General features: G+C 67.7%; 113 protein-coding genes (1 of these 113 only partly in view). 63 read left to right on the top strand and 50 right to left on the bottom strand.

Going from position 1 to position 110,085, the window contains the following annotated elements; all coding sequences use genetic code 11:
- Positions 1-94, top strand: the 3' portion of a protein-coding gene (locus QMX82_RS00565) for a conjugal transfer protein TraG N-terminal domain-containing protein (RefSeq protein WP_282280836.1). 1,424 nt of this gene lie to the left of the window's left edge; 94 of the gene's 1,518 nt are visible here — the last part of the coding sequence; its start codon lies off the left edge, out of view; its stop codon occupies positions 92-94.
- A gap of 80 nt (positions 95-174) precedes the next feature.
- Positions 175-906 (top strand): TraI domain-containing protein, encoded by a 732-nt coding sequence (locus tag QMX82_RS00560; protein ID WP_280307755.1) that lies wholly within the window; start codon positions 175-177, stop codon positions 904-906.
- A gap of 207 nt (positions 907-1,113) precedes the next feature.
- On the opposite strand, the gene QMX82_RS00555 is transcribed toward QMX82_RS00560, so the two are convergent.
- The 4 genes from QMX82_RS00555 to QMX82_RS00540 all read right to left on the bottom strand — a co-directional run bounded on the left by QMX82_RS00555 (position 1,114) and on the right by QMX82_RS00540 (position 3,581).
- The gene (locus QMX82_RS00555; protein ID WP_282280835.1) at positions 1,114-1,563 is read right to left on the bottom strand and encodes an Lrp/AsnC family transcriptional regulator; all 450 of its coding nucleotides are present in this window, start codon (positions 1,561-1,563) and stop codon (positions 1,114-1,116) included.
- A 61-nt stretch (positions 1,564-1,624) separates the two neighbouring features.
- Positions 1,625-2,956, bottom strand: coding sequence for a 2-oxoadipate dioxygenase/decarboxylase HglS (hglS, locus tag QMX82_RS00550; RefSeq protein WP_282280834.1), 1,332 nt, complete (start codon positions 2,954-2,956; stop codon positions 1,625-1,627).
- 108 nt (positions 2,957-3,064) lie between these two features.
- The gene (locus QMX82_RS00545; RefSeq protein ID WP_208693436.1) at positions 3,065-3,313 is read right to left on the bottom strand and encodes a hypothetical protein; all 249 of its coding nucleotides are present in this window, start codon (positions 3,311-3,313) and stop codon (positions 3,065-3,067) included.
- 70 nt (positions 3,314-3,383) lie between these two features.
- Positions 3,384-3,581, bottom strand: a complete 198-nt coding sequence (locus QMX82_RS00540) for a hypothetical protein (RefSeq protein ID WP_282280833.1) — start codon at positions 3,579-3,581, stop codon at positions 3,384-3,386.
- Positions 3,582-3,780: 199 nt separating this feature from the next.
- Here QMX82_RS00540 and QMX82_RS00535 point away from each other — a divergent pair, with 199 nt between their 5' ends.
- The 10 genes from QMX82_RS00535 (at position 3,781) to QMX82_RS00490 (ending at position 12,473) form a co-directional block, all read left to right on the top strand.
- Positions 3,781-5,595, top strand: a complete 1,815-nt coding sequence (locus tag QMX82_RS00535; protein WP_282280832.1) for a sensor histidine kinase — start codon at positions 3,781-3,783, stop codon at positions 5,593-5,595.
- 29 nt (positions 5,596-5,624) lie between these two features.
- Positions 5,625-7,061, top strand: a complete 1,437-nt coding sequence (locus QMX82_RS00530; RefSeq protein ID WP_282280831.1) for a sigma-54-dependent transcriptional regulator — start codon at positions 5,625-5,627, stop codon at positions 7,059-7,061.
- A gap of 86 nt (positions 7,062-7,147) precedes the next feature.
- Positions 7,148-8,158: an SIS domain-containing protein gene (locus QMX82_RS00525; RefSeq protein ID WP_282280877.1), complete on the top strand. Its 1,011-nt coding sequence runs from the start codon at positions 7,148-7,150 to the stop codon at positions 8,156-8,158.
- A gap of 227 nt (positions 8,159-8,385) precedes the next feature.
- Complete coding sequence (locus QMX82_RS00520; RefSeq protein ID WP_252977223.1) at positions 8,386-9,006, top strand: helix-turn-helix transcriptional regulator; 621 nt, start codon at positions 8,386-8,388, stop codon at positions 9,004-9,006.
- Positions 9,003-9,386, top strand: a complete 384-nt coding sequence (gene csgE, locus QMX82_RS00515) for a curli production assembly/transport protein CsgE (RefSeq protein ID WP_133860331.1) — start codon at positions 9,003-9,005, stop codon at positions 9,384-9,386. The genes QMX82_RS00520 and csgE overlap by 4 nt, the downstream gene beginning before the upstream one ends.
- Positions 9,383-9,790, top strand: a complete 408-nt coding sequence (locus QMX82_RS00510; RefSeq protein ID WP_208693433.1) for a curli assembly protein CsgF — start codon at positions 9,383-9,385, stop codon at positions 9,788-9,790. Before csgE ends, QMX82_RS00510 begins: the two co-directional genes overlap by 4 nt.
- A 15-nt stretch (positions 9,791-9,805) precedes the next feature.
- The gene (locus QMX82_RS00505; RefSeq protein ID WP_017641598.1) at positions 9,806-10,645 is read left to right on the top strand and encodes a CsgG/HfaB family protein; all 840 of its coding nucleotides are present in this window, start codon (positions 9,806-9,808) and stop codon (positions 10,643-10,645) included.
- Positions 10,646-10,753: 108 nt separating this feature from the next.
- Positions 10,754-11,200, top strand: coding sequence for a curli fiber surface-exposed nucleator CsgB (locus QMX82_RS00500; protein WP_252977224.1), 447 nt, complete (start codon positions 10,754-10,756; stop codon positions 11,198-11,200).
- A 23-nt stretch (positions 11,201-11,223) separates the two neighbouring features.
- Positions 11,224-12,144 (top strand): hypothetical protein, encoded by a 921-nt coding sequence (locus QMX82_RS00495; protein ID WP_282280830.1) that lies wholly within the window; start codon positions 11,224-11,226, stop codon positions 12,142-12,144.
- The gene (locus QMX82_RS00490) at positions 12,141-12,473 is read left to right on the top strand and encodes a hypothetical protein (protein WP_187980667.1); all 333 of its coding nucleotides are present in this window, start codon (positions 12,141-12,143) and stop codon (positions 12,471-12,473) included. The genes QMX82_RS00495 and QMX82_RS00490 overlap by 4 nt, the downstream gene beginning before the upstream one ends.
- Positions 12,474-12,504: 31 nt before the next feature.
- Here the strand turns inward: QMX82_RS00490 and QMX82_RS00485 are convergent, their stop codons facing one another.
- Both QMX82_RS00485 and QMX82_RS00480 read right to left on the bottom strand, forming a co-directional pair.
- Positions 12,505-13,458 carry a homoserine kinase gene (locus QMX82_RS00485; protein WP_282280829.1) on the bottom strand — a complete coding sequence of 318 codons (954 nt, stop codon included), beginning with the start codon at positions 13,456-13,458 and terminating at the stop codon, positions 12,505-12,507.
- Positions 13,459-13,520: 62 nt separating this feature from the next.
- Complete coding sequence (locus QMX82_RS00480; protein ID WP_027597317.1) at positions 13,521-13,811, bottom strand: DUF2782 domain-containing protein; 291 nt, start codon at positions 13,809-13,811, stop codon at positions 13,521-13,523.
- A 111-nt stretch (positions 13,812-13,922) separates the two neighbouring features.
- On the opposite strand from QMX82_RS00480, the gene polA reads away from it, so the two are divergent.
- A complete protein-coding gene (polA, locus tag QMX82_RS00475; protein ID WP_282280828.1) occupies positions 13,923-16,670 on the top strand; it encodes a DNA polymerase I in 2,748 nt (915 codons plus the stop codon).
- A gap of 186 nt (positions 16,671-16,856) precedes the next feature.
- On the opposite strand, the gene QMX82_RS00470 is transcribed toward polA, so the two are convergent.
- The 9 genes from QMX82_RS00470 to QMX82_RS00430 all read right to left on the bottom strand — a co-directional run bounded on the left by QMX82_RS00470 (position 16,857) and on the right by QMX82_RS00430 (position 27,062).
- Positions 16,857-17,276, bottom strand: coding sequence for a type II toxin-antitoxin system VapC family toxin (locus QMX82_RS00470; protein WP_280310310.1), 420 nt, complete (start codon positions 17,274-17,276; stop codon positions 16,857-16,859).
- On the bottom strand, positions 17,273-17,527 hold the full coding sequence (locus tag QMX82_RS00465; RefSeq protein ID WP_280310309.1) for a FitA-like ribbon-helix-helix domain-containing protein: 255 nt from the start codon (positions 17,525-17,527) through the stop codon (positions 17,273-17,275). Before QMX82_RS00465 ends, QMX82_RS00470 begins: the two co-directional genes overlap by 4 nt.
- A gap of 190 nt (positions 17,528-17,717) precedes the next feature.
- Entirely contained in the window at positions 17,718-18,518 is an 801-nt protein-coding gene (gene etfB, locus QMX82_RS00460; protein WP_442969362.1) for an electron transfer flavoprotein subunit beta, read from the bottom strand.
- Positions 18,508-19,743: an electron transfer flavoprotein subunit alpha gene (etfA, locus tag QMX82_RS00455; RefSeq protein ID WP_282280827.1), complete on the bottom strand. Its 1,236-nt coding sequence runs from the start codon at positions 19,741-19,743 to the stop codon at positions 18,508-18,510. Before etfA ends, etfB begins: the two co-directional genes overlap by 11 nt.
- 163 nt (positions 19,744-19,906) lie before the next feature.
- The gene (gene dgcB, locus QMX82_RS00450) at positions 19,907-21,898 is read right to left on the bottom strand and encodes a dimethylglycine demethylation protein DgcB (protein WP_282280826.1); all 1,992 of its coding nucleotides are present in this window, start codon (positions 21,896-21,898) and stop codon (positions 19,907-19,909) included.
- Positions 21,899-22,081: 183 nt separating this feature from the next.
- Complete coding sequence (gene dgcA / locus QMX82_RS00445) at positions 22,082-24,142, bottom strand: dimethylglycine demethylation protein DgcA (protein ID WP_280310302.1); 2,061 nt, start codon at positions 24,140-24,142, stop codon at positions 22,082-22,084.
- A gap of 105 nt (positions 24,143-24,247) precedes the next feature.
- Positions 24,248-24,778 (bottom strand): DUF5943 domain-containing protein, encoded by a 531-nt coding sequence (locus tag QMX82_RS00440; protein WP_007160248.1) that lies wholly within the window; start codon positions 24,776-24,778, stop codon positions 24,248-24,250.
- A gap of 188 nt (positions 24,779-24,966) precedes the next feature.
- A complete protein-coding gene (locus QMX82_RS00435; RefSeq protein ID WP_017641587.1) occupies positions 24,967-25,944 on the bottom strand; it encodes a dipeptidase in 978 nt (325 codons plus the stop codon).
- Positions 25,945-26,075: 131 nt separating this feature from the next.
- Complete coding sequence (locus tag QMX82_RS00430; protein ID WP_280310297.1) at positions 26,076-27,062, bottom strand: GlxA family transcriptional regulator; 987 nt, start codon at positions 27,060-27,062, stop codon at positions 26,076-26,078.
- A gap of 155 nt (positions 27,063-27,217) precedes the next feature.
- Here QMX82_RS00430 and choX point away from each other — a divergent pair, with 155 nt between their 5' ends.
- The 6 genes from choX (at position 27,218) to QMX82_RS00400 (ending at position 31,982) form a co-directional block, all read left to right on the top strand.
- Positions 27,218-28,150: a choline ABC transporter substrate-binding protein gene (gene choX / locus QMX82_RS00425; RefSeq protein WP_282280825.1), complete on the top strand. Its 933-nt coding sequence runs from the start codon at positions 27,218-27,220 to the stop codon at positions 28,148-28,150.
- Between the two features lie 19 nt (positions 28,151-28,169).
- On the top strand, positions 28,170-29,057 hold the full coding sequence (locus QMX82_RS00420; RefSeq protein ID WP_058791816.1) for a 3-keto-5-aminohexanoate cleavage protein: 888 nt from the start codon (positions 28,170-28,172) through the stop codon (positions 29,055-29,057).
- The gene (locus QMX82_RS00415; RefSeq protein ID WP_282280824.1) at positions 29,054-29,998 is read left to right on the top strand and encodes an L-carnitine dehydrogenase; all 945 of its coding nucleotides are present in this window, start codon (positions 29,054-29,056) and stop codon (positions 29,996-29,998) included. The genes QMX82_RS00420 and QMX82_RS00415 overlap by 4 nt, the downstream gene beginning before the upstream one ends.
- A gap of 8 nt (positions 29,999-30,006) precedes the next feature.
- Positions 30,007-30,477, top strand: coding sequence for a thioesterase family protein (locus tag QMX82_RS00410; RefSeq protein WP_282280823.1), 471 nt, complete (start codon positions 30,007-30,009; stop codon positions 30,475-30,477).
- A complete protein-coding gene (locus QMX82_RS00405) occupies positions 30,474-31,463 on the top strand; it encodes an alpha/beta hydrolase (RefSeq protein WP_282280822.1) in 990 nt (329 codons plus the stop codon). Before QMX82_RS00410 ends, QMX82_RS00405 begins: the two co-directional genes overlap by 4 nt.
- Before the next feature lie 267 nt (positions 31,464-31,730).
- A complete protein-coding gene (locus tag QMX82_RS00400; protein ID WP_064309107.1) occupies positions 31,731-31,982 on the top strand; it encodes a hypothetical protein in 252 nt (83 codons plus the stop codon).
- Between the two features lie 6 nt (positions 31,983-31,988).
- On the opposite strand, the gene QMX82_RS00395 is transcribed toward QMX82_RS00400, so the two are convergent.
- From QMX82_RS00395 to QMX82_RS00385, 3 genes are all read right to left on the bottom strand, one after another.
- On the bottom strand, positions 31,989-32,780 hold the full coding sequence (locus tag QMX82_RS00395; protein ID WP_282280821.1) for a phosphatase PAP2 family protein: 792 nt from the start codon (positions 32,778-32,780) through the stop codon (positions 31,989-31,991).
- A 104-nt stretch (positions 32,781-32,884) separates the two neighbouring features.
- Positions 32,885-33,763 (bottom strand): alpha/beta fold hydrolase, encoded by an 879-nt coding sequence (locus QMX82_RS00390; RefSeq protein WP_282280820.1) that lies wholly within the window; start codon positions 33,761-33,763, stop codon positions 32,885-32,887.
- 1 nt (position 33,764) lies between these two features.
- Positions 33,765-34,850, bottom strand: a complete 1,086-nt coding sequence (locus QMX82_RS00385; protein ID WP_282280819.1) for a tartrate dehydrogenase — start codon at positions 34,848-34,850, stop codon at positions 33,765-33,767.
- A 105-nt stretch (positions 34,851-34,955) separates the two neighbouring features.
- Here QMX82_RS00385 and QMX82_RS00380 point away from each other — a divergent pair, with 105 nt between their 5' ends.
- From QMX82_RS00380 to QMX82_RS00370, 3 genes are all read left to right on the top strand, one after another.
- Positions 34,956-35,852 carry a LysR family transcriptional regulator gene (locus tag QMX82_RS00380; RefSeq protein ID WP_280310277.1) on the top strand — a complete coding sequence of 299 codons (897 nt, stop codon included), beginning with the start codon at positions 34,956-34,958 and terminating at the stop codon, positions 35,850-35,852.
- A gap of 74 nt (positions 35,853-35,926) precedes the next feature.
- A complete protein-coding gene (locus QMX82_RS00375) occupies positions 35,927-36,766 on the top strand; it encodes an AraC family transcriptional regulator (protein WP_282280818.1) in 840 nt (279 codons plus the stop codon).
- Between the two features lie 47 nt (positions 36,767-36,813).
- The gene (locus QMX82_RS00370; RefSeq protein ID WP_280310273.1) at positions 36,814-37,398 is read left to right on the top strand and encodes a LysE family translocator; all 585 of its coding nucleotides are present in this window, start codon (positions 36,814-36,816) and stop codon (positions 37,396-37,398) included.
- On the opposite strand, the gene QMX82_RS00365 is transcribed toward QMX82_RS00370, so the two are convergent.
- Positions 37,395-38,303 carry a LysR family transcriptional regulator gene (locus QMX82_RS00365; RefSeq protein WP_282280817.1) on the bottom strand — a complete coding sequence of 303 codons (909 nt, stop codon included), beginning with the start codon at positions 38,301-38,303 and terminating at the stop codon, positions 37,395-37,397. The genes QMX82_RS00370 and QMX82_RS00365 overlap by 4 nt on opposite strands.
- A 110-nt stretch (positions 38,304-38,413) precedes the next feature.
- Between QMX82_RS00365 and QMX82_RS00360 the strand changes: the two genes are divergently transcribed.
- The gene (locus tag QMX82_RS00360) at positions 38,414-39,016 is read left to right on the top strand and encodes an FMN-dependent NADH-azoreductase (protein WP_280310269.1); all 603 of its coding nucleotides are present in this window, start codon (positions 38,414-38,416) and stop codon (positions 39,014-39,016) included.
- Between the two features lie 218 nt (positions 39,017-39,234).
- On the opposite strand, the gene QMX82_RS00355 is transcribed toward QMX82_RS00360, so the two are convergent.
- Complete coding sequence (locus QMX82_RS00355) at positions 39,235-40,215, bottom strand: aldo/keto reductase (protein ID WP_282280816.1); 981 nt, start codon at positions 40,213-40,215, stop codon at positions 39,235-39,237.
- Positions 40,216-40,334: 119 nt separating this feature from the next.
- Here QMX82_RS00355 and QMX82_RS00350 point away from each other — a divergent pair, with 119 nt between their 5' ends.
- Both QMX82_RS00350 and QMX82_RS00345 read left to right on the top strand, forming a co-directional pair.
- Entirely contained in the window at positions 40,335-40,763 is a 429-nt protein-coding gene (locus QMX82_RS00350; RefSeq protein WP_017641568.1) for an OsmC family protein, read from the top strand.
- A 116-nt stretch (positions 40,764-40,879) separates the two neighbouring features.
- Complete coding sequence (locus QMX82_RS00345; protein ID WP_260175707.1) at positions 40,880-41,008, top strand: hypothetical protein; 129 nt, start codon at positions 40,880-40,882, stop codon at positions 41,006-41,008.
- On the opposite strand, the gene QMX82_RS00340 is transcribed toward QMX82_RS00345, so the two are convergent.
- The 3 genes from QMX82_RS00340 to QMX82_RS00330 all read right to left on the bottom strand — a co-directional run bounded on the left by QMX82_RS00340 (position 41,005) and on the right by QMX82_RS00330 (position 42,152).
- A complete protein-coding gene (locus QMX82_RS00340) occupies positions 41,005-41,277 on the bottom strand; it encodes a cupin domain-containing protein (RefSeq protein WP_282280815.1) in 273 nt (90 codons plus the stop codon). The genes QMX82_RS00345 and QMX82_RS00340 overlap by 4 nt on opposite strands.
- Positions 41,278-41,436: 159 nt before the next feature.
- On the bottom strand, positions 41,437-41,670 hold the full coding sequence (locus QMX82_RS00335) for a hypothetical protein (protein WP_187980687.1): 234 nt from the start codon (positions 41,668-41,670) through the stop codon (positions 41,437-41,439).
- 65 nt (positions 41,671-41,735) lie between these two features.
- Complete coding sequence (locus tag QMX82_RS00330; protein WP_044341206.1) at positions 41,736-42,152, bottom strand: MarR family winged helix-turn-helix transcriptional regulator; 417 nt, start codon at positions 42,150-42,152, stop codon at positions 41,736-41,738.
- Positions 42,153-42,206: 54 nt separating this feature from the next.
- Here QMX82_RS00330 and QMX82_RS00325 point away from each other — a divergent pair, with 54 nt between their 5' ends.
- Together QMX82_RS00325 and QMX82_RS00320 are read left to right on the top strand one after the other, a co-directional pair.
- Positions 42,207-43,001 carry a siderophore-interacting protein gene (locus tag QMX82_RS00325; RefSeq protein WP_280310259.1) on the top strand — a complete coding sequence of 265 codons (795 nt, stop codon included), beginning with the start codon at positions 42,207-42,209 and terminating at the stop codon, positions 42,999-43,001.
- Complete coding sequence (locus tag QMX82_RS00320; protein WP_208693409.1) at positions 42,998-44,344, top strand: MFS transporter; 1,347 nt, start codon at positions 42,998-43,000, stop codon at positions 44,342-44,344. The genes QMX82_RS00325 and QMX82_RS00320 overlap by 4 nt, the downstream gene beginning before the upstream one ends.
- On the opposite strand, the gene QMX82_RS00315 is transcribed toward QMX82_RS00320, so the two are convergent.
- A complete protein-coding gene (locus tag QMX82_RS00315; RefSeq protein WP_282280814.1) occupies positions 44,341-45,462 on the bottom strand; it encodes an aminopeptidase in 1,122 nt (373 codons plus the stop codon). The two genes, QMX82_RS00320 and QMX82_RS00315, sit on opposite strands and share 4 nt — an antisense overlap.
- On the opposite strand from QMX82_RS00315, the gene QMX82_RS00310 reads away from it, so the two are divergent.
- Both QMX82_RS00310 and QMX82_RS00305 read left to right on the top strand, forming a co-directional pair.
- The gene (locus tag QMX82_RS00310; RefSeq protein ID WP_133860296.1) at positions 45,461-45,883 is read left to right on the top strand and encodes a PA0061/PA0062 family lipoprotein; all 423 of its coding nucleotides are present in this window, start codon (positions 45,461-45,463) and stop codon (positions 45,881-45,883) included. The genes QMX82_RS00315 and QMX82_RS00310 overlap by 2 nt on opposite strands.
- Before the next feature lie 34 nt (positions 45,884-45,917).
- On the top strand, positions 45,918-46,352 hold the full coding sequence (locus QMX82_RS00305) for a PA0061/PA0062 family lipoprotein (RefSeq protein WP_282280813.1): 435 nt from the start codon (positions 45,918-45,920) through the stop codon (positions 46,350-46,352).
- 43 nt (positions 46,353-46,395) lie between these two features.
- On the opposite strand, the gene QMX82_RS00300 is transcribed toward QMX82_RS00305, so the two are convergent.
- Complete coding sequence (locus QMX82_RS00300; protein WP_166655878.1) at positions 46,396-46,572, bottom strand: hypothetical protein; 177 nt, start codon at positions 46,570-46,572, stop codon at positions 46,396-46,398.
- Positions 46,573-46,675: 103 nt separating this feature from the next.
- Positions 46,676-46,906 (bottom strand): DUF1161 domain-containing protein, encoded by a 231-nt coding sequence (locus QMX82_RS00295; RefSeq protein WP_133860294.1) that lies wholly within the window; start codon positions 46,904-46,906, stop codon positions 46,676-46,678.
- A gap of 147 nt (positions 46,907-47,053) precedes the next feature.
- Here QMX82_RS00295 and QMX82_RS00290 point away from each other — a divergent pair, with 147 nt between their 5' ends.
- Positions 47,054-47,722 (top strand): hypothetical protein, encoded by a 669-nt coding sequence (locus tag QMX82_RS00290; protein ID WP_133860293.1) that lies wholly within the window; start codon positions 47,054-47,056, stop codon positions 47,720-47,722.
- Here QMX82_RS00290 and QMX82_RS00285 read toward each other — a convergent pair.
- The gene (locus QMX82_RS00285; protein WP_208693405.1) at positions 47,704-48,933 is read right to left on the bottom strand and encodes a nucleoside recognition domain-containing protein; all 1,230 of its coding nucleotides are present in this window, start codon (positions 48,931-48,933) and stop codon (positions 47,704-47,706) included. The two genes, QMX82_RS00290 and QMX82_RS00285, sit on opposite strands and share 19 nt — an antisense overlap.
- A gap of 127 nt (positions 48,934-49,060) precedes the next feature.
- On the opposite strand from QMX82_RS00285, the gene QMX82_RS00280 reads away from it, so the two are divergent.
- From QMX82_RS00280 to ubiA, 3 genes are all read left to right on the top strand, one after another.
- Positions 49,061-49,630: a DUF2780 domain-containing protein gene (locus tag QMX82_RS00280; RefSeq protein WP_133860291.1), complete on the top strand. Its 570-nt coding sequence runs from the start codon at positions 49,061-49,063 to the stop codon at positions 49,628-49,630.
- A complete protein-coding gene (locus QMX82_RS00275) occupies positions 49,614-50,171 on the top strand; it encodes a chorismate--pyruvate lyase family protein (RefSeq protein WP_282280812.1) in 558 nt (185 codons plus the stop codon). Before QMX82_RS00280 ends, QMX82_RS00275 begins: the two co-directional genes overlap by 17 nt.
- 75 nt (positions 50,172-50,246) lie before the next feature.
- Positions 50,247-51,194 (top strand): 4-hydroxybenzoate octaprenyltransferase, encoded by a 948-nt coding sequence (gene ubiA / locus QMX82_RS00270; RefSeq protein ID WP_273861034.1) that lies wholly within the window; start codon positions 50,247-50,249, stop codon positions 51,192-51,194.
- Here the strand turns inward: ubiA and QMX82_RS00265 are convergent.
- The gene (locus tag QMX82_RS00265; RefSeq protein ID WP_133860289.1) at positions 51,179-52,168 is read right to left on the bottom strand and encodes a DMT family transporter; all 990 of its coding nucleotides are present in this window, start codon (positions 52,166-52,168) and stop codon (positions 51,179-51,181) included. The two genes, ubiA and QMX82_RS00265, sit on opposite strands and share 16 nt — an antisense overlap.
- 243 nt (positions 52,169-52,411) lie before the next feature.
- Positions 52,412-53,365, bottom strand: coding sequence for a LysR family transcriptional regulator (locus QMX82_RS00260; RefSeq protein WP_133860288.1), 954 nt, complete (start codon positions 53,363-53,365; stop codon positions 52,412-52,414).
- Between the two features lie 256 nt (positions 53,366-53,621).
- On the opposite strand from QMX82_RS00260, the gene QMX82_RS00255 reads away from it, so the two are divergent.
- Genes QMX82_RS00255 through QMX82_RS00240 form a run of 4 tightly spaced genes read left to right on the top strand, consistent with a single transcriptional unit; the run spans position 53,622 to position 58,377 of the window.
- Positions 53,622-55,124: an efflux transporter outer membrane subunit gene (locus QMX82_RS00255; protein ID WP_263258540.1), complete on the top strand. Its 1,503-nt coding sequence runs from the start codon at positions 53,622-53,624 to the stop codon at positions 55,122-55,124.
- Positions 55,121-57,277, top strand: coding sequence for an FUSC family protein (locus tag QMX82_RS00250; RefSeq protein WP_282280811.1), 2,157 nt, complete (start codon positions 55,121-55,123; stop codon positions 57,275-57,277). The genes QMX82_RS00255 and QMX82_RS00250 overlap by 4 nt, the downstream gene beginning before the upstream one ends.
- The gene (locus QMX82_RS00245) at positions 57,267-57,467 is read left to right on the top strand and encodes a DUF1656 domain-containing protein (RefSeq protein ID WP_007160208.1); all 201 of its coding nucleotides are present in this window, start codon (positions 57,267-57,269) and stop codon (positions 57,465-57,467) included. Before QMX82_RS00250 ends, QMX82_RS00245 begins: the two co-directional genes overlap by 11 nt.
- A gap of 10 nt (positions 57,468-57,477) precedes the next feature.
- Positions 57,478-58,377 (top strand): efflux RND transporter periplasmic adaptor subunit, encoded by a 900-nt coding sequence (locus QMX82_RS00240; protein ID WP_280310239.1) that lies wholly within the window; start codon positions 57,478-57,480, stop codon positions 58,375-58,377.
- A gap of 316 nt (positions 58,378-58,693) precedes the next feature.
- On the opposite strand, the gene QMX82_RS00235 is transcribed toward QMX82_RS00240, so the two are convergent.
- The 3 genes from QMX82_RS00235 to QMX82_RS00225 are packed head-to-tail and all read right to left on the bottom strand — an operon-like array spanning position 58,694 to position 59,371.
- On the bottom strand, positions 58,694-58,855 hold the full coding sequence (locus QMX82_RS00235) for a DUF1328 domain-containing protein (RefSeq protein WP_007160206.1): 162 nt from the start codon (positions 58,853-58,855) through the stop codon (positions 58,694-58,696).
- A gap of 29 nt (positions 58,856-58,884) precedes the next feature.
- The gene (locus tag QMX82_RS00230) at positions 58,885-59,106 is read right to left on the bottom strand and encodes a hypothetical protein (protein ID WP_178083882.1); all 222 of its coding nucleotides are present in this window, start codon (positions 59,104-59,106) and stop codon (positions 58,885-58,887) included.
- A gap of 10 nt (positions 59,107-59,116) precedes the next feature.
- Positions 59,117-59,371: a hypothetical protein gene (locus QMX82_RS00225; protein WP_007160204.1), complete on the bottom strand. Its 255-nt coding sequence runs from the start codon at positions 59,369-59,371 to the stop codon at positions 59,117-59,119.
- A gap of 441 nt (positions 59,372-59,812) precedes the next feature.
- On the opposite strand from QMX82_RS00225, the gene algB reads away from it, so the two are divergent.
- Positions 59,813-61,162: a sigma-54-dependent response regulator transcription factor AlgB gene (gene algB, locus QMX82_RS00220; RefSeq protein ID WP_282280810.1), complete on the top strand. Its 1,350-nt coding sequence runs from the start codon at positions 59,813-59,815 to the stop codon at positions 61,160-61,162.
- Positions 61,159-62,949, top strand: coding sequence for an ATP-binding protein (locus QMX82_RS00215; protein WP_133860283.1), 1,791 nt, complete (start codon positions 61,159-61,161; stop codon positions 62,947-62,949). Before algB ends, QMX82_RS00215 begins: the two co-directional genes overlap by 4 nt.
- Positions 62,950-63,215: 266 nt before the next feature.
- On the opposite strand, the gene QMX82_RS00210 is transcribed toward QMX82_RS00215, so the two are convergent.
- The 3 genes from QMX82_RS00210 to QMX82_RS00200 are packed head-to-tail and all read right to left on the bottom strand — an operon-like array spanning position 63,216 to position 66,511.
- A complete protein-coding gene (locus QMX82_RS00210; protein ID WP_282280809.1) occupies positions 63,216-64,688 on the bottom strand; it encodes an FGGY family carbohydrate kinase in 1,473 nt (490 codons plus the stop codon).
- 40 nt (positions 64,689-64,728) lie between these two features.
- Positions 64,729-65,685 (bottom strand): transketolase family protein, encoded by a 957-nt coding sequence (locus QMX82_RS00205; RefSeq protein ID WP_187980700.1) that lies wholly within the window; start codon positions 65,683-65,685, stop codon positions 64,729-64,731.
- A complete protein-coding gene (locus QMX82_RS00200) occupies positions 65,675-66,511 on the bottom strand; it encodes a transketolase (RefSeq protein WP_133860280.1) in 837 nt (278 codons plus the stop codon). Before QMX82_RS00200 ends, QMX82_RS00205 begins: the two co-directional genes overlap by 11 nt.
- A gap of 337 nt (positions 66,512-66,848) precedes the next feature.
- Here QMX82_RS00200 and QMX82_RS00195 point away from each other — a divergent pair, with 337 nt between their 5' ends.
- From QMX82_RS00195 to QMX82_RS00165, 7 genes are all read left to right on the top strand, one after another.
- Positions 66,849-67,844 (top strand): ABC transporter permease, encoded by a 996-nt coding sequence (locus QMX82_RS00195; RefSeq protein ID WP_442969361.1) that lies wholly within the window; start codon positions 66,849-66,851, stop codon positions 67,842-67,844.
- A gap of 56 nt (positions 67,845-67,900) precedes the next feature.
- Complete coding sequence (locus tag QMX82_RS00190; protein WP_282280808.1) at positions 67,901-68,833, top strand: sugar ABC transporter substrate-binding protein; 933 nt, start codon at positions 67,901-67,903, stop codon at positions 68,831-68,833.
- 219 nt (positions 68,834-69,052) lie between these two features.
- Complete coding sequence (locus QMX82_RS00185; protein WP_273861028.1) at positions 69,053-70,558, top strand: sugar ABC transporter ATP-binding protein; 1,506 nt, start codon at positions 69,053-69,055, stop codon at positions 70,556-70,558.
- Between the two features lie 14 nt (positions 70,559-70,572).
- A complete protein-coding gene (locus QMX82_RS00180; protein WP_133860277.1) occupies positions 70,573-71,337 on the top strand; it encodes an SDR family oxidoreductase in 765 nt (254 codons plus the stop codon).
- 53 nt (positions 71,338-71,390) lie between these two features.
- Positions 71,391-72,191, top strand: a complete 801-nt coding sequence (locus tag QMX82_RS00175) for an SDR family oxidoreductase (RefSeq protein WP_280310225.1) — start codon at positions 71,391-71,393, stop codon at positions 72,189-72,191.
- Between the two features lie 309 nt (positions 72,192-72,500).
- Complete coding sequence (locus QMX82_RS00170) at positions 72,501-73,451, top strand: sugar-binding transcriptional regulator (RefSeq protein ID WP_027600541.1); 951 nt, start codon at positions 72,501-72,503, stop codon at positions 73,449-73,451.
- A gap of 139 nt (positions 73,452-73,590) precedes the next feature.
- Complete coding sequence (locus QMX82_RS00165) at positions 73,591-75,009, top strand: MFS transporter (RefSeq protein WP_280310223.1); 1,419 nt, start codon at positions 73,591-73,593, stop codon at positions 75,007-75,009.
- 12 nt (positions 75,010-75,021) lie between these two features.
- On the opposite strand, the gene QMX82_RS00160 is transcribed toward QMX82_RS00165, so the two are convergent.
- Both QMX82_RS00160 and QMX82_RS00155 read right to left on the bottom strand, forming a co-directional pair.
- Positions 75,022-76,653: a methyl-accepting chemotaxis protein gene (locus tag QMX82_RS00160; protein ID WP_178118423.1), complete on the bottom strand. Its 1,632-nt coding sequence runs from the start codon at positions 76,651-76,653 to the stop codon at positions 75,022-75,024.
- A 94-nt stretch (positions 76,654-76,747) separates the two neighbouring features.
- Positions 76,748-80,218 (bottom strand): acyl-[ACP]--phospholipid O-acyltransferase, encoded by a 3,471-nt coding sequence (locus QMX82_RS00155; RefSeq protein ID WP_282280807.1) that lies wholly within the window; start codon positions 80,216-80,218, stop codon positions 76,748-76,750.
- Positions 80,219-80,486: 268 nt separating this feature from the next.
- Between QMX82_RS00155 and QMX82_RS00150 the strand changes: the two genes are divergently transcribed.
- Complete coding sequence (locus tag QMX82_RS00150; RefSeq protein WP_007160189.1) at positions 80,487-80,696, top strand: cold-shock protein; 210 nt, start codon at positions 80,487-80,489, stop codon at positions 80,694-80,696.
- Positions 80,697-81,100: 404 nt separating this feature from the next.
- On the opposite strand, the gene pap is transcribed toward QMX82_RS00150, so the two are convergent.
- Positions 81,101-82,585 (bottom strand): polyphosphate:AMP phosphotransferase, encoded by a 1,485-nt coding sequence (gene pap, locus QMX82_RS00145; RefSeq protein ID WP_282280806.1) that lies wholly within the window; start codon positions 82,583-82,585, stop codon positions 81,101-81,103.
- Positions 82,586-82,781: 196 nt separating this feature from the next.
- Between pap and QMX82_RS00140 the strand changes: the two genes are divergently transcribed.
- The 8 genes from QMX82_RS00140 to QMX82_RS00105 all read left to right on the top strand — a co-directional run bounded on the left by QMX82_RS00140 (position 82,782) and on the right by QMX82_RS00105 (position 89,666).
- The gene (locus QMX82_RS00140; protein WP_282280805.1) at positions 82,782-83,747 is read left to right on the top strand and encodes a CHAD domain-containing protein; all 966 of its coding nucleotides are present in this window, start codon (positions 82,782-82,784) and stop codon (positions 83,745-83,747) included.
- Between the two features lie 75 nt (positions 83,748-83,822).
- Positions 83,823-84,086, top strand: coding sequence for a PepSY domain-containing protein (locus QMX82_RS00135; protein WP_059313049.1), 264 nt, complete (start codon positions 83,823-83,825; stop codon positions 84,084-84,086).
- A gap of 114 nt (positions 84,087-84,200) precedes the next feature.
- Positions 84,201-85,040, top strand: a complete 840-nt coding sequence (locus QMX82_RS00130; protein ID WP_208693389.1) for an STAS domain-containing protein — start codon at positions 84,201-84,203, stop codon at positions 85,038-85,040.
- A gap of 10 nt (positions 85,041-85,050) precedes the next feature.
- Entirely contained in the window at positions 85,051-85,476 is a 426-nt protein-coding gene (locus QMX82_RS00125) for an STAS domain-containing protein (RefSeq protein WP_208693388.1), read from the top strand.
- 4 nt (positions 85,477-85,480) lie between these two features.
- Positions 85,481-85,834, top strand: coding sequence for an ATP-binding protein (locus QMX82_RS00120; protein WP_208693387.1), 354 nt, complete (start codon positions 85,481-85,483; stop codon positions 85,832-85,834).
- Entirely contained in the window at positions 85,825-86,811 is a 987-nt protein-coding gene (locus QMX82_RS00115) for a SpoIIE family protein phosphatase (RefSeq protein ID WP_442969360.1), read from the top strand. Before QMX82_RS00120 ends, QMX82_RS00115 begins: the two co-directional genes overlap by 10 nt.
- Positions 86,804-88,561: an ATP-binding protein gene (locus QMX82_RS00110; protein ID WP_282280803.1), complete on the top strand. Its 1,758-nt coding sequence runs from the start codon at positions 86,804-86,806 to the stop codon at positions 88,559-88,561. The genes QMX82_RS00115 and QMX82_RS00110 overlap by 8 nt, the downstream gene beginning before the upstream one ends.
- Positions 88,554-89,666, top strand: a complete 1,113-nt coding sequence (locus QMX82_RS00105) for a hybrid sensor histidine kinase/response regulator (protein ID WP_208693385.1) — start codon at positions 88,554-88,556, stop codon at positions 89,664-89,666. The genes QMX82_RS00110 and QMX82_RS00105 overlap by 8 nt, the downstream gene beginning before the upstream one ends.
- A gap of 191 nt (positions 89,667-89,857) precedes the next feature.
- Here QMX82_RS00105 and QMX82_RS00100 read toward each other — a convergent pair whose 3' ends face one another.
- The 11 genes from QMX82_RS00100 to QMX82_RS00050 all read right to left on the bottom strand — a co-directional run bounded on the left by QMX82_RS00100 (position 89,858) and on the right by QMX82_RS00050 (position 99,032).
- Positions 89,858-90,406: a DUF3299 domain-containing protein gene (locus tag QMX82_RS00100; RefSeq protein WP_282280802.1), complete on the bottom strand. Its 549-nt coding sequence runs from the start codon at positions 90,404-90,406 to the stop codon at positions 89,858-89,860.
- 167 nt (positions 90,407-90,573) lie between these two features.
- Positions 90,574-90,822 (bottom strand): GlsB/YeaQ/YmgE family stress response membrane protein, encoded by a 249-nt coding sequence (locus QMX82_RS00095; RefSeq protein ID WP_059316743.1) that lies wholly within the window; start codon positions 90,820-90,822, stop codon positions 90,574-90,576.
- A 128-nt stretch (positions 90,823-90,950) separates the two neighbouring features.
- Positions 90,951-92,033 carry a 5-(carboxyamino)imidazole ribonucleotide synthase gene (locus QMX82_RS00090; protein WP_208693383.1) on the bottom strand — a complete coding sequence of 361 codons (1,083 nt, stop codon included), beginning with the start codon at positions 92,031-92,033 and terminating at the stop codon, positions 90,951-90,953.
- Positions 92,030-92,524 (bottom strand): 5-(carboxyamino)imidazole ribonucleotide mutase, encoded by a 495-nt coding sequence (purE, locus tag QMX82_RS00085; RefSeq protein ID WP_208693382.1) that lies wholly within the window; start codon positions 92,522-92,524, stop codon positions 92,030-92,032. Before purE ends, QMX82_RS00090 begins: the two co-directional genes overlap by 4 nt.
- Before the next feature lie 278 nt (positions 92,525-92,802).
- The gene (locus QMX82_RS00080) at positions 92,803-93,723 is read right to left on the bottom strand and encodes a dihydrodipicolinate synthase family protein (protein WP_208693381.1); all 921 of its coding nucleotides are present in this window, start codon (positions 93,721-93,723) and stop codon (positions 92,803-92,805) included.
- Positions 93,720-94,511: an AraC family transcriptional regulator gene (locus QMX82_RS00075; RefSeq protein WP_133860158.1), complete on the bottom strand. Its 792-nt coding sequence runs from the start codon at positions 94,509-94,511 to the stop codon at positions 93,720-93,722. The genes QMX82_RS00080 and QMX82_RS00075 overlap by 4 nt, the downstream gene beginning before the upstream one ends.
- Entirely contained in the window at positions 94,508-95,743 is a 1,236-nt protein-coding gene (locus QMX82_RS00070; RefSeq protein ID WP_282280801.1) for an NAD(P)/FAD-dependent oxidoreductase, read from the bottom strand. The genes QMX82_RS00075 and QMX82_RS00070 overlap by 4 nt, the downstream gene beginning before the upstream one ends.
- On the bottom strand, positions 95,740-95,976 hold the full coding sequence (locus QMX82_RS00065) for a (2Fe-2S)-binding protein (RefSeq protein WP_282280800.1): 237 nt from the start codon (positions 95,974-95,976) through the stop codon (positions 95,740-95,742). The genes QMX82_RS00070 and QMX82_RS00065 overlap by 4 nt, the downstream gene beginning before the upstream one ends.
- The gene (locus tag QMX82_RS00060) at positions 95,970-97,085 is read right to left on the bottom strand and encodes an NAD(P)/FAD-dependent oxidoreductase (protein WP_282280799.1); all 1,116 of its coding nucleotides are present in this window, start codon (positions 97,083-97,085) and stop codon (positions 95,970-95,972) included. The genes QMX82_RS00065 and QMX82_RS00060 overlap by 7 nt, the downstream gene beginning before the upstream one ends.
- On the bottom strand, positions 97,082-98,020 hold the full coding sequence (locus tag QMX82_RS00055) for a 4-hydroxyproline epimerase (RefSeq protein ID WP_208693378.1): 939 nt from the start codon (positions 98,018-98,020) through the stop codon (positions 97,082-97,084). Before QMX82_RS00055 ends, QMX82_RS00060 begins: the two co-directional genes overlap by 4 nt.
- Positions 98,021-98,126: 106 nt before the next feature.
- Positions 98,127-99,032 carry a LysR substrate-binding domain-containing protein gene (locus tag QMX82_RS00050; protein WP_282280798.1) on the bottom strand — a complete coding sequence of 302 codons (906 nt, stop codon included), beginning with the start codon at positions 99,030-99,032 and terminating at the stop codon, positions 98,127-98,129.
- A gap of 154 nt (positions 99,033-99,186) precedes the next feature.
- Between QMX82_RS00050 and aspA the strand changes: the two genes are divergently transcribed.
- The 6 genes from aspA (at position 99,187) to QMX82_RS00020 (ending at position 105,747) form a co-directional block, all read left to right on the top strand.
- Positions 99,187-100,620, top strand: coding sequence for an aspartate ammonia-lyase (aspA, locus tag QMX82_RS00045; protein WP_133860164.1), 1,434 nt, complete (start codon positions 99,187-99,189; stop codon positions 100,618-100,620).
- Positions 100,621-100,719: 99 nt separating this feature from the next.
- Positions 100,720-101,721 carry an AraC family transcriptional regulator gene (locus QMX82_RS00040; RefSeq protein ID WP_282280797.1) on the top strand — a complete coding sequence of 334 codons (1,002 nt, stop codon included), beginning with the start codon at positions 100,720-100,722 and terminating at the stop codon, positions 101,719-101,721.
- A 46-nt stretch (positions 101,722-101,767) separates the two neighbouring features.
- Complete coding sequence (locus QMX82_RS00035; protein WP_282280796.1) at positions 101,768-102,127, top strand: cupin domain-containing protein; 360 nt, start codon at positions 101,768-101,770, stop codon at positions 102,125-102,127.
- Positions 102,128-102,241: 114 nt separating this feature from the next.
- Positions 102,242-103,273: a histone deacetylase family protein gene (locus tag QMX82_RS00030; protein WP_282280795.1), complete on the top strand. Its 1,032-nt coding sequence runs from the start codon at positions 102,242-102,244 to the stop codon at positions 103,271-103,273.
- 23 nt (positions 103,274-103,296) lie between these two features.
- The gene (locus QMX82_RS00025) at positions 103,297-104,397 is read left to right on the top strand and encodes a polyamine ABC transporter substrate-binding protein (RefSeq protein WP_282280794.1); all 1,101 of its coding nucleotides are present in this window, start codon (positions 103,297-103,299) and stop codon (positions 104,395-104,397) included.
- A gap of 144 nt (positions 104,398-104,541) precedes the next feature.
- Positions 104,542-105,747 carry a GGDEF domain-containing protein gene (locus tag QMX82_RS00020; protein WP_282280793.1) on the top strand — a complete coding sequence of 402 codons (1,206 nt, stop codon included), beginning with the start codon at positions 104,542-104,544 and terminating at the stop codon, positions 105,745-105,747.
- On the opposite strand, the gene QMX82_RS00015 is transcribed toward QMX82_RS00020, so the two are convergent.
- On the bottom strand, positions 105,744-106,532 hold the full coding sequence (locus QMX82_RS00015; protein ID WP_282280792.1) for a helix-turn-helix domain-containing protein: 789 nt from the start codon (positions 106,530-106,532) through the stop codon (positions 105,744-105,746). The two genes, QMX82_RS00020 and QMX82_RS00015, sit on opposite strands and share 4 nt — an antisense overlap.
- 271 nt (positions 106,533-106,803) lie before the next feature.
- Here QMX82_RS00015 and QMX82_RS00010 point away from each other — a divergent pair, with 271 nt between their 5' ends.
- Positions 106,804-108,258, top strand: coding sequence for an alanine/glycine:cation symporter family protein (locus tag QMX82_RS00010; RefSeq protein WP_158890251.1), 1,455 nt, complete (start codon positions 106,804-106,806; stop codon positions 108,256-108,258).
- A 161-nt stretch (positions 108,259-108,419) separates the two neighbouring features.
- On the top strand, positions 108,420-109,403 hold the full coding sequence (locus QMX82_RS00005) for an asparaginase (RefSeq protein WP_282280791.1): 984 nt from the start codon (positions 108,420-108,422) through the stop codon (positions 109,401-109,403).
- Positions 109,404-110,085 lie beyond the last annotated feature (682 nt).

Here is a 110,085-nt window from a genome sequence, read left to right as displayed (position 1 = left end):
CGGTGCGGCCCTTCAGGCACTGGCGAGCGGTACCCAGGATGCGCGCCGCGCTGGCGCCAGAGGGACGGACGCCGTTCGGCAGGGGATGCGCTGATGGCCATTGGACCTGCCACTACGTCACACAGACTCCGCAAGTAAGCGGCTCAGATCTATTACACCCCAGGAGCGCTCACCATGTTTATGCGTTGGCGTCGCCACTTCCATGCGGCCGTATCGTCGGCCTCTAATACCTCAGCCTTAGCGAGTAATGGCTTGCATCACCCTCTACCCGGCGCGGAATTACTGGAGCGCCCCGAACGCCAGACGTTGATGGACCAGATCTGGCAGCGAACCGCCGTATCCCGTGAGCAATTTGATCGCTTGTACCGGACGCCACTGCAGCGCTACGCCGAGTTGGTCCAGGCCTTTCCGGTATCCCTGGACGGGCCGTACCGCTATGCAGGCGGCATGCTCGACCACGCCCTGCAACGGGTCTGCTATGCGCTGCGTCTGCGTCAGGCTTGCCTGCTACCAATCGGTGCGCCGCCCGAGGAGCAGGCAGCGCAAGCTGAAGCCTGGACGGCGGGCGTTGCCTATGCAGCGCTCCTGCAGGACCTTGGCAAGCTGGTGGTCGATCTGTGCGTGGAACAGGACGACGGTTCACTGTGGTACCCCTGGCAAGGTCCGCTGCGTCGGCCTTACTGCTACCACTACCTGCCTGAACAGCCTTATCGCCTTCACAGCGCTGCCACTGCCCTGATGTACAGCCACGTCCTGGATACAGACCTGCTCGCCTGGCTCCGTGGCTATGAGACGCTGTGGACGAACCTGCTTTTCATGATTAGCGGTCAGGAAGCGCAGGCCGGGATCCTGGGCGACCTGACCTTCCAGGCCTCCCAAGCGGTCATGGACCAAGCCACCTGTTGAATCGGGCGCTAATTGGCGCGCAAGCTTCACGATTCCGACAGGTGGCCTTGGGCACCATAATCTAGCGTTCACTGGGCGCTAGATGCCTACAGGAAAAACACCGCAGATACCAGCAGTGAACTGTCGTAGTACACCTAAATGAGCTGACACCAAACCAGACCGTCCGCGAACTACCGATATCATTCCCACCTGATTATGAAAAGGTCGTTAAGTGCCATTGCGCCGGTCGATCTTCCGATTCAGGATGATCGACGTCTGGGTCTGCTTGACCCCCTCCAGATTACCGATGCGGTCGAGCAGTTCGTCGAGCTTTTCGTGGGTGGTGCAGCGCAGGAAGGCCAGGTAGTCGAACTGGCCGCTGACCGAGGAGACTTCCTCGACCTCGACCATCTTTTCCAGGGCGCGGATGACGCCGGCGGTGCTGCGCGGCAGGACGCTGATGGCGCAGTAGGCGCGCACGGCGGCCTGTTCCAGTTCGGAGCCCAGGCGCAGGCCGTAGCCCTGGATGATGCCGTCGCGCTCCAGGCGCGCCAGGCGGGTGACCACCGTGGTGCGCGCCAGGCCCAGCTGGCGGGCCAAGGTGGCGTTGGAGGCGCGGGCGTTCTGCTGCAGCAGGTGAATGAGCTGCCAGTCGGTCGGATCGAGTTTGGTGAACATCGTGGCTGCCTGCCAGGGGCGGACGTCGGGGGCAGAGGCCACCGACGCGGAAGCCGTCATTCTAGGCGGGGCGGCCAAGGGCAGCCAGGGCGGCGTCCAGGGATTCGCGCTGCTGGCGCTCGTACAGCGCCATCTCGTCGAGCACCGGCGCGCCCAGGGCGGCCTCGAAGGCGGCGCGATTGCCGCCGCTCTGGTATTCCTGCTGGCTGCCGGCACCCAGGTTGGACTGGAAGATGCCCGCGGCGCTGACCGGCAGGAAGTCTTCGTAGGTGATGGGATCGGCGAGGAGCTGGCCGGCGGCGATCAGGGCGTCGGGATCGCGGCTATCGCTAGCCGCTTGGCTGCCGGATACGGCGCGATAGCGGAACCAGGCCAGGCCCTGGCGGCGCAGCTCGTCCCAGTTGTCGGGCAGCGCCTGGAACACCTCGGCCAAGACCGTTGCGTAGTCACTGCCGGCCGCCTTGCTGCGCTGGCGGACCTCCTGCAGCAGTTCGTCGTAGCGCTGGCGACCGGCCGGCGTGAGGGCGATACCGCGCTGTTCAATTTCGCCGAAGCGCGCCGTGTGCGACCCCTGCACCTCGCCCTGGAACAGGATGGGTTCTTCCAGCGCCTTGAAGCTGGTCTGGCGCAGCAGGATGGGGCACTGGCGGCGGGGCGGGCCTTCGATGGTTTCCTTGGGTGCGATGCCACGGGCGGGCATCCGCGCCTGGACGGCGTCGATGTCGAGGGTTCGCGGGGTCAGGTGGTTGATGTGCGGGCCCTTGAAACAGACCACGTCGGCGATCAGTCGATGGGCGTCGTGCAGGCGCTTATAGAGGCTGGCGTCGACATTGGCCTCGCGGTGCCAGCGAAAGGTCTCCAGGGCTTCCTGGACGAAGGCATCGGCTTCCGCACCCGTCAGCCCGCCCTGGGCCTCGGCGCGCTCGATCAGTTCCAGCGCGCCCGGGGTGAAGATGCGGCGCTCGTTCAGCACCCTTTCGGCCAACTGGCGCAGCTCGGCGTCTTCGATCAGCTCCAGGCGCAGCAGTGAGGTGAAGACGCGAAACGGATTGACCTGCAGGGCGGCCGGCGCGACCGGGCGGAAGGCGGTGGAATGCACCGGCACTCCGGCCACGCTGAGGTCGTAATAGCCGACCGGCCGCATGCCCATCACGGCGAACAGGCGGCGCAGGGTGGCCAGCTCGGCGGCGGTGCCGACGCGGATGGCACCGTGGCGCTCCAGATCCAGGCGCTCCGCGGAATCCCCGGCGAAGCCCGGCTGTCCGGCGTTCACCTCGGCGACCAGTTCCAGCAGGGTGCCGTACTGGGGCACCTCCTGGCGATACATCGCCGACATGGCCTGGGAAAAGCGGGTGCGGATCAGATCCGGGGAAAGCAGCGACGCGGCGGTCATGGGAGCAGCTCCTGGCTCAGGCTAGAAGCCGATTTCGACATGCCCGCGCGGGCTGCTCAAGCGATCTTTGCTCATTGGATCATTCCCCGGGGGAATGGGCGGACTGCCCTAGTGATCCTTGTGCTGGGTCTTGGGCTTCTTCACATGATCGGCGCCGGTATTGCTGCCCGAACCGCCGCTGGAGCCGTTGTCGGCCGCGCCGACGCCGGTGCTGGGCGCTTTCTCCATGCCATGGGTGCTGGTGGGATCGGGCCGCGCGGGGGTGGCCGGGGGATTGGTCGGGCTGGTCTGGGCCAGGGCGGCGCCGGACAGGCCGAGGCCCAGGATCAGGGCGGGAAGCAGGGGAAGCGTGCGCATGGGAGGACTCCTCTGGACGGATTCACTCCCCTTTAGGCACCTCCCGCGCAGGGAGGTGCCGCACCGCGGATCAGCTACCGCTGGTGCTGGTCTTGTGGACCTTCTTGTGCGCCACCTTCTTGTGGTGGGTGGTGGCCTGCTTGCCGGTCTTGGCCGGGCTGCTGGTCGCGGCAGGCGGCGTGGCCGGATCGGCGGGCGCCGTCTGGGCGAAGGCGGCAGAGGTGGCCAGCAGGCCGGCGAGGGTCAGGCAGAGGGTGGTGCTTTTCATGGAAGTCACTCCTTCGGTGGCTGATTGCAGGTTCAGTTAGCCGCCTTTCGCCCGGCAAATCCGTGTCCTCGTCCACAGCCAGGGCCATTGGTAACAAGATATTTCAATCGACTGCCAAGGCGTTAACAGTCTGACGACCTCTTCGCCAGGGTCCCGGCTTGGGCATAATGCCGGGACGCCCCCCTGATCGTAGCCGCGCATGCCCAAGAGTCCTCACCTTCCCAAGCGCCCCCGCTGGAGCAGCCTGCTGCTGCTGGCCCTGGGTCTGACGCTGCTGCTGATTCCGCTGCGCTACGCGGCCCAGCACTATTACGAGGCGCAACTGGGCGAGCAGAACGGCCAGACCCTGGATCTCTATGTCGCCAACCTGCTGGGCACGCTGCGGCGCTACGAGGTGCTGCCGGACCTGCTGGGCGATCTGCCGGTGCTGCGCCATGCCCTGGAAGGCCAGGGCGACAGCACGGCCCAGGACGCCGCCAGCCAGATGCTGGAAGACATCCGCCAGCGCACCGGGGCGGACGTCATCTACCTGATGCAGGACGACGGTACCTGCCTGGCCAGCTCCAACTATCGCCAGGCGGACAGCTTCGTCGGTCGCGACTTCTCCTTCCGGCCCTATTACAAGGCGGCCATGCAGGGCCAGCCGGGGCGCTTCTTCGGTCTCGGCACCACCTCCAGCAAGCGCGGCTACTATTTCGCCGCCGCCGTGCGCGATGGCACGCGGGCCATTGGCGTGGTGGTGGTCAAGGTCGACCTGGACAGCGCGGAAAAGCTCTGGGGCAATGCGCCCGAGCAACTGCTGGTCACCGATGACCTGGGCGTGGTCATCCTGACCTCCCATGACGCCTGGCGCTTTCGCGCCACCCATCCGCTGGACGAGCGCCAGCGCGAGCAGGTCAATGCCAACCGGCCCTACCCCACCACCAATCCGGCGCCCCTGACCCTGGTGCCCGGCGATTGGCTGACCCAGACCCGCAACCTCGACGAGGTCGGCTGGAACGCGCGGATCCTGGCGCCGCGGGAAATGGTCGAGCGCCAGGTGCGCAGTGCCCTCTACGTCGGCGCGGCCACCCTACTGGCGCTGCTGCTGTTGCTGGTGGTCATGACCTTGAGACGGCGCCACTTCATCGAGCGCCTGGCGCTGGATGCCCGGGCCAAGCGTGACCTGGAGCTGAACGTGGAGGAGCGCACCCGCGACCTGCAGACGCTCAACGCGCGGCTGCAGCAGGAGGTGCACGACCGCGAGCAGGCCCAGCGCGAACTCATGCGCGCCCAGGACGAAGCCGTGCAGGCCGGCAAGCTGTCGGCGCTGGGGACCATGTCGGCCAGCATCAGCCACGAACTCAACCAGCCGCTGGCGGCCATCCGCAGCTACACGGAAAACGCCGTCGTATTGCTCGACCACGATCGGCTGGACGATGCCCGCGGCAATCTCAAGCTGATCGGCGAGCTGACCACGCGGATGGCCAACATCATCGCCCACCTCAAGGCCTATGCCCGTGGCGCCCGCCGTGCGCCGGAGAGCGTGGTGCTGCAGGGCGCCCTGGAAGACGCCCTGGCGCTGGTCGCCGCGCGGCGCCGGGCCATGCAGGTGGAGCTGATTCGCGACCTGCCCGATGCGCCGCTGTGGGTGCAGGCCGGCGAAACCCGCCTGCGGCAGATCATCAGCAACCTGCTGAGCAATGCCCTCGACGCCCTCGCGGAAAAGACCAGCACCCGCCGGCTGTGGCTGACCACCAGCATCGACGAGCGCGGCGTGACCCTGATCCTGAGAGACAACGGTCCGGGCTTTTCCAGCGAGGCCCTGGCCCGCGCCCACGAACCCTTCTTCACCACCAAGGCCACCGCCCAGGGCCTCGGCCTGGGCCTGGCGATCTGCGATAACCTGTTGCGGACCCTCGGTGGCCACCTGCACCTGTCCAACCATGGCGACGGTGGCGCCGAGGTACGTCTCTATCTGCTGCACGGCAAGCCGGGGGTCGCCTCGGTGCCCCAGGAAGAAGTCCGCGGTTGACCGTCAGCCCTCTACCTTAGGTCCCAGTCATGAGTGCCCTGCCCCCCTTCGATCCCGCCAGCCAGATCCTGCTGATCGACGACGACGCCCACCTGCGCCTGGCGCTGAGCCAGACCCTGGACCTGGCCGGTTTCAAGGTGACGACCCTGGCCGATGCCCGCGAGCTGGAGCTGGCGGCCGTGCGCGACTGGCCCGGCGTGGTGGTCAGCGACATCCGCATGCCCGGCATCGATGGCCTGGAGTTGCTGGCCCAGCTGCACCAGCGTGACGCCGAATTGCCGGTGGTGCTGATCACCGGCCACGGCGACGTGCCCCTGGCGGTGCAGGCCATGCGCGCCGGCGCCTATGACTTCCTGGAAAAGCCCTTCGCCAACGATGCGCTGATCGACAGCGTGCGCCGCGCCCTGGGCGCCCGCCACCTGGTGCTGGAAAACCGCAGCCTGCGCCTGGCCCTCGCCGAGCGTCATGAACTCCAGACCCGGCTGATCGGCCAGACCCCGGGCATGGCCCGGCTGCGCGACCAGATCGGCGCCCTTGCCGCGACCCAGGCCGATGTGCTCATTCATGGCGAGACGGGCGCCGGCAAGGAGGTGGTGGCCCGCGCCCTGCACGACCTGTCGAATCGTCGCGACGGCCCCTTCGTCGCCATCAACGCCGGCGCCCTGGCCGAATCCGTGGTGGAGAGCGAACTCTTCGGCCATGAACAGGGCGCCTTCACCGGCGCCCAGAAAAGACGCATCGGCAAGTTCGAATACGCCAGCGGCGGCACCCTCTTCCTCGACGAGATCGAGAGCATGAGCCTGGATGTCCAGGTCAAGCTGCTGCGCCTGCTGCAGGAGCGCAAGGTCGAACGCCTCGGCTCCAACCAGCAGATCCCGCTGGATATCCGGGTGGTCGCCGCCACCAAGGAAGACCTGCGCCAGGCCGCCGACCAGGGTCGCTTCCGCGCCGACCTCTACTACCGGCTCAATGTCGCCACCCTGCGCATTCCCGCCCTGCGCGAGCGCAGCGAAGACATCCTGCCGCTGTTCCGCCACTTCGCCCTGGCCGCCGCCCAGCGCCATGGCACGCCGTTGCGCGAAGCCGATGCCGAGCAGCGCGCAGCCCTCATCGCCCACAGCTGGCCGGGCAACGTGCGCGAATTGCAGAACGCCGCCGAGCGCTTCGCCCTGGGGCTGGAGCTGGCGCTGGACAACAGCGCCTATGCGCCCCTGGCGCCCATGACGGCGCCGCCCGTGGCCGCGGCCCCGTTGCTGGCGGCGCCCGCCGCGGCAGCCCAGGCCGCCGGGCTGGGCGAACAGGTCGAGGCCTTCGAGCGCGAACTCATCCAGCGCGAACTGGCCCGGCCCCACGCCTCCCTGCGCAGCCTGGCCGAAGCCCTCGGCCTGCCGCGCAAGACGCTCTCCGACAAGCTGCGCAAGCACGACCTGCAATTCACCGGCGGTGCGGCGGACGAAGGCGACTAGGCCAAGGTCGGCTGGTCGCGCCTGTCCAGGAGTGGCAGAGTGCGAGACTTAGGCGTACGCCCAAGGAGACCTTCTTGACCTCGCTCATGCTCGCAGAAGCCGCCGCCAGTGGCGCGGCGGTCGCCCGCCAACTGGCGACCATCGACCAGGCCCTGGCGGCCCTGGCCGACGACCTCAGGGCCAATCCGCCACAGCTGGCGCTGACCGTGGCGCGTGGCAGCTCGGACCATGCGGCCAGTTATTTCGCCTACCTGGCGATGGCCCACCTGGGGCTGCCGGTGCTGTCCCTGCCGCCCTCGCTGGTGACCCTGCGCCAGGCGCCGCTACGGGTCGAAGGCCAGCTCGCCCTGGGCTTTTCCCAGTCCGGACGCAGTCCCGACCTGATCGAGACGCTGTCCGCCCTGGATCGCTACGGCGCCCGCACCGCGGCCCTGGTCAACGAGATCGACTCGCCGCTGGCCCTGGCCTGCCGCCATGCCATCGGTGTGCAGGCCGGTCCCGAGCGCAGCGTCGCCGCCACCAAGAGCTTCATCGCCACCCTGGCCGCCGCCGCCCGGCTGATCGCCCACTGGCAGCAGGACGAGACCCTGCTTGCCGCTGGAGTCGCCTTGCCCGAGGCCCTGGATCGCGCCGCCGAACTGAGCTGGGCGCCGGCCCTGACCGTCCTGCGCGACGCCGAGCGCTGCATGGTGGTCGGCCGCGGGCCGGGCTTCGCCATCGCCCAGGAGGCCGCGCTCAAGCTCAAGGAAACCTCGGCGCTGCAGGGCGAGGCCTTCAGCGGCGCGGAATTGCAGCACGGTCCCCTGGCGCTGGTGGAGCGTGGCTATCCGCTGCTGATCTTTGCCCTGCGCGGCCCCGAACAGGCCGGTCTGCTGCAACTGGCGCGGGACCTGCGCGCACGCGGTGCGCGGGTGCTGCTGGCCGCGCCGGACGAGATCGCCGAGCGCGACCTGCCCCTCGCCGTCGCCGGTCATCCGGACCTGGACGGCCTGCTGGCGATCCAGAGCTTCTATCGCCTGGCCGCACTGCTGGCCGAGGCCAGGGGCCAGGACCCGGACCAGCCGCGCCACCTGCGCAAGGTCACCCTCACCCGCTGAGGCGGCGATCGCTCGTCCAGGCGCTGCCGCTTGCAGAGCGCCTGGATTACCCGCTCCATCCAAAGAGCTAAGTCTTTGGAGCTAGCCGCCGACGGCTGGTCGACGGGTAATCTGCCAAGCGGTCCACAGAGCCGGTAAGTCGCTGGAAATCGGTCAGTTTTTTCTTGTCGCCCCCGGCGATTTGTCTCAGCGTTCGCGCAACGGATGATGAGACAGCCCATATGGACATGCGCGCGATACCTGCGAGCAAGGTCTGCCTGACGACGAGAAACGTCCTCCTGGCAGAACTGCTCAAACCCTTTCTCGAAGAACGCCACGGCATCGAGCTCAGCTGCGCCCGCGAGCTGGAAGCGGCCGGCGAGACCAGCCTGGTGCTGGTCGATCTCGGCAGCGTGCCCGAGGCGCCACTGGAGCGCTGGCTGGAAAGCCTGGCGCCGGCGGTCACCGTGGCCTTTCTCAACGCCAGCCTCGAGCAGGCCCTGCCCTGGGTCGAGCGCTTTCCCGCCATCCAGGGCGTGTTCGCCCCCCAGGCCAGCCGCGACCAGCTGCTGCAGGGGCTGGGCGCACTGCTGGCCGGCGAGGACTGGCTGCCCCGCGCCATCCTCGCCCACCTGCTGCGGCGCTCCCGCGAGCGCCCCAGCATCGCCGCCGACGGCCTGACCCGGCGCGAGCGGGAGATCCTCCGGCTGGTCGGGCGCGGGCTGTCCAACGCCGCCATCGGCGAGGCGCTGTGCCTGAGCACCCACACGGTCAAGAGCCACATGCACAACCTGCTGCGCAAGACCGGCGCGGCCAATCGCGCCGAGGCGGCGCTGCGCTTCCATGCCGGGCAGGACCTGCCGGGATGAAGGCAGCCTGGCTGCTGCTCGGCCTGCTGCTGGCCGGACCGCTGCGGGCCGAGGGCGAGCTGATCCAGGGACTGCTGGTGGACAACACCATCTCCCGCTTCGGCCACGACTTCTATCGCCACTTCGCCGACCGCCTGACCGATACCACCGACCTGGACTTCAACCTGGTGGTGCGCGAACGGCCTTCGGCGCGCTGGGGCAGCCTGGTCTGGGTCGAGTACGAGCAGCGGCTGCTCTACCGGCAGTTCATTCCGCCGAACAACAGCGAACTCAAGGATGCCGCCTACGCCGCGGCGGACCAGGTCCACGAGGGCATCACCCGCCGGCGCCTGGAAAATCTGCTGCAGGACACTTTCGACATGGATAAGGACGAGTTATGAACGCGCACGCCTGGAAGGCCCTGCCCCTGCTCTGCACTCTGGGCGTCGCCCCGGCCATGGCGACCGAGCTGGTCTACTCGCCGGTGAATCCGTCCTTTGGCGGCAATCCGCTCAATGGCACCTACCTGCTGAACAACGCCACCGCCCAGGATCGCCACAAGGATCCCGACCTGCGCAGCAGCGCCAGCAGCCAGTCGCCCCTGGAACGCTTCACCAGCCAGCTGGAATCGCGGCTGCTGTCCCAGGTGCTGACCGACATCAAGGACGGCAACTCGGGCACGCTGTCCACCGACCAGTTCATCGTCAACATCGTCGACGATTCCGGCAACCTGACCGTGCAGATCACCGACCGCGGGACCGGGGAGATTTCGGAAATCTCCGTCAACGGCTTCAACCAACCCTGAGCACGGATGCCTGCCATGAACGCCTTTTCCCTGGCGGCGGCCCTGACCGCCGCCCTCGTCCTGACCGGCTGCGTGCGCGACCCCATGCCCGCCGAACAGAACGCCGCCCCGACCCTGACGCCGCGCGCCTCCACCTACTATGACCTGCTGGCGCTGCCGCCACCCAAGGGTCCGCTGGTGGCCGCCGTCTACGGCTTCCGCGACCAGACCGGGCAGTACAAGCCCAATCCGGCCAGCTCCTTTTCCACCGCCGTGACCCAGGGCGCCGGCAGCATGCTGGTGGACGCCCTGCAGGCCAGTGGCTGGTTCGTGGTGCTCGAACGCGAGGGCCTGCAGAATCTGCTGACCGAACGCAAGATCATCCGTGCCACCCAGAACAAGCCGGACCTGCCGGAGAATCTGCAGCAGGCGCTGCCGTCGCTGCAGGCGGCCAACCTGCTGCTCGAAGGCGGCGTGGTGGCCTACGACACCAACGTCCGCAGCGGCGGCGAAGGAGCCCGCTACCTGGGCATTGGCCTGTCCGAGGAGTACCGGGTGGATCAGGTCACGGTCAATCTGCGTGCCATCGATACCCGCAGCGGTCGGGTGCTGGCCAATGTCATGACCTCTAAGACCATCTATTCCATCGGGCGCCAGGCCGGGGTCTTCAAATTCATCGAATTCAAGAAGCTGCTCGAAGCCGAGTCCGGCTACACCACCAACGAGCCGGCGCAGCTGTGCGTGCTCTCGGCCATCGAGGCGGCGGTCGCCCATCTGGTCGCCCAGGGCGTGGAGCGGCGCCTGTGGCTGGTGGCCGACGGTCGCGATCCGCGGGATCCGGCGCTGACCAAGTACCTGGAGCCGACCCGGCGCTAGGGATTAAGCCGCCGGCCCCGCGGGATTCGCTCCCTGGAGCGATAGCGATGGGCCAGGCGGCTCCGGACAATGCCAGGCGGAGAATCTTAGGCAATGACGGTGACAGAGATGCGCAGCCCAACCCGCGGCCTGGCCGTGGTCCTCGCCCTGGCACTCGGCCTGGACACCCTGGCGTCGGCCGCCGATCTCATGGAGACCGGCGACCTGGGTCAGGCCCCAGCGGCCGGGCGCGACGCCGTCATCCGCCAGCTCGGCGTAGGCAACCAGGCGCTCATCGACCAGCGCGGCACTGCGCTGCGCGCCCAGGTGGCCCAGAGCGGCGCCGCCCAGGAAGCCCGCATCCTGCAGGATGGAACGGAACTGAGCGCGGTCATCCTCCAGGGCGGCTACGGCAACGTCGCACGCATCGAGCAGGTCGGCAGCGGCAACCAGGCCGACATCCTGCAACTCGGCGTCCAGGGCAACGCACGCATCGAACAGCACGGCTCGGGCCTGTCCAGCCGCATCGTCCAGTACGGAAGCAACCAGAACACGGTGGTACGTCAGTACCGCTGATGGCACTCATGGAGATCAGACAGATGTTTCTACTCAGGCCCCTGGCCGCCCTGACGCTGGCCCTCGTGGCCACCAACGCCCTCGCCCAGAACAGCACCGCCCTCGTCCAGCAGGACGGCACCAGCGGCACCCTCACCCTGGACCAGAGCGGCGCCGGCAATAGCGCGTCCCTCTATCAGCTGCAGGGCGAAGGCAACGCGATCAGCGTGGTCCAGACCGGCGCCAGCAGCGCCACCATCACCCAGGGCGGCGACATCTACGGCTATGCCCAGGGTAACGTGGCGACCCTGCGCCAGGAAGGCGGCAGCAGCGTCCATAGCCTGGCCCAGGACGGCTTCGGCAACCAGGCCACCATCAGCTCCGTGGGCAGCAACAGCGGCACCCTGGTCCAGTCGGCCTCCAGCGCCCAGCTGACCCTGGAGCAGAACGGCGACAACAACCAGGTGCGTGTCGACCAGAGCGGCGATGCCGTGACGGCCACCCTCGCCCAGTCCGGCACCGACAACCGCATCGACCTGACCCAGCAGGGCTACTCGGTCGACACCGTGGAGCTGACCCAGCGTGGCCAGGCCAATGTCGCCACGGTGCTCTCCTCCGGCAAGTTCAACGAACTGACCTTTACCCAGGACGGCAATCGCAACACCCTGAACGTCGACCAGGCCGGCCGCGGCAATCGCTTCAGCGGCAGCTCCACCGGCGACGACAACCTGGCCAGCGTCACCGTCCAGGGTGACAGCAACCAGACCAGCATCGTCCAGAGCGGCAACGGCAACGAGGCGCGTCTCGGCGTCACCAGCGCCATCAGCACGGCCAGCGTCAGCCAGGTCGGCGACAGCAACCGCGCGAGCATCCTGCAGACCTCGGCCAACTTCAACGGCTTCAACGACAGCGCGCGGATCTCGCAGAGCGGCTTCGGCAACAGCGCCACCATCAACCAGCGGTGACGCGCGCCACCTGGCTGCTCGCGGCCCTCCTGCCCCTGGCGGGCGGCGCCGCGGCCAGCGCCCGTCTGGAGTTGCAGCCGCAACCGGCGGGCGCTCAGGTACAGCTGTGCTTTACCGGCGAAGACACACCCCTGAGCTACGAACTCGTCATCGAATTGCACGGACCGGGTGGTGTCGCCCGCACCCGTCAGGCCGGCGCGGCTAGGGGTGACGGTTGCCCGGTCACCACGCGCCTGGGCGCCGCACCGGGCAGTCTGATCGAGGCGACGCTGAGTTGGCAGCGGCAGGGGCAGGCGCAGCCTGTCATCGAGCGACGGCTGCAGCTGTAGCTCAGCGCAAAGGTTCCACGTGGAACCTGGGCTACAGGGTCAGCGGCAATTCCAGCGGGGTCTGCTGCCGCGCCGCCAGGCGCTGCTGGAATTCGGCCGGGTCGTGAATCAGCACGTCCTGGCCGGCAAAGGCCTGGGCGGCGATCAGTCGTGACAGCCAGAAACGCACGCAGGCGACGCGCAGCAGCACCGGCCACAGCTCGGCTTCGCGCGGCGTGAAGTGACGATCGGCGGCATAGGCCGCCAGCAGCGCCCGAGCGCGCGGCAGGTCCAGCGCGCCGCTCTCGGTGGAGCACCAGTCGTTCACCGTGATGGCGAGGTCATAGAGCATCCAGCCAGAACTGGCATTGTAGAAGTCGATGACGCCCGACAGCCGGGGGCCGTCGAACATCACATTGTCGCGGAACAGGTCGCCGTGCAGATTGGCCTCGGGCAACGGCGGCTGCTCGCTCAGCAACGCGCGGATCTCCCCCAGGGTGCGCTCCAGCAGCGGCCGGGCCGAGGCATCCAGGCCCGGCGCCAGGCGCTCGCCTTCGGCCAGCATCCAGGCCAGGCCGCGATCACTGGCGCGCTCGATGCGGCGCTCGCCGGCGGTGGCCCGGTGCAGATGGCCCAGCAGGTGGCCGACTTCGCCGCAATGATGGGGATTGGGCGCACGCTCGTGGCGGCCGGCCAGGCGCGGTTGCAGCAGCGCCGGCTTGCCGGCCAGCTGGCGCAGGGCCTGGCCATCCTGGGTGCGCACCGCATAGGGCACCGGCAGGTCGGCGTCGTGGAGGACGTCGAGCAGTTCGATGAAGAACGGCATCTCCGCCACCGGACCGCGCTCCACCAGGGTCAGGACGAATTCGCCGCCTTCCAGGCTGATGAAGTAGTTGGTGTTTTCCGAGCCCTCGGCGATGCCCCGGAAATCCCGCAGCCGGCCCAAACCATAGGGCGCGAGAAAGGCTTCGAGGGTGGGACGATCGAGGGGCGTGAAGACGGACATGACAGGGCCTGGCGGAGGAATGTGCGAGCGGCGCGCAGTTTACCGGTCCAGGCGCCTTGCGCCTACCAGCTGAACAGGCGCCAGCTGGGGACGTGCAGGGTCGGCTTGTCGTTGGCGGCGGTGCTGCTGCCATCGGCGGGCACCAGCTCGTAGGGCGCGCCATGCTTGGGGATTACCCGGGTGGATTGCAGCACCCCGCGGATGCGCGTCTCCTCGATGGTCTGGTCGCCGGCCTGGTAGCGGATCACCTTGATCTCGTCAGGCAGGGGCTTTTCCCCCGGTGGCAGCGGTTCTGCGGCCTGGACCAGCGGCGCCAGCAGCAACGCGGCGAAGAGGAAGCGACGAGCACCCATGGTAACCTTTGACCTTTTGAACGGAGCGAGTGGTCGATTCTAGAACCCGGCCCAGTTGTCGTCGAGACTGGCCGGACAGACGCCGCACACGCCACGACAAAGGTTTAGACCATGAGCCACGCCCCTCTCGTCCTGGTGGACGGTTCCTCCTATCTCTATCGCGCCTTCCATGCCCTGCCGCCGCTGATGACCTCCACCGGCAAGCCGACCGGCGCGGTGAAGGGCGTGCTCAACATGCTGCTCTCGCTGCGCCGCCAGTATCCGGACAGCCTCTTCGCGGTGGTCTTCGACGCCAAGGGCCCGACCTTCCGCGACGAACTCTTCGCCGACTACAAGGCCCAGCGCCCGGCCATGCCCGACGACCTGCGCGGCCAGGTCGAGCCGCTGCACGCCTGCATCCGCGCCCTGGGCCTGCCGCTGCTGGCCGTCGAAGGGGTCGAAGCCGACGACGTCATCGGCACCCTCGCTCGTCATTGCGCCAGCGCCGAGCGCCCGGTGGTGATCTCCACCGGCGACAAGGACATGGCCCAGCTGGTCTGCCCCTATGTCACCCTGGTCAACACCATGAGCGGCAGCGTACTGGACGTGGAAGGGGTCAGGACCAAGTTCGGCGTCGGCCCCGAGCTGATCATCGACTACCTGGCGCTGATGGGCGACAAGATCGACAACATCCCCGGGGTACCCGGGGTGGGCGAGAAGACCGCCGCCGGCTTGCTCAACGGCATCGGCGGTGGCCTGGATACCCTCTACGCCAACCTCGACGCGGTAGCCGCCCTGCCCCTGCGCGGCGCCAAGTCGCTGGCCGCCAAGCTGGATCAGCATCGCGAGCAGGCCTACCTGTCCTACCAGCTGGCGACCATCAAGCTGGACGTGCCGCTGGAACTGACCTTCGACGAACTCAAAGTCGGCGAGCCCCATGTGGAAGCCCTGATGGCGCTCTACCAGGAACTGGAATTCAAGTCCTGGCTGGATGACCTGATCCGCGACACCAAGCGCCAGGGCGCTCCCCTGCCGCTGGCCGAGGATGCCGCCACCACCCAGGTAGAAACCCACTACGACACCGTGCTGGAGCAGGCCGACTTCGACGCCTGGCTGGCACGCCTGCAGGCCGCCGACCGCTTCGCCTTCGACACCGAGACCACCAGCGTCGATGCCCAGCGGGCCGAGCTGGTAGGGTTGTCCTTTGCCGTGGCGCCGGGCCAGGCCGCCTATGTGCCGCTGGCCCACAGCTACATGGGCGCGCCGACCCAGCTCGCATTGGAGCCGGTGCTGGCCGCGCTCAAGCCGCTGCTGGAGGACCCGGCTAAGCTCAAGGTCATGCAGCACGGCAAGTACGACCTCAATGTGCTGACCCGCTACGGCATCACGATCCAGGGCATCGCCTTCGACACCATGCTCGAATCCTATGTGCTGGACGCCACGGCCACCCGTCACGACATGGACAGCCTGGCGCTCAAGTACCTGGGCCACAGCACCATCCGCTTCGAGGACATCGCCGGCAAGGGCGCCAAGCAGCTGACCTTCGACCAGATCGCCATCGAGCAGGCCGGGCCCTATGCCGCCGAGGATGCCGACGTCACCCTGCGCCTGCACGAGACGCTCTGGCCCAGGCTGGAAGCCATCCCCGGCCTGGCTGGGGTCCTGCGCGACATCGAGATGCCGCTGGTGCCGCCGCTGGCGCGCATCGAGCGCAACGGCGCCCTGGTGGATTCGGCGCTGCTCGGGGTGCAGAGCCGCGAGCTGGGCGAGAAGATGATCGCCCTGGAAAAGGAGGCCTATGAACTGGCCGGCCAGGAATTCAACCTGGGTTCGCCCAAGCAGCTGGGCGAGATCCTCTTCGTCAAGCTGGGCCTGCCGGTGGTCAGCAAGACCGCCTCCGGCCAACCTTCCACCGCCGAGGCGGTGCTGCAGGAACTGGCCGACCAGGACTTCCCGCTGCCCAAGGTGCTGATGCAGTACCGGCAGATGAGCAAGCTCAAGAGCACCTACACCGACAAGCTGCCGCAGCAGATCAATCCGCGTACCGGCCGTATCCATACCAGCTACCACCAGGCGGTGACGGCGACCGGCCGGCTGTCTTCCAGCGACCCGAATCTGCAGAACATCCCGATCCGTACCGCCGAGGGCCGGCGCATCCGCCAGGCCTTCGTCGCGCCGAAAGGCTATCGCCTGCTGGCGGCGGACTATTCGCAGATCGAGTTGCGCATCATGGCTCACCTGGCCCAGGACGAAGGCCTGCTGCACGCCTTCCAGAACGACCTGGACGTGCACCGCGCCACTGCCGCCGAGGTGATGGGTGTGCCGCTGGAAGAGGTCAGCAACGAGGATCGCCGCCGCGCCAAGGCCATCAACTTCGGCCTGATCTACGGCATGAGCGCCTTCGGCCTGGCCAAGCAGATCGGCGTCGGCCGGGCCGAGGCCCAGGCCTATATCGATCGCTATTTCCAGCGTTATCCCGGCGTGCTGGCCTACATGGAGCGTACCCGCGCCCAAGTGGTGGACCAGGGCTACGTGGAGACCCTCTATGGCCGCCGGCTGTACCTGCCGGACATCCACTCCAAGAACCAGGGCCTGCGTCGCGCCGCCGAGCGGGCGGCGATCAACGCGCCCATGCAGGGCACCGCGGCGGACATCATCAAGCGCGCCATGATCGCCGTGGATGGCTGGCTGCAGTCGACCCCGGAGCTGGACGCCCGGGTGATCCTGCAGGTACACGACGAACTGGTGCTGGAGGTCCGCGAAGACCAGGTGGAGCGTCTGCGCGAGGGCCTGCTACCGCTGATGAGCGGTGCCGGCGAGCTGGACGTGCCGCTGCTGGTGGAATCGGGGGTAGGTGGTAACTGGGACGAGGCGCACTGACGGGCGCTGGAGGTTGGATCGTTGGGCTTCGCAGGCTCAGCCCAACCTACGGGTCCTGCCACCCTCGGTCGCGTGGAAAACGGCGTAGCCTTTTCCACTGTCCTGCTGGACTCCTGAGTCTCGACGCCCAGGGTCTCGCTGCGAGACGCTTATGGCTTACTGTCACTTGCCTTCAACAGCGAGGCGTTATGCCGCGTTCCAGGGATTGACGATGCTGAGACCCGCGGCGAGGTAAGGCGCTTCGTCGCGAGTGGCGACCTTGAATTTGCTGACCGCTGCAATCGCGCCTATGTAGGAATCAGGCAAGGGAAAGCCACGGCCACGCTGGCGAGCTTGCGCGGCCAAATCGGCATAGCGGCGGGCAGCAGCCAGATCGAAACTCAGAATCCGGCCCTCATAGAGCTGGATCAAGGCGTCTACCCCTTGCTGCAACAGGTCGCGCCGTCGGCTATTGGGCAGGCAGGCGATACCATATTGCAATTCGGCAACGGTGATCGTCGAGAGATACAGGGTGGTCGGTGCCTGGCGATCCAACCAAGCGATGACCTGGGGCGAGGGAGTTGGCCTCATCGTCTCGGAAACGACGTTGGTATCGAGCAGAATCATTTGAATGACATTGGCTCATGGGGGCGACGATCACGCGTACCCTCGAGGAAAGCCTGCTCTTCGTCAGTGATCCCGGATTGGCGCCAGATAGCGGCCATGGCTTCTCCCATTGGCGTCTCGGTTGGCAAAATCAAGGCTTGGCGAAGGATGAGTCTGACCTCGGCCTCCATGCTCCGCCCGTGTCGAGCCGCCTGAGCGCGAAGCGCGCGATCGACTTCTTCCGGTAGTCCGCGGATGGTCAACTGAGCCATTGCATGCACTCCACAATTTTGCCTGCATAGCACTCATGCTAGTTCGCCGCCTGCCCGAGCGCAAGGTCGTCAGCAGCTTGGCGTGCCAAACGGCCTAGCCTTTTCTACTGGGAAACTGGTTGCCAAAGGCGCCCTCACTCCAGCCCTCTCCCTGAGGGAGAGGGGGTTGGTTTCGGAGTGTGCTGAAGCCTCAGCGCACCACGCCTTCCTCGCGCAATACCTTGAAGATGGCGGCGGCTGCCGCTTCCGGGGTCAGGTCCTTGAGGACCTGGCCGCCGTCGCCGGAGGCCTTGGCCGTGGCGGCCTTGAAGCGGTCGGCGGCGGTCTTGGCCTTGATCACCTTGAGGCGCTTGGGACGCACCTTTGCGGGCTGCAATTCGCCGTTGTCGAACAGGCTGTCCTGCACGATCTCGGTGGTCTCCACCTGCAGCTCGCCTCGCCGGGCCGGGCCGAAGGCGCTTTGCCGCGGCGCCGGGGCGGCGCTGTCGACGCTGGCGACGAAGGGCAGCCGTACCCGCAGCCGCCGGCGCTGACCGCGCGGCAGGGCCTGGAGCACCGTGGCCTGGCCACCTTCCACGGCTTCCACCGCAGCGAGGCCGACCACCAGCGGCCAGCCGAGGGTCTCGGCCAGCAGATAGGGCAGCAGACCCGAACCTTCGCCGGTTTCCGCCTGGCTGCCGGTCAGTACCAGGCCGGCACCGACCTCGCGCAGGGTCTCACCGAGGGCTGGCAAGGCATCGGCACCCGCCGGTTGTTCCAGTACGTGCAGGGCCGGCACGCCCATGCCCAGATAACCGCGCAGGGCCTCTTCGGCGGGATCACCGGCGTGCAGGACGCGCAGCTTGTCGCCCACCAGGCGCAGGCCCAGTTCGACGGCGCGGGCATCCTGTTCCGCCCGCCGGGCACGCCCGGAAGTGGGATGGGCGCCAACGGACACCAGGGCCACGACCTTGACGCCGTCCAGCGACGGCAGCTTCTGCTCAGGCGACATCCTGCAACTCCCCTGCCCGCTGTTGTTCGACCAGCCGCGCCAGGGCGGCCAGGATGGCGTCACCGTTGCCGATCACCGAAAGATCGGCACGCTTGACCATGTCGCAGCCCGGATTGGTGTTGATGGCGATGACCTTGTCGCAACTGGCGATGCCCTGCAGGTGCTGCACGGCGCCGGAGATGCCCACGGCCAGATAGACCCGGGCGGTGACCCAGGTGCCCGTGGCGCCGACTTGGCGGTTGCGCGGCATATGGCCGTCGTCCACCGCCACCCGCGAGGCGCCCTCGGTGGCGCCCAGCAGCGCGGCGGTGCTGTGGAAGAGATCCCAGTCGCGGATGCCGTTGCCACCGGAGAGGATGAATTCGGCCTCGGCCAGGGGAATCTGCATGGGGTCGACAGCGACCGGACCGAGGTCCTCGATACGCGGCAGGTGGCGGGCGATGTTGCCGCTCAGGGTTACCGGCAGGACCTCGTGGCGGGTCTCGCCGACCGGCTCCGCGCATTCCGGCAGAGTCAGGACCAGCCGCGGCAGCGGCTGCTGCAGATCCTGGCGACCGGCCCCGGCACGGCCAATGACCAGGCTGTCCTTGACCTGCCAGACGCGGGTGGCGGGGCGCTCGTGCAGAGCAGCGCCCAGGCGCCGACCCAGTTCGCCGCCACCACTGCGGCTGTCGGGCAGCAGCCAGTGACGCGGCTGCAGTTCATTGTTCACCGCACGCAGCGCCAGCACCCGCTGTTCGGGGGCATAGCCCTGGAATTGCTCGCCTTCCAGATGCAGCAGGCGATCCACCCCGGCGGTATCGAAGGCCGTTTCCTTGACCTCGCCAAAGACCACGGCCAGCACGGCGCCCTCGGCGCCGGCCAGTTGCCGGGCCAGGCCCAGCAGGTCACGGTCATGGGCGGTCAGGCGACCACTGACCAGATCCGGCACCACGGCGATGTAGAAGGCCGGTTCGGCGATCCGGTGCAGCGGCAGCTGTTCTTCCACCGCCTGGGCGGCGCCACGACGGCCGCCGCCCTGCTGGGCGCCGCTGCGGTCGATACGCTTGACGCCCTGGGGGCCGACGAAACCGACGGCCGCGGCGTGGGGATTCTTGCGGACCAGGCCGTTGGGCCCCATCCAGCGGCTTTCGGCATCGGCGCTGCTGGCGATGCTCGCATGCAGCGGATGCAGGCGGTTGCGCGCGATCCACTCGCGGCGCGGGTCGCGACGAATGATGCTCATGCTGGGCGCTCCGTTTGAAAATGGCAGGTGAGGTGCGCGGTGGGCCCCTCACCCCTGAGGGGAGAGGGGGTAAAAGCGGTGAACACCGGGACTTGTCTGGCACACCTGATCGTCCCCTCTCCCCTCAGGGAGAGGGCTAGGGTGAGGGGGCTACCAAACCCACTCACGACAGCGCCTCCGCGACCGGCCGCCGTGCGGCGGCCGGCTTGCTGTCCACCGGTGCCTCGACGATGGCCTCGGCCACCAGCTCGGCGATGTCCTTGATCTCCGGGCGCGGGGCGACCACGCCTTCCAGCATCAGGGTGCACTGGGGGCAGCCCACGGCCACCAGCTCGGCGCCGGTTTCCTGGATGTCGGCCATGCGCATGTCGGGAATCCGCTGCTTGCCGGGAATGTCGGTGATCGGCGCGCCGCCGCCACCGCCGCAGCAGCGCGAACGGAAGCCGGAACGCTCCATCTCCTTAACCGAGATGCCCAGCGCCTTGAGCACCGCGCGCGGCGCCTCGTACTCGCCGTTGTAGCGGCCCAGGTAGCAGGGATCGTGATAGGTGATGGTGGCGCCCTGCTCGGCCAGGGCGTGCTGGCCCAGGTGCAGGGTGCCGCGGCTGAGCAGGGTCTCGATGAAGGTGCTGTGGTGCTGCACCTGGTAGTGGCCACCCAGTTCGCCGTATTCGTTCTTGAGCATGTGGAAGCTGTGGGGATCGCAGGAGACGATGGTCTGGAAGCGATACTTGCCCAGGGTCTCGATGTTGCGCCTGGCCAGTTGCTGGAAGGTCGCCTCGTCGCCCAGACGGCGGGCCACGTCACCGCTGTCGCGTTCTTCCAGACCGAGCACGGCGAAGTCCACCTTGGCCGCCTTGAGCACCTTGACGAAGGCGCGCAGGGTGCGCTGGTTGCGCATGTCGAAGGCGCCGTCGCCGACCCAGAACAGCACCTCGGCCTGGCCCTTGTCCTGCATCAGCGGCAGGTCCAGGTCGGCGGCCCAGTTCAGGCGGCCACCAGGGGCGAAGCCGCCGGGGTTGTCGGTGGCGATGAGATTTTCCAGCACCTCGGCGCCCTTGTTCGGCGTCTCGCCGCGTTCCAGGGTCAGGTGCCGGCGCATGTCAACGATGGCATCGACGTGCTCGATCATCATCGGGCACTCCTCGACGCAGGCACGGCAGGTGGTGCAGGACCAGAGGGTCTCGGCGTCCACCAGGGCCTTGCCCTGACGGGCGACGATGGGCAGGTGCGGACCGCCGGCGTGCTCGCCGACCGGCTGGCCGGGATAGGGCGAGCCGAAGTAGCGGGCATCGCTGCCGCCCTTGAGGCCGACCACCATGTCCTGGATCAGCTTCTTGGGGTTGAGCGGCTGGCCGGCGGCGAAGGCCGGGCACATGGCCTCGCAGCGACCGCACTGGACGCAGGCGTCGAAGCCGAGCAGCTGGTTCCAGGTGAAGTCGGCGGGCTTTTCCACGCCCAGCGGCGCCTTGGGATCGTGCAGGTCCAGCGCCTTGAGGCCGCTGGAGCGGGCGGCGCTGGCGTTGTGCGGGGTGCTGAAGCGCTCGGCGCGGCGGTGCCAGGCCAGGTGCAGGGCGCCGGCGAAGGCGTGCTTGATGGGACCGCCCCAGGTCATGCCGAGGAACAGCTCGGACACGCCCCAGGCCACACCGACCGCCAGCACCGCGGCCAGAATCCAGCCACCGAAGTCCGGCGGCAGGATGCCGGCGACCGGCAGGGTGGCGATGAAGAAGCTCGCGGCAAAGGCCAGCAGGCTCTTGGGCAGGCGCATCCAGGGGCCCTTGGACAGCCGCGCCGGCGGGTTCCGGCGACGCTTGGCGACGAACAGGGCACCGGTGAACATGCAGGCGGTGGCGGCCAGCAGCGCCCAGCCGAGGATGCGGCTGTGCAGGCCGAAGCCGTGCACCAGGATGGCCAAGAGCGCCGCCAGGACGAAACCGCCCGCGGTGGCCACGTGGGTCTTGGAGATGTACTTGTCGCGGTCGACCACGTGGTGCAGATCCACCAGGTAGCGCCGCGGCATCTTCAGCAGCCCGCCCAGCCAGTCGACCTCGGCCGGACGCCCCTGTCGCCAGAGGCTGAAGCGGCGCACGGCGCCGATCACGGTGAGGGCCAGGGCGGCGAAGAGCAGGATGGGGAGGATGGTACTGAGCATTGCGGGTCTCCCTACGGGACCTCGGGTGGCTGCGGATCACCCCCTCTCCCTGGGGAGAAAGCCGAGAGGGGGAGCCCACGTTCACGCCAAGGCGTCAGCGAGGCCCCTCACCCCCGCCCTCTCCCTCAGGGAGAGGGGGCTGTCCGTGCCGACCGGACGTTGCGAACCCTCACGGGGCGTGTCTTAGAAGTCCTTGCACAGGCGCAGGGCGTCGTAGATGGCGGCGTGGGTGTTGCGCTGGGCCACGCAGTCGCCGATCCGGTAGAGCAGGTAGCCGTTGCCGGTCTCACCGAGCGCCGGCTGCGGCTCGATGGCGAACAGCGCCTCGATGTCCATCTGGCCCTTGTTGCGCGAGTCTTCCTTGAGGGCGTAGTAAAGGCCCTCGTCCGGGCGCACGCCGTTCTCGATGACGATCTGGTCGACCACGCGCTCCTCGCGGGCGCCGGTGTATTCGTTCTCCAGTACCGCGATCTTCTTGTCGCCCTCGGCGTAGACCTTTTCCAGCATCAGGTCGCCGGTCATGATCACTTCCTTGGGATAGAGGCTGCGGTAGTAGGTCGGGAAGGTGGTCCCGCCAATGGCCACGCCCGGCTTGATGTCGTCGGTGACGATCTCGACCTGGGCGCCCTTGTCGGCCAGGTAGTCGGCCACCGACATCCCGGTGAATTCGCAGATGGTGTCGTACACCAGCACATTCTTGCCCGGCTCGACCTTGCCCGAGAGGATGTCCCAGCTGCTGACGACCAGGCCCTCGGCGGCATGCCAGTGGTCGACCTGCTCCAGGAAGGGGTGACCGCCGTTGGCCAGGATGACGATGTCCGGGCGCAGGTCGAGGATGGTCGCCGGATCGGCAGCGGTGCCCAGGCGCAGGTCGATGCCCAGACGCGTCAGCTCCAGCTGGTACCAGCGGGTGATGCCGGCGATCTGGTCGCGCTGCGGCGCGCGGGAGGCCAGGGTGATCTGGCCGCCAAGTTGCTCCTGCTTCTCGAACAGGGTGACGTCATGGCCACGCTCGGCGGAGACGCGCGCGGCCTCCATGCCGGCCGGACCGCCGCCGACGATGACCACCTTGCGCTTGGGCCCGGTGGACTTCTCGATGATGTGCGGCAGGCCCATGTATTCGCGGCTGGTGGCGGCGTTCTGGATGCACAGCACGTCCAGGCCGTTGTACTGGCGGTCGATGCAGTAGTTGGCGCCGACGCACTGACGGATCTGGTCGATCTGGCCCATCTTGATCTTGGTGATCAGGTGCGGATCGGCGATGTGGGCGCGGGTCATGCCGACCATGTCGACGTAGCCGCCCTCCAGGATGCGGGTGGCCTGGTTCGGGTCCTTGATGTTCTGGGCGTGCAGCACCGGCACGTTGACCACTTCCTTGATGCCCGCCGCCAGGTGCAGGAAGGGCTCCGGCGGATAGGTCATGTTGGGGATGACGTTGGCCAGGGTGTTGTGGGTGTCGCAACCGGAGCCGACCACACCGATGAAGTCGAGCATGCCGGTGTCGCTGTAGTACTTGGCGATCTGCTTCATGTCGTCGTGGGACAGACCGTCCGGGTGGAATTCGTCGCCGGTGATGCGCATGCCGACGCAGAAGTCGTCACCGACCTCGGCGCGCACGGCCTTGAGCACCTCCATGCCGAATCTCATGCGGTTCTCGAAGCTGCCGCCCCATTCGTCGGTGCGCTTGTTGACCCGCGGCGACCAGAACTGGTCGATCATGTGCTGGTGCACGGCGGACAGCTCGACGCCGTCCAGGCCGCCGGCCTTGGCCCGGCGCGCGGCCTGGGCGAAGTTGCCGATCACCCGCCAGATCTCTTCCGGCTCGATGGTCTTGCAGGTGGCGCGGTGCACGGGCTCGCGGATGCCCGACGGCGACATCAGGGTCGGCCAGTGGCCGCCGTCCCAGCGCGAACGGCGCCCCATGTGGGTGATCTGGATCATGATCTTGGCGCCGTGCTTGTGCATGGCGTCGGCCAGATTCTGGAAGTGCGGAATGATGCGGTCGGTGGAGAGGTTGACCGAACTCCACCAGTGCTGCGGGCTGTCGATGGCGACCACCGAGGAACCCCCGCAGATGGCCAGGCCGATGCCGCCCTTGGCCTTCTCTTCGTAATACTTGACGTATCTCTCGGTGGTCATGCCGCCGTCGGTGGCATAGACCTCGGCATGGGCCGTGGAGAGTACGCGGTTGCGGATGGTGAGCTTGCCGATCTGGATCGGCTGGAACATTGCTTCGAAGGCCATGACCTTCTCCTCGATCGGCTGGTGCGCGGTCTTGAGCCGCGCTCTTGCTCTGGGGTGTCGCTGGGGTGGCGGCGAGCGGGTCGGCGGCCACCCGGGGGCGCGGCGTTACTTCGGCCGGGTGACGAACAGGCCGTCGTCGTGGCCTTCTTCGGAACCGCTGTATTCCTGGACGGTGACGGTGCGGATGGCACTGCCCTTGGCGGCCAGGATCTGGTCGATGGCGCCGGAGAACCAGCCGGTGAACATGTAGTCCACCTTGCGATTGACCTTGCCGTAGACGTAGACGAAGGCGGAATGCTTGAGCTTGACCTCGGCGTAGCCGGTGTCCAGGTCGAGCTTCTGGGTCTCGAACAGGCCCCAACCGCGCTGCGACAGGCGCTTCATGTAGTGCTCGAACACCGCGGCGCCATGGATGCCATGGCATTCGGCTTCCTTCTCGCACCAGTGCCAGGCGGACTTGTAGCCGGCCTTGTAGAGGATCTCGGCGTACTTGTCGGCGCCCAGGACTTCTTCGATGCCCATGTGGTTGTTGACGAAGAAGTGCCGGGGTACGTACAGCATCGGCAGGGCGTCGGTGGTCCAGACGCCGGTTTCGTCGTCGACCTGGATGGGCATTTCGGGGGCGTGGCTGGCCATGTGTGGAGCTCCGATTCGCTAATACGTATCTAAAAAAAGGTGTGGGTGAAGGCCTGTGGAGCCGTAGCGAGCGCGCCGCTGGCAAGGAGCCCCGCAGCGCCAGGTGAGAGCAGTACCGAGGTACGGCGAACCGGGCGCGAGGACGCGACGCCGCTAGCGGTGTGCGCAGTAGGCTCCAGAGGTATTCACTACTCGCCCCAGACTTCGCCGAGGATTCTCATCCAGTTCTCGCCCATGACCTTGCGCACGGTGCGCTCGGGCATGCCGCGCTTGAGCAGGGTCTCGGTCAGGTTGGGAAATTCGCCCACGGTGCGGATGCCCAGCGGGTTGACGATCTTGCCGAAGCTGGTCAGGCGACGGGCGTAGCCCTTGTCGTGGGTCAGCCACTCGAAGAAGTCATGGCCATGGCCCTGGGTGAAGTCGGTACCGATGCCGATGGCGTCTTCGCCCACCAGGTTCATCACGTACTCGATGGCCTCGGCGTAGTCGTCGATGGTCGAGTCGATGCCCTTGGCCAGGAAGGGGGCGAACATGGTCACGCCGACGAAGCCACCGTGGTCGGCGATGAACTTGAGTTCCGCATCCGACTTGTTGCGCGGATGCTCCTTCAGGCCGGACGGCAGGCAGTGGGAGTAGCAGACCGGCTTCTTGGATTCGAGGATGACTTCCTCGCTGGTCTTGGAGCCGACGTGGGAGAGGTCGCACATGATGCCGACGCGGTTCATCTCGGCGACGATCTCGCGACCGAAGCCGGACAGGCCGCCGTCGCGCTCGTAGCAGCCGGTGCCCACCAGGTTCTGGGTGTTGTAGCACATCTGCACGATGCCCACGCCGAGCTGCTTGAAGATCTCGACGTAGCCGATCTGGTCTTCGAAGGCATGGGCGTTCTGGAAGCCGAACAGGATGCCGGTCTTGCCCTGGGCCTTGGCCTGGCGGATCTCGGCGGTGGTGCGTACCTGGACCACCAGATCGCTGCACTCGCGGATCAGCTTCTGGCTCGCCGCGATGTTGTTGACCGTCGCCTGGAAGCCCTCCCATACCGAGACGGTGCAGTTGGCGGCGGTCAGGCCACCCTTGCGCATGTCTTCGAAGAGTTCGCGGTTCCACTTGGCGATGATCAGCCCGTCGATGACGATGCTGTCGGCGTGGAGTTCGGTGGCATTCATGACAGGCTCCGGCGTTGGTCTCGCGCCGGAACGGGTGCCGGCGATTCGAGGCCAGCATAGCCCCGGGGTCCTGGCCGACCGGATGCAAAAACGACAGGGGTATCACCAGAAGCGTCAGTGACCGGATCGGCCTACCCCGGCGGCAGGCCCGCGACCGCCGCCGCGGACTCCGGCGCCGACGACCGGTGCGGCCGGTCTTCCCGCGGACTCAGGCCGAAGCGCTGGCGGTAGCAGCGGGAGAAATAGGACGCGGACTCGAAGCCGCAGGCCAGGGCGACGTCCAGCACGCTGGCCTCGCCCTGCTGCAGCAGCTGGCGTGCCCGGTCCAGGCGCAATTGCAGATAGAAGGTGGAAGGGGTCGTCTGCAGATGGAGGCGGAACAGCCGCTCCAGCTGGCGGCGGGTCACCTGGATGCCGGCGGCCAGTTCCAGGGTGCCCATGGGCGTCTCGGTATGGCGCTCCATGCGCTCCACCACCCGGATCAGCTTTCGGTTGGCGATGCCGTAGCGCTGCGCCACCTGCAGCCGCTGGTGCTCGCGCGGCGGGCGGATGCGCCCGAGCACGAATTGCTCGGAGACCTGCACCGCCAGTGCGCTGCCGTGGCTGCGGCCGATCAGCTCCAGCAGCAGGTCGAGACTGGCGGTGCCGCCGGCGCAGGTGATGCGACCACGGTCGATCTCGAACAGCTCGCCGGTCACTTCCAGTTGCGGCCAGGCTTCGCGAAAGGCCGCCACCGCCTCCCAGTGCAGGGTGATCCGGTGCCCGTCCAGCAGCCCGGCGCGGGCCAGCACCAGGGCACCGGTGTCGATGCCGCCCAGGGGATGGCCGTGGCGGGCGACCTGGCGCAGCCAGCTGGCGAGGCCGTCGTCGTAATGGGCCAGAGGCTCGAAACCGGCCACCACGAACAGGGTGGTGCCCGCTTCCAGGGCGTCGAGGCCGCCGTCGACATTGACCGACATGCCGTTGCTGGCGGTCACCGCCGCGCCCTCGCGACCGAGGATGCGCCAGCCATAGCTGCCCGGACGAAAGCGGTTGGCCACCCGCAGGGGTTCCAGGGTGGCGATGAAGCCCAGGGCGGAAAAGCCGGGCAGCAGGAGAAAGGCAAAGGACTGCGGCATGGGTGGGGCGTCCTAGGTAACGATTGGCTTGGGCAAGCAAGAAGGTCGCCAGGGTGCAAATTCCGGTCGTCGGGCTGCACATGGCGGCCGAGCGAGGCGCCTAGGGTAGAAGGCAACCGGCAGTCATCCCCGCCCGCCGCCCCAGGGAGTTCGCCATGCCCAACAAGACCCTCAGCACCACCCTCCTCGCCTGCGGCCTGCTGGCCGCCACCCTCGGCAGCGCTCGTGCCGCCGATCCCGACAGCTGCCAGACGGTGCGGATGGGCATCGTCGGCTGGACCGACGTGGTCGCCACCAGTGCCCTGGCCGAGGTCATGCTCGAAGGCCTCGGCTACGGCGTGAAGCCGACCACTGCCTCCCAGCAGATCATCATGGCGGCCATGGGTGACAAGAATCTGGACGTGTTCCTCGGCTACTGGCAGCCGACCATGCAGCCGGTGGTGCAGCCCTTCGTCGACAAGGGCCAGGTCAAGGTGCTGACCCCGCCGCTGCTGGCCGATGCCCAGTCCACCTTCGCGGTGCCCGAGTACGTCTACGAGGGCGGCCTGAAGACCTTTGCCGACATCGCCCGCTTCAAGGACAAGCTCGGCGGCAAGATCTACGGCATCGAGCCGGGCAGCGGCGCCAACCGTGGCACCGCCGAGATGATCAAGACCGACCGCTTCGGCCTCAAGGACTTCCAGCTGGTGGAGTCCAGCGAGGCGGGCATGCTCACCGCCGTGCGCCGCGCCGAGAAGCGCAAGGAATGGATCGTCTTCTTCGGCTGGAAGCCGCACCCGATGAACCTGCAGATCAAGATGCGCTACCTGACCGGCAGCGAAGACGTCTTCGGCCCCAACGAAGGCCAGGCCACGGTCTCGGTGGTCACCACCGCCGACTATCCGCAGCGCTGCGCCAACGTCCAGCGCCTGCTCAGCAATCTGCACATGGACAGCGCAGAGGTCAGTGCCGTGATGGCGCCCATCCTGGAGCGCGTCGCGCCCAAGGACGCCGCCCGCGCCTGGCTCAAGAACAACCCGCAACGCCTCGACGCCTTTCTCCAGGGCGTGACCACCCATACCGGCCAGCCCGCCGCTCTCAAGCTCTGATCGCCCAAGGACAGACCCCATGAACACCGATGTCATCGTCACCTGCGCCCTGACCGGCGCCGGTGATACCGTAGGCCGCAATCCCCATGTCCCCGTTACCCCGGCGCAGATCGCCGCCGCCGCCCTGGAAGCGGCCCGCGCCGGCGCCACCGTGGTGCACGCCCATGTGCGCGATCCCGCCACCGGCAAGCCGAGTCGCGACGTGGCCCTCTATCGCGAGGTGGTCGAGCGCATCCGCGAGGCGGACGCCGAGATCGTCATCAACCTCACCGCCGGCATGGGCGGCGACCTGGAGATCGGCCCGGGCGAGACGCCCACCGACTTCGGCCCCGGCTCGGACCTGGTCGGTCCCCTCACCCGCCTGCTGCATGTCGAGGAATTGCGTCCGGACATCTGCACCTTGGATTGCGGCACCCTCAACTTCGGCGACGGCGACTTCATCTATGTCTCCACCCCCGCGCAACTGCGCGCCGGGGCCAGGCGCATCACCGAACTGGGGGTGAAGGCCGAGCTGGAGATCTTCGACACCGGCCACCTCTGGTTCGCCAAGCAGCTGCTCAAGGAGGGGCTGCTGAAGGATCCGCTGTTCCAGCTGTGCCTGGGCATTCCCTGGGGCGCCCCGGCCGATACCACCACCATGAAGGCCATGGTCGACAACCTGCCGGCGGGCGCCTGCTGGGCCGGCTTCGGCATCGGCCGGATGCAGATGCCCATGGCTGCCCAGGCCATGCTGCTGGGTGGCAACGTCCGCGTCGGCCTGGAAGACAATCTCTGGCTGGACCGTGGCGTCCACGCCACCAACGGCAGTCTGGTGGAGCGGGTCATCCAGATCATCGAACGCCTGGGCGGGCGCGCCCTGAGCCCCGCCGAAGGGCGCGACCGCATGCAACTGGGAGGTGCCCGATGAGCGCCGTCTTCGCCGCCCTCGGCACCGGCGTGATCGGCGCCGGCTGGATCGCCCGCGCCCTGGCCCGCGGCCTGGATGTCCGTGCCTGGGATCCGGCGCCCGGCGCCGAAGCCGCCCTGCGCACCCGCCTGGCCAATGCCTGGCCGGCCCTGCAAGCCCAGGGCCTGGCAGCCGGTGCCAGCCTGGAGCGCCTGAGTTTCCATACCGACCTGGACGCCGCGGTGGCCGATGCCGACGTCATCCAGGAAAGCGCCCCCGAACGCCTGGAGCTCAAGCGCGAACTGCATGCCCAGGTCAGTCGCGCGGCCCGGCCCGACGCCCTGATCTGCTCCAGCACCTCGGGCCTGCTGCCGAGCGACTTCTATGCGGAGGCGCTGCACCCCGAGCGCTGTCTGGTGGGCCATCCGTTCAATCCGGTCTATCTCCTGCCGCTGGTGGAGGTGGTGGGTGGCAGCCAGACCTCGGCGGCCAACCTGAAGCGCGCCGAAGCCTTCTATCGCGAGCTGGGCATGCGACCGCTGCGGGTGCGCAAGGAGGTGCCCGGCTTCATCGCCGATCGCCTGCTCGAAGCGCTCTGGCGCGAAGCCCTGCACCTGGTCAACGACGGCGTCGCCACCACTGGCGAGATCGACGACGCCATCCGCTATGGCGCCGGCCTGCGCTGGTCGTTCATGGGCACCTTCCTGACCTACACCCTGGCCGGCGGCCCGGCGGGCATGCGCCACTTCATGCAGCAATTCGGTCCGGCGCTGAAGCTGCCCTGGACCTACCTGGAAGCCCCGGAGCTGACCGACGGCCTGATCGACGCCGTGGTCGAGGGTACCCAGGCCCAGCAGGGCGATCTGGAACTGGCGGCGCTGGAGCGCTATCGCGACGACTGCCTGCTGGCGGTGCAGGCGGCCATCGCCGACTGCAAGACGCGCCACGGGATTCGGGACTAGGAGCGGCCATGATCATCCATCGCACCCCGGTCGCGCCCGAGTGGGTCGACTACAACGGCCACCTGCGCGACGCCTACTACCTGCTGATCTTCAGCCACGCCAGCGACGCCCTGATGGACGCCATGGGCCTGGGCGCCGCCGGCCGCGCCGCCAGCGGGCACTCGCTGTTCACCCTGGAGTGCCACCTCAACTTCCTCCATGAAGTGAAGGCGGATGCCCGGCTGGAGGTGCGGGTAAGATTCCTGGCGTTGGACGCCAAGCGGCTGCACCTGCACTTCGGCCTCCATCACCAGGGCCAGGCCGACCTGCTGGCCGCCTCCGAGCAACTGCTGCTGCACGTCCACCTGGACGGCCCCCGTTCCGCGCCCTTCGCGCCACGGGTGCACGACTGGCTGGCGACCCGGCTGGCGGCGCAGCGGGACGAGCCCTGGCCGGAGCATGTCGGGCGGGTCATCGGCCTGCCCCCGCCCCGCCCATGAAGGCGCCCCCGCTGTCGGCGGACATGGCCGCCTTCGTCACGGCCAGCCAGGCCTTCGCCACTACCGATTCAGACCTCCAGGCACAGCGCCAGGCCTATGCGCGGCTCTGCGCCGCCCTGGCGCCGGCTGACTACAGGGGCCTGGCGGTCAGCGATCACCGCGCCGGCGCCGTACCGTTGCGGCTGGTGGCGCCGCGGGAGTCCGCCGCTGACCGCCCCGCCCTGCTCTATCTGCACGGCGGCGGCTGGATGCTCGGCGACCTGGATTCCCATGGCTTTCTCGCAGCACGGCTGGCGCGACGACTGGGACTGGCGGTGCTGCTGGTGGACTATCGCCTGGCGCCCGAGCACCCCTATCCCGCCGCCCTGGACGATGCCTGCCAGGCCTGGGACTGGTTGCAGCAGCAAGCCTTGACCCTGGGGCTGGACCCGACCCGGCTGGCGGTGGCCGGCGACAGTGCCGGCGGCGCTCTCGCTGCCGCCCTGTGCCTGGCGCTGCGGCAGCAGAGGCGTGCCCAGCCGCGGGCCCAGGCATTGATCTATCCCGCGCTGACCGCACGGATGCTGCCCAGCGAACGCCGGCAGGCCCAGGCGCCGCTGCTGAGCGCCGCCGACTGGCGAGCGTGTCTGGATGTCTATCTGCCCCACCCGGCGGAGCGCCGCGAGTCTCTCGCCCTGCCGTTGCAGGCTGGCGATTTCAGCGGGTTGGCGCCGGCCCTGGTCGCCGTGGCCCAGCGCGATCCCCTGGCCGACCACGGCCGCGCCTATGCCGCTGCCCTGCGTGGCGGCCGGACGCCCTGTCGCCTGTGGCAAGGTGCCGGTCTGTTGCATGGCGCCCTGCGCGCGCGGGGCCGGCGGGCCGAGGCCCTGCGCGAGGCCCTGGAGCGCTTTCTCGCTGGCGAATTGGCCACCCTGCCCGCCGCTGACCTGGCAAAAGACAAAAAAAAACCTCAACCGCTGGAGACGGAAGAGGTTCAAACGCCCTGATGGGCCTCAGTGTGTAACCGGGGGTTGCTCGACTCTGGTGGCGAACAACCGGAAAATGTCGTTGATAGGCGCCATTCTAACGGCGAACCTCGCCCTTGACCCTGCGGCAGATTGTCCGGGCAGGGCGTCGTAATAAATCTACATTGCCTGGGCAGACGGCGAGGCGCTTTCCAAAAACGACATCCGGCTATGCGGCGACGCCAGCCCGGCTTGCCGTCTGCGACACCAGTGGGAGAATCCAGGCATTCCACCGGAGAGGGCAGCACCATGATGATCGCCGACTTGATCGACCAGGACGACTTCCGCGACCGCCTGCGTGCGCTGGGTTTCAATGTGACGCCCGCGGCGACCGCGGACGAGGCCTGTCGCCAGGCGGTGACGGGCCTCAACCAGGAACGCGCCCAGGTCTTGCGGCAACTGATCCAGGAATTGCTATCGGGCAGCGCGGCGCTGCTGCCGGCGGTGCGCCAGGCCATCGACCAGCAATTGCTGCCGGCCCTGGCCCCGACGCGTGCCTAGCGAACCCTAGGGCCGCAGCAGACTCAGCCGGCCCAGCAGCGGCAACCGTCCCAGGCCCCGCAACGGGGGCGTCAGCAGGCGCTCGCCCTGGCGGGCAAAGGCGGCGGCCAGCGGCGTGTGCAGGCTCAGGCTGATCACACCCAAGGCCAGGGCCAGCCCGCCGATATAGTCATCCGAGCCCCAGTGGGCGCCGGCCACCAGCCGCGGCAGCATGAACAGCACGGCCAGCGCGGCCACTATCAGTCGCCGTCCCCCGCGGGTGAAATGCGCCATGAACAGCGCCCACAGCAGCAGCACCGAGGCGTGATCGCCGGGAAAGCTGGCGCCGGATCTGTCCTTCAACTCCCAGCCGTGTTCCAGCCCGGGAAAGCGATCGCTGAGCAGATAGGCGCCGGCGAGCACATCGGACGGACTGGAATGCTGCAAACCCCAGGCTTCGATGCCCTTGGTCAGCAGGGTGCGCACGATCAGCAGGATCACCAGTAGACCGACGAAGGCCGCCAGCGCTGGCCGTACCTGCCGGGCCGGATAGGCCCAGTCGCCCCGGACCAGCAGCGCCAGCAGGATCAGGCCGACCAGGGCATCCACTGGTCGCAGGCTGAAAAAGGTCCAGAGATAGAGCCAGGCGCTGGACTGCGCCAGCGGGGCATTGAGGGCGTGGAACAACCTGGCGTCGAAGGCCAGCAACTGACTCCGAACGTCAGGGATCAGCCAGAGCAGCAGCAGGCCCAGGGCCAGCCCCTGGCATAGCGCCAGGCGGCGCCACTGCCAGGTGGAAGAGAAGAGTGGAGCGTTCATCGAGGTCTCTTTTCACGAAAATTTCACGAATAGACCCGCTTGACCTCGATAACGTCACACTTTGTTACAGCCAGATGACGCAACAGTCCTTTGCATCCGCTGACTCAACCCAGGAAGGCCAGGGCCTCGTCTGCGACCAGCTCCGGTAATTCTTCCGCCAGGTAATGGCCACCCGGCAAGGCGCGCCCGCTGACCTGGGTGGCCACCTGGCGCCATTCGGCCAGCGGATCGAAGCAGCGCCCCACGGTGCCTTCGGCGCCCCAGAGCACCCGCAGCGGCAATTCCAGCCGGCGCCCGGCATCCAGGTCGGCCTGGTCATGCGCCAGGTCGATCCCGGCGCTGGCGCGGTAGTCCTCGCAGATGCCACGGGCGGTGCCGGGCAGGCTCAGGCAGCGCAGGTATTCGGCCAGCACCTCCGGGGGAAAGGGCGCCAGGCCGGCGCTGCGGGTACCCATCACGCCCTTGAGATAGCCTTCCGGATCGGCTTCGATCAACCGCTCGGGCAACGGCGCCGGGCGGATCAGGAAGAACCAGTGCCAATAGGCCCGGGCGAAGGCCTCGTCGGTCTGCCGATACATGGCCAGGGTCGGCGCGATATCCAGCAGCATCAGCCGCTCCACCGCCGCGGGATGATCCAGTGCCAGGCGATGGGCGACCCGGGCGCCGCGGTCGTGGGCCAGCACGGCGAAGCGCTCGTGGCCCAGCAGCCGCATCAGCGCGACGTTATCCCGCGCCAGGGTACGCTTGCTGTACGCCTCGGTGCCCGCTTCGGGCTTGGCGCTGTCGCCATAGCCGCGCAGGTCGGCGGCCACCAGGGTGAAGCGCTCGGCCAGCCGCGGTGCCACCTTGTGCCACATGACCAGTGTCTGCGGATGGCCGTGGAGCAGGAGCAGCGCCGGGCCCTGGCCGCCGACGCGGCAATTGAGCTCGACGCCGTCTACATCCAGCCGCCGCTGTTCGAAGCCCGCAAAGAAGCCGTCCATCTCAGGCCAGGGCCGCGGCGATGGCCTGGCCCAGGCTTTCGGTGGTGCCCTGGCCGCCGAGGTCGCGGGTCAGGGGCGCCTGCTCGGGCCCCTGGCGCAGTACCGCCTCGACGGCCGCCACCACGGCGGCGCCGGCCTCGGCATGGCCGAGGTGCTCCAGCATCATGGCGCCGCACCAGATCTGGCCGATGGGATTGGCGATGCCCCGCCCGGCGATGTCCGGCGCCGAACCGTGCACCGGCTCGAACAGGCTGGGGAAGGTGCGCTCCGGATTGATGTTGGCCGAGGGCGCGATGCCGATGGTGCCGGTGCAGGCCGGGCCCAGGTCGGAGAGGATGTCGCCGAACAGGTTGCTGGCCACCACCACATCGAACCAGTCCGGATGCAGGACGAAGTTGGCGGTGAGGATGTCGATGTGGAACTTGTCCACCGCCACGTCCGGATAGGCCTTGCCCATCTCCTCCACGCGCCTGTCCCACCAAGGCATGGTGATGGCGATGCCATTGGACTTGGTAGCCGAGGTCAGCTTCTTGCGTGGCCGCTGCTGGGCCAGGTCGAAGGCGAACTTGAGGATGCGGTCGGTGCCGTGACGGGTCATCACCGTTTCCTGGATCACCACCTCGCGCTCGGTGCCTTCGAACATGATGCCGCCGACGCTGGAATACTCGCCCTCGGTGTTCTCGCGCACCACATAGAAGTCGATGTCGCCGGGCTGGCGATTGGCCAGGGGCGCCTTGACCCCGGGCATCAACCGGCAGGGGCGCAGGTTGACGTACTGGTCGAAGCGGCGGCGGAATTGCAGTAGCGAACCCCAGAGGGAAATGTGGTCGGGCACCACGTCCGGCCAGCCGACGGCGCCGAAGTAGAGGGCATCGTAACCCTTGAGCGTTTCGAACCAGTCGTCCGGCAGCATCTTGCCATGGGCCTGGTAGTACTCGGCGCTGGCGAAGTCGAAGTGATCCCACTGCAGTTCGATGCCGAAGCGGCGGGCGGCGGCGTCCAGCACGCGGATGCCCTCGGGCATGACTTCCTTGCCGATGCCGTCGCCGGCGATGACCGCGATCTTGTGGGGCTTGGACGCTTGCATGGGCTTTCTCCGGCAGTCTGGATGGGATGGACCCAGTGTAGTCTCGTGCCGGAGGCGTACAATCCCGCTCCAGGGAAAGCCATTCTTAACCTGGGATCAAGAATCTTGTCCACCGATGACCTTGCCTTCTTCGTCCGCCTGGCTGGCCATCCCAGCCTGACCGCCGCCGCCCGGGAACTGGGCCTGTCGCTGGCGGCGGTGAGCAAGAGACTCACCGCCCTGGAGCGCCGGCTGGGCGTGCAGCTGATCCGCCGCACCACGCGGCGCCTGGACCTGACCCCGGAAGGCCTGCGCTATCTGGAAGGCGCCCGCCCGCTGCTGACCCAGCTGGAAGACCTGGAAGCCGCGGTCGGCCGACCCGATGCGCCTCTCGCCGGGGTGCTCAATCTCAACGCCACCTTCGGCTTCGGCCGCCGGCACCTGGCGCCGCTGCTGTCGGACTTCGCCCGCCGCCATCCCGAACTTGAGCTCAACCTGTACCTCTCCAGCCATCCGGTGAATCTGCTGGACGGTCCCTTCGACCTGGACATCCGCGTCGGCGAACCGCCGGACGCCCGGGTCATCGCCCATCGCCTGCTGGACAACCGCCGCCTGCTCTGCGCTGCCCCCGCCTACCTGGCCCGGGCCGGCGTGCCGGAAAGCGTGGCCGACCTGGCGCGGCACAACTGCCTGGTGCTGCGACAGGACGCGGGCGACTACGCCGTCTGGCGCTTCACCCGGAACGGCGAGCATTTCGCCCAGAAGGTCCGCGGCAGCCTGAGCAGCAACGATGGCGAGGTGGTGGTGCGCCTGGCGCTGGAAGGCCACGGGCTGATCCTGAGATCGGAATGGGACGTGGCCGAGCTGATCGCCAGCGGCGCCCTGGTGCCGCTGCTGACCGATCATGAGGCCTCGGCGGCGGCCATCTATGCGGTGCACCGCCAGCAACGCCACGTGCCGCGCCGACTGTCCGAACTGATCCGCCATCTGGCGCAGGAGCTGCCCGCGCGGCTGGGACGCTAAGGCTGCACGAATCTTCCAGACCGACATCAGGTCAGTGACTAGACTGAAAGGCCCGAAAGCCCCCTTCTCTCGCCATGGCCGACGATCACTGGATCCAGCTGCAGCAGGACGCCGAGACCGGCATCGAGACCCTGCGCGCTCATTTCGAGGGCCATGCCTATGACCCGCACTGGCACGACGCCTATCTGGTGGGCTACACCGAGCAGGGCCTGCAGCAATTCCACTGCCGTGGTCAGCGCCACCTGAGCACCCCCGGCCAGGTCTTCCTGCTGGAGCCCGGTGAATTGCACGACGGCCAGGCGCCGGAGGCCGAGGGCTTCACCTATTCCATGCTCTATCTCGATCCCCAGTGGCTGGCGCGCGAGCTGCAGGGGCTGCATGGCGACGGCCGCCCCCTGGGCGAACCCGGCTTCGCCCGGACCCTGGTGGCGCAGGCCGAGCTGCATCGCGCCGTGGCCTGGGCCCATGAGGTCCTGAGTCGTCCGGAATTGCGCATCGTCCGCCAAAGCGCCCTCGATGCCCTGCTGCTGCGCCTCCTGCCGCAGCTGCAATGGCGGGCGCCCCAGGCCGGTGATCCACGGCTGCCCCAGGTGGCCCTGCGCGCCCGCGACTTCCTGCAGGCCCATCACCACGAGGACATCGGTCTGGAGGAACTGGCCCAGGCCGCTGGCGTCGACAGATTCCGCCTGACCCGCGCCTTCAAGGCGGCCTTTGGGCTGGCGCCCCATGCCTATCTGGTGCAGCTGCGCCTGTCGCGGGCGCGCCGCCTGCTGGCCGACGGCCTGTCGCCGGCGGAGACCGCCGCCGCCCTGGGCTTCGCCGACCAGAGTCACCTGGGTCGCTGGTTCCGCCGCGCCTATGGCCTGACCCCGGCGGCCTATCGCGCGCGCTGCTCGAATCTTCCAGACCGCTAGCGGCAAGGCTTGCGACCCTGGTGGCTCAGTCCTTCCAGGAGTCTCCCATGTCCCTGTTGCCCTTCCTGCTGTTCGCCCTGGTCGCCTCCATCACCCCCGGACCGACCAATGTGCTCATCCTCGGCCACAGCGCCCGCCACGGTGCCCGGGCCAGCTTGCCGCTGGTGCTGGGCGGCAGCCTGGGCGCGGTGGCCCTGGTGCTGGTGGTGGGCTTCGGTCTCGGCCAGACCCTGGCGCACCATCCGGACTGGCAGCGCGGCCTGGCCTGGGCCGGAGTGCTCTGGCTGAGCTGGCTGGCCTGGCAACTGGCCCGCGCCGGCGCGCCCGCGGTGGCGGATGACGGTGCCCGCCTGGGCTTTGGGGGTACCGCCGGGCTGCAGGTGCTCAACCCCAAGAGCTGGAGCATGGCGCTGGCGGTGGTGACCGTCTACGCCGAACCCGGTGCCGATCTCTGGCGGCAGGTGCTGGTGCTGGCCCTGGTGTTCCTGCTGGTGTCCGTACCCTGCCTGGGCCTCTGGGCGCTGCTTGGCCGGGTCGCGGCGCATGGCCTGAAATCGACCCGCGCCTGGCGCGGCTTCAACCTGGGGATGGCGGCGCTGCTGCTCGCCTCGGCCTGGGCGACGGTGATCTAGACCGGCATCCCGCCCTGATCGCGAAAGCTGTCCTCCAGGTGCTCCAGCCAGGCGCGTACCGCCGGCAACTGGCCGCGCCTGTGGGCATAGGCGGCCTGCAGGTGGCCGCCGGGCAGCGACCAGTCCGGCAGCAGGCGCTGCAGGCGACCCTCGGCCAGTTCGGTCTCGCAATAGAGCAGCGGCAGCATCGTGTAGCCAAGGCCCGCCAGGGCGGCGGTCTTGCGTACGCTGAAGTCGTCGATGCCCAGTCGGGCTTCCAGCACCAGTTCGCGGCGCTGGCCGGCGGGACCGACCATGCGCAGGTGCACCCGGCGATCCAGCTCCAGGGCGCCGAGCAGCGGGACCCCCAGCAGGGCTTCCGGCGCATCCAGCTGGCGACCGACGAGAAAGGCGGGGGCGGCCACCAGCACCCCGGAGGCCTGGCGCAGGCGGCGCACGATCAGCCCCGGCTCCACGTCGTCGACGTCCCTTACCCGCAGGGCCACGTCGAGGCCCTCGTTGACCACGTCCACCCGCCGATTGACCAGCACCAGCTCCAGCTGCACCAGGGGATAGCGCTGCAGGAAGCGGGTGACGACGTCGGGCAGGTAGTCCTGGGCCAGGGCCACCGGGCAGGATACCCGCAGCGGTCCACGGGGTTCGCTGGACAGACTGGCCGCCGTTTCGGCAGCGCTCTCCGCCTCGCGCAGCAGCGCCTGGCAGTGCACCAGGTAGCGCTCGCCGAGAGTGGTCAGGGTCAGGGTACGGGTGGTGCGCTGCAGCAGCCGCGCCCCCAGGCGGGTCTCCAGTTCGGCGATGCGCCGGGACAGCCGCGACTTGGGAACGCCCAGCAGGCGCCCGGCGGCAGCGAAACCCCCGGCTTCCACCACCTTGGCGAAGTAGGCGAGATCATTGAGGTCTTGCATGGGCGATTGTCCTATCCATGGGACGAAGCATCGCATTCTAGGCGACTAATCAGCCGATCGTCTTATCGGTAGTCTGGGCTCATCGCGTCGAACCCCATAGGACTACCGCCATGAAACTCTTGCACATCGATTCCAGCATCCTGGGTGATCATTCCGCCTCCCGGGCCCTGACTGCCAAGGTCGTCGGTGCCCTCAAGGCCGCTACGCCAGGCCTCGAGGTCAGCTACCATGACCTCGCCCACGATTCCCTGGGTCACTTCTCCGCCGCCAGTCTGGCTGCCGGTGCGACCCCGGCCGAACAGCGCAGCGCCGAGCAACGTGACGAAGCCGAGCGCAATGCCCGCGCCCTGCAGGAATTCCTTGCCGCCGACGTACTGGTACTGGGTGCGCCCATGTACAACTTCACCATCCCGACCCAGCTCAAGGCCTGGATCGACCGCATCACCGTGGCCGGCACCACCTTCCGCTATGGTGAAGCCGGTCCGGAAGGCCTGTGTGGCGACAAGAAGGCGATCATCGTCGCCACCGCGGGCGGCATCCATGCCGGCAAGCCCACCGGTATCGCCCACGAAGACTATCTGAAGCTGCTGCTGGGCTTCCTCGGCATCACCGATGTCCAGATCGTCCGCGCCGAAGGCCTGGCCTATGGCGACGAAGCCAAGAGCGCGGCCCTGGCCAGCGCCGAACGCCAGATCGCCGACCAGTACGCCTGAGTCCGGACGCCCTCAACCCCGGCCCCTCTCCCTCAGGGAGAGGGAAGCAGAGCGGCCCTCGTCTTTGTAAGGTGAGATTCGGGTACGCCTGAAAACTCCTCACTTCAAAGATCGCGGCAAGCTCTGGAGGCCTGGGGCACCAGCGCTCATCCAACCGCACCGATGCGCTTTTCCCCCTCTCCCTACGGGAGCGGGCCGGGGTAAGGGCAGGCCCCGCCTCAGCTGAATCCCACCACCGGATGCGGCACATAGGGCGCTTCCAGGGCACTGATATCTTCCTCGCTCAGCTGCAGTTCCAGCGCCGCCACCGCATCCTCCAGATGCTGCGGCTTGGACGCGCCGACGATGGGCGCGTCGATGCCCGGCTTCTGCAGCAGCCAGGCCAGGGCCACCTGGGCACGCGGCACGCCGCGGGCTTCGGCGATGCGCGCCACGGCGGCGACGATCTGCCGATCGGATTCCTCGCTGGCGGTATAGAGCGTCTTGCCGAAGGCATCGCTTTCGGTGCGCGCGGTGCTGGCGTCCCAGTCACGGGTCAGGCGGCCACGGGCCAGCGGACTCCAGGGGATCACGCCGATGCCGGCATCGCGACACAGCGGCAGCATCTCCCGCTCCTCTTCGCGAGCGAGCAGATTGACGTGGTTCTGCATGGTGGCGAATCTCGTCCAGCCATGGCGCTCGGCGGTGTGCAGCGCCTTGGCGAATTGCCAGGCGTACATGCTGCTGGCCCCGATGTGCAGCGCCTTGCCGGCCTTGACCACGTCATGCAGGGCTTCCAGGGTCTCCTCGATGGGCGTGTGATAGTCCCAGCGATGGATCTGGTAAAGATCGACATAGTCGGTGCCCAGGCGCTGCAGGCTGGCGTCGATGGCGGCGAAGATGGCCTTGCGCGACAGGCCGCCGACATTAGGCTTGTCGCGCAGCGGGAAGTACACCTTGGTCGCCAGCACGATTTCCTCGCGCACGGCATTGGCCTTGAGGAAGCGGCCGACGATCTCTTCGCTGGTGCCGTCGGAGTAGCTGTTGGCGGTGTCGAAGAAGTTGATGCCGAGATCCAGCGCCTTCTTCAGCAGCGGCTGGCTCTGGTCTTCCGGCAGGGTCCAGGGGTGATTGCCGCGCTCGGGGACGCCGTAGGTCATGCAGCCGAGGCAGAGGGGCGATATCTTCAGACCGGTACGGCCTAGATTGCGGTAGTTCATGGGGGCCTCCAGGGGTGGTCGAAAAGAGTTGACCATGGCGGTCCCGGATCGACTGCAACGAACTTACCGGCTGCTGGCTTGTTCTAGATGGATTCGTACCTAACAACCGGAGATGCTCCATGAAGAAATATGCTTCCGCGGTCTGGCAAGGCGGTCTGAAGGATGGCAAAGGCCATATCTCCACCGAGAGCGGCGCGCTCAAGGACAATGCCTACGGCTTCAACACCCGTTTCGAAGGCACGCCAGGCACTAACCCCGAAGAATTGATCGGCGCGGCCCATGCTGGCTGCTTCTCCATGGCCTTCTCCATGCTGCTGGGCCAGAACGGTCTGACCCCCGAGCGGATCGAGACCAAGGCCGATGTGACCCTGGACAAGGTCGGCGACGGCTTCGAGATCACCACCATCGATCTGACCATGAAGGCCAAGATCCCCGGTGCCACCCAGGAGCAGTTCACCACCATCGCCAATCAGGCGAAGGAAGGCTGCCCGGTGTCCAAGGTGCTCAAGGGTGCCAAGATCAACCTGAACGCCACGCTCGAAGGTTAAGGGTCACAGGTGGCTGCCGGTGCCGCCCAGGCATCGGCAACACCCTGTTCCAGAGCTCGTTCGCCGGGAACTTCGCGACTCGCTAGACTGCTCCGACCCCGCTTTCGGAGAGCACGATGAACGACTCCATCTTCATGACCCTGTTTTCCATCCTCGCCCTGTTGCTGCTGGGCGGCGGTGTCTACGGTTGCGTGATCCTCAACCGCCAGCGCAAGGATATCGAGAAGAACGACAGCGAAGGCTAGGCCGGTCGCCGACCCGCCAGATAGCGCACGCCCTGGGCGCCGAAGACTTCTGAGTGAGGCTCATGGGCGGCCAGGTGAAAGACCTCCCCTGCCGCATAACAACGCTCGCCCGTTGCCGTGCGAATGCGCAGTTCGCCTTCGATGACCAGCGCCTTCGCTTCGAAGGGATGCGCATGGGCTTCCAGGCTGCCCTGGGCTTCGCGCTCGACCAGCACCGGTGGCTGAAAGCCCTCGCGGGCGAGTTGCTCGATGAAGGTGGCCTGGTCCAAGAGCGCTCCTTGAATTGATGACGATCAACGCCCAGATTAGGAATCCAGTCCAACAGGGGCCAGTGCAATATCGCTATGACAGGGCATGGCTGCCGCTATGGCCGACCGCGCCTGCCGAGCCGATGGAAACCTCGGCGACCCGAGGTTCCACGTGGAGCATCAGCGCTCCAGCTTGCGCTCGACCTCGGCGGTCTTGCGCTTGAGCGCTTCGGCTTCCTGCTCCTTGGTCTTGATGTCGGTCGGCGTGATGACCTTGTCGATGGCATCGGTCGGCGTCGATTCCGGCTGCTCCATGTCCTTTTTCACCACATCCACCGGACGGCCCGCCTCATCGAGAGCGGGTTCGTTGGGCGGGGTCTTGCCCAGGTGGGCATCGGAACGCTGGTCAGTCATGGCAGGCTCTCCTCAATAGGGTGTCTCTTTCGAGCGCAACGACCGACAGGGAGTTCGCCCGCGACTCAATTGCGGATGCGAACCCGCTCCAGATAGGCCAGCAACTGCGCCTGCTCGCTGGCATCCAGCGGCGCGAAGACCGCTTCCAGCGCCTGGGTACGCGGCACCTGGGCCTGGTCCAGCGCCTGGCGACCCTGCTCGGTCAGATGGACCAGCAGCGCCCGGCGGTCCTGGGGATGGGGTTCGCGACGGACCAGGCCGTCGCGCTCCAGGGCGTCGAAGGCATCGGTCAGGGTACGGGGCGCATGGCGAAGCTGTTCGGCGACCTCGCCCGGACGGCAGGGTCCCAGGCGCTCCAGCACCTTGAGCACCTTATAGCGGGCGAAGGAGAGTCCGGAGGCCTTGAGGGTCTCATCCAGTTGTTGGCGCATCTGCCGTTTCAGATCCATCAGGGCTTCGGCAATGGCGGCGGCGGTTGACATGAAAGCTGCTTACCTCGAATATAGTGAGGAACCTCAATGAATGGTACCTCCGCAATGGCGACATCTTTTCACAGCCGCGAGGGCGATGCCAGTGCCCCTCACCTTTTCCAGCGTGTGCGCTTCGACCTCAAGCGACGTTGGGCGACCGTCGTCCGCCGCGAAGACCTGGGTGGCGACCTGCTGCGCCTGACCTTTGGTGGCAGCGACCTGGCCGATTTCCAGAGCGCGGCCTTCGACGAGCACGTGAAGCTGTTCGTCCCCGCCGACACCACCCCGATCCGCGCCGCCAGCGCCGAGCAGCTGGTGGGTCGACACTACACGCCGCGCCACTACGATGCCGCCCGTGGCGAACTGGCCATCGACTTCTATCTGCATGAAGCCGGGGTGCTGACCACCTGGGCGCGTCAGGCGCAGCCCGGTGCCGAGCTGATCATCGGCGGCCCCAAGGGCGCCCTGGTGCCGCCCGAGGACTTCGACTGGTACCTGCTGGCCGGCGACGAGACGGCCCTGCCCGCCATCGCCCGCCGCCTGGAGCAGCTGGCCGCCGGCGTCCGGGTCCAGGTCGTCACCGAAGTGGCGCGTCCGGGCCTGGAGATCGCCCTGTCGACGGCCGCCGCCGCCGAGATCCGCTGGGTCTATCGCGAAACCGGGGCCAATGCCCTGGTGCAGGCCCTGGAGCAGCTGGAGCTGCCCGCGGGCGAAGGCTATGCCTGGATCGCCGGTGAAGCCACGCAAGCCCGTGCCGCGCGCCAGGCGCTGCTGGCCAAGGGATTGCCGCGGGACTGGGTCAAGGCGGCCGGCTACTGGAAGCTTGGCGAAAGCGACCAGCACGTGAAGGTCGAGGATTGAGCACCACCGCCGCCGTCACCGACGGCCTGCCCCCGCCACGCCGCTATCGCGCCGTCGCCGCCCTGCTACTGGCCATCAGCATGACGGTGCTGGACAGCGGCATCGCCAACCTGGCGCTGCCCAGCATCGCCGAAGCCCTGGACGTCTCGGCTGCCGCGGCGGTCTGGATCGTCAGCGCCTATCAGCTGAGTCTGGTCGCCCTGCTGTTTCCCCTGGCCGCGGTGGCCGAGCGTCTTGGCCTGCGCCCGGTCTTCACGGCCGGGGTCGGGATCTTCGGCCTGGCCTCTCTGGGCTGCGCCCTGGCGCCGGATCTCGCCAGCCTGGTGGCTGCACGGGCGCTGCAGGGGGTGGGCGCCGCCGCCATCATGTGCGTCAGCGCCGGTATCGTCCGGCTCTCCTATCCGCGCGACCGGCTGGGTCGTGGCATCGCCATCAATGCCCTCTGCGTGGCCCTGGGCTCGGCCGCTGCGCCCAGCCTGGGGGCGGCCATCCTGGCGCTGGGTGGCTGGCCCTGGCTGTTCGCCGTCAATGTGCCCGTGGCGATGCTGATCGCACTGCTGGTGCACAACCTGCCCGACAGCCCCCGCGCGCAGCGCCGCCTCGATCCGTTCAGCGTGCTGCTCAACGCCCTGCTGTTCTGCGCCGGCATCGGCGGTCTCGAACGTCTCGGCGCTGCGCCGTTGCAGGGCGTGGGCCTGCTGCTGCTGGCCGCGGCCAGTCTGCTGTTGCTGGTACGCCGCGAGCGCGGTCTGCCGGCGCCCCTGCTGCCGGTGGACCTGCTGGGACTGCCGGCCATGCGTCATTCGGTGCTGGCTTCGGTCTGTTCCTTTGCCGCGCAGATGCTCTGCTTTCTCGCCCTGCCCTTCTATCTGCAACACCAGCTCGGGCTGGTGCCGCTGCAGGTGGCCCTGCTGATGCTGGCCTGGCCGCTCACCGTGGCCGTGTCGGCGCAGGTAGCCGGGCGCCTGGCCGACCGCCATCCGCCGCAGCGGCTGTGCATGCTCGGCGGTCTGGGCATCGCCCTGGGGCTGGCGGCGGCAGCGGTGATGCCACTGGAGCGCTCGACCGCCCTGCTGATCCCCTGCCTGATCCTCGGCGGCATCGGCTTCGGCTTCTTCCAGGTACCCAACAACAGGATCATGCTCACCGCCGCGCCAGCCGGTCGCAACGGCGCCACCGGTGGCGTCCAGGCCACCGCCCGGCAGACCGGCATGGCCCTGGGCGCCGCGGCCCTGGCGCTGCTGCTGCATCTGGACAACAGCCTGGCCCCGCGGCTGGGGCTGGCCCTGGCGGCAACGCTGGGTCTGGTCGCCGCCTGGTCCAACTGGCGGGCACCGCGCTAGGGCTGTGGGGTCGCCTGGTCGAGCAGCGCCTTGAGCGCCTGCTCACGCTCGGCCGCCGGGCGCTCGCCCAATAGCCGTACCCGCTGGAAGAACGCCGGCCAGTTGCCCGGGTGCTGTCGATAGAGGGCGGCAAAGGCCGGCACCCACTGTTCGTACAGACCATAGGGCACCAGCCGCGCGTTGTTGAGCGGCTGGCTCATCCAGCCATCGAAGCGGCGATCGTCACGCCAGGCCGGGGTAGCGCGCATCCGCTGGTAATCGCTGCGCAGCTGCGCGAAGCGCCGGGCCTTGGCCGCGCGCCTGGCCGCGGTCGTCAATGGCTGGGCATAGAGCCTGGCCAGGTCTGCGCGAGTGGTCAGCAGCAGCGCGCGGAATTGCTGATAGCGGGCTTCGCGCCCCGTATCGGGTGGCGGCAGGCCGCGACTGGCGCGCCATTGCCGCAGGCCTTCGCCCTCGACGAAGGTGGCATAGGACTCGTTGAAGGCGGTATCGCCGGGCAGATAGAAACGCTGGTGCGCCAGCTCGTGGAAGATCGTGGCCGCCACCTGGTCGTCGTCCCAGCGCAGCATACTGCTGAGCAGCGGATCGCTGAACCAGCCCAGCGTCGAATAGGCCGGCACGCCACTGACATAGGTGTCCTGGCCCTGCGCCTGCAGCCGCTGCGCCTCGGCTCGGGCCTTGGCTTCCTGGTAGTAGCCGCGATAGGCCACGCAACCGGCGATGGGAAAGCAGTGGGTGGTGGGCTGGGTCGAGAATTCGGCGGTGGCGAAGACATTCCACAGCACGAAGGGCCGCTTGAGTTCGACGAAACTGCGATAGCTGGCGTTGTCCGGCAGGGCCAGTTCGGCACTGGCGAAGCGGCGGGCCGCCGCCGCGGCGGCGAGGCGTTCGCGCAGGACGGAGGGGCGCGCCGGATCTGCGACGACCGTCGCAATGGGCTCGCGATCACGGATCAGCGCCCACTGGCCCTGTACCATCTGGCCGTAGTACCCGACCGAGGTACAACCGCTCAGTCCGATCACGAGGGACAGCAGCGCCAGCCAGCGGCTCGTGCGTTGCGCAGGCAGTGTGCCTGGCTGGGTGGCGCGCCCTTCCCTGCCCGGAGTTGTAGCCGTCATGCGTAGACTGTGCCTGCTGTTGCCTGTGCTGTTCCTAGGTGGCTGTTCCCTGTGGCCCTTGCCCAAGCCCGATCCGGCACAGGCCTGGATCGATCTGGACAGCGATGGCAAGGCCAAGCTGGAAGCCCTGCGCGCCGATCGCAAGGATCTCGAAGACAAACGCTACTTCCAGGTCTGGCCAGGGAGCCATGATCTGCAGGTACGCTACCAGTTCGAGGTGCAGCCCACCAACATCGGCGCCCAGGTGGCCGATCCGCTGGCGCGCACCTGCCTGGTGACCCTCAACTACAAGGCCTTCGCCGCGGGCGAGCGCTATCGCCTGGAAGCCGGCCAGACCGGCTGGCGGCCCTGGGCGCGCCTCTATGACGAGCGCAACCAGGAAGTGGCGCGCAGCACTGCCAGTCGTTGCGGCGACGTGTAGACTCGGCTGATCTCCCTGCCGCGAGTCGCCGTCCATGCGTCTGCGCCTGCTGGTCCCTCTGCTGCTACTGCTGGGCGGCTGCACCACGCCGCTGCCCCCTGTGGATCCCTATCAGGCATGGGTCGATCTGGTGCTGCGCGAATCCGCGGTAGGCGCTTCGCTGCTGGCCGAGTCCCAGGACGGCAGGCGTCTCGACGATGGCCGCTATTTCCAGCTCACCCCCGGCAGCCACAGCCTCAAGGTGAGCTATCGCTACGAACTCTATGGCGGCGGTGGCTTCGGTTCGCGCTTCGGCTGGCGGGAACCGCTGCAGATCCAGTGCTATCTGGAACTGGACTACGCGGACTTCCAGGCCGGCCGGCGCTATCGCCTGGAAGCCGAGAACACCTTCGGTCAGGGCGAGATCACCCTCTACGACGGCCCGCGCGAACTGGTGAGTTCCGAACGAGGCATCTGCTCGCCCTTCTGACCCGCGACTGGCCAGGCGGCCAGCACGGTCAGGCAATCGACCGCTAGGCGGGCACGCTGAGCCAGTCGTCCTGGCTGCGGTCCTGGGTGCGGACCACGGGCGGACGACTCTTCTGCTCGCGCAGCTGGCGACTCATGCGCAGGAAATCCTCGCGTTCCATCCAGCGCGGTGCGGGCTGGGCAAGGGACAGAGCTTGGCGAATCCGGGCGAACGGCGACATGGCATTACCCTCTTGGCTAAATACTGTATGCGCAAACAGTACTAAGCCAGGCGGAACTGTACAAGTATCCAGCGGATGAACGGTCTGTCCCCCGGGTCGGGGATCAGTCGTTGCGCTGATAGAGGATCTTGTAGGTCCCGTTGGCGCAACTGCCCACCACCATGTTGGGATCGCGCACCTCGGCATTGGGGACCGCTTCGAGGGTATAGGCGGTCACCCCGGCCGACTGGATCTTGACCTCGATGTCGGCCTTGAGCTGGTCGCAGGACAGGGGTTCGGCCCGCACGGCGGTGCTCAGCAGGGCGGCGCAGCAGAGTAGCGATAGACGCAGCATGGCGATTTTCCTTGGCGTGATGACCTCTCAGGCTTGGACGCCCGAGCTGTGGCGATGTTCTCAGCGCTGCCCTTTGCTCAGCGAAGCGGTGGAACCTGGAGCCCGAACGGTATTTCCGATGGTCACTCCTTCCAGCGAAGTGCCCCCATGTTCCAGTGGTTGAAAGACAATTCCCAAGTCCTCACGCTCTTCGCCCAGTGCTGCACCCTGGGCGTCTGGGTGCTCTATGCGCAGCTCCTGCTCAACAACTACAAGCGCCAGCGCCAGCCGCGGCTGATCATCAACCGCGGCGCCGGTAAGGGCGTGGGTGCCCTCTGCCTGCTGTCCAACATGAGCGCCGAGCCGGTGTTCATCAACCAGCTCACGGTGATCCTCAAGACCAATCGCGAGACGCTCTACACCGATGTCACCGACATCCGCGAGAGCGGCCAGGATGACTTCGACCCCGATCTGGTGCTGGGCGAGGCGACCCACCAGGGTCCGCTCAACACCGGTGACTTCACCCACATCGGTACCTTCCAGGGTCTGATCCGCCGCGCCGCCGAGCACAACGGCCTGACCCTGGAAAACCACCGGCCGCCCGAGGGCTGGGTATTCGAGGGCCTGGAGATCCGCGCGGTCGCCTTCTATGGTTCGGATCACGATCCCATTGGAGTACGCCGGCGCTTTCGCCTGGGCCAGCACGACGGCCACTACTGCGCACTGATCGCCGAAGACTGGCAGACCCAGCAACTGACCTCGCGCCGCCAGCGACGCATGGTGCAGGACGACTGGATGGTCGACCTGGAACCCAAGGCTCAGCCAAAGAACCAGTAGCAGATCAGGATCGACGCCGTGACCCCGGTGAACTCCGCCAGCAGGGCGCAGCCCACCGCGTGGCGGGCGCGCTGGATGCCCACCGCGCCGAAGTACACCGCCAGCACATAGAAGGTGGTCTCGGTACTGCCCTGGATGGTCGCCGCCACCAGCGCCGGAAAGCTGTCCACGCCATGGGTCTGCATGGTCTCGATCAGCAGCGCGCGGGCGGCGCTGCCGGAGAAGGGCTTGACCAGCGCGGTGGGCAGCGCCTCGACGAAGCGGGTGTCCCAGCCAAAGAAGGTCACCGCATGGCGAACGCCTTCGAGGATGGCTTCCAGGGCGCCGGAGGCGCGTAGCACGCCCACCGCGCAGAGCATGGCGACCAGATAGGGCAACAGCGACTTGGCGACGTCGAAGCCTTCCTTGGCGCCTTCGACGAAGGCTTCGTAGACCGGCACCTTGCGCAGGGCGCCAAGGATCATGAACGCCAGGATGATGCCGAACAGGGTCAGGTTGCCGAGCAGCGACGACAACCCGGCCAGCGCAGTGGCGGTCAGGGTGAAGAGAAAGGCGACGAAGGCGCCGAAGGCCAGGGCGCCCCCGCCGATCCAGGCCAGCACCACCGGATCCCAGAGTTTCAGCCGCTGCATGAAGGCCACCGAGAACAGCCCGACCAGGTTGGCGCAGGTATGGGCGAGCAGGATCGGCAGGAACACCAGGGTCGGATCAGTGGCGCCCTGCTGGGCGCGGTACATGAACACCGTTACCGGCAGCAGTGTCAGCGAGGAGGCGTTGAGCACCAGGAAGAGGATCTGCGCATTGCTCGCCGTGGTGCTGCTGGGATTGAGCTCCTGCAGGGCACGCATGGCCTTGAGGCCGATGGGCGTGGCGGCGTTGTCCAGGCCCAGGCCGTTGGCGGCGAAGTTGAGGGTGATCAGCCCCAGCGCCGGATGGCCGCGCGGCACCTCGGGCATCAGCCGGGCGAACAGCGGCCCGAGCAATCGCGCCAGGGCGTCCACCAGCCCGGCCTTCTCGGCGATGCGCAGGATGCCGAGCCAGAGGGTCAGGGTGCCGAACAGCAGCACCATGACCTCCACCGACAGCTTGGCCATGGCGAACAGGCTCTCCACCATGGCGGCGAACACCCCGGTGTTGCCGGCCACCAGCCACTGGCCGAAGGCGCTGATCCCGGCAACGATGAAGAAGCCCAGCCACAACCCGTTGAGCATCGCGGTTCTCCCGGCAAAACGGCGATGATAACCGCAGCGTCCGCTCCCTGCAGGGACGCCGTTCAGTCTGTGGTCATCGCCGTCGGGTTATCCTCTGACCTTTCACGCAACCCGCTGGAGTCCGCCCATGCGTCTGTCCGTTCTCGCCCTGCCGCTGGTGCTCGCCGCCAGTCCGGTCTTCGCCTTCAACCTCAACGACGCCGTCAACGCCTACAACGGCGCCAACGGCAACAACAACGCCAAGGCCACCGCCGCCGCGGCGGCCACGCCCCAGGCCCAGGGCCTGCTGCAGGCGCTGACCAGCCAGCTCAACGTCACCCCGCAGCAGGCGGTGGGCGGCACCGGCGCCCTGCTCGGCCTGGCCAAGAATCAGCTGGTGGGCAACGACTATCGCCAGCTGGCCAAGGCCGTGCCAGGCCTGGATCAGCTGGCCGGCGCCAATGCCACTGGCGGCCTGGCGCAACTGGGCGGCCTGGGCAGTCTGCTCGGTGGCGGCGGTCAGGATGCCAAGCAGAGTCCGCTGGGCAGCCTGCTGGGCAATGTCGACAGCCGCCAGGACGTCGACAAGACCTTCAACGCCCTGGGCATGAACAGTGGCATGACCAGCCAGTTCGCCCAGGTGATCCTCGGCTATCTCGGCAAGCAAGGCACCCAGCCCTCCCTGCTGAGCACCCTGGGCAATGTCTGGGGCCTGTGACGGCGGCCCGCGCTGGCTGACCTACGCAGCGGCCGGCGCCGAGCCGGACTACGCCGAGGCGCCGCTCGGCTGGCTCTATGCGGACCGTGGTTCCCTCACCGAACGGCTGACCGCCCTCAGCGATGGACGCTTCGCCGTCGAGGTGATCGCCCAGGGCTGGCAACCGCTGCGCCCGGACGAGTGCCAGGCGCTTGAAGTGCCGCCGGCCAGCCCCGGCTGGGTGCGCGAGGTCTGGCTGCGCGGCAATGGCGAAGCCTGGGTCTTCGCCCGCAGCGTGGCGGCGCGCACGGCCCTGGAAGCGGCGGATTTCGACCTGGCGGCGCTGGGCGAGCGGCCGCTCGGGCACTGGCTGTTCCAGGCACCGGCCTTTGCCCGCGGGCCGCTGCAAGCCTGCCGCTATCCACTGGCCTGGCTGCCCGCAGGGGCGGCAACCGCGCCCTGCTGGGCCCGGCGCTCGGTGTTCCGGCGCGGTCCCCTGGCGATCCTGGTGGGCGAGGTCTTTCTGCCGGCCTTCTGGCCTCACGCCGGGCGCGAGGGCTAGGCGGAGCATCACGACGGCAGCGGCGACGCCCCGGGGCCCCTATAATCGCCAGGCCCTTCACCATGCAGCCGTCCGATGAAAAAGAACGCCTCCCGTCCCCGTGATCGCCGTCCTGCCGCGCCCCGCGGCCCCGAGCCCAGCGCCCGGGTGATCGCCACGCGTCCGCGCCGCGAGCGCATCCGCGACTTTGTCCAACTGACCCGGCTGGACCGACCCATCGGTATCTATCTGCTGCTCTGGCCCACCCTCTGGGCGCTGTGGATCGCTGCCGAGGGCGTGCCGAGTCTGAAGAATCTGCTGATCTTCGTGCTCGGCGTGGTGCTGATGCGCTCGGCCGGCTGCGTGATCAACGACTTCGCCGACCGCAACTTCGACGGCCATGTCGCCCGCACCAAGAATCGTCCCCTGGCCACCGGGCGCATCTCGCCCAAGGAAGCCCTGCTGTTCTTTGCCGTGCTGGTGCTGCTCAGCTTCGGCCTGGTGCTCTGCACCAATGCCACCACCGTCTGGCTGTCCTTTGGCGCCCTTGGCGTGGCGGCGCTCTATCCCTTCATGAAGAGATATACCTACTACCCTCAGGCGGTACTGGGTGCGGCCTTTTCCTGGGGCATGCCCATGGCCTTCACCGCCGAGACCGGCGAGTTGCCGGCGGCGGCCTGGCTGCTGTTCGTCGCCAACGTGATCTGGACGGTGGGTTACGACACCTATTACGCCATGGCCGACCGCGAAGACGATCTCAAGATCGGGGTGAAATCCACCGCCATCCTGTTCGGCGACGCCGACCGGGTGATAATCGCCACCCTGCAGGGCCTGACGCTGTTCTGCCTGGCGCTGGCCGGCGGCCGCTTCGGCCTGGGCCTGCCCTTCTACCTGGGCCTGCTGGTGGCAGCCGGCTGCTTCGCCTGGGAATTCCACGTCACCCGGGACCGTGACCCGCTGGTGTGCTTCAGGGCCTTCCTGCACAACCACTGGGCGGGTCTGGCGATCCTCATCGGGATCATCGCCGATTACGGACTGCGCTGAGCCGGAGCGCCCGCGGCGGCATCGGCCACCACCTCCGGCAGCGCCTCGGGTTGCGCCGCCGGCACCGCCCGGGCCTTCTTGGCCCTGGAGGCCTTGCGGCTCTGCTGCCAGGCCACCGCCAGGCCGCTGGCGCAGATGATGAGGATGCCGATCAGCGCGCCGCTGTCCGGCACATGGCCGAAGACGAGGTAGCCGATGATGCCGGCGGTGACGATCTGGCCGTAGCTAAAGGGCGCCAGCAGCGCCGGCGGCGCATAACGGAAGGCCTGGGTCAGCAGCAGGTGGCCGGACATGCCGAAGAGGCCGAGCAGCGCCAGCATGAAGCCGTGGGTCAGAGTCGGGATCTCCCAGAAGAAGGGCACCACGCTGCTCAGCACCAGGGTATTGATGATGCCGGTGAGAAAGTTGCTGGTGGTGGGGCTGTCGATGCCGCTGAGCAGGCGCGTCAGCAGCTGGTAGAGGCCGAAGCACACCGCCGAGCAGACCGGCAGCAGCACCGCCGGGGTGAACAGCTGGCCGCCCGGCCGCACGATGACCAGCACCCCGATGAAGCCGGCCAGCACCGCCGCCCACTGGCTGCGGGTCACGCTCTCCTTGAGCAGCGGCACCGACAGTGCCGTCACCATCAGCGGGGCGAGAAAGTTGACCGCGGTGGCCTCGGCCATCGGCAGATAGCGCAGCCCGGTGGTGAAGAACAGACTGCAGCCGATCAGGCACAGCGCCCTGAGCACCTGCAACCCCGGCCGCTTGGTGCGGATCACCGCCAGCCCCGAGCGCGGGATGAAGATGCCCATCATCAGCAGGGTGTGGGAGAGGTAGCGGGCCCAGACCACCATGACCACCGGATAGAAGCCGGACAGGTACTTGGAGAGGGCATCGTGGGAAGCGAACAGCCAGACCGCGAGGCAGATCAGGGCGATGCCCTTGAGCGGCTGGTCGGCGAATCTCAAAGTGGGTCCTGCGGTAGCGCTCATTGGACTCCCGTGGTACTGACGGCGGTCCCTGACCGCCTGCATGATCCGGCCGTCCTGCACGGCGGTCCGTCGGCGTGACCACCGACTCGGGACATGGACCTCGACGCCACCGGAGCGTGCCGTCGAGCAGCCGTCCTGTCGCCCTCAGGACCGCGATACCGGGCGATATTTCAATAGCTTACTAACTATGACCCGGCGTGCAGCCCGGTCTCCCCCGAGCTTAGTCCAAGCGCCCCGCCGATCTCAATGCGCTTGGCCGACGACTTCGCTGACGGCCCGCACGAAGGCCTCGTCCGCCTCCAGCGCCCCGGGGATCTGCTCGCGCAGATAGGCCACCCAGGTGCGGATCTTGGCATCCAGGTACTGCCGCGAGGCATAGAGGGCATAGACGTTGAGGCGCTGCAGGCGATAGGCCGGCAGCACTCGCACCAGGCTGCCGTCGCGCAGGCCGTCTACTGCCGAATAGAGCGGCAGCACGCCAATCCCCAGCCCCTGGCGCAGGGCCTCGGTCATGGCGTCGCCGACGTTGACCTGGAAGGGGGTCTCGCCGATGCGATAGGTTTCCGGTCCATTGGGGCCGTCGAAGTGCCAGCGGTCGAAGGACACCACCGGACTGATGAATCTCAGGCAGGCGTGATTGGCCAGCTCCGCCGGCGTCTGCGGCTGGCCATGCTCCTGCAGATAGGCCGGCGAGGCGCAGAGGATGCTGTAGGTGTGGCCGATCTGTTGGGAGACGAAGCCGGAGTCGGGCAGCTCCACGGCTACCACGATGGCGAGGTCGAAGCCCTCCTCCAGCAGATCGGGGATGCGGTTGGCCATGGTCAGGTCGAAGCGCACCTCGGGGTGCAGGGCGCGATAGCCGGCGATGGCGCGGATCACGTAATGCTGACCGATGCCGGTCATGCTGTGCACCCGCAGCCGCCCTTCGGGCCGCGCCTGAGCGTGCCCGGCCTCGGCTTCGGCCTCCTCGACATAGGCGAGGATCTGCTCGCAGCGCGCCAGGTAGCGCTGGCCGGCTTCGGTCAGGGCGATGCGTCTCGTCGTGCGGTGCAGCAGGCGGGTGCGCAGATGGGTTTCCAGATGGGCCACCGCCCGGGAGACGTGGGCCGTGGTGGTCTGCAGCGTCTGGGCCGCGCCGGTGAAGCTGCCGCTTTCCACCACGGCGACGAAAACGCGCATGTTGTGCAGGGTGTCCATGCCGCCTCGACAGTCGGGAAAAGCGTCATTCTCCATATTATTTCAGTATGTGAAACAAAGATTCGCGGGTTGACGCGCTAATCGACCACCCCGGAATTTTATAGAATCGTTAGCAGCCTAATGGTAACGTCCGCTGACCTCGCGGTTTACGTCCGTCCTCTACAGGCGTCCTCTTCAGTTCCAGCTCATCTCGCCAACCTCGCTGCGCTGCCTCATGCCAGACGCAGGTTTGGCCCTGTTGCCAACGGACCTCCACGTGTCGCCTTCCTCTAGCAGAGTCTGGCCTGCGCTCTCGGTGGTCGCCCTCGCGACCCTGCTGGCCGGCTGTATCGGTACCGGTCACAACGCGCCCCAGGCGCAGCGTCTCGACGACCAGGCGCTGGCCACCGACGGTGCCATCCAGGCCGCCGCCAGCCAGGCCGCCTGGCCCGAGCGCCAGTGGTGGCGCGCCTATGGCGATCCCCAGCTGGATGCCTGGATCAGCGGCGCCCTGGCGGACAACCCGCGCCTGGCCACGGCTGCCGCCCGGGTGCGCCGCGCCGAGTCCCTGGCCGGCCTGGCCGAATCCCGCGAAGCCCTGCAGGTCGAGGGCAAGGGCGCCTTCAAGCGCTACAGCTGGCCCACCGACGGCTTCTATGGCCCGGGCGAGCTGGCCGATCGCACCACCTGGAACAACAATGCCGAACTGGGTCTGAGCTATGCCCTGGACTTCTGGGGCCGCGAACGCGACGCCAGCGCCCAGGCCCTGGACCAGGCCCACCAGGCCGCCGCCGAGGTGCGCGCGGCCGAGCTGGAGCTGACCGGCAACATCGTCCGCAGCTATATCGGCTTCGCCCTGCACCACGACCAGCGCGACATCCTCGCCGCCACCCTGGAGCAGCAGCGGCACCTGGCCGACCTCGCCCAGCGCCAGCTGGACGGCGGCCTCGGCACCCAGTTCGAGGTCAGCCAGGCGCGCGCCCTGCTGCCCGAGACCGAACGCCAGCTGGAAGCCCTGGACGAGACCCTGGCGCTGGATCGCAACCAGCTCGCCGCCCTGGCCGGCAAGGGCCCGGGTGCCGGCGCCCGCCTGCAACGCCCGCGCCTGACCCTGGGCGCGGCACCGCGCCTGCCCAGCGCCCTGCCGCTGGAACTGGTCGGCAAGCGCCCCGACGTGGTGGCGCGTCGCTGGCAGATCGCCGCGGCGGCGAAGGGCGTGGACGTCGCCCGCGCCAGCTTCTATCCCAACATCGACCTGGTGGCCAACGTCGGCCAGTTCCTGACCCTGGGTCGCCTCAGCGAGATGCTGACCCACGCCAAGACCGGCTCCTTCATAGGTCCCGCCTTTTCCTTGCCGATCTATGACGGTGGCGCCCTGCGCGGTCGCCTCGGCGCGGAGTCGGCGGCCTACGACGTGGCCGTCAGCGCCTACAACCAGACCCTCGTCGACGCCCTCAAGGACATCTCCGACGCCCTGATCAAGGCCGATTCGGCAGCCCGGCAGGCCACCCTCGCCGACCAGGCCAGCCAGGAGGCCCAGCGCACCTACGACATCGCCCGCGAGGCCTTTCGCCGCGGCCTGACCGACTACCTGCACGTGCTCGACGCCCAGACCCGGCTGTTCGCCCAGCAACGCGTCACCGCCCAGGTGCACGCCCTGCGCCTGGCGGCCCAGGCCGCGGCCCTGGTCGCCCTCGGTGGCGGCGCGGACCTCGAACGCGGCCCGGGCGACCACGACCTGGTGCCGGCGCGCGTCGCCGTCGAGCGAGCCCCCCGATGACTGCCGGCACCGCCACCGGTGCGCCGCTGCGCCAGGCCCTCGGCGCCTGGGCCCGCAGCGATGGCAGCCTCTGGCTGTACCAGGCCAAGGTGCTGCTCGCCGCCAGCCTGACCCTGTGGCTGGCCATGCGCCTGCAACTGCCGCATCCCAGCTCGGCGGTGATCACCGTGTTCATCGTCATGCAGCCGCAGAGTGGCCAGGTGCTGGCCAAGAGCTTCTATCGGGTGATGGGCACCCTGCTGGGACTGGCGGTGATGCTGGTGCTGATCGCCCTGTTCGCCCAGGAACGGGTGCCCTTCCTAATCTTCCTGGCGCTGTGGATCGGCCTCTGCGTGGCCGGCTCGGCGCGCTACCGGGACTTTCGCAGCTACGCCTGCATGCTGGCCGGCTACACCGCCGCGCTGATCGGCATCCCTGCCGCGCTCAATGCCGACACCGCCTTCATGTCGGCGGTGATGCGGGTGCTGGCCATCACCCTGGGCGTGCTCTGCAGCGGCGCGGTGAGCGCGGCGGTCTTTCCGCAGACCAGCGCCACGGCCATGCGCGCGACTCTCTATCGGCGCATGGGCGGCTTCGCCGGACTGGCCGCCGACGTCCTGCGCGGTCGTCTCGACCGTGCCTCCCTGGAGGCTGCCGGAATACGCCTGGCCGCCGAGGCGGTGGGGCTGGAAAGCCTGCGCAGCGCCTCGGCCTTCGAAGACCCGCACATGCGCATGCGCAGCGGGCGCCTGGCCCGGCTGAACGCCGAATTCATGGGCCTGACTACCCGCCTGCATGCCCTCAGCCGCCTGCTGATGCGCCTGCGCGAGCGCGACGCCCAGTTGCCGCTGGCAGCCCTCGAACGCCTCTGGGCGCCGCTGCTGGAGGTGTTCGAGGAATGGCGTGGCCAGGCCCTTACCGAACGCGCGGCCCTGGTGGCGGCGGCGCGTCTGGAGCAGCTGCACCAGGTTCTGCGGCCGCGCATTCGCGCCCTGCGTGCCGAGTTGCCGCCCCTGAGCGAAGCTGACCGGCGGGACTTCGAGACCGCCGTGGAGCTGCTCTTTCGCTTCACTGGCGAATGGCACGGCTATCTGCAGACCCATGCCTCCCTGGCGGCGCCACGCCACAGTCGCGAACAGTGGAAGCCGCGCTTCGTGGCCAAGGCCAATGCCCTGGGCGCGGCGGTCACCGGCCTCCGCAGCGCCTTTCTGGTGCTGGTGCTGGGCGCCTTCTGGATCGCCAGCGCCTATCCCAGCGGCGGCATGCTGGCGCTCAACGCCGCGGCCGTCTCGGCGTTGGCCTCGGCCTCGCCCGATCCCAAGCGCACCGCCCTGCAGATGGCGGTCGGCGCCAGTGGCGGCGTGGTGCTGGGCTTCTTCCTGACCTTCTTCGTCTTTCCCTGGATCAGCGGCCTGCCGCTGCTGCTGCTGACCCTGGCGCCGGTGTTCATGCTGGGCACCTGGATTTCCCTGCGCCCGGGCTGGATGGGCTATGGCCTGGGTTGCCTGGTGTTCTTCTGCTTCACCTCGATTCCCGACAATCCGCCGGTCTACGACGCCTACGTCTTCATCAACAACGGCATCGCCGTGGTCCTGTCGATGGTGATCACCGCGGCGGTCTCGGCGGTGCTGCTGCCACCCAACAGCCCCTGGCTGTGGCGCCGCCTGGAGCGTGACCTGCGCCAGCAGCTGGTGCGGGCGGTGAGCGCGCCGTTGCCGCACCTGGCGCCGACCTTCGAAGGCCAGACCCGCGACCTGCTCAACCAAGCCTATGGCGTCAGCGCCGGACGCGGTGAAGCGCAGCGGCGCCTGATCGGCTGGGCCTTCGTGGTGCTGGAGATCGGTCATGCGGTGATCGAACTGCGCCAGTTGCAGGCCCGCCTGCCCGCGACCCCGCGCTATGCCGAGGGCAGCGCCTGGCGCCAGGCCATCCGCGTGCTCGGGCGCGCCTTGGTGCGCCTCTTCCTCAAGCCCGGCGCGGAACATCTGCGGCGGGCGCTGGTGGCAGTGGACGCGGCCCTGCTTGCCGTGGCGACCGTGACCGAACCGCCGGAACTGCCCTATGACGAGTCGCCCCTGCGCCAGGTGCAGAGCGACCTGCATTTCATCCGCAGTGCCCTGCTCGATCCCCAGGGGCCCCTGGCCCGCTATCACGAGATTCCCCATGCCCCGTGAAATCGCCTTCCACGGCCTCTACCTGCCCACCGTGACGGTGCTGTTCCTGGTCGCCGCCCTGCTCGCCTGGGCGCTGGACCGGGTGCTTGCCGCGGTCGGCCTCTACCACGTCGTCTGGCATCCGGCGCTGCTGCGCCTGGCCCTGTTCATCTGCCTCTACTGCGCCCTGGCGCTGTGCGTCTATCGCTAGGACTCCTGCCATGATCCTCAAGAAACTCTTCGGCGTGCTCTTTACCCTGCTGGTGGTCTGCCTGGCGCTGATCCTCGGGCGGCTGCTCTGGGTGCACTACATGAACGATCCCTGGACCCGCGATGGCCGGGTGCGCGCCGAGGTCATCACCATCGCGCCCGACGTGGCGGGCCTGGTGACCGAGATCGCCGTGCGCGACAACCAGTGGGTCAACAAGGGCGACCTGCTGCTGCAGATCGATCCGGAGCACTACGAGATCGCCGTGCATCAGGCCGAGGCCACGGTCGCCGCGCGCAAGGCCACCCTGGCCATGCGCCAGCAGAACGCCCGCCGCCGTGCCGACATCGACAGCCTGGTGGTTTCCCGCGAGAACCGCGAAGACGCCAGCAGCGCCGCCCTGGCCGCCGAGGCCGATCTGCGCCAGGCCCAGGCCCAGCTGGAATCGGCGCGCCTCAATCTCAAGCGCACCCGGGTACTGGCGCCGGTCGACGGCTACGTCACCAACCTTTCGGTATTCAAGGGCGATTACGCCGCCGCGGGCGCGCCCAAGCTGGCCGTCATCGACGCCCATTCGTTCTGGGTCTATGGCTACTTCGAAGAAACCAAGCTGCCCCACGTGCAGGTGGGAGCGGCAGCCGAGATGCGCCTGATGAGCGGCCAGACGTTGCGCGGACATGTGGAAAGCATCGCCCGCGGCATCTATGACCGGGACAATCCCCAGAGTCGTGAACTCACCGCCGACGTGAATCCCACCTTCAACTGGGTTCGCCTGGCCCAGCGGGTACCGGTGCGCATCGCCCTGGATCCGCTGCCCGAGGGGCTGCTGCTGGCGGCTGGCACCACCTGCACGGTAGTACTGGAAGACGTTCGCGGCGAACGCTCCTGGTGGGACGCCTTCTGGCAGGGCTGAGCCCGCCCCGGGCACCCGCCTTTTCACTGCGCCAAAACGACAACACCCCTGACACCGGCAGGTTTCGCTTGAGACGAAACCGGTCGAATTCAGGGGTGTGGTCGTATCCAGCCCAGTCCGCCGCGAGTGCGAAAGTACTCCCTGTACTCTTGGAACCCTCCCTTACTGCAGAGCGTCCCGACCTTGTGGCCCTTGCGTCTCGGATCAGGAGACGACTTCGAGGTTGTCCATTGAATCGGCTTAAAGCTGCAATTCAATGACAGCGCCTCGGCTGCCGGTCGTCACGACCGACAGCCTGTCTTTCATGAGGCTGGCGTCAGGGACGACGACGGCCCATGAAGAACGACACCACGAACAGCACCAGGAACAGCACGAACAGGATCTTGGCGATACTGGTGGCAGTACCGGCGATGCCACCGAAACCCAGGACGCCTGCGATGATCGCGATGATCAGGAAAGTGATAGCCCAGCTCAGCATGGTGTTTCTCCTATGTATTACAAGTGCACTCAGCGGACGACAGCACCTGTCCAGCGAGCAGTGGTTTTATTAGCGAAATCCTGGGTATCCAGACTCGCCATCCGTGGTTCCACAGCGGTCAGATCGAGATCCAGACCGTTGAGGTTGTGCGTCTGATTGAGCGCACGACCCATTATCAAAGCGCTGAGCAACATCCCGATCACAACCGCCGCTGCAGCGAACAACACAATCACCAGCAGCATCCACATCATGGTCATGACCTCAGAATACCCAGCGGGTCTGCTTTACCAGACGGTCACCGTTGGACTGTGCCGGGATGGCTTTGAGTTCCCCACGACCTTGACTTGCCAGCGGCTTGGCTGCGGGCACCATGGCCTGGGCAGCAATGCGGGTGGAGGCGATGAGGGCCTGTTCGCGGCTGACGTCCTGGCCCTGAGGGGCAGCGACGGCGGCGCTGGCGAAGCAAGCGAAGAGCGCAGTACCTACCAAGTGCTTGCGAAGGGTCTGGCTGATCATCGGGTCTCTCCTGCAGTCCGTTGGCCCTAAGGCCGGCTTGCCAAGGAGATTGCAGACTACGTGCCAGCTTTTCGAAAACCTTTTTTACCTTATAAATCAAAAACTTACAGTTTTCACTGGTAGCCGCCACACATGCACCTTGCAAGGTGCAACGCCTGAAGCATTGCGTTTTGCATGATGGCCAGGGGTTGCTTGGATGGTCCCGGTCCGGTCGGCTGCCAGGCGCAACGGCAAATGACCGGATAAAAGTCTTCCCGGGCACCGGGAAAACCGTCTTTTCCCCGTTTTCGCCCCTCCGGGTTGCGATCTGCACGATGCTCGCAGAGGGACGGTCGATAGCCCGATGGTCCTGTGGATTGCAACTTGCACGATGTATCATGGACTAACTGCCAGCCCTGTCCTTTAGCGCGTTTCGGCCCTTTGGCCTGGAGTTTTGCCGTCATGGAACAAACCAGCGGTCGCATCCTGCTCGTGGACGACGAAGCCGCCATCCTGCGTACCTTCCGCTTCTGTCTGGAAGACGCCGGCTACAGCGTCGCCACGGCCAACAGCGCGGCCCAGGCCGAAGCCCTGCTGCTACGTCAGGTCTACGACCTCTGCTTTCTCGATCTGCGCCTGGGCGCGGACAACGGTCTGGACGTCCTGCAGCAGATGCGCATCCAGGCACCCTGGATGCGGGTGGTGATCGTTACCGCCCACTCGGCCATCGACACCGCGGTGGACGCCATGCAGGCCGGCGCCGCCGACTATCTGGTGAAACCCTGCAGTCCCGACCAGTTGCGCATGGCCGCGGCCAAGCAGCTGGAGTTCCGCCAGCTCTCGGCGCGCCTGGAGGCGCTCGAAGGCGAGGTGCGCAAATCCAGCGCCGGTCTCGATTCGCGCAGTCCGACGATGATGAGCATCCTGGAGACCGCCCGACAGGTCGCCACCACCGATGCCAACGTGCTGATCCTCGGCGAGTCCGGTTCCGGCAAGGGCGAACTGGCTCGCGCCATCCACGCCTGGAGTCGCCGCGCGAAAAAGACCTTCGTCACCATCAACTGCCCCTCGCTGTCCGCCGATCTGATGGAAAGCGAGATGTTCGGCCATACCCGCGGCGCCTTTACCGGGGCCAGCGAGAGCACCCTCGGTCGCGTCAGCCAGGCCGACGGCGGCACCCTCTTCCTCGACGAGATCGGCGACTTCCCCCTGGCCCTGCAGCCCAAGTTGCTGCGCTTCATCCAGGACAAGGAATACGAGCGCGTCGGCGATCCGGTGACCCGCCGCGCCGATGTGCGCATCCTCGCCGCCACCAACCGCAACCTGGAACAGATGGTGGCGGAAAACGAATTCCGCGAAGACCTGCTCTATCGCCTCAACGTCATCGTGCTCAACCTGCCGCCGCTGCGCGAGCGCAAGGAAGACATCGTCGATCTCACCGAGCGTTTCCTCGCCCGCTTCGTAAAGGACTACAACAGACCCGCCCACGGCTTCAGCGAGGCGGCCCTGGACGCCCTGCGCAACTACGGCTGGCCGGGCAACGTCCGCGAGCTGCGCAACGTCATCGAACGCGCGAGCATCATCTGCGGCCAGGACCTGGTGGACGTCAATCACCTGGGCCTGGGTGACAGCCCGGCCACCGGCGGCGCCGCCAGCGCACCGCGGGTCGGCGAGGCGCTGAGCCTGGAGGCCCTGGAGCGCGCCCACATCGCCGCGGTGATGGCCACCAGCGAAACCCTCGACCAGGCTGCCAAGACCCTGGGCATCGACGCCTCCACGCTCTATCGAAAACGCAAGCAGTACGGGCTATGAAGCTGCCGATCAAGTTGCACACCCGCCTCTTTCTCAGCATCTCCGCCCTGATCGCCGTAGCCCTCATCGGGCTGCTGGTCGGCCTGGTCAGCGTGCTGCACCTGGCCCGCGAGCAGAGCGTCCAGACCCGCAGCAACCTGGACTTCATCAACCTGACGCTGAACATGCGCCAGGAGCTGAGCAACAGCCTGTTCCAGATGCTCGACGGGGCACCCGATCCGCAGTCACTGGTGGCGGCCCAGCAGCGTTTCCAGGAGTACCTGCAACGGGTCGAAGGGCAGATGCGCAATCCCGAGCAGCTGGCCATCCTGGAAGACGTCAAGCAGCGCTACCAGCGCTTCGCCGACTACCTGCGCTCACCGCCGGCGGGCTATGGCGAGTTGCGCGCCGATCGCGGCTTCCAGCAAACCCTCAATGCGCTGCGCACGCGCATCTACGACCTGCAGCGCAGCTACGTGGTGACCCTGGAGCGCATGCAGGACGAGGCCCATGACCGCGCGGTGATCATCGCCCTGCTGCTGGCGCTGATCGGCGTGGCCATCCTGGTCACCGGGGTGGTGACCGCCAACGGCATCGCCCGGCGCTTCACCGGCCCCATCGATGGCCTGGCCAAGGCCGCCGAGCGCATCAGCCAGGGCAACTTCGACGTCCAGCTGCCGACCTCGCAGATCGCCGAATTCACCCTGCTCAGCCGCCGCTTCGGCAACATGGCCCAGGCCCTGCACCGCCTCAGCCAGACCAATGTCGAGGCGCTGGTGGCCGGGCAGCGGCGCCTGCAGGCAGTGCTCGACAGCATCGACTACGGCCTGGTGATCCTCGATCCCCAGGGCAACATCGAACACGCCAATCCGGTGGCCTGCCGCCAGCTGGGCTGGAACGAGAATCACCTGGGTGAATCCCTGATCGCGGCGCTGGAACGTCCGGAAATCGAGGCCAGCGTGCAGCGCGTCCTGGCCGGCGGTGCCCTGGATGCGGCGCCCGAAGACCTGGAGATTCGCGTCGACGACGAGGTGCGGCTGCTGGCCTGGAGTCTGACCCCGGTCAACCACGCCGACGGGCGCAGCGTGGGCGCGCTGATGGTGCTGCGCGATGTCACCGAGCAGCGCGCTTTCGACCGGGTGCGCAACGAATTCGTCCTGCGCGCCTCCCACGAATTGCGCACCCCGGTCACCGGCATGCACATGGCCTTCGGTCTGTTGCGCGAACGCCTCAAGGTGGCGCCGGAATCCCGCGAGGCCTTTCTGCTGCAGACGGTGGACGAGGAAACCCATCGCCTGGTGCAGCTGATCAACGACCTGCTGGACTATTCCCGTCACCAGAGCGGTCTGCAGCGTCCGGAAAAATTGCCGAGCGAGATCGGCGATCTGCTGGAGGCGGCCCGTGCCCGCCACGCCGACGAGGCCCGCGAGCGCGATGTCGAGCTGGCCGTCGAGTTGCTGCACACGCCGCTGCCACGCGTCAGCCTGGATCCCAAGCAACTGGGCCGGGTGTTCGACAACCTGCTGAGCAATGCCCTGCGCCATACCCCGGCGGGCGGCCGTATCGTCATCCAGGCCATGCGCCAGAACGAGCAGCTGCTGATGGCGGTGCAGGACAATGGCGAGGGCATCGCCTACGCCCAGCAGGGCCGGGTGTTCGAGCCCTTCGTGCAGATCGGCAGCCAGAAGGGCGGCGCCGGCCTGGGCCTGGCCCTGTGCAAGGAAATCATCCGCCAGCATGGGGGGCGCATCGGCGTGGTCTCCCGCCCCGGTCAGGGCACCCAGATCTTCATGACCCTGCCGACCTGAGCCAGGTCGGCCTCCGCCCACGAGTAGGGTCGCGCCAGTCGGCCCGATCCTGCCAGGACGGATGAAAACGAACGCCCGCTCGGACAGCCCATCACGACGTCACAGTGGAAAAGGCTGCGCCGTTTTCCACGCTACCGGGCTGGCCCCTCTCCTTTCGGGAGAGCCGCCGCAGGTTGGGTTGAGCGCAGCGCAGCCCAACGGTGCCCAGATCGAATCCGCGTTGCTGGGCTGCGGCGATGGAGCCGTTTCAACCCAACCTAGGGGCGCTACAGCAGCGTCCGCTCCAGCGCCTGGCGCCAGCCGGCATAGAGTTCGGGCACGGCATTGGCGCGGGGTTCGTAACGGCGGCGGGGCCGTTCGAGATCGGCCAGGGCCGCGGCGTCCTGCCACCAGCCCAGGGCATGGCCGGCCAAGTGGGCGGCGCCCAGCGCCGAGACCTCCGGCGACAGGCTGCAGATCACCGGGCGCTGCAGGAGATCGGCCTGGAATTGCAGCAGCCATTCGTTGCGCGTGGCGCCGCCATCCACCCAGAGTTCGTCCAGGGGCGTCGGACTGTCCTGCTGCATGGCGTCGAAGACGTCGCGAATCTGGTAGGCGATGGCTTCCAGGGCCGCGCGCATCAGGTGCGCCCGCCCGCAATTCTCCGCCAGGCCGCAGAACAGTCCGCGCGCCTCGGCCCGCCAGTGCGGCGCACCGAGGCCACCCAACGCCGGGACGAAGTAGACGCCGCCGTTGTCCGGCAGCGCCGCGGCTTCGGCGGCCAGGGCCTCCAGCTCTCCGGCGCCGCCCAGCAGCCGCGCCGTCCAGCCCACGGCGGCGCCGGTGTGGACGATGTTGCCTTCCAGGGCAAAGGTCGGGGTCTCGCCCAGGCGCCAGGCCAGGGTGGTGGCCAGGCCATGGGCGGAGACCACAGGTTCGGCGATGGGGGTCATCAGCGAGGAGCCGGTACCCAGGGTGGCCTTGACCTTGCCCGGGACGAAACCGCCCTGGCCGAACAGCGCCGCATGGGAATCGCCGATCATCGCCAGGATCGGCAGACCGGCCGGCAGCGGGCCCTGGGCACGGGTCTCGCCAAAGCAGCCGGCACTGGAGCGGATCTCCGGCAGCGCCGCCCGGGGAATGCCGAACAGACCCAGCAGCTGCGGATCCCAGTCACCACCGCGCAGGTCGAGCAACTGGGTACGGGCCGCATTGGCCGCGTCGATGAGAAAGCTCGTGCCACCGCTGAGTTGCCAAAGCAGCCAGCTGTCCACGGTGCCCAGGCAGATCTCGCCGGCGGCGGCGCGGGCCGTGCCGTCGGGAATCTGATCGAGCAGCCAGCGCCACTTGCCGGCGGAAAACATCGGGTCCAGCGCCAGGCCACTGCGCTGCAGGATCAACTCGCCGTGACCGGCGGCGTGCAAGGCTTCGCACTGCGGCTGGGATCTCTTGCACTGCCAGCTCACCAGCGGGCCGAGCAACTGGCCGCTGCTGCGCTCCCAGGCCAGGGCGGATTCACGCTGGTTGCTGATGGCGATGGCCGCCAGGGGGGCGTCCGTCTGGGCCAGGCAATCGCCGATGGCGCCCTGCAGGGCCTGCCAGATGGCCAGGGGATCCTGCTCGGCATAGCCCGCCTGCGGATGCTGGACGGTGAGCGGCCGAGAACCGCGGGCCACGACCCGACCGGCGCGATCCACCAGGATCGCCTTGGCATTGGTGGTGCCCTCGTCGAGGGCGAGGATCAGCGGTTCGGCGGCCATGGCAGCTCCTGTTGTTCTTGTCGTGGCAGACGCCTGAGCCTCAGCGCAGGCGCTGCACCGCAGCAACGATGCCGGCGGCATCGATACCGTGCTTGGCGCGGGTCGGCCCGCGGCCACCGGCGGCAGCATACTCGCCATCGGCGATGCCCAGGCGGATCAGCGGCACGCCCAGCGCGGCTTCGGCCATGACCTCGGCGACCAGGCTGCCCACCCCGCCGTTGACGTTGTGCTCTTCCACCGTGACCACCCCGCCGCGAGCGGCGCAAAGGGCTTCCAGCAGCGCCTCGCGCTGCAGCGGACGGATTGACGACAGATTGATCACCTGGGCGCTGATGCCCTGCTCGGCCAGCGACCGCGCGGCCTCCACCGCCTCGTGGACCACCGAGCCCAGGGCCACCAGGCTGACGTCGTGACCCTGGCGCAGCACATCGACCTGACCGGGGACGAAACGGTAGTCGGACCCATGCAGATCGGGCAGCGCCTTGCCGTCCAGGCGGATATAGACCGGACCGTCATGGGCCAGGGCGTGCTCGACGATCTGCCGGCACTCGCGGCCATCGGCCGGCGCATAGATCTCCACGTTACCGAAGCCGCGCATCACGGCGATGTCGTCGAGGCTGTGGTGGGTACTGGCCAGGGGACCATAGCTGGCCCCGGCGTTGAGCCCGAACATCTTGACGTTGGACCTGTTGTAGCAGACGTCCACCTTGACCTGTTCGTTGGCGCGGGAGATCAGAAAGGGCGCGGCGTTGCAGGTCACCGCCACCTTGCCGGCGAGGCCCAGGCCGGCGGCCACCCCGACCAGGGTCTGTTCGGCGATGCCGACGTTGACCAGGCGCTCCGGGAAGCGTTTGACGAAGGGGCCGATCTTGGCCGTGGAGGTGGAGTCGCTGACCACCGGCACCAGGTCGACGCCGGCGTCCACCGCGGCGATGAAGGCCTCGACCATGACGCTGGCGAGATGGGCTTCACCCGGGGTCTGGGTATCAGTGGCCATGGTCGAGTTCCTCCAGTGCAGCGGCGATCTCGTCGCCCTTGGGCACCCGGTGGTGCCATTCAGGTTTGCCTTCGATGAAGGAAACCCCCTTGCCTTTGACGGTATTGGCGATCAGCACCTGGGGCTGGCCGCGGTGTTCGCGCAGGGCTTCCAGGGTCTCCACCAGCTGGGCCACGTCGTTGCCATCGCACTCGACCACATGGAAGCCGAAGGCGCGCCACTTCTCGGCCAGGGGCTCCAGCGGCAGGATCTCGGCGGTGGGACCGGCCAGTTGCAGGCGGTTGTGGTCGACGATCACCGTGAGGTTGTCCAGCCGGTACTTGGCGGCGGTCAGCGCCGACTCCCAGTTGGAGCCCTCGCCCAGTTCGCCGTCACCGGTCAGCACATAGACGCGGCGCGGACTGCCATCGCGTTGGGCGGCCAGGGCGATCCCGGTGGCGACCGGCAGGCCGTGGCCGAGGGCGCCGGTGTTGAGCTCGATGCCAGGGGTCTTCTGCCGCACCGGATGACCCGGCAGGTGGGAGTCGAAATGCTGGTAGGTGTCGAGCCATTCCGGCGGGAAGTATCCGGCCTCGGCCAGGCAGCAGTAGAGGCCGCCGACGCCATGACCCTTGCTCTGGATGTAGATGTCGCGCTGGGGATCGGCGAGGCGTTCCGGGGCGACGTCGAGCAGGCGGAAATAGAGGGTGGCGAGGATGTCGGTCTCCGACAGATCCGCCCCGGTATGGCCGCCGGCAGGCGAGCCGGCATTGAGCTGGATGACGCGCCGGCGGATCAGCCGGGCCTTTTCGCGAATCTGCGCGACGTCGTACTGGAACGGATTCATCAGGCGACCCCCTCGGGTATCCGAAGCTGCGATGGAGCAGACGCCTGCCGAGGTTTCAGTGGGCGTCTTATGAATATTTATTCGTCACTGAAAATATATTTATCATTTAGACCCCAATCCGTGGGGCCGTCAATAGCCAGGAAAGGCCATTGGCGATCTGGCGAGCGGATAGAATGCGGGGCGGGATGCGGGATTGCCGAAGCCATCGTGTTCGGCACGCAGCGATGAAAAGGCGCTTGACTTCCATCCGGAACAGGCGGAGTCTGAATTAAAAATCAGGCACGCATAAATATTCAGGCGAGCCGGACACAAGAACAATAACCCCTAGGAGAAGTGCGTGGACGCCAAAGCCCCGACCGCCTCGCCACCCGCCAAGCCCCTCGCTCGCCTGGCACTGCGCCTGCCACGCAACGTCGGCGGCCCGCTGATCGGCCTGGCGCTGCTGATCGCCGTGTTCTCCTTTGCCTCGGAGTACTTCTTCTCCGTGCGCAACGCCCTCAACATCCTCGACCAGGTGACCGTGCTCGGCATCCTGGCCATCAGCATGACCCTGGTCATCGTCATCGGCGGCATCGATCTGTCGGTGGGCTCGGTGCTGGCCTTCTCCATGATGCTGCTGGGCTGGCTCTACCAGGACATCGGCTGGTCGCTGGGCCTGGCGATTCCTGCCGCCATCCTCGGTGGCCTGGTCTGCGGCCTGGTCTCGGGGCTGCTCATCGCCCGGGCCCGGCTGCCCGCCTTCATCGCCACCCTGACCATGATGTCGGTGGCCCGCGGCCTGGCCAACATCCTCACCGACGGGCGCCAGATCGTCGGCTTTCCGGACTGGTTCACCAACCTGGCCACGGTGCGGCACTTCGGCTTCCTCTCGGTCACCGTCGGGCTGTTCCTGCTGATGCTGCTGGTGGCCTGGGTGTTCCTGCGCTTTCGCGCGGGTGGCCGCAACCTCTATGCCATGGGCGGCAGCGCCGAGGTGGCACGGTTGTCGGGCATCAAGGTGCGCACCATCACCATCTGGATCTATGCCCTGAGTGGCGCCCTGGCGGGCCTGGCCGCGGTGGCCATGGCGGCGCGCCTGGACTCGTCCCAGCCCAGCGCCGGCCTGTCCATGGAGCTGGATGCCATCGCCGCGGTGGTGATCGGCGGCGCCAGCCTCAGCGGCGGCGTCGGCAGCGTCGGTGGCACCCTGGTCGGGGTGCTGATCATCGGCGTGCTGCGCAACGGCCTGAATCTGCTGGGGGTCTCGCCCTTCGTGCAGCAGGTGGTCATCGGCATCGTCATCGCCCTGGCCGTCACCCTGGACACCCTGCGCCGCCGTAACGGGCAGCGCTAGGTCAGATCTGCTTCGTCTCGTCACCGCAGTACAACAATAACAACGGAGTGCCATCCATGCTGACCCCCAAGAAGCTGTTGCTCAGTACCCTGTTCGCCGCCATCACCTGCACCGGCGCCCTCAATGCCCAGGCCAAGGAACTCACCGTGGGCCTGGCCGTGGCCAACCTGCAGGCCGACTTCTTCAATCAGATCAAGCAGGCCGTCGAGGCCGAAGGCAAGGCCAAGGGCATCAAGGTGATCACCGTGGACGCCCAGGGCAACTCGGCGACCCAGGTCAACCAGATCCAGGACCTGATCACCCGCCAGGTCGACGCCCTGATCTACATCCCGGCCGGCGCCACCGCCGCCGGTGTCCCGGTCAAGGCGGCCAAGGCCGCCGGCATCCCGGTGGTGGCGGTGGACCGCAACGCCCCCGACGCCCCGGGTGACACCTTCATCGCCAGCGACAGCGTCGCCGCCGCCCGCACCCTCGCCGAATACGTCGGCAAGGTCACCAACGGCAAGGGCCGCGTCGCCATCCTCCAGGGCCAGATCGGCACCACGCCGGAAAACGATCGCGCCAAGGGCTTTGCCGAAGGCCTGGCCAAGTTTCCCGAGCTGAAGGTGGTCGCCCAGCAGCCCGCCGAGTGGGCCCAGGACAAGGGCTTCGCCGTGGCCCAGGACATGCTCCAGCGCGATCCCAACATCAGCGTCTTCTTCGGCCGGGCCGACGCCATGGCCCTGGGTGCCGCCCAGGCGGTCAAGGTCGCCAACCTCGACCATCCGGTGACCATCGTCGGCTTCGACGGCGACGTGGCCGGCCTCAAGGCCGTGGCCGCCGGCACCCTGTCCGCCACCATGACCCAGCAGACCCGCAAGATGGGGCGCTTGGCCCTGGAATCGGCGGTGGCGCTCAAGGAAGGCAAGCAGGTACCCAAGGAGCAGCTGCAGGAAGCGATCCTGACCACCAAGGATAATGTCGCCCCCTTCATCGAGAACCATCCGTAACCACGATCTGCTGCGCGTCGGCCAACCTGCGTTGAATACAGTCTGGAGCGCCAGCCCGGTCGGACTGCTCATTTACCACGCGTAAATCCGAGCACACACCTGGTTGAGATCCCCCAGCCGCATTCAACTGGGTTGGCTCTAGCTCGCGAGATCGTGTTGGCTCCTGCCCCAGGTGCCTCCCAAGGGAGGCACCGTTTCAGCTCCCCCTTCGGAGGCCCCATGTCCGCCGTCATGCCCCTGGAACAGCCCGCCGCTCTCAGCCTGAGAAACATCGGCAAGAAATACGCCGGCATCGAGGTGCTGGCCGGGGTGGACGTCGACATCCAGCCGGGTGAGGTCCTGGCCCTGCTCGGCGAGAACGGCGCCGGCAAGTCCACGCTGTCGTCGATCATCGCCGGCCTGGTACCCCCCGAGGCCGGTGGGCGCATGACCTGGCTGGGTCGCGACTACGTCCCGGATTCCCCCGGCGCCGCGCTGGCCGCCGGCATCGGCCTGATCCACCAGGAGATCCGCCTGCTGCCGGAGCTGACCATCGCCGAAAACATGTTCGTCGGCCGCCTGCCCATGCGCGGCGGGCGCATCGATCGCGCCTTCATGGCAACCGAGGCCCAGCGCCAGCTGGATCGCCTGGGCCTGAAGGTACCCGCCACACGCACCGTGGCCGGCCTCAGCGTGGCTGCCCAGCAACTGGTGGAGATCGCCAAGGCGCTGACCCTCAAGGCACGCCTGCTGATCCTCGACGAGCCCACCGCGGCCCTGGGTGGCGAAGAAACCGAGTTGCTGTTCGCCCAGGTCGAGCGGCTCAAGGCCGAGGGCGTGTCCTTCATCTATATCAGCCATCGTCTGGAAGAGATCGCGCGCATCGCCGACCGGGTGCTGGTCTTGCGCGACGGCCGCCAGATCGCCCTGCACGCCACCGCCCAGGTGCCGGTGCGGCAACTGGTGGAAGAGATGGTCGGGCGCAGCGTGGAACGCATCTTCCCGACCATGGCCGCGCCCGGTACGCAGGAGGTGCTGCGGGTCAAGGATCTCAGCTGCCGCGAGATGCCGCTCAAGCACATCGATTTCGCGGTGCGCGCCGGCGAGGTGTTCGGCGTCGCCGGGGTGGTCGGTGCCGGCCGTACCGAACTGGTCCGCGCCATCGCCGGCGCGGCCGAACAGGTCACCGGCACCCTGGTGCTGGAAGGCCGGACCTGCCGCTTCGCCAGCCCGTGCGAAGCCATCCAGGCCGGCATCGTGCTGGTGCCCGAGGATCGCAAGCAACAGGGCGTGGTGGTCGACCACGCCATCGAGGAAAACCTCATCTATGGCAACACCGATCTGCTCGCCGCCGGTGGCTGGGTGTCGCCCGGCAAGCTGCGCGCCTTCGCCCGCAAGGCGGTGGCGCGGCTCGGCGTGAAGGGCCAGCCGGAGCAGGCCATCGCCGCCCTCTCGGGTGGCAACCAGCAGAAGGTGATCATCGCCAAGTGGCTGGCGCGCAATCCCAAGGTCTTCATCCTCGACGAGCCCACCCGCGGCATCGACGTCGGCGCCCGCGCCGCCATTTACCAGGTGATCGCCGAACTGGCGGCCACCGGCATGGCGGTGATCGTGGTCAGCTCGGACCTCGACGAGGTCCTCGGCCTCTCGCACCGGGTCATGGTGATGAGCCGTGGCCAGCAGATGGGCATTCTCGAACGTGAACAGGCCACCCCGGTGGCCGTGATGGAATTGGCTACCGCCTGACTAGGAGTTTTCCCATGCGTCTCTTCGATCTCGGCGGCCAGACCGCCTTCGTCACCGGTGCCGGCAGCGGCATCGGCCAGGCCATCGCCATCGGTCTCGCCGAGGCCGGGGCCCAGGTGGCCTGCTTCGACCTGCCCGGCAGTCGCGACCTGGCCGGTACCGTCGAGCGTATCCAGGCCCACGGCCGCCGTGCCCTGGCCCTGGAAGGCTCGGTGACCAGCGCTGCCGATCTCGAGGCCGCCGTGGCCCGTACCGAAGCCGAACTCGGCCCGCTGAGCCTCGCCGTCAACAGCGCCGGCATCGCCAACGCCCAGCCGGCCGAGGAACTGGAATTGGAGCGCTGGCAGCGCATGCTCGACATCAACCTCACCGGGGTGATGCTCAGCTGCCAGGCCCAGGCGCGGGTGATGCTGCCGCGCGGCAAGGGAGCCATCGTCAACATCGCCTCCATGTCCGGCAGCATCGTCAACCGCGGCCTGCTGCAGGCCCACTACAACACCTCCAAGGCCGGCGTCATCCACCTGACCAAGAGCCTAGCGATGGAGTGGGCCGAGCGCGGCATCCGGGTCAACTGCATCAGCCCCGGCTACACCGCCACGCCGATGAACACCCGTCCCGAGGTGGCCGACCAGGTCAGGATCTTCGAGCAGACCACCCCGCTGGGCCGCATGGCCGAGGTGGAGGAAATGGTCGGCCCGGCGATTTTCCTCTGCAGCCCGGCGGCGTCCTTCTGCACCGGCGTCGATCTGATCGTCGATGGTGGTTTCGTCTGCTGGTAACAACCGCTGGCGATCACGCGCGCCGGATCGCCAACCGCCCTAGGAGGTTTCACGTGGAACGTCGCTTCGCTGGTCAAACCGTGGTCATCACCGGCGGTTGCCGTGGCATCGGTGAGGGTATCGCCGAGCGCTTCGGTCGTGAGGGCGCCAACCTGGTGCTGGTTTCCAACGCCGAGCGGGTACACGACACCGCTGCGCGGCTGGCCGCCGAGACCGGTGCCGAGGTGCTGCCGCTGGTGGTGGACATCACCGACGAGGCGGCGGTGGCCGACCTCTATGCCCAGGCCGAGGCCCGCTTCGGTCGCATCGACGTCTCGGTGCAGAACGCCGGGATCATTACCATCGACGCCTTCGACCGCATGCCACGCGAGGACTTCGATCGCATCCTGCAGGTCAACACCACCGGCGTCTGGCTGTGCTGCCGCGAGGCGGCCAAGCGCATGGTCGCCGCCGGGCGTGGCGGACGCCTGATCAACACCAGCTCCGGCCAGGGTCGCCAGGGCTTCATCTACACGCCGCACTATGCGGCGAGCAAGATGGGCGTCATCGGCATCACCCAGAGTCTGGCCCACGAACTGGCGCGCCATGGCATCACGGTCAACGCCTTCTGCCCGGGCATCATCGAAAGCGAGATGTGGGACTACAACGACCGGGTCTGGGGCGAGATCCTTTCCACCCCGGAAAAGCGCTATGGCCAGGGCGAACTGATGACCGAGTGGGTCGGCAACATTCCCATGAAGCGCGCCGGCACCCCCGCCGACGTGGCCGGCCTGGTGGCCTTCCTCGCCTCGGCGGACGCCGCCTACATCACCGGCCAGGCGATCAATGTGGACGGTGGCCTGATCATGTCCTGAGAAGCTGCTCATCGGCCACACGGCGTTGAAAAGCCCTTCGGAATGCTCATTTACCATTCGTAAACTCGGCTTCCTCAGGGCTTTTCGCCTTGCCTGACGCTAGCTCGCGCGCTGATGAGCCGCCTCGGGCCAGGACGCCAGGCCGCAAAAGCCTTGGCGTCCGATGGGAGGCTGAGGGAAAATAGCTGAAAAATGCGCCTTTCTAACAGGTACGTGCCTGCTTTTCGGTAGTTCGTCGCGGCCAGGGGACTTTCCCGGTCCGGGCTGGCGGCCGCGAGCGCGGCGTATCCGCTGGTACCGGGAATCTGGATGAGTAACCTCGAAGAACAACGCCTGCTGACCAAGATCGCCTCCCTCTACTACGAAGAGGGACTCAAGCAGTCGCAGATCTCCGAACAGCTCGACCTGTCGCAATCCTTCGTCAGCCGCGCCCTGAGCCGAGCGCTCAAGGAAGGCATCGTGCGCATCTCGGTGCAGCGCCCGCGCAACTTCCATCTGGAACTGGAGCGTCAGCTGCAGCAACGCTACGGCATCCGCCAGGCCATCGTGGTGGAACCCACCGGCGACGACGAAGAGGCCATCAAGCAGGCCATCGGCTCGGCGGCCGCCCACTACCTGGAAACCAGCGTCACCGAGAAGGACCACATCGGCATCTCCTCCTGGAGCTCCACCATCCGCGCCATGGTCGGCCACATGCACCGGGGCAGCAGTCGCCAGGGCGCGACCGAGGTGGTGCAGCTGCTCGGCGGGGTCGGCAACAAGGGCGCCTTCGAGGCCACCCTGCTGACCCAGCAACTGGCCAACCTGCTGGGTTGCCCGGCCTATCTGCTGCCGTCCCAGAGCATCGAGCAGTCACCGGAAAGTCGCCAGCGCATCCTGCAGCTGGACGAGGTGCGCGAGGTGACCGAACGCTTCGCCCGGCTCACCGTGGCGCTGGTCGGCATCGGCGAACTGGAGCCGTCGCAGCTACTGCGCAACAGCGGCAACTACCATGGCGAGGCCATGCTGGAGGTGCTCGCCGCCCGCGGCGCGGTGGGCGACATCTGCCTGAGGTACTTCGATGCCCAGGGCCGGCCGGTGCTGGACGACAGCGAAGAGACGGTGGTCGCGGTGGATCTGCCGCAACTGCTGAAGATCGACCGCGTGGTGGGTCTGGCCGGCGGCCTGCGCAAGGTCAACGCCATCCGCGGCGCGCTACAGGGTGGTTATCTGGATGTCCTGGTGGTCGATCTGCGCACCGCTCTGGCGCTGGTTCCCTGACCGACGCAAGGCGCTGCCAGAAACCGGCTCGAAAACGCGATTTCCTGCCAAACCGTACGTTGCACTTGGAAATCTTTGGCAACATTCGGCACGGGCTGATCCGTAAGCTGTAGGACGACTGTTCTCTGGATAGCGTCCCATGACCTCTGCGTCTTCGGCTTCGGCCACTGCCCTGCCCCCCTCCCAGCGCGCCGCCGCCCTGTCGGCGCGTCTCGATCGCCTGCCAGCCACCCGCAGCCTGTGGCGCCTGGTGGCGCTGCTGTCCATCGGCGGCTTCTTCGAACTCTACGACCTGTTCCAGACCGCCTACATCAGCCCCGGTCTGTTGCGCGATGGCGTCTTCCAGACCGGCGCGGCCGGGGTGTTCGGCGTCTCCGACCAGGCCGCCTTCGCCGCGGCCACCTTTCTCGGCCTGTTCGTCGGCGCCAGCCTGCTCAGCCCCATCGCCGACCGCTTCGGCCGCCGGGCGATCTTTACCTGGGCGCTGGTCGGCTACACCCTGGCGACCCTGGCCATGGGCCTGCAGACCACCGCCCTGGGGCTGATCGCCCTGCGCTTCGTGGTGGGCATCGGCCTGGGCCTGGAGCTGGTGACCATCGACGCCTATCTGTCGGAACTGGTGCCCAAGGCCATGCGCACCTCGGCGTTCGCCTTCGCCTTCGCCCTCCAGTTCCTCTCGGTGCCGGCGGTGGCGTTGCTGTCCTGGTGGCTGGTGCCCCAGGCGCCGCTGGGGATCTCCGGCTGGCGCTGGGTGGTGCTGTCCAGTGCCGTCTTCGCCCTGTTCATCTGGTGGCTGCGCCAGCGCCTGCCCGAATCACCGCGCTGGCTGGCCCAGCAGGGCCGGCTGGACGAAGCCGAACAGGGCGTGGAACGCCTGGAAGCCGCCTGCCAGGCCGACAGCGGCCAGCCGCTGCCGCCGCCAGCGGCAGTGGTGGAAGAACCTGCGGTAAGCGCGCGCTTCGCGGCGCTGTGGCAATCACCCTATCGGCGCCGGGTGATCATGCTGATCGTCTTCAACCTGTTCCAGGCCATCGGCTTCTTCGGTTTCGGCAACTGGCTGCCGGCGCTGCTCTCCGGCCAGGGCGTGAGCCTGACCCACAGCCTGGGCTATGCCTTCGTCATCACCCTCGCCTATCCGCTGGGGCCGCTGCTGTTCGTGCGCATCGCCAATCGCTTCGAGAACAAGTGGCAGATCGTCGGCTCCGCCCTGGGGACGGTGGGCTTCGGCAGCCTGTTCGCCCTGCAGCAGGGCGCCCTCGGTCTGATCCTCTGTGGCATCGGCATCACCTTCTGCAACGCCTGGCTGACCTTCGCCTTCCACTCCTACCAGGCCGAGCTGTTTCCCACCGCCATCCGCGCCCGGGCGGTGGGCTTCTGCTATTCCTTCAGCCGGCTGTCCACGGTGTTCAGCAGCCTGCTGATCGGCACCCTGCTGGAGCGCCTGGGCACCCCGGGCGTGCTCGCCTTCATCGTCGCCAGCATGCTGATCGTGGTGCTGACCATCGGCCTGTTCGGCCCGCGCACCCGCAACCGGGCGCTGGAGGACATCGCCCGCTGAAGGATTCCGGGTTCAGAGCCGGAACTGCCGCACCGCACCGCTCAGGTCACCGGCCAGGCGCGCCAGGTCGGTGCTGGCGGCCGCGGTCTGCCCGGCCCCGGCGGCGTTCTGGGTGGACAGGTCGCGAATGCTGGTGAGGTTGCGATCCACCTCGCGGGCCACCTGGGCCTGCTCCTCGGTGGCGGCGGAGATGCTCAGGTTGCGCTCGGTGATCTGCCCGATGTGGCGACCGATCTCGGCCAGGGCCTCGCCGGCGGCCGCGGCCACCTCCAGGCAGACACCAGCCTGCTGATTGCTGGTGGCCATGGCGTCCACCGCCTTGCCGGCGCCGCCCTGGATGGCGCCGATCATGTCTTCGATCTCGCCGGTGGACTGCTGGGTACGGGCCGCCAGGGCGCGCACCTCGTCGGCCACCACGGCAAAGCCGCGACCCGCCTCACCGGCACGCGCGGCTTCGATGGCGGCGTTGAGCGCCAGCAGATTGGTCTGCTCGGCGATGCCGCGGATGACGTCGAGCACCCCGCTAATGCGTTGCACCTGGGCGGCCAGGCCATCGATCTCGCCACTGCTGGAGGTCACGGCGCCATGCAGGGCGTGGATGGTGGTGAGGGTCTCCTCGACCCGGCGCTGACCGAGGTCGGCCGAGGTGCGCGAATCCTGGGCGGCGGCGCTGGCGGCGGCGGCGTTGCGCGCGACCTCCTCCACCGCGGCGGTCATCTGGTTGACGGCGGTGGCCGCCTGGGCCAGTTCATCGTTCTGCCGCTGAATGCCGCGCAGCCCGGTATCGGTGACCGTCGACAGCTCTTCGGAGGTGGATGCCAGGGTGGTGGACGACAGGGTCAGCCGCTCCAGGGTGCCGCGCAGGTTGTCCTGCATCCGCGCCATGGCCGCCAGCAACCGGCCGGGTTCGTCGCGCCCGTCCGGCTCGACGGTCCGGCTGAGGTCGTTGGCGGCGATGCGCTCGGCCACCGCCAAGGCCTTTTCCAGCGGCCCGGTGAGGCTGCGGGTAAAGCGCCAGGCCAGCAGCAGGGTACCGGCCAGGGCCGCCACCATCACCGCCACGGTGATGGCGATGGCGTTGTGGTAGCTGGCCATGGAAGCAGCGGCCAGCCGCGTGACCTTGCCGTCGACCACCCCGGCGAGTTCATTGACGGTAGCGCTCAGGGCATTGCCACTGTGGGCCATCTCGCCGTCCTGCCCGGCCAGCTTGAGCAGCTCGGCGTCGTTCTGGTCGTCCAGCGCCTTGAGATAGCGATTCTGGTTGTTCAGGTAGGTGGCCAGCTGGCCGGTCATCCGGGTGTAGACCTCCCGCCCGGTGTCGGTGAGCAACAGGGCGTCGAACTGGCGCACATGCTGTTCCAGGCTGGCCTTGGCCGCCTCGATGGCCTTGTGCACCGCCTGGGTCTCGGCGTTGGAGCTGGCCAGCATCAGGCCCTGGTTGTGCATGCGCAGACTCAGCAGATCGGCGCGGATCTCGCCGATGGTCTGGACGCTGGGGATGACATTGCCGACGATCTGCTCCTCGCCCTCCTTGATGACGCGATTCTGGCCCAGGGAAAACAGCCCGAGGCCGATCACCAGCAGGGCGAAGAAACCAAAGGCAACCAGGGCCCGCGGGGCGATGTTGAGGGAGCGTAGCTTCACCGGGAAGACCTCGAAAAAATGATTAGCCCCCTCATGATCGGCCAAACGGCGCCAGGCTTTAGGGTTCGCTGGCGCCGGATGAATGTTTTATCGCCTAGGCCTCCCCCGCCTCGCTCAAGCGCGTCTGCGCCAGCCGTTTCGCGCCGGCCACGTCGGCCTTGCCGGTCCCCAGTTTCGGCAGGCTGTCCACCGCCAGCCAGGCCGAAGGCAGCAGCAGTCCGCTCACCCCCTGGGCCAGCAGGGTCTTTTCCACCGCGGCGCCGTCCAGGGTGCCGGTATGCAGCACCACGATGCGCTCGCCCTTCCTGGCATCCGGCAGATTGACCGCCTGCAGCTCGATCTCCGGATCGGCCACCGCCTTGGCCAGGGCCTGCTCCACGGCGCCCAGGCTGACCATCTCGCCGCCGATCTTGGCGAAGCGCGAATAGCGGTCGACGATGGTGAGAAAGCCGTCCTCGTCCAGCCGACCCTGGTCGCCGGTCACGTACCAGCGCTCGCCGTCGATCTCGCGGATCGCCTTGGCGGTGCGCTCGGGATCGTTCAGGTAGCCCTGCATCAGTTGCGGCCCGCCGATCAGCACCATGCCGGCCTCGCCGGTGGGCAATTCGGCAAGGGTCTGGGGGTCGACGATCTTGAAGCCGGTCCCCGGCAGCGGCATGCCCACGGTGCCGAGCTTGCCGCCGCGCTGCACCTGCAGGTAGCTCATGTCCAGGGCATCGGGCAGGTTGACCGAGGCCACCGGCGCGGTCTCGGTGGCGCCGTAGCCCTCGTAGATGTCCTGGTTGAACTTGAGCTTGAAGGCCTCGCGCACCGCCGGATCCAGGCGCTCGGCACCGGCCACCACGATGCGCAGACTCTCCAGCATCAGCGGATGCACCTTGGTGTTGCGCACGAACAGCCGCAGGAAGGTCGAGGTGCCGCAGAGCACCGTGGCGCGGTGGGTCGCCACTGCCTTGGCGATGCCAGCCACGTCGGTGGGATCGGCCTGGCAGACCACCGGCACCCCCTCGATCAGCGGCAGGAACTGGGTCACGGTGAGGCCGAAGGCGTGGAACAGCGGCAGCGAGGCCATGAAGACGTCGTCGTCCTGGGTGTTGAGCACGTCCGAGGTCTGCTTGAGATTGGCCATGAGGTTGCTGTGGCTGAGCATCACCCCCTTGGGCGTGCCCTCGCTGCCACTGGAGAAGAGGATCGCGGCGGTGGCCTCGGGATCGTGGGCGCGACTCACCAGCACCTGCAGCATGGCGGTGGGCAACAGCCAGACCGCCAGCCAGTTGGCCAGTAGCTCGGCCTTGCCGATGCCGGCGCGCAACTCCTCCAGATCCACCACCTCGCGTCCGGCCAGCAACTCGTCCACCGGCAGGCCGCGCTTGCGCAGGCGGTCGAGGAAGCGCGTCGAGGTGTAGACGGTACGGATACCGGCCTGGTCCAGGCCGGATGCCAGCGCCTCGGGCGTGGCCGTGTAGTTGAGATTGACCAGGGTCTTGCCGGCCAGCAGCACCGCCATGTTGGCCAGCATGCCGCCGCTGCTGGTGGGCAGCAGCAGGCCGAGATTGGCCTCGGGCCGCTTGCGCATCCGCCGCGCCAGGCAGGCGGCGCCGGTAAGCGCCTGGGCGGCCTTGAGCGGAGCGCCCAGGTCGTCGATCAGCGCCAGGCCATTGGGCCGGCGCTTGACGCTGGCGACCCAGGCATCGGCCAGCGAAGGCAGGCCCTGCATGTAGCGCTCCCAGGAGCGGATCGACAACTCGAAGATCCGCCGCTTGAGCACATCGGCCGGAGTGTCCTTGGGCAACGCCTTGCCGAAGGCCACCACCACCTCGCGGTGCAGCGGGCTGTCACGCAGCTCCTTGAGCTTGCTGGAAGAGCGCGAGAACTGGCTGCCCCAGAGGCCGCGCAGGTAGAAGGGCACGATCTGCACCTCGGGACCGACCCGCTCGCAGGCCTTTTCGTAGCCGCGGCGGAATTCGCCGAGCTGACCGGTGCGGCTGATCGCCCCCTCCGGAAACAGGCAGACCACCTCGCCGGCGCTCAGCAGCCCGGCCACCTGCTCCAGCGCCGCGCCGGCGCCGGTACCCTGGGCGATGGGCAGGCAGCCCATGGCCTTGAGGAAGGGCTTCAGGTACCAGCGCTCGTAGATGGCGCGCAGCATCACGAAGCGTACCGGGCGCGGACTGGCGATCTGCACCATGGCCCAGTCCACCCAGCTGATGTGATTGCCCAGCAGCAGCACCCCGCCCTGGGCCGGCAGGTTCTGCAGGCCCTGCACCTGGATGCGGTAGTGCCGGGTGACCATCAGGCCGAGCAGGAAACGCACCAGGCTCTGGGGCAGCTTCCACACCGTGTAGGCGCCGCCGATCAGCGCCACGGCGGCGATCAGCAGCAACAGCCAGCGACTGTCCAGACCGAGCAGGGCGATCACCGCGGTGAGCACCAGAAAGCTCAGCATGGCGACGTTCTGCACCCAGTTGTTGGCCGCCAGCACCGTACCGAGCTGATCCTCGCGGGCATGGAACTGGATCAGGGCGTTGAGCGGGACGATGAATAGCCCGCCCATCAGGCCGATGAAGATGAAGTTGAGCGCATGCACCCAGGCCGAACTGGGCGCCGGCAGCCACCACAGGCCGAGGGCGATGCCCAGGGCGCCCACCGGGATCAGCCCGGTCTCGATACGCCCGCGGGAGGCCCGACTGGCCAGCGCCGAGCCGATCGCGATGCCGATGCCGGCGCAGGCCAGGATGCCCTGCAACAGCAGCACGTTGTCGATGCCCAGATGATCCTTGGCATAGGCCGGAAAGCTCGCCAGCAGCACCTGGCCCACCGACCAGAACACCGCCAGGCCGATGATCGACAGGCGGATCACCGGATTCTCGCCGATCACCGCCAGGTTGCGTCGGGCGGTCTGCAGCCGCAGATAGGCATGCCAGTCGAAGGGCTCGCGCGGCCTGGGCTCGTCCAGCAGCGGCAGGCGATAGAGCAGCGCCACCTCGGCCAGGCTGCAGAGCACCAGCAGCCAGCCCAGCGGGGCGATGTCCTGCAGGATCGCATGGGGCGTGGCCTGGCCCTCGCCCAGGTGCAGCTGGAAGAAGGCGGTGAAGACCACGGTGCCGGCGAGAATGGCGATGATGGAATTGGCCTGCACCAGGCCATTGCCCTCGGCCAGCCGCTGCTTGCCGAACAGCGCCTTGATGTAGCCGTACTTGGCCGGCGAATAGAAGGTCGCCTGGATGGCCAGCAGGAGCGTCATGGCGAAGGCCAGTTCGAACAGCCCGGCATAGTAGGCCAGGGTGATGCCCAGGGTGATGGCCACCGCCGCCCAGCCGCCAAGGCGCAGCACCCGGACCTTGGCGAAGCGATCGGCCACATGGCCGGAAGGACTGAACAGCAGGATGAAGGGCAACAGCATCATGCCGTTGACCAAGGCGGTCAGCACCACCTGAGTGGAACCGTCATAGACCTTGAACACGGTGTTCTGGATGACGATCTTGTGGCCAAGATCGACGAAGGCGTTGAGAAAGACGGCGATCAGGTAGGGCCAGGCCCCCTTGATCCGGTGCAGCTTGTCCATGCGGAGTCTCTTTCGAGCAGGGGAATCCGTAGCCTGAGTGAGACGCTCTGGCAGCGCAAGCAGCGCCATTGGTCAACAAATATGCGAATCAGGGCTATACAAGCTCGTGAAAGCGAGTATGGTGTGGGCACTGCTACTGCAATAGTTACTCGATACCTGCTTGATGTTGCTTCATTTTCATCTCCTGGCTCGTCTCACTCTCGCATTACAGTCCCGCTAGCGAATGTCTCGCTAACGTGGTTGTTCCCCCTACACCCTGGAGATACTCATGTCCAATCGTGAAAATGGCACCGTCAAGTGGTTCAACGATGAGAAAGGCTACGGCTTCATCACCCCGGAAAGCGGCGCCGACCTGTTCGTGCACTACCGCTCCATCGAAAGCGCCGGCTTCAAGAGCCTGAGCGAAGGCCAGAAGGTCACTTTCGTGGCTGTCAAAGGCCAGAAGGGTATGCAAGCTGACCAGGTTCAAGTCGTCTAACGACTGATCCGGTTGCAGAAAGGCCCCACTTCGGTGGGGCTTTTTCGTTTCTGGGATTTGGGTTTTGCGGAATCGTCCATCTCCGTCACAAAGACGCTGGCTGCCTAAACCACCCAAAGCCTCAGGCGCGCCCAATGCCCCTCCCAGTAGGGCGAACGCAATCGTTGCGTAAGGGGTCGAGCGGCATGGATGCCGCGAGAGTCGCGAGGGCCAGGGAAGGCCCTTCGCGGCGGGCCCCTGGAGCGACGATGGAGAGAACGGACCCCGGCGCAGCCGGGGCCGGATGGCGGGGCAAGCGTTTTTGGTTACTTTTGCCGCGACTGGCAAAAGTGACTCGCCCGGCGGGGGCGAAACAAGAGGTAGCCGCAAACCTCGATAGTCAGCCAAACAGCCCTGGCATTGGCTTACCCCTTGTCATACGCCCGCTCCAACGCCTCGTTGAGCGTCCGCAACACCTTCACCCGCGCGAACCTCTTGTCGTTGGCCTCCACCAGCGTCCAGGGCGCGATGGCGGTGCTGGTCTGCACCACCATGTCGTTGACCGCCTGGCTGTAGAGGTCCCACTTGTCCCGGTTGCGCCAGTCGTCCTCGGTGATCTTGAATCGCTTGAAGGGCGTTTCCTCGCGGGCGCGGAAGCGCTCCAGCTGGGTGTCCTGGTCGATGGCCAGCCAGAACTTGGCCAGCACGAGGCCGGCGTCGTGGAGCTGTTCCTCGAAGTCGTTGATCTCGCCATAGGCACGCTGCCAGTCGGCGGCGGGGGTCAGCCCCTCGACCCGCTCCACCAGTACCCGGCCGTACCAGGAGCGATCGAAGATGGTGAAATTGCCCTGCCGCGGGATATGCCGCCAGAAGCGCCAGAGATAGGGCTGGGCCAGTTCTTCGTCGCTGGGCGCGGCAACCGGGACGATGCGGTACTGCCGGGGATCCAGGGCGCCGGTGACGCGGCGGATGGCGCTGCCCTTGCCAGCGGCGTCGTTGCCCTCGAAGGCCGCCACCAGGGCATGGCGGCGATACTTCTTGTCGCGCAGCCGCCGCGCCAGCCGGGCCTGCTCGGCGAGCAGTTGGTCGTCGTAATCGGCCTTGTCCAGGCGCTGACTCAGGTCCATGGCCTCCAGCACGCCGCGGCCATCGACCGGCGGCGGCAGCACCGCGGCGGCTCTGCGCTGCCTGCGCGGCTTGTTGGCCAGGGCGCGCTGCAGCGCCTTGAGCAGCACGGTGCCGACGGTCAGGCTGCGAAAGCGCTCGTCGAAACCGGGCACCACGTGCCAGGGGGCATAGTCCTGATGGGTTCGCCGCACCACGCGCTCGCCCTCCTTGACGAAGCGGTCGTAAACCTTGGCCTGGCGCCAGTCCAGCGGACTGAGCTTCCAGCCCAGGCGGGGATCGTTCTTGAGGTGCTTCAGGCGCTGCTTGAGCTGGGGCTTGGAGAGGTGGAACCAGAACTTGAGGATCAGCGCGCCTTCGTCGGCGAGCATGCGCTCGAAACGTTCCGCCTGGCCGATGGCGGCATCCAGCTCGACACGACTGAGTTCCTTGTTGACCCGGCCGTGCAGCATCTGGCTGTACCAGTTGCCAAAGAACACGCCGATCCGCCCCTTGCCCGGCAGGCGCTGCCAGTAGCGCCACGCCGGCGGATGCTGGCGTTCCTCGTGGCTGGGCTGCAGAAAGGTCTCGACACGGATCAGGCGCGGATCCATCCACTCGTTGAGCAGCTTGACGGTCTCGCCCTTGCCCGCCCCCTCGATGCCATTGATCAGCACGATCACCGGGAAGCGGCCTTGGGTCTTGAGTTCGTACTGGGCGGCCAGCAGCGCCTCGCGCAGCTTGGGCAGCTTGGCGTCGTAGGTGGCCTCGTCGAGCAGGTGTTCGTTTTCGGCGGCTTCGAACATCCGGATCTCCTTGCGCGGGTGGTCGGGCAACTATAGCCCTTCTGACCGACCCGGCGGCAGGCGGTGCCCGAGCCGACATCCATGACCGAAATATGACGATTAAATGAAATTTGGCATCTCCCGCTGTTGTAGCGGTCTTCCCACCGTTAGGCTCCCGCGCAGAGCGGGTCTGCAGTCCACCCATAAGGAGAGTTCGATGGCCTTTCGTTTCGATGCGCGGCAACCGGCTGACGAGGAAGTCCGCCGCGTGGTGACGGATCGTCTGGTACAGGCTGAGGCGTCCCTGTCCAGCGGTACCCCCAAAGGCGTGCACGAGACGCGCAAGCGCCTCAAGGAATTGCGCGCCCTCCTGCGGCTGCTGCACGGCGCCCTGGGCAAGCGCGCCTTCGCCAGTCGCAATCGGCGCCTGCGCGACCTCGGGCGCGAGCTGTCCTCGCTGCGTGACAGCGCCGCCCTGGTGGAAAGCTGGGACAAGCTGGGCGAGTCCGATCGCAAGAGATTCGCCTCGCCGGCCATGAAGCGCGTGCGCCAGCGCCTACAGGAGCGCGCTGACCAGCAGATCGCCGCGGCCAGCGGCCATCCCGCGTTGCTCGAGGCGCTGACCACCCTGCGTGAGGAGGTGGCCGGCTGGAAACTCGCCGGCAAGGGCTTCGCCCTCTTCGCCCGCGGCCTGGAAGACAACTACAAGGCCGGGCGCCAGGCGCTCAAGACCGCACGCGACAAGCCCACCGACGATACCCTGCACGACTGGCGCAAGCGGGTGAAGGATCACTGGTATCACACCCAGTTGCTTGCCGCGGCCTGGCCGGCGGAGTTCAAGACGCGGCAGAAGAGCCTCAAGCGTCTTTCGGAATACCTGGGCGACGATCACGACCTGGCGGTGATGCAGCAGCTGTTGGTGGATGAGCCGACCCTGTTCGGCGCCAGCAACACCCGCCTGGCCATCGGCGAAAGCCTGGCCCAGCAGCGCGAGCGGCTGCAGGCGAAGGCCTTTTCCCTGGGCCTGCGCCTCTATCTGGACAAGCCCACCGCCCTTGCCGAGCGCTGGCGCGATCTCTGGCGCCTGGCCAGTCGCCCCTATGTGCCGCGCAAGGTCAAGGGTAGGCCCAAGTCGGCACCAGTCGGGCTGTTGCCGCACTTGGTCGAAGAATCGTCAGTCTAACGCCTGGGCCAGAGGGGATCTGTAGCGTCTGGTGGTGGTCCAACCCTGGGCATACCACCACGACGAGGTCTCGCGATGAAATCCAAGCTGCTCGCTTCCCTGTTTGCCTGTTCCGTCCTGGCCAGCACCGCGGCCCTGGCTGACCAGCCCGGTGCCGACTGGATGCCCATGAACGACGTCAAGTCCAAGCTCATGGAGCAGGGCTACACCTCGATCAGCAAGATCGAAGCCGATGACGGTCAGTGGGAAGGCGAAGGCATGAAGAAAGATGGTATGAAGTACGACTTCCATGCCGACGCCAAGACCGGCAAGATCACCAAGGAAAAGATGGACATGTGATCCCCCGGGGATCCGATCACGAGGTCGGATCCCTGCCTGCACCTGCCGCCTCTTCCCACGCCTTCCGCCCGGTCGGCCCCTCCTGAGCCGCCTCCTCGTCACCTAGGAACCTCCATGTACAGTACCGCTTTGGTCGAGCTGCTGCGCACCCACGAGCGGTCGCTGCTCGATGCCTGGATCGGCGCCCAGCGCGCCGCCGGCATGCGCATCGACCTGCTCGACGAAACCACCATCCTGGCCAATTCCGCCGAGTTGCTGCGATTGGTCACCGTGGCCGCCGCCCAGGGCCTGGGCAATCTGCGCGAGCCGCACTGGCAGCCGGTACGGGCGCTGCTGGAGCGCTTCTCCTTCGACCAGAGCCGCGCGGGCCTGACGCCCACCCAGACGGCGACCTTCGTCTTCTCGCTCAAGGAGCCGCTGTTCAACCTGATCCAGAACGAATGCGACGATCCGCTCGCCGAGATCTGGACCGCCACCCGGCTGATCGACGATCTCGGCCTGTACAGCATGGAAAGCTACATGAACGGCCGCGAGACGGTGATCCGCGAACAGCAGGAAAGCATGCTGGAACTGTCTACCCCAGTGGTCGAACTGTGGGACGGCATCCTCGCCATCCCGCTGATCGGCGCGCTGGACAGCAACCGCACCCAGGTGGTGATGGAATCGCTGCTGGAAAAGATCGTCCAGACCGAGTCGGACATCGCCATCATCGACATCACCGGCGTGCCCACGGTGGACACCATGGTCGCCCAGCACCTGCTCAAGACGGTGACCGCCGCCCGCCTGATGGGCGCCCAGTGCATCATCAGCGGCATCCGCCCGCAGATCGCCGCCACCATCGTCCACCTGGGCGTGGACCTGGGCGACGTGATCACCAAGGCGTCGCTGGCCGATGCCTTCCGCCTGGCCCTGCGCCAGCGGGGCGTGCGCCTGGCCGCCCCGGCCAAGGTCTGAGGAACACGCCATGATCGAGCGGATTCCGATCCTCAAGCTGGGCCCCTTCCTGCTGCTGAGCATCCAGGTGGACATGCACGACCAGTTGGCGCTGGACCTGCAGGAAGACCTCACCGAGCAGATCGTGCGACACAAGGCCAAGGGCGTGCTCATCGACATCTCGGCGCTGGAAATCGTCGATTCCTTCATTGGCCGGATGCTCTCCCACATCGCCCAGGTCTCGCGCATCCTCGATGCCAAAGTGATCGTGGTCGGCATGCAGCCGGCGGTGGCCATCACCCTGGTGGAGCTGGGACTGGCGCTGGACGGCATCGCCACGGCGCTGAACATGGAAAAGGGCATGCGCCGGCTGGAGGCCATGGTCGCCGCGGACGAATCGCTGGAGGAGTCAAAGGGTGGCGAAGACACAGACGCTTCCACTCCGCCAGGAGACTGACATCGTGCTGATCCGTCAGCAGGTGCGCAAGGTCGCCGAAGCCATCCGCCTGGGCCTGATCTCCCAGACCAAGATCGTCACCGCGGCCAGCGAGATCGCGCGCAACGGCCTGGTCTACGGGCTGGGTGGCGAATGCCTGATCGAGGAAACGCTGCGCGCTGGCAAGCCGGCGATTCGCCTGGTGATCCGTGACAACGGTCCGGGCATCGCCGACCTCGACCGCGCCATGGTCGACGGCTACACCTCGGGCAAGGGCCTGGGCCTCGGCCTGTCCGGCTCGCGGCGACTGGTGGACGATTTCCACATCGACAGCCAACCCGGCCAGGGCACCACCGTCGAACTCTGGAAATGGCGTTGAACGACCAGCCGTGCAGCCTGGTGCTGCCGGTGACCACCAGTGTCCACGTCGATGCCGCCCGGCGCGCCCTGGTCCGGCTGGCCGCCACCGTCACCGCCGATGAAACCCTGCTCGGGCGCCTGACCATCGTCGCCCAAGAGCTGGGCTACAACCTGGTTCGCCATGCCGGGCACGGCGAGCTCCTGGCCACCCTGAGCGGCGAAGGCGTGCTGGATGTCCTGGCGGTGGATCGCGGGCCGGGCATGCACGACGTCGCCCGCTGCCTGAGCGATCACTACAGCACGGCGGCCACCCTGGGTGCCGGTCTGGGGGCGATCCGCCGGCAGTCCGATGTCTTCGACATCCATTCGCGACCGGGCCAGGGCACGGTGGTGCTGGCGCGCTTCCATCTCGCCGGAGCGCCCAACAGCCGGTTGCAGCATGGCGCCCTGTGCACGCCGCACCCCGAGGAAGAGGTCTGCGGTGACACCTGGGCGGTCAGCGGACGGCGCCTGCTGGTGTGCGATGGCCTGGGGCATGGCCAGCAGGCCGCCATGGCCAGTCGCCGGGCGCGGGAGGTGTTCCTGCGCCATGGCGCGCACCTGCCGCTGCAGCGGCTGATGGAGAATCTGCACCAGGCGCTGATGGACACCCGCGGCGCCGCCCTGGCGCTGGCCGAGCTGGACCCGGATCAGGGCCAGGTGAGCTTTTGCGGCATCGGCAATATCGCCGGACGCCTGCTCGGCAACACCTCGCGCAGCCTGGTGTCCAACAACGGCACCCTGGGCTACCGGATCGGCCGGATCCAGAGCTATACCTACCCCTGGACACCCGGCACCCTACTGGTGCTGAACTCCGATGGACTGACGTCCAAGGTAGAACTGGGCGAGCACTCCGGGCTTGGGGCGCGCCATCCGGCCCTGATCGCCGCCCTCCTGCACCGTGACTTCCGGCGCTCCGCCGACGATGCCACCGTTTTGGTACTCAAGCATGTCTGACGTCTTGCCCCTGCTGACCCTCGCCCTGCGCAGCGAGCAGGACATCGTGCACTGCCGCCAGGCCGCCAAGCGCCTGGCCGCGGCCCTGGAATGGCCGGTGCTGGAGCAGATCCGCCTGGCCACCGCGGTCTCCGAACTGGCGCGCAACATCCATCAGTACGCCGGCAGCGGTCAGTTCGACTTCGCTCTGCTGCGTGACGAAAGCCAGCGCCTGCGCGGCCTGGAGGTGCGAGCGATCGACCAGGGGCCGGGCATCGCCGAGATGGAGGCCATCCGCGCGGGCAGCTATCGCTCCAGCACCGGCATGGGCATCGGTCTGCGCGGCGCCCAGCGACTGTTCGACGACTTCGACATCCAGACTTCCCCCGCCGGTACCCGCATCACCGCCCGCAAGTACCAGGCGCCACGCGCCTTTCCCGAGGCGGCGCTGCTGCAGGCGCTGACGGCCGAGTTGCAGGGCAGTCCGCCAGCGGACCCCTATCAGCAGATCCGCCTGCAGAGCGAAGAGCTGCTGCTGACCAACACCGAACTGCAACTGCGCCAGTCGGAACTGGAGGTCACCAACAAGGAACTGGAAAACACCAATCAGGGGGTGGTGGCGCTCTATTCCGAACTGGAAAAGGCCACCCAGGAACTCAAGGAGGCCAGCGAGGCGAAGACGCGCTTCTTCTCCAACATGACCCATGAATTCCGTACCCCGATCAACATCATCGAGAATATCGCCAAGCTGCTCGCCAGCGGCGTGGACGGGGCGCTCAATGCCGAACAGCAGCGCCAGGTGCGCTTCATCAGCGACGCGGCGCTGGAACTGGCCAATCTGGTCAGCGAGCTGCTGGCCCTGGCCGAGGTGCAGTCCGGACGCCTGACCATCGTGCCCCAGCCCTTTGCCCTGGCGCCCTTCATCGATCGCCTCGAACAGTTCGCCGCGGCCCTGGCGCCACGCTATCCCCAGGTCAGCTTCAGCGTCGCCCCGCCGCCTGCGGAAGTGCTGCTGGATACCGACGAGAGCCGGCTGTTCCAGGTGCTGCGCAACCTGATCTCCAACGCCTTCAAGTACACCCCCCAGGGCCAGGTGCGCATCCAGGTATTCCAGCCGGACGACGCCAGCCTGGAATTCTTGGTGGAAGACAGCGGCATTGGCATCGCTGCCGCGGATCAGCAGAAGATCTTCGAGGAATTCGAGCGCATCCGCTCGCCGCACCTGACCCACATCGAAGGCACCGGCCTGGGCCTGCCCCTCGCCCAGCGCCTGGCCGTGCTGCTCGGTGGCGAGCTGTCCCTCGACAGCGCGGTCGGTCGCGGCAGTCGCTTCACCCTGCGCCTGCCACGTCTCTACGCCAGCCACCGGGATGCCGCGCCGGAACCCGATCTCAGCGGTCTCACCGTACTGGTGATCGAGGACAACGAAGGGGATCGCTATCTGATCCGCCGCACCCTCGAACGCCTCAATCCGGTCCTGCTGGAGGCCGACAGCGCCCGCAGCAGCCTGGATCGCCTCAACGCCGTGCGCCCGGACATCATCATCCTCGACCTCGACCTCCCCGACATCAACGGCGAGGACCTGCTCGCCAGCATGGACTGGAGCATGCACCGGCGGGTGCTGATCAATACCGCCCAGCCGCTGGACGAGGCGGGTCGCCAGCGGCTGCAGGACTATTGCCACGCCATCCTGTTCAAGCATGCCCCCGATCACGCCGAGCGGCTGCTGGCCGAGGTCTGCGCCCTGGCGCGGAGCCTGTCCGATGACTAGCGCCCCGCGCCGCATCGTCATCATCGACGACACCGAAGCCAATCGCTATGTGCTGCGCAAGATCCTTGGCAGCCAGCGCCACTATGAGGTCCTGGAAGCGGCCAGCGGCGCCGGCGGCCTGGCGCTGATCGACGCATCCGTCGAGCTGGTGATCATCGACGTCAACCTGCCGGACACCACCGGCTTCGAACTGATCCAGGCCATCGAGCGCAAGTGCGGCTGGGGCCGGTTGCCGGCCATCATCAACATCTCGGCCACCTTCGTCTCCGGCAAGGACAAGGCCCAGGGCTTCAACACCGGGGCCCAGGCCTATCTGACCCACCCGATCAATCCGGAAGAGGTGCTGGCCACCGTTGGCGCCCTGCTCAAGGCCAGCTCCCGGGTCGGGCACATGGAACAGCAGCGCAATTCGGCCATCGCCCGCAGCGAGAACCTGCAGGCGGAAAAGGTCATGCTCGAACGCTTCATGAGATCGCTCAACCACGACCTGCGCTCGCCGCTCACCGCCGCCACCATGGTGGTCAACCTGATGCAGCGTAGTCCGGCGCGGCGTACCGACGATCTGCTGCAGACCCTGCACGACAACCTGCAACGCATGAACCAGATGATCACCGACGTGCTGGACATCAGTCACATGAGCCTGGGCGGCGGTGTCCGCCTCAGCGGCGATCCGCTAGTGCTGGGTCCGCTGCTGAACGAGGCCGCGGCCAATCTGCAGCTGCAATTCAGCAACCCCCTCGACCTGCAGCTGGAGACCCCGGAGCTGGAGGTGCTATGGGACAGATATGCCTTTCTGCGCATCTTCGACAACCTGGTGCTCAACGCCGCCAAGCACGGCGAGGCGGGGACGCCGATCCAGGTCCGCCAGTGGTTGGCGGATGACCAGGTCATGCTGGAGCTGCGCAACCTTGGGCAGTTCCCCGACGAAGTCCTGGCCAACCTGGCCACGCCCTATTTCATCTCCACCCGCAGCGACAAGCGCGGCTGGGGCCTGGGCCTGCCCATCGTCAAGGCGCTCAGCGAAAGCTTCGGCGGCGAGGCACGCTTCGCCAACGGCGCGGGCGAGGTGGTCATCACCCTGCACCTGCCGGTGCGCCTGGCCTAGCGCAGCGCCTACGGACCGGATGGCGGTTGGGCTGAGACAGCGGGTAGCGTGGAAAACCGCGCAGCGTTTTCCACTGGGGTAAGACGAGGGCCTCGGAGACTTGGACAAGGCTGCGCCGTTGTCCACGCTACGGTGCCACCTCTGGCTGTTGGGCTGCGACGGTGGAGCTGTCTTAGCCCAACCTGCGATCGTTAGAGATCGCTTTCTTCGACCTTGCGGACCTTGCTGGCGTCCAGGGTGTAGGACGCCTCGGCCAGGGCGTTGTCGACCGCCTCGGTGTGCAGGGTGCCGATGACCCAGTAGGGCTCGTAGATGTCGGGAAGCGGCACGCCCTTGGGGTAGCGCACCAGCACGATCTGGTTGGGCGGCGGCGGCGGGACGTGGATGCAGGCGCCCGGATAGGGCACCAGGAAGAATTCGCGAAAATTGCCCTTGGCGTCGGTCTCCAGGGGTACCGGGAAACCTCCCAGGCGCACGTTCCTGCCGTTCAGGGCGGCCACGGTGCGGGTGGAGTGCATCACCTCGGGCAGGCCATTGTCCTTCTGCTTGAGTCCGCCGGGCGAGCCGAAACCACCGGGAGCCTCGGGGCTGTTGTGGCTGATCTCGGGCATGGTTTCCAGGGCGTGGCGATCTTCGGCGGTGAGCAGGTCGAGCCAGTTGGTTTCCGGCGGTTCGCCCTTGGCGGCGTGGATCAGCAGCGGCAGGCTGGCAAGCAGCAGGGTGATGAGCAGTCTGGGCATGGTCGGCAGGTCGGACGCAAAAGTCCGAGTGTGGGGCGCGCCAGTTCAGGGGTCCAGCCCCAGGGCCGCAAAGCGGACCCTCGCCCATGAAAAAGCCCCTGGGTCGACGGGCGACACCAGGGGCGGAAACGCGGTGCTGCTTGGCTTCGCCGAGGCGAAGCGGCGTTTTAGCGACGCTTGGTCACCATGCCATAGATGAACAGCACGATGATGGCGCCGACCACGGCACCAATAAAGCCTGCGCCTTCACCGGCACGGTAGATGCCCATGGCCTGGCCCAGGTAGGTGGCGACCACGGAGCCGACGATGCCCAGAATGATGGTCATGATCCAGCCCATGCTGTCGTCGCCCGGCTTGAGAAAGCGGGCAACCAGGCCGACGATGAGACCGATGATGATGGTTGCGATGATGCCCATGTGAAGAATCCCCTGTTTGAGTGCTGGTAAGACAACGCCGGTCAGCAGGCGTCGTTGTACTCTCCGACCACCGGTGATCCTTCGAGGTTCAGGGAAAAACGGCTTCCGTATGCGGAAGCCGTTGGGCATCAGTCCTGGATCAGGGCTTCCAGGGCAGCGATGCGGGTCTGCAGGGTTGCCGCATCGGCGCTGCGCAGGGTGGCGTGGCCGACCTTGCGTCCGGCCTTGAAGGCCTTGCCGTAGTGGTGCAGGTGGCAGTCTTCCAGGGCGGTGACGGCGGCCACCGGCGGTACCGAGCCGATGAAGTTGACCATGGCGCTTTCGCCGACCTTGGCGGTGGAGCCCAGCGGCAGGCCGGCCACGGCGCGCAGGTGGTTCTCGAACTGGCTGCACTCGGCGCCTTCGATGGTCCAGTGCCCGGAATTGTGCACGCGCGGAGCGATCTCGTTGGCCTTGAGGCCACCCTCGACCTCGAAGAATTCGAAAGCCAGCACGCCGACGTAATCGAGCTGTTCCAGCACACGGCGGGCATAGTCTTCGGCCAGGGCCTGCAGCGGATGGTCGGAACTGGCCACCGACAGGCGCAGGATGCCGCTCTCGTGGGTGTTGTGCACCAGCGGATAGCAGGCCACCTCGCCATCACGCCCGCGCACGGTCACCAGGGAGACCTCACCGGTGAAGGGCACGAAGCCTTCCAGCAGCAGGGGGACGCTGCCCAGTTCGGCGAAGGCGCCGGTGACGTCTTCCGGCTGGCGCAGGACCTTCTGGCCCTTGCCGTCGTAACCCAGGGTGCGGGTCTTGAGTACCGCCGGCAGGCCGATACGGGCCACGGCGGCATCCAGGTCGGCCTGGGAGAGGATGTCGGCGAACGCCGGCGTGGGGATGCCCAGGTCGCGGAACATCGACTTCTCGAACAGGCGATCCCGAGCGATGCGCAGGGCTTCGGCGGACGGATAGACCGGCACGAACTGCGCGAGGAAGGCCACGGTCTCGGCTGGGACGCTCTCGAATTCGAAGGTCACCAGATCGACTTCATCGGCCAGCTGGCGCAGGTGATCCGGATCGCCGTAGTCGGCGCGCAGGTGTTCGCCCAGGGCGGCGGCGCAGGCATCCGGCGCCGGGTCGAGAAAGGCGAAGTTCATGCCCAGCGGCGTGCCGGCCAGGGCGAGCATGCGGCCCAGCTGGCCGCCACCGATGACGCCGATCTTCATGCCTGCTCCCTCGGATCGGGGTTGTCCAGCACGGTGCGGGTCTGCTCTTCGCGGAAGGCGTTCAGCCGCTCGTGGTACTCGGGATGCTTGCCGCCGAGGATGCTGGCGGACAGCAGCGCGGCGTTGATGGCGCCGGCCTTGCCGATGGCCAGGGTGGCGACCGGCACACCGGCCGGCATCTGCACGATGGACAGCAGGGAGTCGACGCCCGAGAGCATGGACGACTGCACCGGCACGCCGAGCACCGGCAGGTGGGTCTTGGCGGCGCACATGCCCGGCAGGTGGGCGGCGCCACCGGCGCCGGCGATGATCACCTCGATACCGCGACCGGCAGCCTCTTCGGCGTACTGGAACAGCAGGTCGGGGGTGCGGTGGGCGGAGACCACCTTCACTTCGTGGGGAATGCCCAGCTTGTCCAGCATGTCGGCGGTGTGGCTCAGGGTGGACCAGTCGGACTTGGAGCCCATGATCACGCCTACGAGTGCGCTCATCGTCGTGCCTCTGAAATGAAGAAGCCACGCGGTGGACGTGGCTTGGGAAATGAGCGGAACAGTATAGACGAAAGCGGGGCGGAGCGTGCCCCTGCGCCGGGTATCGCCTGTCGCTTGCAGGACAGGCCATGGCGCCCTTGGGATGGGGGGTGGTGTGGGGTGAAAGGTACGGGCCAGAGGGCTGGGTGATTCGGGTGGGACCGCCCTGGAGAGCGCCTTCACCCCAGCCCTCTCCCGCAAGCGGGAGAGGGCTGGATCGGCTCAGGTGGACGTCGGCCTCAGATCCCCACGTCCGGCAGTTGCGGACGGGTTTCCAGGGCCTTGGCCATCAGCCGCTCGACGAAGGCGCGGTCCGCGTCGGGCAGGGCCAGGCGCGGCGGACGGGTCAGGGCGCTGCCGCGGCCGGCGAGTTCTTCGCAGAGCTTGATGCACTGCACCAGGTCCGGACGGGCGTCCAGGTGCAGCAGCGGCATGAACCACTCGTAGAGCGGCATGGCGTCGGCGAAGCGACCGGCCTTGGCCAGGCGGAAGATGGTTTCGCCTTCGGTGGGGAAGATATTGGACATGCCCGAGACCCAGCCCTCGGCGCCCACGGCGATGCTTTCCAGCACCACGTCGTCGAGACCGGCGAAGAGCACGAAGCGGTCACCCACCTCGTTGCGCACGTCGATGAAGCGACGGGTGTCGCCGGAGGAATCCTTGAAGCAGACGATGTTGTCGACGTCGGCCAGGGAGATGAGGATGTCCGGGGTGACATCGTTCTTGTAGATCGGCGGGTTGTTGTAGACCATCAGCGGCAGGTCGAGGGCGCTGGCCACGCTGCGGAAGTGCGCGGCGGTCTCGTGGGGCTTGGCCGAGTAGACCAGGGCCGGCATGAGCATGATGCCGTCGGCGCCGGCGCGCCCTACCGCCTGGGCGGTGCGGGTGGCATTGAGGCTGGTGAATTCGGCCACGCCGCAGATCACCGGCACGCGACCGCCGGCAGCGTCCTTGGCGACCTCCACCAGGGAGATCTTTTCTTCCAGGGTCAGGGAGGTGTTCTCGCCCACGGTGCCGCACATCACCAGACCGGAGACGCCATCGCGCACCAGATTGCTGATCACGCCATGGGTCTTTTCCAGGTTGACCGAGAAGTCGTCGTTGAATTGGGTGGTGACGGCGGGAAAGACGCCGCTCCAGTTGACGCGGGGAGTGCTCATGCGGGGGTTTCCTCCAGACGGGAACGGGGCTTGAGAGAGTCGCGGTATTGCCGGGGCGACAGGCCGGTGAGACGGCGGAACTGACGGCTGAAGGCGCTGTGGTCGGTATAGCCACAGGCCAGGGCCACTTCGGTGACGGGCAGATCGCGGGCCAGCAGGCGCGAGGCGGCGTCGAGCCGGGCCTTGTGTAGCAACTGCTGGGGCGTGAGGCGCAGGATGCGCTTGCACTGGCGTTCGAGCTGGGAGACCGACAGGCCGACTCTCTGACTCAGTTCGCCCACCGAGAGCGGCTGGGCATAGTGCTCGCGCAGATAGCGATCGACCTCGGCCACCTTGGCGTGGGCCGGATGATCGGCGGCGGGCGCCTGCAGATCGTGGGAGATGCCGGCCATGCCCATCAGCTGGCCCTGGGCGTCGTGCAGCGGCAGCTTGCGGGTCAGGCACCAGCCCGGGGTACGCCCGGCATAGAGGTGCAATTCCAGCTGGTCATCCAGCGCCAGGCCTTCGCGCAGCACGCGACGATCCTGTTCGGCGTAGGCGCCCCCCAGGGGCGCCGGGAAGACTTCCTCGGCGGTCTTGCCGAGCAATTCGCTGACGTCCTCGTAGCCGCAGCGCTGGGCCAGGGTCAGGTTGACCAGCACATAGCGCGCGTCCAGGTCCTTGACGAAGAACACCACGCCGGGGATGGCATCGAGCAGCGGCGCCACCAGACTCAGGCTGGCCAGCAGCGCGGGCAGGTCGGCGGGCCGGGCGCGGCTCAGGGCGTCCAGGTGGGCGGCGGCATTCATCTCTCGTCCTCGGTCAGGGCCAGCAGGCTGTCGATACGGGTGGGTTGCAGGGGAAAGCGCGGCGCCGGGGGCGTCCAGCCCAGCAAGACGCGGGTAGCCTGGCCACAGATGCGGCCCTGGCAGGCGCCCATGCCGCAGCGGCTGCGCAGCTTGGCCTGGGTCCAGTCGGCATGGCCGACCAGGGCGCCGAGGGCGACGTCCTCGCAACGGCAGACCAGGGTATCCGGCTGGGCGAGCCGGGCAATGGCCGGATTCAGGGCGAAGGTGCGCGCCAGCTGGGCGGCGAAGCGGCGCCAGGCACGGGCCTTGGCCTGCACGCCAGCGATGGCATCGAGCTGGCTGCTGGCGACCAGGCCGGCGATACGGCCGGTGGCCTGGGCCAGTTCGTTGCCGCCGATGCCGGTGCATTCACCGGCGGCCAGGATGTGCGGCTGGCTGGTGCGCTGATGGTCATCCACCGCCACGGCGCCGTCCAGGGTCGCGCAGCCCAGGCTCTGCGCCAGTTCGACATTGGGTACCAGGCCGTAGCCACAGGCCAGGCGGTCGCAGGCGACCTCCCAGCGACGGTCGCCCTGGCGCAGGCGCACGGCTTCGAGACGCTCGCTGCCGAGCGCCGCCTCGACCCAGGTGCCGGGGCTATAGCAAGGAGTGGCCAGGGTCAGCGCCTGGCGCAACTTGTTCGGCCAGCGCCAGAGCTGCAGGCCGAATTCGACTAGGGCGCGGCGCGCGGCCTGCTCGGCGACCAGGGCGACCCGGGCCCCCGCCTGGCGCGCGGTAGCGGCGCTGGCCAGCAGCAGCGGACCGGTGCCGGCGACGACGAGGCGCTCAGCGGCCACTTCCACGCCCCCCTTGATCAGCGCCTGCAAGCCACCCGCGCCGGTCACCCCGGGCAGGGTCCAGCCGGGGAACGGCAGCAGCAGTTCGCGGGCGCCGGTGCAGAGGATGAGGGTATCGAAACTCAGGGTCCGGCTGCCGTGGGCGTCTTCCAGCAGCAGCTGGTGCGGCCCCAGGACCGCGGCGACGCGGGTCTGGGTGAGCAGGGTGACGTCCGCCGGCAACTGACCGACTTCGGCGGCGACCTGGCCCGTCCGGGCGCGCCAGATCTGGCCGCCGGGCAAGGGATTGTCGTCCAGCAGCATCAGGCTCAGGCCCCGACCACTGGCCGCGCGGGCGGCGGCGAGACCGGCCGGGCCGGCGCCGATGATGAGCAGATCGCAGCTCGCGCTATTCATGACAGGCGCTCCACCTGCATGCCGTCCTGGCAGGGGGTCTGGCACGCCAGACGGCGCACGCCGTCGACCTGCAACCGGCATTCCTGGCAGATGCCCATGCCGCAGAACGGTGCCCGGGCTTCACCGCCTACCGAACGGCGCGCGGCGGGATTGCCGCTCTTGGCCAGCGCGGCGGTGAGCAGGCTGCCGGAACGGATCTCCAGGCGCTCGCCATCGATGAACAGGGTCAGCATGCCTGGCTCCTCGGCGCGATCGGGAAACGCGCCGGTGCGAAGGGTTCCACGTGGAACGTCGAAGGCTCGCCGAATAGCCCGCTGGCAATGGCTTCGGCGGTGGCCGGGGCGGTGGTGACGCCCAGGCCTTCGTGACCGACCGCCAGCCACAGACCGGGCTGGTCGGGATGGGCGCCGATCAGCGGCAGGCCATCGGGACTGGCGGCGCGCTGGCCGGTCCAGCCACGGATCAGCGAGGTATGGGTCAGGCCGGGCAGATAGTCCAGGGCACGGCGCAGCAGCTGGCCAACCACCGCAGGCTCCACCGCCATGTCCGGACGCTCGAATTGCCGCGACGAGCCGATCAGCAGTTGCCCCGTGGGTCGCGGCTGGACATTGAAGGCCACCGAGGCACCGCTGCTGGCGTGGGCGCTGGCGCCATAGCCGATCTCCACCAGCTGGTGGCGGACCTGCTCGGGATAGCGATCGGTGATCAGCAGATGGCCCTTCTTGGGTACCAGCGGCAGGTCCGGGCAGAGACTGGCGGCCTGCAGGCCGGCGGCGAGCACCACGGCGTCGGCGCTCAGCCAGCGACCGTCGTCCAGGCGCACCCGCCGACCTTCGACCACCGTCACCCGGGCACGCTGGAATTCGATCAGCGGCGAGCGCTGCAGCAGCCAGGCGGCCACCACCGGGGCATAGAGCAGGCCATCGCCGGGCACCTCGAGGCTGCCGGCCAGGGTGGTGAGCGCCGGCTCGGCAGCGGCGGTGGCGGCAGCATTCAAGGGCTGGTTGGCGACGCCCTGGGCGTCCAGACGCTGGCGCTTCGCGTCGATCAGATCCAGCTCGTCGGCGTTGCGCGCCAGCCAGAGGGTGCCGCAGTTGCGGTAGTCGGCGGCGCTCGGCAGCTGGGGCACCAGCTCACGCCAGAGCGCCAGGGAGCGCGCGCTCAGGGTCAATTCGGCGGGGTCGTCGTCCATCACCACCAGGTGGCCCATGCCGGCGGCGGAGGCGCCAGGCAGACCGGCGTCCAGCACCCGCACGCGACAGCCGCGCGCGGCCAGGGCCGCGGCGCAACTGGCCCCGACGATGCCGGCGCCGACGACGAGGACCTCCGCCACGGACTTCACCCCGGGATACCCCAGGCGAAGGGATCGTCGGCGGCCAGCAGCAGGGTCGCCTCGGCCATGACATGGGCGCGGCCGCGGATCACCGGCAGGATGCGACCCGCGTCGCCGGGCTGATAGTGCGCCTCGAAACGACTGCCGATGACACTGGCCTGCTGCCAGACGGCGCCAGGCGCCAGGTCACCGTCGGCCGCCAGGCACGCCAGCTTGGCGCTGGTGCCGGTGCCGCAGGGCGAACGGTCGTAGGCACGCCCCGGGCAGAGCACGTAGCTGCGACTGTCGGCGCCGTCCGGATCCTCGGCGAAGAGTTCGATATGGTCGATATGGCCGCCCTGGTCGCCCGTGATGCCGGCGGCCTCCAGCGCGCCCCGCAGGGCCAGGCTGAAGGTGAGCAGGCCGTCGAGGTTGTCGGCGGCGATGCGCTGGCCGTGATCGGCACAGAGGAAGAACCAGTTGCCACCCCAGGCGATGTCGCCGCTGACCGGGCCATGGCCGGGAATCTCCACCTGGACGGCATGGCGATGGCGATAGGCAGGGACATTGCGCACGCTGACGCTGCCGTCGTCATGCAGGGTGGCGGTGACATCGCCGACCGGGGTCTCGATCAGGTGATCGCCAGGGCCGATCCGGCCGAGATGGGCCAGGGACACCACCAGGCCGATGGTGCCGTGGCCGCACATCCCGAGGTAGCCGACCTCGTTGAAGAACACCACGCCAGCGCTGGCGGCAGAAGATACCGGCTCACAGAGCAGTGCGCCGACCAGCACTTCGTTGCCGCGCGGTTCGCGCATGCAGGCTCGCCGAAAGGCGTCATGCTCACCGGCCAGCAGGGTGCGGCGCTCGGCCATGCTGCCCTGGCCGAGATCGGGAAAACCATCGAGGACCAGGCGGGTGGGTTCGCCGCCGGTATGGGAGTCGATGACGCGGATGCGCTGCATGGCTGACCTCCGTGAGAGAGGTGCCAGTGTCGCGCAGATGACGGCAAAAGGCTTGCAGGACGTCGGCTAACTAAAAGCCGATATCAGCACAGTCTCCTACCGTCGATCAGCCGCCGTGGCTTTGACTTTCGAGATGTCGCCAGACCTGCTGCACCAGTCGCTTGCGCAACAGGGCACAGCGGTAGAGGCGGATTTCCAGGCCGACCTGCCAGGCGGCATCGCCACACACGGCCAGTTCGCCGCGGGCCAGCTCCGCCGCCACCGACAGCTGCGGCACCCAGGCCACGCCCAGGCCCTGCAGGGCCATGGTCTTGAGGCTGTCGGCCATGGCGGTTTCGTAGAGGGTCACGGCGCGCAGCTTGCGCTGGCGCAGGAGCAGATTCACCGAGCGCCCGAGGAAGGCACCGGCGCTGTAGGCCAGCAGCGGGACGCTGCTCTGCCCGTCCAGCTGGAACATCGGTCGGCCTTCGCCATCGGTGGCGCAGACCGGCAGCATGGCGGTGTGCGCCAGGTGCAGCGACGGAAACAGCTCCGGGTCCATCTGCAGCGCGGCATCGGGATCGTGGAAGGCCAGCATCAGGTCACAGGCGCCGTCGCGCAGGGCGTGGATGGCGTCGCCGACGTTGGTGGCCACCAGCCGGCTGGCCAGCGCCAGGCCCTGGCCACGCAGCCCGGCGACCCACTGCGGAAAGAAGCCCAGGGCCAGGGAGTGGGCGGCAGCGAATTGCAGCACCTCGCCCTGCCCGCCTTCCAGGTGATGCAGATGGCGCACCGTCTCGCCCAGTTGCTCCACCACGCTGCGCGCCGTGACCAGAAACAGCTGACCGGCCTCGGTCAGGCTGATCGGAGTATGGGATCGGTCCACCAGGGTCAGGCCGACGCTTTCCTCCAGCGCGCGGATGCGCCGGCTGAAGGCGGGCTGGGTGACGAAACGCTTTTCGGCGGCCTGGGAAAAACTGTGGGTGGCCGCCAGGGCCACGAAGTCTTCCAGCCATTTGAATTCGATGTTCATGGCACCCATACGTCGTCTGCTCTCGTGAGGTCACAACCAGAGTTATGCCGATCCGGCATGAGGCTTGGCGGATCGGCATTGGCCGGGATCGGCTGGCAGGCCTAGATTCTAGGGCATCGCGGCGCCTGCCGCTCGATCGAAGCCCAACGCTATCATGTCCGACTCCGCATCATCCGTCCGCCTCGAAAAAGATCTTCTCGGTACCCTCGACGTCCCCGCCGATGCCTACTACGGCATCCAGACCCTGCGCGCCGTGCAGAACTTCCGCCTCTCCGGCGTGCCCCTCGGTCACTATCCCAAGCTGGTGGTGGCCCTGGCCATGGTCAAGCAGGCGGCGGCGGACGCCAACCACCGGCTCGGCCACCTGCCGACCGAGAAGCACCAGGCGATCGTTGACGCCTGCTCGCGCATCATTCGCGGCGAATTCCACGACCAGTTCGTGGTGGACATGATCCAGGGCGGGGCCGGCACCTCGACCAACATGAACGCCAACGAGGTGATCGCCAACGTCGCCCTGGAGCTGCTCGGCCACGCCAAGGGCGAATATCGCCACCTGCACCCGAACAACGACGTCAACATGGCGCAGTCGACCAACGACGCCTACCCCACCGCCATCCGCCTGGGCCTGCTGCTCGGTCATGACGCCCTGCTCGCCAGCCTGGACAGCCTGATCACCGCCTTCGCCGCCAAGGGCGTGGAATTCGCCGAGGTGCTGAAGATGGGTCGCACCCAGCTGCAGGACGCGGTGCCCATGACCCTCGGCCAGGAATTCCATGCCTTCGCCACCACCCTGGGCGAAGACCTGGCGCGCCTCAAGACCCTGGCGCCGGAGCTGCTCACCGAGGTCAACCTGGGCGGTACCGCCATCGGCACCGGCATCAACGCCGACCCCGGCTACCAGCTGCTGGCCGTGCAGCGCCTGGCGGACATCAGCGGCCAGCCGCTCAAGCCCGCCGCCGACCTGATCGAAGCCACCTCGGACATGGGCGCCTTCGTGCTGTTTTCCGGCATGCTCAAGCGCACCGCGGTGAAGCTGTCGAAGATCTGCAACGACCTGCGCCTGCTCTCCAGCGGTCCGCGTACCGGCATCAACGAGATCAACCTGCCGCCGCGTCAGCCGGGCAGCTCGATCATGCCGGGCAAGGTCAATCCGGTGATCCCCGAGGCGGTCAACCAGGTGGCCTTCGAGATCATCGGCAACGACCTGGCGCTGACCCTGGCGGCCGAGGGCGGCCAGCTGCAGCTCAACGTCATGGAGCCGCTGATCGCCTACAAGATCTTCGACTCCATCCGCCTGCTGCAGCGCGCCATGGACATGCTGCGCGAGCACTGCATCACCGGCATCACCGCCAACGTCGAGCACTGCCGCCGTCAGGTGGAGCACTCCATCGGCCTGGTTACCGCGCTCAACCCCTACCTGGGCTACGAGACCTCCACCCGCATCGCCAAGACGGCGCTGGAAACCGGTCGCGGCGTGCTGGAACTGGTGCGCGAGGAAAACCTGCTGGACGAGGCGACCCTGGACGACATCCTGCGCCCGGAAAACATGATCGCCCCGCGGCTCGTACCGCTGAAGGCCAAGGTCTGAGTCCCGCACGCCAGACCTGAGCGGTAACCGACGGCAACGCCCCGCGGGCGCGGTATCCTTCTTGCTTGGAAGGCTGCCACCGCCCCGGGGAGTTTGCCCATGCGTCAGTCCGGTCTGATCAATCTCAACCTGGTGTCCCTGGTGCTCCAGCAACTGGCGGCCGACACGCCCGCCCGGGCGGCGCCGCTGCTGGCCGGCAGCGGCCTGCGGCTGGACGATCTCGAACAGCCCCATCGGCTCATCACCCTGGCCCAGGAACAGCGGGTCATCGCCAACGCCCTGCCGGTCGCCCCGCCCGAACTGGGGCTGCTGCTGGGCTGGCGGCTGCGCGTCTCCGGCTACGGCCTGCTCGGCTATGCCCTGCTCAGCGCCCCGACCCTGGGCGCCGCGCTGCAGGCGGCCCTGGCCCACCAGGGGCTGCTGGGTGCCTATTTCACCCTGCGCCTGGAGCGCCACGGCGAGCTGGCCTGGCTCAGGGCCGACGACCATCCCTTCGCGCCGGAACTGGAGCGCTGCAACGCCGAGTGCTGCCTGGCCTCGCTGCTGGCGATCTGCTGCGACCTCCTCGGTACGCCCCTGCCGCTGGTGCAGGTGGCCTTTCGGCACGCCGAGCCGGCCTATCGCGCGCGCTATGGCGACTGCTTCGGCGCCACGCCCCTGGCCTTCGGAACCGCCTTCAACGGCCTGGCCTTTCCCGCTGCCTGGCTTGAGCGCGGGCTGCCCCTGGCCGATCCGGTGACCCATCGCGACGCCCTGGAGCAGTGCGGTCGCCTGGCCCCCGAGCAGGATCGCCAGCGCGCCCTGCTCGCCCGCATCCGCACCCTGCTGGGCGCCGACCTGGCGGCCCCGCCCTCCTTCGCGGCCCTGGCCGGCCACCTCGGCATGGCGCCGCGCAGCCTGCGCCGCCACCTGCAGGCGGGCGGCAGCGGCTATCAGCAACTGCTGGACGAGTTGCGCTTCGCGCGGGCGCGCGACCTGCTGGCCCAGGAGCGGCTGCCCATCTATCGCATCGCCGAGGTCATGGGCTTCAGCGAAACCGCCAGCTTCCGCCATGCCTTTCGCCGCTGGAGCGGACAATCGCCGCGGGGGTATCGGCTCTAGCGGCCGGCATATGCTGAGCGCTCCCCGTCCCCAAGGAGGATTTTCCATGCCCTCGCTGAAACTGCTCGAAGCGCGCGGCCAACCCACCCAGCAATACCGCCTGCCGGCGGAGAAGTTGCTGGCCGGCGATCCGCTGCAGAGCCTCTGGCTCGACTACGAGGATGGCAGCGGCGTCTTCGCCGTTGGCCACTGGCACAGCGAGGTGGGCAGCTGGCGGGTGAACTACAGCGAGGAAGAGTACTGCCAGATCCTCGAAGGGGTGAGTCTGGTCACCGATGACCAGGGCCACGCCACCCGGCTCGGTCCCGGCAGCAGCTTCGTCGTGCCGCGCGGCTTCCAGGGCACCTGGGAGGTGCTGGAGCCGACCCTGAAGCGCTTCGTGGTCTACGAAGCCAAGGGCGGTTGATAACCGACGTCGGGCGCAATCTGGCCGGATCTATCCCCTTTTGGCCGCTGCGCCTCTCGTCGCGGGTCGCCGGGCTGGCAAGAATCAGGGGAGAGCCCGCCGCCCGGAGTCGCCATGCGCATCCACCACAGTCCCGATCACGCCCTGCACCACGGTCGCTGCGAATTGATCGATGGCCAGTTGCAGCCCTGTTTCGAAAAACCCCAGCGCGTCGAATTCATCCTCGCCGAGTGTCACCGCCGGCAGCTCGGCGAGGTGGTGGCGCCGAGGGACTTCGGCCGGGCGCCGCTGGCACGCGTCCATAGCGCGGCCTATCTCGACTTTCTCGCCGGCGCCTGGGACGAATGGGCGGCCCGCGGCGAGACCGTGGACCTGCTGCCCTATACCTGGCCGGCGCGCACCCTGCGCCAGGTGCTGCCGCCCACCAGCCTGCACGGACGCCTCGGTTACTACAGCTTCGACGGCGGCGCGCCCATCACCGCCGGAACCTGGCAGGCCGCCTACAGCGCCGCCCAGGTGGCCCTGAGTGCCGGGGCCGAGGTCGCCGCGGGCGCGCGCAGCGCCTTCGCCCTCTGCCGCCCGCCGGGCCACCACGCCGCGGCCGAGGTCATGGGCGGCTACTGCTATCTGAACAACGCCGCCATCGCCGCCCAGGCCGCCCTCGACGGCGGCGCCCGGCGGGTGGCCATCCTCGATGTCGACTACCACCACGGCAACGGCACCCAGGACATCTTCTATGCGCGCGACGATGTGCTGTTCCTCTCGCTGCACGGCGATCCGGGTTTCGAATTCCCCTTCTTCCTCGGCTATGCCGACGAGACCGGCAGCGGCGCGGGCCAGGGCTTCAACCTCAATCTGCCGCTGCCCGCCGGCAGCGCCTGGGACAGCTGGAGCGCCGCCCTGGAAACGGCGCTGACGCGCGTGCAGGACTATGCCCCGGACCTGCTGCTGGTCTCCCTGGGCGTGGATACCTTCAAGGCCGATCCCATTTCCCAGTTCAGGCTGGAGAGCGACGACTACCTGCGCCTGGGCGAACGCCTGGCGCGGCTCGGCCTGCCGACCCTGTTCGTCATGGAAGGCGGTTACGCCGTGGCGGAGATCGGCATCAACACGGTGAACGTCCTGGCCGCCTTCGACGGCGCCTGATCCCTATCGCGAGGAATCCGACCATGCACAGCCTCCTGCGTCCGCTCACCACCCTGCTCGGTGGCGCCCTGCTCGCCACCGCCGTCCAGGCCGCCGATCCCGGCGAACTGCGGGTCTACAACTGGGCCGACTACATCCTGCCCGAGACGCCCAAGGACTTCGCCAAGCAGACCGGCATCCGCGTCACCTGGGATACCTTCGACAGCAACGAGTCGCTGGAGGCCAAGCTGCTCACCGGGCGCTCCGGCTATGACCTGGTGATTCCCTCCAACCAGTTCCTGGAAACCCAGATCAAGGCCGGGGTCTTCCAGAAGCTGGACAAGCGCAAGCTGCCCAACTGGCGGAATCTCGATCCCGAGTTGCTCAAGCTGCTGGAGGTCAACGACCCGGGCAACCAGTACGGCGTGCCCTACATGTACGGCACCATCCTCATCGGCTTCAACCCGGCCAAGGTCAAGGCGGCGCTGGGAGCGGACGCACCGGTGGACAGCTGGGACCTGGTGTTCAAGCCGGAGAACATGGCCAAGCTCAAGAGCTGTGGCGTGGCCATGCTGGACTCGCCCTCGGACATCCTGCCGGTGGTGCTGCACTACCTGGGCCTGGACCCCAACAGCGCCAACGCCAAGGACTACGAGAAGGCCACGGCGCTGATGCTGAAGATCCGCCCCTACATGGCCTACTTCAATTCCACCAAGTACATGACCGATATCGCCAACGGCGACATCTGCGTGGCGGTGGGCTATTCGGGCAGCTTCTATCAGTTCGGCAACCGGGCCAAGGAAGCCGGCAACGGGGTGGTGGTGGACTGGCGCCTGCCGCGCGAGGGCGCGCCCATCTGGTTCGACACCTGGGCCATTCCGGCCAGCGCCGCCAACGTCGACCAGGCCCATGCCTTCATCAATTACCTGCTCGAACCCAAGGTGATCGCCGGGATCAGCGACTATCTCGGCTATCCCAACGCCAACAAGCCGGGCATGCCGCTGGTGACCGCCGCCATCCGCGACAACCACGACCTGGTACCCACCGCGGAAATGCTCAAGAAGCTCTATGTGGTGCAGCCGCTGCCGCAGCCCATCGAGCGGGTGCGGACGCGCGCCTGGAGTCGCATCAAGGCCGGCAACTAGCGGCCACGGCGTTCACGGCCTTCCGAATGGTAGCCCTTGGCTACCATTCGGCGGTTACATTCCCGCGTCCGGGAACCCTCTATCGTGCTAAGGGACTTATTGTGCTGAAGTGATCCTCGGATTTTCCTGCCAGGTACGGCATCCATGTCCCTCAGTCTCGCCCTCGCCCGAGCGCTGGCTCGCCCTTTCTGGGCCCTGCGCTTCGAACCGGTATTGGAACGGCATTATCAGCGCGACATCGCCCGTTCGCGCCGGCGGCACCTGCGCATCAGTCTGACCGTGGCCATCCTGGCCTATGCGAGCTTCTCGATCTGGGACTGGATCCTGATGACCAATGCCTTTTGGCTCATCAGTCTGCTCAGCACAGTGGTGGTGGTTGGCGGCGGTCTGGTCTTGCTGGCGCTCAGGCTGATGCCGGCCGAGCATCCGGCACGCGAATGGGTGGGCATCCTCCCCAGTCTGCTGGCCTATGCGCCGCCGCTGCTGGACGTCGAGGCCACCGATGCCGCGCACCGCGCGCTCTGGCTGGCGACCATGCCGTTGATGACCCTCTTCACCAACAGCTGTATCGCCCCGCCGCTGCGCCAGGCCGCGGTACACAGCCTGGTCGCCCTGCTGGCCATCGGCCTGGCCACCCAGATGCACGCCCTGCCCGTGGTGGAGGCGTCGCTGGTCATGACCCTGGCGTTCGCCACCGCGAGCTTCACCCTGCTCAACAACTTCTGGATGGAGCGCGCGCGTCGTCAGGGCTATTTGCTGATCCTGCGCGACCGCTTGCGCAACGAAGAACTGACCGCGTCCAATCGCTTCCTGGCGCAGCAGTCCGCCACCGATCCCCTGACCGGCGTGGCCAATCGCCGGGCGCTGATGCAGGCCCTGGCCAACGCCCTGGCCCATCCCCCGCCCCGCCCGCTGCTCCTGCTGATGATCGACGTCGATCACTTCAAGGCCTTCAACGATCGCTACGGGCATCCGGCCGGCGATCGCTGCCTGCAACAGGTCGCCACCGCCCTGGCCGACGAGTTGCGCGCCGGTGACTGCCTGGCCCGCTACGGCGGCGAGGAATTCGCCATCCTCTGCACGCCTTCGCGTGAGGAGGATGCCGGCAAGCTGGCACAGCGCCTGCTCGACGCGGTAAGGCGCCTGGAGATCCCTCACCTCGGGCCCCATGCCGGTCCGCGCGTGACGGTGAGTATCGGCGGCGCCTGCGCCCGGCCGGATCACGACTGCGCCGAAACCTTCATCGAGGCCGCCGATCGCCAGCTCTACTGGGCCAAGCAGGCCGGGCGCGACCGCGCCATCCTCGAGGACTGCGATCGCTGGCACCCAGCGATCGAGGAACCCCTCTAGCCCAGGCGATAGACCCGATCGACCAGGGCCACGCTGGCCAGGCGCTGGCGCAGATCCTCGTCCAGGCCGGGGTCCTGCCAGTCGTAGAGGCCGATGCGGGCATAGGCCCGACCCCGAGGTGGCCGCGTGCCGAGGTACTCCCAGACCACCCGGGTGCAGGCCGGCTCGCGCCGGTCGGAGGCGCTGACGCCGAGCTTGAGTCCGTTCAGGCGATCGATGCGGTTGCGCGCGCTGGGCAGCAGCACCGTCTGCGACAACTCGTTGCCGGTGAGGGATTCGTAGTCGGTGAAGAACAGCCGGCTCTCCAGACTCATGGCCAGGCCCAGGTAGCGAAAGCGCGCCTGGCTGGTGGCTTCGTCGCGCCGGCGCAGGCGCTCGAAACGCACGTAGCGGAAGACGCCCGCTTCCGCGAACAGCCAGACCAGTCCGCAGAGCACCACACCCGGCGTGGACAGCGACGGATAGTATTCGTGGTAATAGCCCTGGTAGCGCGCCAGGCCCTCCTGACGCTCGCCGAACAGGGCCAGGACCTGCCCCGCCCACCCCGTCTCCTGACCGACCGGCGCGCCCAGGCGCGCCGCGAACTGCCGCTGCGGCAGCTGCAATTCACCCACCGGCAGCCCGAAGAACTCCGCCAGACGCTGCAGGTTGTAAGGCGACGGACGGCTCTGCCCGTTGAGGTAGCGATTGAACTGGGCGCGGTTGATGCCGACGGCGCGACAGACGGCGGCAATCGAGCGGTGGCGCTGGCAGAGCAGCTGCAAATTGGCGGAAAAGTCGCTCATGAATCCGGCCCGAGCTTGACAGACGGCGAGAAAACTAGCATCAAGTCGCGCCATTTTGAAGCGAGGCGCGGAATTGTTCACGCCGGTGGGATAGCCGAATCTAGGCACCCGGTCCGTCTTACTGCCCGTTCCACCCGGACCGATCCGTTCCAGAGCCTGTTGCCGTCGTCTCCCCACGCCGGGGACAGGCCCTGGCGGGATATTCCACAATAATAGCCCCAAGGCTTGCGAGCCGGCCTTGGAGCATCACTAGCATGCTCGAGGATTCTTCATGCACTACCTAGAAATGCTCAACGACTTCCTGTCCGGCCACGTGCTCATCGTGCTGATCGTCGGCCTGGGCAGCTATTTCACCCTGCGCTCGCGATTCGTGCAGGTGCGCCATTTCCCGCACATGTTCACCGTCTTCAAGGACTCCCTGCGCAACAGCGGTGACGGCCTGAGTTCCTTCCAGGCACTGATGCTCAGCCTGGCCGGTCGCGTCGGTGCCGGCAACATCGCCGGCGTGGGCCTGGCGGTGACCCTGGGTGGCCCTGGTGCGGTGTTCTGGATGTGGGTGACCGCCCTGGTCGGCATGGCCAGCAGCTTCTTCGAGTGCACCCTGGCGCAGGTCTACAAGCGCGCCGACGGTGACGGCCTCTACATCGGTGGTCCGGCCTATTACATCCAGCACGGCCTCAACAAGCGCTGGATGGCCCTGATCTTCTCGGGCCTGTTGCTGGTGACCTATGGCTTCGCCTTCGTCGGTCTGCAGTCCTTCACCGTGACCCACTCGCTGGAAAACGCCTTCGGCCTGCCGGTGCAGTACACCGGGATCGCCCTGGCCATCCTGCTGGGCCTGGTGTTCATCGGCGGCATCAAGCGCATCGCCGCGGTCTCCGACATCCTGGTGCCGGTCAAGACCCTGGCCTACATCGCCGTCACCCTCTATGTGATCATCACCCAGATCGACCTGGTCCCCGGCACCCTGCTGACCATCGTCAAGAGCGCCTTCGGCCTCGAGCCGGCCTTTGCCGGTCTGCTCGGCGCCGCCATCACCATGGGCGTCAAGCGTGGCGTCTTCGCCAACGAAGCCGGCCTGGGCGCCGCGCCCAACGTCGCCGCGGTGGCCGCGGTCAAGCACCCGGCCGCCCAGGGCGTGGTGCAGGCCTTCAGCGTCTTTCTCGACACCTTCGTCATCTGCACCTGTACCGCGCTGCTGATCCTGCTCTCGGGTTTCTACACCCCGGGCTTCGAAGGTGACGGCATCGTCCTGACCCAGAACTCCCTGGCCGCGGTGGTCGGTGACTGGGGCCGCATCTTCATCAGCGTCGCCCTGTCGCTGTTCGTCTTCACCTGCATCCTCTACAACATCTACCTGGGCGAGAACGGCCTGCGCTACCTGCTCGGCCGCGGCAAGGCCGTGCTGCTCGGCTATCGCGGCCTGGTGCTGGTACTGATCTGCTGGGGCTCGATGCAGAATCTGACCACGGTGTTCGCCTTTGCCGACATCACCATGACCTGCCTGGCCTTCGTCAACCTGATCGCCCTGGCCATGCTGATCAAGGTCGGCATGCGCATCCTCAACGACTACGACGCCCAGCGCCGTGCCGGGGTCGACCAGCCGGTGTTCGACGCCGACCAGTTCCGCGACCTGGACCTGGATCGCCAGGCCTGGCCGGCGCTGGAGCGTCTGGAAGAGACCGTCGCCGAAGCCCGCGCCGCCCAGCCGCGCCAGGCGCACTGACCGCCGCAGCGGTCACCTTGGGCTGCGCTGCGCTCAACCCAACCTACGGGTGACGTAGGTTGGGTTGAGGCGGCTCCATCGCCGAAGCCCAACGGCCCCGAACCATGATTTGCTTGTCTGCCCCCACCTCGCGTGGGGGCAGTCTTATCAGGAAGTCCCTCATGAGCTCACCCTACCTGCACATCCTCTACACCGGCGGCACCATCGGCATGCAGGCGACCGCCGCCGGCCTGGCTCCGGCCGCCGGGTTCGAGGCGCGCATCGACGCCCTGCTGGCTAGCCGTCCGGAGCTGGGCACGCCGGCCTGGCGGCTGCAGGAGCTGCTGCCGCTGATCGACAGCGCCAACATGACCCCCGCCGCCTGGGAGCGCATGGCCCAGGCGATCCTGGCGGCAGCCACCGACCCCGCCTGCCGCGGCGTGCTGGTGCTGCACGGCACCGATACCCTGGCCTACAGCGCCGCCGCCCTGGCCTTCCGGCTACTGGGTCTGGCCATTCCGGTGCTGCTGACCGGCTCCATGCTGCCGGCCGGCGTGCCGGACAGCGATGCCGACGGCAACCTGGCCGACAGCTTCGCCGCCTTCGCCAGCGGACTGACCCCCGGGGTGCAGGTGCAATTCCATGGCGAACGCCTGCCGGCGGCGCGCTGCACCAAGCAGGCCAGCAGCGGCTGGAAGGCCTTCGTGGCAAGCGCCCGGCCGCGCAGTGGCGAGGCCTTGGTCGCAACGCCACCAGCGCTGCGCTTCGACCAGCCGCGTCAGCCAGTGCGGGTAGCGGTGCTGCCGCTGTTTCCGGGCGTCGACGGCGCCACCCTGCGCGGTCTGGCGGGCAGTGGTGTGCAGGGGTTGGTGCTGGAGTGCTATGGCAGCGGCACGGGTCCGGCGGATGACGCCGACTTCCTCGCCGCCCTCGCCGAATTGCGCGCAGCCGGCGTCCCCGTGGTCGCCCTCAGCCAGGGCGCTCGCGGGACGGTGGAATTGGGTACCTACGCCGCCGGCAGCGGCCTGGCCGATGCCGGGGTGATCTCCGGCCGCGGCATGACCCGTGAAGCCGCCCTGGGCAAGCTGCACAGCCTGCTCGGCTGCGGCCTGGAGCGCGTGGCGGTGGCCGAGTGGATCGGGCGCAATCTGTGCGAGGAGTTGTGATCTTCGGCTAGGTGCCGGCGGCACCCTCACCCCGGCCCTCTCCCAGGGGGAGAGGGGGCGTTTGGGTAGACGCCGCAGCAAAGCAGTGACCCTGCCAAACCAGGAGTGAGTCCTGCGCACGCGCCAATATCCAACACGCCAAAGCCTATCGGAGCATCCTCTCTCCCTCTGGGAGAGGGCCAGGGTGAGGATGCGCTTGAAGCCTGACAGCCCCAAGTCCTGCGTATCAAACTCCCCTGAGCGCCCTCTTCCGCCCGGAGGGGAACGGGGTAAGGGTGCGCTTGAAGCCTGACAGTCCCAAGTCCTAACGCACTAAACTTTCCCCCGAGCGCCCCCCTCTCCCTCTGGGAGAGGGCCGGGGTGAGGGTGCGCTTGAAGCCTGACAGCCCTAAGTCCTGCGCATCAAACTTCCCCTGAGCGCCCCCTCTCCCTCCGGGAGAGGGCCGGGGTGAGGGTGCGCTTGAAGCCTGACAGCCCCAAGTCCTGCGCATCAAACTTCCCCTGCGCGCCCCCTCTCCCTCCGGGAGAGGGCCGGGGTGAGGGTGCGCTTGAAGCCTGGCAGCCCCAAGTCCTGCGCATCAAACTTCCCCTGCGCGCCCCCTCTCCCTCCGGGAGAGGGCCGGGGTGAGGGTGCGCTTGAAGCCTGGCAGCCCCAAGTCCTGCGCATCAAACTCCCCCTGCG

This window comes from Pseudomonas sp. PS02302 (assembly GCF_029959585.1).
Taxonomy (GTDB): Bacteria; Pseudomonadota; Gammaproteobacteria; order Pseudomonadales; family Pseudomonadaceae; genus Chryseomonas; species Chryseomonas aestiva.
The sequence above is the reverse complement of the archived record's forward strand: the minus strand, read 5'-3'. Positions and strand labels throughout refer to the sequence as shown.

Coding starts and splice junctions, on each gene's coding strand:
- QMX82_RS00015 (WP_282280792.1), bottom strand. CDS start 106,532: ATGAGCGACTTTTCCGCCAATTTGCAGCTGCTCTGCCAGCGCCACCGC.
- QMX82_RS00225 (WP_007160204.1), bottom strand. CDS start 59,371: ATGATCAGCCAGACCCTTCGCAAGCACTTGGTAGGTACTGCGCTCTTC.
- QMX82_RS00560 (WP_280307755.1), top strand. CDS start 175: ATGTTTATGCGTTGGCGTCGCCACTTCCATGCGGCCGTATCGTCGGCC.
- QMX82_RS00350 (WP_017641568.1), top strand. CDS start 40,335: ATGAAGAAATATGCTTCCGCGGTCTGGCAAGGCGGTCTGAAGGATGGC.
- QMX82_RS00290 (WP_133860293.1), top strand. CDS start 47,054: ATGTTCCAGTGGTTGAAAGACAATTCCCAAGTCCTCACGCTCTTCGCC.
- QMX82_RS00525 (WP_282280877.1), top strand. CDS start 7,148: ATGCTCGCAGAAGCCGCCGCCAGTGGCGCGGCGGTCGCCCGCCAACTG.
- QMX82_RS00205 (WP_187980700.1), bottom strand. CDS start 65,685: ATGGCCACTGATACCCAGACCCCGGGTGAAGCCCATCTCGCCAGCGTC.
- QMX82_RS00155 (WP_282280807.1), bottom strand. CDS start 80,218: ATGGACAAGCTGCACCGGATCAAGGGGGCCTGGCCCTACCTGATCGCC.
- QMX82_RS00010 (WP_158890251.1), top strand. CDS start 106,804: ATGCACTACCTAGAAATGCTCAACGACTTCCTGTCCGGCCACGTGCTC.
- QMX82_RS00540 (WP_282280833.1), bottom strand. CDS start 3,581: ATGAAAAGCACCACCCTCTGCCTGACCCTCGCCGGCCTGCTGGCCACC.
- QMX82_RS00535 (WP_282280832.1), top strand. CDS start 3,781: ATGCCCAAGAGTCCTCACCTTCCCAAGCGCCCCCGCTGGAGCAGCCTG.
- QMX82_RS00105 (WP_208693385.1), top strand. CDS start 88,554: ATGACTAGCGCCCCGCGCCGCATCGTCATCATCGACGACACCGAAGCC.
- QMX82_RS00530 (WP_282280831.1), top strand. CDS start 5,625: ATGAGTGCCCTGCCCCCCTTCGATCCCGCCAGCCAGATCCTGCTGATC.
- QMX82_RS00080 (WP_208693381.1), bottom strand. CDS start 93,723: ATGAGCACTCCCCGCGTCAACTGGAGCGGCGTCTTTCCCGCCGTCACC.
- QMX82_RS00170 (WP_027600541.1), top strand. CDS start 72,501: ATGAGTAACCTCGAAGAACAACGCCTGCTGACCAAGATCGCCTCCCTC.
- algB (WP_282280810.1), top strand. CDS start 59,813: ATGGAACAAACCAGCGGTCGCATCCTGCTCGTGGACGACGAAGCCGCC.
- QMX82_RS00165 (WP_280310223.1), top strand. CDS start 73,591: ATGACCTCTGCGTCTTCGGCTTCGGCCACTGCCCTGCCCCCCTCCCAG.
- QMX82_RS00360 (WP_280310269.1), top strand. CDS start 38,414: ATGAAACTCTTGCACATCGATTCCAGCATCCTGGGTGATCATTCCGCC.
- QMX82_RS00210 (WP_282280809.1), bottom strand. CDS start 64,688: ATGGCCGCCGAACCGCTGATCCTCGCCCTCGACGAGGGCACCACCAAT.
- QMX82_RS00355 (WP_282280816.1), bottom strand. CDS start 40,215: ATGAACTACCGCAATCTAGGCCGTACCGGTCTGAAGATATCGCCCCTC.
- QMX82_RS00215 (WP_133860283.1), top strand. CDS start 61,159: ATGAAGCTGCCGATCAAGTTGCACACCCGCCTCTTTCTCAGCATCTCC.
- dgcA (WP_280310302.1), bottom strand. CDS start 24,142: ATGGCCTTCGAAGCAATGTTCCAGCCGATCCAGATCGGCAAGCTCACC.
- QMX82_RS00385 (WP_282280819.1), bottom strand. CDS start 34,850: ATGCAAGCGTCCAAGCCCCACAAGATCGCGGTCATCGCCGGCGACGGC.
- QMX82_RS00410 (WP_282280823.1), top strand. CDS start 30,007: ATGATCATCCATCGCACCCCGGTCGCGCCCGAGTGGGTCGACTACAAC.
- QMX82_RS00390 (WP_282280820.1), bottom strand. CDS start 33,763: ATGGACGGCTTCTTTGCGGGCTTCGAACAGCGGCGGCTGGATGTAGAC.
- QMX82_RS00140 (WP_282280805.1), top strand. CDS start 82,782: ATGGCCTTTCGTTTCGATGCGCGGCAACCGGCTGACGAGGAAGTCCGC.
- ubiA (WP_273861034.1), top strand. CDS start 50,247: ATGAAAAAGAACGCCTCCCGTCCCCGTGATCGCCGTCCTGCCGCGCCC.
- QMX82_RS00260 (WP_133860288.1), bottom strand. CDS start 53,365: ATGGACACCCTGCACAACATGCGCGTTTTCGTCGCCGTGGTGGAAAGC.
- QMX82_RS00130 (WP_208693389.1), top strand. CDS start 84,201: ATGTACAGTACCGCTTTGGTCGAGCTGCTGCGCACCCACGAGCGGTCG.
- QMX82_RS00315 (WP_282280814.1), bottom strand. CDS start 45,462: ATGACGGCTACAACTCCGGGCAGGGAAGGGCGCGCCACCCAGCCAGGC.
- QMX82_RS00310 (WP_133860296.1), top strand. CDS start 45,461: ATGCGTAGACTGTGCCTGCTGTTGCCTGTGCTGTTCCTAGGTGGCTGT.
- dgcB (WP_282280826.1), bottom strand. CDS start 21,898: ATGCTCAGTACCATCCTCCCCATCCTGCTCTTCGCCGCCCTGGCCCTC.
- QMX82_RS00035 (WP_282280796.1), top strand. CDS start 101,768: ATGCCCTCGCTGAAACTGCTCGAAGCGCGCGGCCAACCCACCCAGCAA.
- QMX82_RS00040 (WP_282280797.1), top strand. CDS start 100,720: ATGCGTCAGTCCGGTCTGATCAATCTCAACCTGGTGTCCCTGGTGCTC.
- QMX82_RS00200 (WP_133860280.1), bottom strand. CDS start 66,511: ATGAATCCGTTCCAGTACGACGTCGCGCAGATTCGCGAAAAGGCCCGG.
- QMX82_RS00070 (WP_282280801.1), bottom strand. CDS start 95,743: ATGAATAGCGCGAGCTGCGATCTGCTCATCATCGGCGCCGGCCCGGCC.
- QMX82_RS00415 (WP_282280824.1), top strand. CDS start 29,054: ATGAGCGCCGTCTTCGCCGCCCTCGGCACCGGCGTGATCGGCGCCGGC.
- QMX82_RS00275 (WP_282280812.1), top strand. CDS start 49,614: ATGTCTGGGGCCTGTGACGGCGGCCCGCGCTGGCTGACCTACGCAGCG.
- QMX82_RS00245 (WP_007160208.1), top strand. CDS start 57,267: ATGCCCCGTGAAATCGCCTTCCACGGCCTCTACCTGCCCACCGTGACG.
- QMX82_RS00135 (WP_059313049.1), top strand. CDS start 83,823: ATGAAATCCAAGCTGCTCGCTTCCCTGTTTGCCTGTTCCGTCCTGGCC.
- QMX82_RS00285 (WP_208693405.1), bottom strand. CDS start 48,933: ATGCTCAACGGGTTGTGGCTGGGCTTCTTCATCGTTGCCGGGATCAGC.
- QMX82_RS00370 (WP_280310273.1), top strand. CDS start 36,814: ATGTCCCTGTTGCCCTTCCTGCTGTTCGCCCTGGTCGCCTCCATCACC.
- QMX82_RS00100 (WP_282280802.1), bottom strand. CDS start 90,406: ATGCCCAGACTGCTCATCACCCTGCTGCTTGCCAGCCTGCCGCTGCTG.
- QMX82_RS00395 (WP_282280821.1), bottom strand. CDS start 32,780: ATGAACGCTCCACTCTTCTCTTCCACCTGGCAGTGGCGCCGCCTGGCG.
- QMX82_RS00020 (WP_282280793.1), top strand. CDS start 104,542: ATGTCCCTCAGTCTCGCCCTCGCCCGAGCGCTGGCTCGCCCTTTCTGG.
- QMX82_RS00280 (WP_133860291.1), top strand. CDS start 49,061: ATGCGTCTGTCCGTTCTCGCCCTGCCGCTGGTGCTCGCCGCCAGTCCG.
- QMX82_RS00075 (WP_133860158.1), bottom strand. CDS start 94,511: ATGAATGCCGCCGCCCACCTGGACGCCCTGAGCCGCGCCCGGCCCGCC.
- QMX82_RS00030 (WP_282280795.1), top strand. CDS start 102,242: ATGCGCATCCACCACAGTCCCGATCACGCCCTGCACCACGGTCGCTGC.
- choX (WP_282280825.1), top strand. CDS start 27,218: ATGCCCAACAAGACCCTCAGCACCACCCTCCTCGCCTGCGGCCTGCTG.
- QMX82_RS00495 (WP_282280830.1), top strand. CDS start 11,224: ATGTTTCTACTCAGGCCCCTGGCCGCCCTGACGCTGGCCCTCGTGGCC.
- QMX82_RS00405 (WP_282280822.1), top strand. CDS start 30,474: ATGAAGGCGCCCCCGCTGTCGGCGGACATGGCCGCCTTCGTCACGGCC.
- QMX82_RS00250 (WP_282280811.1), top strand. CDS start 55,121: ATGACTGCCGGCACCGCCACCGGTGCGCCGCTGCGCCAGGCCCTCGGC.
- csgE (WP_133860331.1), top strand. CDS start 9,003: ATGAAGGCAGCCTGGCTGCTGCTCGGCCTGCTGCTGGCCGGACCGCTG.
- QMX82_RS00335 (WP_187980687.1), bottom strand. CDS start 41,670: ATGACTGACCAGCGTTCCGATGCCCACCTGGGCAAGACCCCGCCCAAC.
- QMX82_RS00465 (WP_280310309.1), bottom strand. CDS start 17,527: ATGGCTCAGTTGACCATCCGCGGACTACCGGAAGAAGTCGATCGCGCG.
- QMX82_RS00485 (WP_282280829.1), bottom strand. CDS start 13,458: ATGTCCGTCTTCACGCCCCTCGATCGTCCCACCCTCGAAGCCTTTCTC.
- QMX82_RS00185 (WP_273861028.1), top strand. CDS start 69,053: ATGTCCGCCGTCATGCCCCTGGAACAGCCCGCCGCTCTCAGCCTGAGA.
- QMX82_RS00230 (WP_178083882.1), bottom strand. CDS start 59,106: ATGATGTGGATGCTGCTGGTGATTGTGTTGTTCGCTGCAGCGGCGGTT.
- aspA (WP_133860164.1), top strand. CDS start 99,187: ATGTCCGACTCCGCATCATCCGTCCGCCTCGAAAAAGATCTTCTCGGT.
- polA (WP_282280828.1), top strand. CDS start 13,923: ATGAGCCACGCCCCTCTCGTCCTGGTGGACGGTTCCTCCTATCTCTAT.
- QMX82_RS00115 (WP_442969360.1), top strand. CDS start 85,825: ATGGCGTTGAACGACCAGCCGTGCAGCCTGGTGCTGCCGGTGACCACC.
- QMX82_RS00110 (WP_282280803.1), top strand. CDS start 86,804: ATGTCTGACGTCTTGCCCCTGCTGACCCTCGCCCTGCGCAGCGAGCAG.
- QMX82_RS00190 (WP_282280808.1), top strand. CDS start 67,901: ATGCTGACCCCCAAGAAGCTGTTGCTCAGTACCCTGTTCGCCGCCATC.
- QMX82_RS00400 (WP_064309107.1), top strand. CDS start 31,731: ATGATGATCGCCGACTTGATCGACCAGGACGACTTCCGCGACCGCCTG.
- QMX82_RS00300 (WP_166655878.1), bottom strand. CDS start 46,572: ATGTCGCCGTTCGCCCGGATTCGCCAAGCTCTGTCCCTTGCCCAGCCC.
- QMX82_RS00480 (WP_027597317.1), bottom strand. CDS start 13,811: ATGGGTGCTCGTCGCTTCCTCTTCGCCGCGTTGCTGCTGGCGCCGCTG.
- QMX82_RS00295 (WP_133860294.1), bottom strand. CDS start 46,906: ATGCTGCGTCTATCGCTACTCTGCTGCGCCGCCCTGCTGAGCACCGCC.
- QMX82_RS00440 (WP_007160248.1), bottom strand. CDS start 24,778: ATGGCCAGCCACGCCCCCGAAATGCCCATCCAGGTCGACGACGAAACC.
- pap (WP_282280806.1), bottom strand. CDS start 82,585: ATGTTCGAAGCCGCCGAAAACGAACACCTGCTCGACGAGGCCACCTAC.
- QMX82_RS00090 (WP_208693383.1), bottom strand. CDS start 92,033: ATGAAGATCGGCGTCATCGGTGGCGGCCAGCTGGGCCGCATGCTCGCC.
- QMX82_RS00470 (WP_280310310.1), bottom strand. CDS start 17,276: ATGATTCTGCTCGATACCAACGTCGTTTCCGAGACGATGAGGCCAACT.
- QMX82_RS00050 (WP_282280798.1), bottom strand. CDS start 99,032: ATGAACATCGAATTCAAATGGCTGGAAGACTTCGTGGCCCTGGCGGCC.
- hglS (WP_282280834.1), bottom strand. CDS start 2,956: ATGACCGCCGCGTCGCTGCTTTCCCCGGATCTGATCCGCACCCGCTTT.
- QMX82_RS00265 (WP_133860289.1), bottom strand. CDS start 52,168: ATGAGCGCTACCGCAGGACCCACTTTGAGATTCGCCGACCAGCCGCTC.
- QMX82_RS00065 (WP_282280800.1), bottom strand. CDS start 95,976: ATGCTGACCCTGTTCATCGATGGCGAGCGCCTGGAGATCCGTTCCGGC.
- QMX82_RS00180 (WP_133860277.1), top strand. CDS start 70,573: ATGCGTCTCTTCGATCTCGGCGGCCAGACCGCCTTCGTCACCGGTGCC.
- QMX82_RS00375 (WP_282280818.1), top strand. CDS start 35,927: ATGGCCGACGATCACTGGATCCAGCTGCAGCAGGACGCCGAGACCGGC.
- QMX82_RS00095 (WP_059316743.1), bottom strand. CDS start 90,822: ATGGGCATCATCGCAACCATCATCATCGGTCTCATCGTCGGCCTGGTT.
- etfA (WP_282280827.1), bottom strand. CDS start 19,743: ATGAGCATCATTCGTCGCGACCCGCGCCGCGAGTGGATCGCGCGCAAC.
- QMX82_RS00430 (WP_280310297.1), bottom strand. CDS start 27,062: ATGCCGCAGTCCTTTGCCTTTCTCCTGCTGCCCGGCTTTTCCGCCCTG.
- QMX82_RS00555 (WP_282280835.1), bottom strand. CDS start 1,563: ATGTTCACCAAACTCGATCCGACCGACTGGCAGCTCATTCACCTGCTG.
- QMX82_RS00420 (WP_058791816.1), top strand. CDS start 28,170: ATGAACACCGATGTCATCGTCACCTGCGCCCTGACCGGCGCCGGTGAT.
- QMX82_RS00005 (WP_282280791.1), top strand. CDS start 108,420: ATGAGCTCACCCTACCTGCACATCCTCTACACCGGCGGCACCATCGGC.
- QMX82_RS00345 (WP_260175707.1), top strand. CDS start 40,880: ATGAACGACTCCATCTTCATGACCCTGTTTTCCATCCTCGCCCTGTTG.
- QMX82_RS00305 (WP_282280813.1), top strand. CDS start 45,918: ATGCGTCTGCGCCTGCTGGTCCCTCTGCTGCTACTGCTGGGCGGCTGC.
- etfB (WP_442969362.1), bottom strand. CDS start 18,518: ATGTCGCCTGAGCAGAAGCTGCCGTCGCTGGACGGCGTCAAGGTCGTG.
- QMX82_RS00125 (WP_208693388.1), top strand. CDS start 85,051: ATGATCGAGCGGATTCCGATCCTCAAGCTGGGCCCCTTCCTGCTGCTG.
- QMX82_RS00510 (WP_208693433.1), top strand. CDS start 9,383: ATGAACGCGCACGCCTGGAAGGCCCTGCCCCTGCTCTGCACTCTGGGC.
- QMX82_RS00520 (WP_252977223.1), top strand. CDS start 8,386: ATGCGCGCGATACCTGCGAGCAAGGTCTGCCTGACGACGAGAAACGTC.
- QMX82_RS00365 (WP_282280817.1), bottom strand. CDS start 38,303: ATGCAAGACCTCAATGATCTCGCCTACTTCGCCAAGGTGGTGGAAGCC.
- QMX82_RS00435 (WP_017641587.1), bottom strand. CDS start 25,944: ATGAATGCCACCGAACTCCACGCCGACAGCATCGTCATCGACGGGCTG.
- QMX82_RS00055 (WP_208693378.1), bottom strand. CDS start 98,020: ATGCAGCGCATCCGCGTCATCGACTCCCATACCGGCGGCGAACCCACC.
- QMX82_RS00240 (WP_280310239.1), top strand. CDS start 57,478: ATGATCCTCAAGAAACTCTTCGGCGTGCTCTTTACCCTGCTGGTGGTC.
- QMX82_RS00150 (WP_007160189.1), top strand. CDS start 80,487: ATGTCCAATCGTGAAAATGGCACCGTCAAGTGGTTCAACGATGAGAAA.
- QMX82_RS00325 (WP_280310259.1), top strand. CDS start 42,207: ATGGCGACATCTTTTCACAGCCGCGAGGGCGATGCCAGTGCCCCTCAC.
- QMX82_RS00500 (WP_252977224.1), top strand. CDS start 10,754: ATGCGCAGCCCAACCCGCGGCCTGGCCGTGGTCCTCGCCCTGGCACTC.
- QMX82_RS00545 (WP_208693436.1), bottom strand. CDS start 3,313: ATGCGCACGCTTCCCCTGCTTCCCGCCCTGATCCTGGGCCTCGGCCTG.
- QMX82_RS00330 (WP_044341206.1), bottom strand. CDS start 42,152: ATGTCAACCGCCGCCGCCATTGCCGAAGCCCTGATGGATCTGAAACGG.
- QMX82_RS00505 (WP_017641598.1), top strand. CDS start 9,806: ATGAACGCCTTTTCCCTGGCGGCGGCCCTGACCGCCGCCCTCGTCCTG.
- QMX82_RS00025 (WP_282280794.1), top strand. CDS start 103,297: ATGCACAGCCTCCTGCGTCCGCTCACCACCCTGCTCGGTGGCGCCCTG.
- QMX82_RS00235 (WP_007160206.1), bottom strand. CDS start 58,855: ATGCTGAGCTGGGCTATCACTTTCCTGATCATCGCGATCATCGCAGGC.
- purE (WP_208693382.1), bottom strand. CDS start 92,524: ATGAGCGCACTCGTAGGCGTGATCATGGGCTCCAAGTCCGACTGGTCC.